The 114994-nt window shown below is 54.3% G+C and carries 116 protein-coding genes (2 of these 116 cut by a window edge); 76 read left to right on the top strand and 40 right to left on the bottom strand.

The features are described 5' to 3' along the window. The 19 genes from B9A13_RS08230 to B9A13_RS08135 form a co-directional block, all read left to right on the top strand. Positions 1 to 409, top strand: partial view of a [Fe-Fe] hydrogenase large subunit C-terminal domain-containing protein gene (locus tag B9A13_RS08230; RefSeq protein ID WP_084234660.1) — the end only. Its footprint begins 836 nt before the window's first position; 409 of the gene's 1245 nt are visible here — the last part of the coding sequence; its start codon lies off the left edge, out of view; its stop codon occupies positions 407 to 409. Between the two features lie 216 nt (positions 410 to 625). Then, entirely contained in the window at positions 626 to 1420 is a 795-nt protein-coding gene (locus B9A13_RS08225; protein ID WP_084234659.1) for a hypothetical protein, read from the top strand. 292 nt (positions 1421 to 1712) lie between these two features. Next, complete coding sequence (locus B9A13_RS08220) at positions 1713 to 4670, top strand: acyl-CoA dehydratase activase (RefSeq protein WP_084234658.1); 2958 nt, start codon at positions 1713 to 1715, stop codon at positions 4668 to 4670. Beyond that, a complete protein-coding gene (locus tag B9A13_RS08215) occupies positions 4663 to 5991 on the top strand; it encodes a 2-hydroxyacyl-CoA dehydratase (RefSeq protein ID WP_084234657.1) in 1329 nt (442 codons plus the stop codon). The genes B9A13_RS08220 and B9A13_RS08215 overlap by 8 nt, the downstream gene beginning before the upstream one ends. Positions 5992 to 5996: 5 nt before the next feature. Further along, positions 5997 to 6527, top strand: coding sequence for a GNAT family N-acetyltransferase (locus B9A13_RS08210; protein WP_242942822.1), 531 nt, complete (start codon positions 5997 to 5999; stop codon positions 6525 to 6527). A 100-nt stretch (positions 6528 to 6627) separates the two neighbouring features. Beyond that, the gene (locus tag B9A13_RS08205) at positions 6628 to 8043 is read left to right on the top strand and encodes an MATE family efflux transporter (RefSeq protein WP_341456023.1); all 1416 of its coding nucleotides are present in this window, start codon (positions 6628 to 6630) and stop codon (positions 8041 to 8043) included. Positions 8044 to 8370: 327 nt separating this feature from the next. Beyond that, entirely contained in the window at positions 8371 to 9441 is a 1071-nt protein-coding gene (locus B9A13_RS08200; protein WP_084234656.1) for a M24 family metallopeptidase, read from the top strand. A gap of 138 nt (positions 9442 to 9579) precedes the next feature. Continuing rightward, positions 9580 to 11160: an ABC transporter substrate-binding protein gene (locus B9A13_RS08195; protein ID WP_084234655.1), complete on the top strand. Its 1581-nt coding sequence runs from the start codon at positions 9580 to 9582 to the stop codon at positions 11158 to 11160. A gap of 297 nt (positions 11161 to 11457) precedes the next feature. Then, on the top strand, positions 11458 to 12474 hold the full coding sequence (locus tag B9A13_RS08185; protein WP_084234653.1) for an ABC transporter permease: 1017 nt from the start codon (positions 11458 to 11460) through the stop codon (positions 12472 to 12474). A gap of 3 nt (positions 12475 to 12477) precedes the next feature. After that, positions 12478 to 13380, top strand: coding sequence for an ABC transporter permease (locus B9A13_RS08180; RefSeq protein WP_278309012.1), 903 nt, complete (start codon positions 12478 to 12480; stop codon positions 13378 to 13380). A gap of 16 nt (positions 13381 to 13396) precedes the next feature. Further along, a complete protein-coding gene (locus B9A13_RS08175; protein WP_084234652.1) occupies positions 13397 to 14377 on the top strand; it encodes an ABC transporter ATP-binding protein in 981 nt (326 codons plus the stop codon). Next, positions 14370 to 15377 (top strand): ABC transporter ATP-binding protein, encoded by a 1008-nt coding sequence (locus B9A13_RS08170; protein WP_084234651.1) that lies wholly within the window; start codon positions 14370 to 14372, stop codon positions 15375 to 15377. The genes B9A13_RS08175 and B9A13_RS08170 overlap by 8 nt, the downstream gene beginning before the upstream one ends. Before the next feature lie 199 nt (positions 15378 to 15576). Beyond that, positions 15577 to 16509 (top strand): cysteine synthase A, encoded by a 933-nt coding sequence (gene cysK / locus B9A13_RS08165; RefSeq protein WP_084234650.1) that lies wholly within the window; start codon positions 15577 to 15579, stop codon positions 16507 to 16509. Positions 16510 to 16740: 231 nt separating this feature from the next. Next, positions 16741 to 17760: a methionine ABC transporter ATP-binding protein gene (locus tag B9A13_RS08160; protein WP_143806917.1), complete on the top strand. Its 1020-nt coding sequence runs from the start codon at positions 16741 to 16743 to the stop codon at positions 17758 to 17760. Then, positions 17750 to 18409, top strand: a complete 660-nt coding sequence (locus B9A13_RS08155; RefSeq protein WP_084234649.1) for a methionine ABC transporter permease — start codon at positions 17750 to 17752, stop codon at positions 18407 to 18409. Before B9A13_RS08160 ends, B9A13_RS08155 begins: the two co-directional genes overlap by 11 nt. Before the next feature lie 48 nt (positions 18410 to 18457). Then, positions 18458 to 19315, top strand: coding sequence for a MetQ/NlpA family ABC transporter substrate-binding protein (locus B9A13_RS08150; RefSeq protein WP_084234648.1), 858 nt, complete (start codon positions 18458 to 18460; stop codon positions 19313 to 19315). 183 nt (positions 19316 to 19498) lie between these two features. After that, positions 19499 to 19885, top strand: coding sequence for an FMN-binding protein (locus B9A13_RS08145; RefSeq protein ID WP_159448071.1), 387 nt, complete (start codon positions 19499 to 19501; stop codon positions 19883 to 19885). An 18-nt stretch (positions 19886 to 19903) separates the two neighbouring features. Beyond that, complete coding sequence (locus B9A13_RS08140; RefSeq protein ID WP_084234646.1) at positions 19904 to 20380, top strand: flavodoxin domain-containing protein; 477 nt, start codon at positions 19904 to 19906, stop codon at positions 20378 to 20380. Positions 20381 to 20431: 51 nt separating this feature from the next. Further along, positions 20432 to 22039 carry an RCC1 domain-containing protein gene (locus tag B9A13_RS08135; protein ID WP_159448070.1) on the top strand — a complete coding sequence of 536 codons (1608 nt, stop codon included), beginning with the start codon at positions 20432 to 20434 and terminating at the stop codon, positions 22037 to 22039. Positions 22040 to 22336: 297 nt separating this feature from the next. Here B9A13_RS08135 and B9A13_RS08130 read toward each other — a convergent pair whose 3' ends face one another. Continuing rightward, positions 22337 to 23119, bottom strand: a complete 783-nt coding sequence (locus B9A13_RS08130; protein WP_084234644.1) for a tRNA threonylcarbamoyladenosine dehydratase — start codon at positions 23117 to 23119, stop codon at positions 22337 to 22339. A gap of 241 nt (positions 23120 to 23360) precedes the next feature. On the opposite strand from B9A13_RS08130, the gene B9A13_RS08125 reads away from it, so the two are divergent. From B9A13_RS08125 to B9A13_RS08065, 13 genes are all read left to right on the top strand, one after another. After that, the gene (locus B9A13_RS08125; protein ID WP_423241266.1) at positions 23361 to 24548 is read left to right on the top strand and encodes a MalY/PatB family protein; all 1188 of its coding nucleotides are present in this window, start codon (positions 23361 to 23363) and stop codon (positions 24546 to 24548) included. Positions 24549 to 24563: 15 nt separating this feature from the next. Then, complete coding sequence (locus tag B9A13_RS08120) at positions 24564 to 25682, top strand: M20/M25/M40 family metallo-hydrolase (protein WP_084234642.1); 1119 nt, start codon at positions 24564 to 24566, stop codon at positions 25680 to 25682. A 184-nt stretch (positions 25683 to 25866) separates the two neighbouring features. Beyond that, positions 25867 to 27024, top strand: coding sequence for a PucR family transcriptional regulator (locus tag B9A13_RS08115; protein ID WP_084234719.1), 1158 nt, complete (start codon positions 25867 to 25869; stop codon positions 27022 to 27024). Positions 27025 to 27192: 168 nt separating this feature from the next. Then, positions 27193 to 28518, top strand: coding sequence for an aminotransferase class III-fold pyridoxal phosphate-dependent enzyme (locus tag B9A13_RS08110; RefSeq protein ID WP_084234641.1), 1326 nt, complete (start codon positions 27193 to 27195; stop codon positions 28516 to 28518). Between the two features lie 15 nt (positions 28519 to 28533). Continuing rightward, a complete protein-coding gene (locus B9A13_RS08105) occupies positions 28534 to 29685 on the top strand; it encodes an iron-containing alcohol dehydrogenase (protein WP_084234640.1) in 1152 nt (383 codons plus the stop codon). Between the two features lie 94 nt (positions 29686 to 29779). Beyond that, the gene (locus B9A13_RS08100) at positions 29780 to 30604 is read left to right on the top strand and encodes an ABC transporter ATP-binding protein (protein ID WP_084234639.1); all 825 of its coding nucleotides are present in this window, start codon (positions 29780 to 29782) and stop codon (positions 30602 to 30604) included. Positions 30605 to 30606: 2 nt separating this feature from the next. Beyond that, positions 30607 to 31395, top strand: a complete 789-nt coding sequence (locus B9A13_RS08095) for an ABC transporter permease (RefSeq protein ID WP_084234638.1) — start codon at positions 30607 to 30609, stop codon at positions 31393 to 31395. A 1-nt stretch (position 31396) separates the two neighbouring features. Continuing rightward, positions 31397 to 32170 carry an ABC transporter permease gene (locus B9A13_RS08090; RefSeq protein ID WP_084234637.1) on the top strand — a complete coding sequence of 258 codons (774 nt, stop codon included), beginning with the start codon at positions 31397 to 31399 and terminating at the stop codon, positions 32168 to 32170. Between the two features lie 15 nt (positions 32171 to 32185). Further along, positions 32186 to 33244 (top strand): ABC transporter substrate-binding protein, encoded by a 1059-nt coding sequence (locus B9A13_RS08085; protein WP_084234636.1) that lies wholly within the window; start codon positions 32186 to 32188, stop codon positions 33242 to 33244. 23 nt (positions 33245 to 33267) lie between these two features. Then, complete coding sequence (locus tag B9A13_RS08080; RefSeq protein WP_084234635.1) at positions 33268 to 33849, top strand: CD3072 family TudS-related putative desulfidase; 582 nt, start codon at positions 33268 to 33270, stop codon at positions 33847 to 33849. 117 nt (positions 33850 to 33966) lie between these two features. Then, positions 33967 to 35367, top strand: a complete 1401-nt coding sequence (gene hydA / locus B9A13_RS08075; RefSeq protein WP_084234634.1) for a dihydropyrimidinase — start codon at positions 33967 to 33969, stop codon at positions 35365 to 35367. A gap of 18 nt (positions 35368 to 35385) precedes the next feature. After that, a complete protein-coding gene (gene preA, locus B9A13_RS08070; RefSeq protein ID WP_084234633.1) occupies positions 35386 to 36888 on the top strand; it encodes an NAD-dependent dihydropyrimidine dehydrogenase subunit PreA in 1503 nt (500 codons plus the stop codon). Positions 36889 to 36921: 33 nt separating this feature from the next. Beyond that, positions 36922 to 38148, top strand: coding sequence for a Zn-dependent hydrolase (locus tag B9A13_RS08065; protein WP_084234632.1), 1227 nt, complete (start codon positions 36922 to 36924; stop codon positions 38146 to 38148). Positions 38149 to 39104: 956 nt separating this feature from the next. On the opposite strand, the gene B9A13_RS08060 is transcribed toward B9A13_RS08065, so the two are convergent. Next, a complete protein-coding gene (locus B9A13_RS08060) occupies positions 39105 to 39473 on the bottom strand; it encodes a metal-dependent transcriptional regulator (protein ID WP_084234631.1) in 369 nt (122 codons plus the stop codon). A gap of 208 nt (positions 39474 to 39681) precedes the next feature. Between B9A13_RS08060 and B9A13_RS08055 the strand changes: the two genes are divergently transcribed. The 4 genes from B9A13_RS08055 (at position 39682) to B9A13_RS08040 (ending at position 42586) form a co-directional block, all read left to right on the top strand. Further along, positions 39682 to 39894 (top strand): FeoA family protein, encoded by a 213-nt coding sequence (locus B9A13_RS08055; protein ID WP_084234630.1) that lies wholly within the window; start codon positions 39682 to 39684, stop codon positions 39892 to 39894. A 23-nt stretch (positions 39895 to 39917) separates the two neighbouring features. Then, a complete protein-coding gene (locus B9A13_RS08050; RefSeq protein WP_084234629.1) occupies positions 39918 to 40139 on the top strand; it encodes a FeoA family protein in 222 nt (73 codons plus the stop codon). 98 nt (positions 40140 to 40237) lie between these two features. Then, positions 40238 to 42394, top strand: a complete 2157-nt coding sequence (feoB, locus tag B9A13_RS08045) for a ferrous iron transport protein B (RefSeq protein ID WP_084234628.1) — start codon at positions 40238 to 40240, stop codon at positions 42392 to 42394. Positions 42395 to 42412: 18 nt separating this feature from the next. Continuing rightward, a complete protein-coding gene (locus tag B9A13_RS08040) occupies positions 42413 to 42586 on the top strand; it encodes a FeoB-associated Cys-rich membrane protein (protein ID WP_084234627.1) in 174 nt (57 codons plus the stop codon). 73 nt (positions 42587 to 42659) lie between these two features. Here the strand turns inward: B9A13_RS08040 and B9A13_RS08035 are convergent, their stop codons facing one another. The 11 genes from B9A13_RS08035 to B9A13_RS07985 form a co-directional block, all read right to left on the bottom strand. After that, on the bottom strand, positions 42660 to 43127 hold the full coding sequence (locus B9A13_RS08035) for a VOC family protein (protein ID WP_084234718.1): 468 nt from the start codon (positions 43125 to 43127) through the stop codon (positions 42660 to 42662). Continuing rightward, the gene (locus tag B9A13_RS14100; protein WP_159448069.1) at positions 43127 to 44338 is read right to left on the bottom strand and encodes a GNAT family N-acetyltransferase; all 1212 of its coding nucleotides are present in this window, start codon (positions 44336 to 44338) and stop codon (positions 43127 to 43129) included. Before B9A13_RS14100 ends, B9A13_RS08035 begins: the two co-directional genes overlap by 1 nt. Positions 44339 to 44356: 18 nt before the next feature. Continuing rightward, positions 44357 to 45190 carry an endonuclease VIII gene (locus B9A13_RS08025; RefSeq protein ID WP_084234626.1) on the bottom strand — a complete coding sequence of 278 codons (834 nt, stop codon included), beginning with the start codon at positions 45188 to 45190 and terminating at the stop codon, positions 44357 to 44359. Positions 45191 to 45205: 15 nt separating this feature from the next. Continuing rightward, on the bottom strand, positions 45206 to 46036 hold the full coding sequence (locus B9A13_RS08020) for a VanW family protein (protein ID WP_242942821.1): 831 nt from the start codon (positions 46034 to 46036) through the stop codon (positions 45206 to 45208). Between the two features lie 33 nt (positions 46037 to 46069). Beyond that, on the bottom strand, positions 46070 to 46594 hold the full coding sequence (locus B9A13_RS08015; protein ID WP_084234625.1) for a GNAT family N-acetyltransferase: 525 nt from the start codon (positions 46592 to 46594) through the stop codon (positions 46070 to 46072). A 37-nt stretch (positions 46595 to 46631) separates the two neighbouring features. Beyond that, on the bottom strand, positions 46632 to 46889 hold the full coding sequence (locus B9A13_RS08010) for a TfoX/Sxy family protein (RefSeq protein ID WP_084234624.1): 258 nt from the start codon (positions 46887 to 46889) through the stop codon (positions 46632 to 46634). Next, the gene (locus B9A13_RS08005; protein WP_084234623.1) at positions 46886 to 47272 is read right to left on the bottom strand and encodes an MmcQ/YjbR family DNA-binding protein; all 387 of its coding nucleotides are present in this window, start codon (positions 47270 to 47272) and stop codon (positions 46886 to 46888) included. Before B9A13_RS08005 ends, B9A13_RS08010 begins: the two co-directional genes overlap by 4 nt. A 22-nt stretch (positions 47273 to 47294) precedes the next feature. Next, positions 47295 to 48020, bottom strand: coding sequence for a DUF434 domain-containing protein (locus B9A13_RS08000; protein ID WP_242942820.1), 726 nt, complete (start codon positions 48018 to 48020; stop codon positions 47295 to 47297). Positions 48021 to 48360: 340 nt separating this feature from the next. Beyond that, positions 48361 to 49683 carry an APC family permease gene (locus B9A13_RS07995; protein ID WP_084234622.1) on the bottom strand — a complete coding sequence of 441 codons (1323 nt, stop codon included), beginning with the start codon at positions 49681 to 49683 and terminating at the stop codon, positions 48361 to 48363. A gap of 161 nt (positions 49684 to 49844) precedes the next feature. Beyond that, the gene (locus B9A13_RS07990; protein WP_084234621.1) at positions 49845 to 51191 is read right to left on the bottom strand and encodes an aspartate aminotransferase family protein; all 1347 of its coding nucleotides are present in this window, start codon (positions 51189 to 51191) and stop codon (positions 49845 to 49847) included. Between the two features lie 245 nt (positions 51192 to 51436). Continuing rightward, a complete protein-coding gene (locus tag B9A13_RS07985) occupies positions 51437 to 52771 on the bottom strand; it encodes a sigma-54 interaction domain-containing protein (RefSeq protein WP_084234620.1) in 1335 nt (444 codons plus the stop codon). A gap of 414 nt (positions 52772 to 53185) precedes the next feature. On the opposite strand from B9A13_RS07985, the gene B9A13_RS07980 reads away from it, so the two are divergent. From B9A13_RS07980 to B9A13_RS07950, 7 genes are all read left to right on the top strand, one after another. Beyond that, on the top strand, positions 53186 to 54478 hold the full coding sequence (locus tag B9A13_RS07980) for an O-acetylhomoserine aminocarboxypropyltransferase/cysteine synthase family protein (protein WP_242942819.1): 1293 nt from the start codon (positions 53186 to 53188) through the stop codon (positions 54476 to 54478). A gap of 2 nt (positions 54479 to 54480) precedes the next feature. Then, positions 54481 to 55413 carry a cysteine synthase A gene (cysK, locus tag B9A13_RS07975; RefSeq protein WP_084234619.1) on the top strand — a complete coding sequence of 311 codons (933 nt, stop codon included), beginning with the start codon at positions 54481 to 54483 and terminating at the stop codon, positions 55411 to 55413. Between the two features lie 65 nt (positions 55414 to 55478). After that, a complete protein-coding gene (gene nifS / locus B9A13_RS07970) occupies positions 55479 to 56666 on the top strand; it encodes a cysteine desulfurase NifS (protein ID WP_084234618.1) in 1188 nt (395 codons plus the stop codon). A 51-nt stretch (positions 56667 to 56717) separates the two neighbouring features. Continuing rightward, a complete protein-coding gene (gene nifU, locus B9A13_RS07965; RefSeq protein ID WP_084234617.1) occupies positions 56718 to 57155 on the top strand; it encodes a Fe-S cluster assembly scaffold protein NifU in 438 nt (145 codons plus the stop codon). Beyond that, positions 57152 to 58075, top strand: a complete 924-nt coding sequence (gene nadA / locus B9A13_RS07960) for a quinolinate synthase NadA (protein WP_084234616.1) — start codon at positions 57152 to 57154, stop codon at positions 58073 to 58075. The genes nifU and nadA overlap by 4 nt, the downstream gene beginning before the upstream one ends. After that, positions 58065 to 59132 (top strand): tRNA 2-thiouridine(34) synthase MnmA, encoded by a 1068-nt coding sequence (gene mnmA / locus B9A13_RS07955; protein ID WP_084234615.1) that lies wholly within the window; start codon positions 58065 to 58067, stop codon positions 59130 to 59132. Before nadA ends, mnmA begins: the two co-directional genes overlap by 11 nt. Positions 59133 to 59495: 363 nt before the next feature. Next, positions 59496 to 59924 (top strand): RrF2 family transcriptional regulator, encoded by a 429-nt coding sequence (locus B9A13_RS07950; protein WP_084234614.1) that lies wholly within the window; start codon positions 59496 to 59498, stop codon positions 59922 to 59924. 162 nt (positions 59925 to 60086) lie between these two features. Here the strand turns inward: B9A13_RS07950 and B9A13_RS07945 are convergent, their stop codons facing one another. From B9A13_RS07945 to B9A13_RS07920, 6 genes are all read right to left on the bottom strand, one after another. Beyond that, entirely contained in the window at positions 60087 to 60500 is a 414-nt protein-coding gene (locus tag B9A13_RS07945; protein WP_084234613.1) for a (deoxy)nucleoside triphosphate pyrophosphohydrolase, read from the bottom strand. An 8-nt stretch (positions 60501 to 60508) separates the two neighbouring features. Next, complete coding sequence (locus B9A13_RS07940; protein ID WP_341456024.1) at positions 60509 to 60844, bottom strand: DUF2500 domain-containing protein; 336 nt, start codon at positions 60842 to 60844, stop codon at positions 60509 to 60511. Between the two features lie 75 nt (positions 60845 to 60919). After that, on the bottom strand, positions 60920 to 61453 hold the full coding sequence (locus tag B9A13_RS07935; protein WP_084234611.1) for a hypothetical protein: 534 nt from the start codon (positions 61451 to 61453) through the stop codon (positions 60920 to 60922). Continuing rightward, positions 61450 to 61971: a helix-turn-helix domain-containing protein gene (locus tag B9A13_RS07930; RefSeq protein WP_084234610.1), complete on the bottom strand. Its 522-nt coding sequence runs from the start codon at positions 61969 to 61971 to the stop codon at positions 61450 to 61452. The genes B9A13_RS07935 and B9A13_RS07930 overlap by 4 nt, the downstream gene beginning before the upstream one ends. Before the next feature lie 630 nt (positions 61972 to 62601). Beyond that, positions 62602 to 62916, bottom strand: a complete 315-nt coding sequence (locus B9A13_RS07925) for a cupin domain-containing protein (protein ID WP_084234609.1) — start codon at positions 62914 to 62916, stop codon at positions 62602 to 62604. Between the two features lie 15 nt (positions 62917 to 62931). After that, on the bottom strand, positions 62932 to 63633 hold the full coding sequence (locus B9A13_RS07920; RefSeq protein ID WP_084234608.1) for an ATP-binding protein: 702 nt from the start codon (positions 63631 to 63633) through the stop codon (positions 62932 to 62934). Positions 63634 to 63738: 105 nt separating this feature from the next. Here B9A13_RS07920 and B9A13_RS07915 point away from each other — a divergent pair, with 105 nt between their 5' ends. Further along, positions 63739 to 64395, top strand: a complete 657-nt coding sequence (locus B9A13_RS07915; protein WP_084234607.1) for a Crp/Fnr family transcriptional regulator — start codon at positions 63739 to 63741, stop codon at positions 64393 to 64395. A gap of 151 nt (positions 64396 to 64546) precedes the next feature. On the opposite strand, the gene B9A13_RS07910 is transcribed toward B9A13_RS07915, so the two are convergent. From B9A13_RS07910 to B9A13_RS07885, 5 genes are all read right to left on the bottom strand, one after another. Then, positions 64547 to 65554 (bottom strand): glycosyltransferase family 2 protein, encoded by a 1008-nt coding sequence (locus B9A13_RS07910; RefSeq protein WP_084234606.1) that lies wholly within the window; start codon positions 65552 to 65554, stop codon positions 64547 to 64549. A gap of 66 nt (positions 65555 to 65620) precedes the next feature. Further along, a complete protein-coding gene (locus B9A13_RS07905) occupies positions 65621 to 66541 on the bottom strand; it encodes a lysylphosphatidylglycerol synthase transmembrane domain-containing protein (RefSeq protein WP_084234605.1) in 921 nt (306 codons plus the stop codon). Between the two features lie 602 nt (positions 66542 to 67143). Continuing rightward, positions 67144 to 68553 (bottom strand): sensor histidine kinase, encoded by a 1410-nt coding sequence (locus tag B9A13_RS07895; protein ID WP_084234603.1) that lies wholly within the window; start codon positions 68551 to 68553, stop codon positions 67144 to 67146. Then, on the bottom strand, positions 68546 to 71035 hold the full coding sequence (locus tag B9A13_RS07890) for a histidine kinase N-terminal 7TM domain-containing protein (RefSeq protein ID WP_084234602.1): 2490 nt from the start codon (positions 71033 to 71035) through the stop codon (positions 68546 to 68548). Before B9A13_RS07890 ends, B9A13_RS07895 begins: the two co-directional genes overlap by 8 nt. After that, complete coding sequence (locus tag B9A13_RS07885) at positions 71032 to 71676, bottom strand: response regulator transcription factor (protein ID WP_084234601.1); 645 nt, start codon at positions 71674 to 71676, stop codon at positions 71032 to 71034. The genes B9A13_RS07890 and B9A13_RS07885 overlap by 4 nt, the downstream gene beginning before the upstream one ends. 378 nt (positions 71677 to 72054) lie before the next feature. On the opposite strand from B9A13_RS07885, the gene B9A13_RS07880 reads away from it, so the two are divergent. Further along, positions 72055 to 77181: an S-layer homology domain-containing protein gene (locus B9A13_RS07880; protein WP_143806916.1), complete on the top strand. Its 5127-nt coding sequence runs from the start codon at positions 72055 to 72057 to the stop codon at positions 77179 to 77181. Between the two features lie 500 nt (positions 77182 to 77681). On the opposite strand, the gene B9A13_RS14590 is transcribed toward B9A13_RS07880, so the two are convergent. The 3 genes from B9A13_RS14590 to B9A13_RS14690 form a co-directional block, all read right to left on the bottom strand. After that, positions 77682 to 77804: a hypothetical protein gene (locus B9A13_RS14590; RefSeq protein WP_278309010.1), complete on the bottom strand. Its 123-nt coding sequence runs from the start codon at positions 77802 to 77804 to the stop codon at positions 77682 to 77684. A 189-nt stretch (positions 77805 to 77993) separates the two neighbouring features. Continuing rightward, positions 77994 to 78386 carry a hypothetical protein gene (locus tag B9A13_RS07875; RefSeq protein WP_084234599.1) on the bottom strand — a complete coding sequence of 131 codons (393 nt, stop codon included), beginning with the start codon at positions 78384 to 78386 and terminating at the stop codon, positions 77994 to 77996. 59 nt (positions 78387 to 78445) lie between these two features. Continuing rightward, positions 78446 to 79033 carry an acyltransferase family protein gene (locus tag B9A13_RS14690; protein WP_084234598.1) on the bottom strand — a complete coding sequence of 196 codons (588 nt, stop codon included), beginning with the start codon at positions 79031 to 79033 and terminating at the stop codon, positions 78446 to 78448. Between the two features lie 293 nt (positions 79034 to 79326). Here B9A13_RS14690 and B9A13_RS07865 point away from each other — a divergent pair, with 293 nt between their 5' ends. After that, positions 79327 to 79812 (top strand): helix-turn-helix domain-containing protein, encoded by a 486-nt coding sequence (locus tag B9A13_RS07865; RefSeq protein WP_084234597.1) that lies wholly within the window; start codon positions 79327 to 79329, stop codon positions 79810 to 79812. 14 nt (positions 79813 to 79826) lie between these two features. After that, on the top strand, positions 79827 to 80693 hold the full coding sequence (locus B9A13_RS07860; protein ID WP_242942818.1) for a ParB/RepB/Spo0J family partition protein: 867 nt from the start codon (positions 79827 to 79829) through the stop codon (positions 80691 to 80693). Between the two features lie 213 nt (positions 80694 to 80906). On the opposite strand, the gene B9A13_RS07855 is transcribed toward B9A13_RS07860, so the two are convergent. The 7 genes from B9A13_RS07855 to B9A13_RS07825 form a co-directional block, all read right to left on the bottom strand. Then, positions 80907 to 82160, bottom strand: coding sequence for an ATP-binding protein (locus tag B9A13_RS07855; RefSeq protein WP_084234595.1), 1254 nt, complete (start codon positions 82158 to 82160; stop codon positions 80907 to 80909). A 196-nt stretch (positions 82161 to 82356) separates the two neighbouring features. After that, entirely contained in the window at positions 82357 to 82890 is a 534-nt protein-coding gene (locus B9A13_RS07850) for an HD domain-containing protein (protein WP_084234594.1), read from the bottom strand. Between the two features lie 249 nt (positions 82891 to 83139). Continuing rightward, positions 83140 to 83328 carry a ferredoxin gene (locus B9A13_RS07845; RefSeq protein ID WP_084234593.1) on the bottom strand — a complete coding sequence of 63 codons (189 nt, stop codon included), beginning with the start codon at positions 83326 to 83328 and terminating at the stop codon, positions 83140 to 83142. A 22-nt stretch (positions 83329 to 83350) separates the two neighbouring features. Further along, the gene (gene hcp / locus B9A13_RS07840; protein WP_084234592.1) at positions 83351 to 84982 is read right to left on the bottom strand and encodes a hydroxylamine reductase; all 1632 of its coding nucleotides are present in this window, start codon (positions 84980 to 84982) and stop codon (positions 83351 to 83353) included. Positions 84983 to 85003: 21 nt separating this feature from the next. After that, positions 85004 to 85168, bottom strand: coding sequence for a rubredoxin (rd, locus tag B9A13_RS07835; RefSeq protein WP_084234591.1), 165 nt, complete (start codon positions 85166 to 85168; stop codon positions 85004 to 85006). A gap of 20 nt (positions 85169 to 85188) precedes the next feature. Next, entirely contained in the window at positions 85189 to 85503 is a 315-nt protein-coding gene (locus B9A13_RS07830) for a cupin domain-containing protein (RefSeq protein ID WP_084234590.1), read from the bottom strand. A 14-nt stretch (positions 85504 to 85517) separates the two neighbouring features. After that, the gene (locus B9A13_RS07825; RefSeq protein ID WP_084234589.1) at positions 85518 to 86222 is read right to left on the bottom strand and encodes a 4Fe-4S dicluster domain-containing protein; all 705 of its coding nucleotides are present in this window, start codon (positions 86220 to 86222) and stop codon (positions 85518 to 85520) included. A 115-nt stretch (positions 86223 to 86337) separates the two neighbouring features. On the opposite strand from B9A13_RS07825, the gene B9A13_RS07820 reads away from it, so the two are divergent. Further along, a complete protein-coding gene (locus B9A13_RS07820; RefSeq protein WP_084234588.1) occupies positions 86338 to 86997 on the top strand; it encodes a Crp/Fnr family transcriptional regulator in 660 nt (219 codons plus the stop codon). Here B9A13_RS07820 and B9A13_RS14685 read toward each other — a convergent pair whose 3' ends face one another. Continuing rightward, entirely contained in the window at positions 86998 to 87633 is a 636-nt protein-coding gene (locus tag B9A13_RS14685; RefSeq protein ID WP_084234587.1) for a 4Fe-4S binding protein, read from the bottom strand. It abuts the gene before it with no gap. Positions 87634 to 87740: 107 nt separating this feature from the next. On the opposite strand from B9A13_RS14685, the gene B9A13_RS07810 reads away from it, so the two are divergent. The 21 genes from B9A13_RS07810 (at position 87741) to B9A13_RS14270 (ending at position 106367) form a co-directional block, all read left to right on the top strand. Continuing rightward, positions 87741 to 88394, top strand: coding sequence for a Crp/Fnr family transcriptional regulator (locus tag B9A13_RS07810; protein WP_084234586.1), 654 nt, complete (start codon positions 87741 to 87743; stop codon positions 88392 to 88394). A gap of 754 nt (positions 88395 to 89148) precedes the next feature. Beyond that, positions 89149 to 89634, top strand: a complete 486-nt coding sequence (locus B9A13_RS07805) for a helix-turn-helix domain-containing protein (protein ID WP_084234585.1) — start codon at positions 89149 to 89151, stop codon at positions 89632 to 89634. Between the two features lie 14 nt (positions 89635 to 89648). Further along, positions 89649 to 90524, top strand: a complete 876-nt coding sequence (locus B9A13_RS07800) for a ParB/RepB/Spo0J family partition protein (protein WP_242942817.1) — start codon at positions 89649 to 89651, stop codon at positions 90522 to 90524. A 486-nt stretch (positions 90525 to 91010) separates the two neighbouring features. Next, on the top strand, positions 91011 to 92012 hold the full coding sequence (locus tag B9A13_RS07795) for a nucleotidyltransferase domain-containing protein (RefSeq protein WP_084234583.1): 1002 nt from the start codon (positions 91011 to 91013) through the stop codon (positions 92010 to 92012). A gap of 32 nt (positions 92013 to 92044) precedes the next feature. Continuing rightward, the gene (locus B9A13_RS07790; RefSeq protein WP_084234582.1) at positions 92045 to 93778 is read left to right on the top strand and encodes a ThiF family adenylyltransferase; all 1734 of its coding nucleotides are present in this window, start codon (positions 92045 to 92047) and stop codon (positions 93776 to 93778) included. Beyond that, entirely contained in the window at positions 93775 to 94239 is a 465-nt protein-coding gene (locus B9A13_RS07785; protein WP_159448068.1) for a Mov34/MPN/PAD-1 family protein, read from the top strand. The genes B9A13_RS07790 and B9A13_RS07785 overlap by 4 nt, the downstream gene beginning before the upstream one ends. Beyond that, on the top strand, positions 94229 to 95338 hold the full coding sequence (locus B9A13_RS07780; protein ID WP_084234580.1) for an SAVED domain-containing protein: 1110 nt from the start codon (positions 94229 to 94231) through the stop codon (positions 95336 to 95338). Before B9A13_RS07785 ends, B9A13_RS07780 begins: the two co-directional genes overlap by 11 nt. Before the next feature lie 194 nt (positions 95339 to 95532). Next, entirely contained in the window at positions 95533 to 96360 is an 828-nt protein-coding gene (locus B9A13_RS07775; RefSeq protein ID WP_084234579.1) for a ParA family protein, read from the top strand. Next, positions 96311 to 97261, top strand: coding sequence for a ParB/RepB/Spo0J family partition protein (locus B9A13_RS07770; RefSeq protein ID WP_084234578.1), 951 nt, complete (start codon positions 96311 to 96313; stop codon positions 97259 to 97261). The genes B9A13_RS07775 and B9A13_RS07770 overlap by 50 nt, the downstream gene beginning before the upstream one ends. Before the next feature lie 163 nt (positions 97262 to 97424). Next, on the top strand, positions 97425 to 98129 hold the full coding sequence (locus tag B9A13_RS07765; protein WP_084234577.1) for an SAF domain-containing protein: 705 nt from the start codon (positions 97425 to 97427) through the stop codon (positions 98127 to 98129). Between the two features lie 3 nt (positions 98130 to 98132). After that, positions 98133 to 98840: an AAA family ATPase gene (locus B9A13_RS07760; RefSeq protein ID WP_084234576.1), complete on the top strand. Its 708-nt coding sequence runs from the start codon at positions 98133 to 98135 to the stop codon at positions 98838 to 98840. Next, a complete protein-coding gene (locus B9A13_RS07755; protein WP_084234575.1) occupies positions 98837 to 100249 on the top strand; it encodes an ATPase, T2SS/T4P/T4SS family in 1413 nt (470 codons plus the stop codon). The genes B9A13_RS07760 and B9A13_RS07755 overlap by 4 nt, the downstream gene beginning before the upstream one ends. Continuing rightward, on the top strand, positions 100246 to 101154 hold the full coding sequence (locus B9A13_RS13905; protein ID WP_143806914.1) for a type II secretion system F family protein: 909 nt from the start codon (positions 100246 to 100248) through the stop codon (positions 101152 to 101154). The genes B9A13_RS07755 and B9A13_RS13905 overlap by 4 nt, the downstream gene beginning before the upstream one ends. A gap of 13 nt (positions 101155 to 101167) precedes the next feature. Beyond that, positions 101168 to 102049 (top strand): type II secretion system F family protein, encoded by an 882-nt coding sequence (locus B9A13_RS07750; RefSeq protein WP_159448067.1) that lies wholly within the window; start codon positions 101168 to 101170, stop codon positions 102047 to 102049. A gap of 15 nt (positions 102050 to 102064) precedes the next feature. Then, the gene (locus tag B9A13_RS07745) at positions 102065 to 102292 is read left to right on the top strand and encodes a hypothetical protein (protein WP_084234573.1); all 228 of its coding nucleotides are present in this window, start codon (positions 102065 to 102067) and stop codon (positions 102290 to 102292) included. A gap of 16 nt (positions 102293 to 102308) precedes the next feature. Next, positions 102309 to 102746, top strand: a complete 438-nt coding sequence (locus tag B9A13_RS07740; protein WP_084234572.1) for a DUF4320 family protein — start codon at positions 102309 to 102311, stop codon at positions 102744 to 102746. Then, a complete protein-coding gene (locus B9A13_RS07735; protein WP_084234571.1) occupies positions 102743 to 103171 on the top strand; it encodes a hypothetical protein in 429 nt (142 codons plus the stop codon). Before B9A13_RS07740 ends, B9A13_RS07735 begins: the two co-directional genes overlap by 4 nt. 9 nt (positions 103172 to 103180) lie before the next feature. Continuing rightward, positions 103181 to 103606, top strand: a complete 426-nt coding sequence (locus B9A13_RS07730; RefSeq protein WP_084234570.1) for a prepilin peptidase — start codon at positions 103181 to 103183, stop codon at positions 103604 to 103606. Then, positions 103603 to 104634, top strand: a complete 1032-nt coding sequence (locus B9A13_RS07725) for a copper amine oxidase N-terminal domain-containing protein (RefSeq protein ID WP_159448066.1) — start codon at positions 103603 to 103605, stop codon at positions 104632 to 104634. Before B9A13_RS07730 ends, B9A13_RS07725 begins: the two co-directional genes overlap by 4 nt. Before the next feature lie 19 nt (positions 104635 to 104653). Continuing rightward, the gene (locus tag B9A13_RS07720) at positions 104654 to 106105 is read left to right on the top strand and encodes a DUF8195 domain-containing protein (RefSeq protein WP_084234568.1); all 1452 of its coding nucleotides are present in this window, start codon (positions 104654 to 104656) and stop codon (positions 106103 to 106105) included. Between the two features lie 109 nt (positions 106106 to 106214). After that, positions 106215 to 106367, top strand: a complete 153-nt coding sequence (locus B9A13_RS14270) for a hypothetical protein (RefSeq protein ID WP_200809697.1) — start codon at positions 106215 to 106217, stop codon at positions 106365 to 106367. A gap of 192 nt (positions 106368 to 106559) precedes the next feature. Here the strand turns inward: B9A13_RS14270 and B9A13_RS07715 are convergent, their stop codons facing one another. After that, on the bottom strand, positions 106560 to 107006 hold the full coding sequence (locus B9A13_RS07715) for a MerR family transcriptional regulator (RefSeq protein WP_084234567.1): 447 nt from the start codon (positions 107004 to 107006) through the stop codon (positions 106560 to 106562). A gap of 107 nt (positions 107007 to 107113) precedes the next feature. Here B9A13_RS07715 and B9A13_RS07710 point away from each other — a divergent pair, with 107 nt between their 5' ends. Then, complete coding sequence (locus tag B9A13_RS07710; protein WP_242942816.1) at positions 107114 to 107599, top strand: flavodoxin; 486 nt, start codon at positions 107114 to 107116, stop codon at positions 107597 to 107599. A gap of 112 nt (positions 107600 to 107711) precedes the next feature. Here the strand turns inward: B9A13_RS07710 and B9A13_RS07705 are convergent, their stop codons facing one another. From B9A13_RS07705 to B9A13_RS07690, 4 genes are read right to left on the bottom strand one after another with little or no spacing between them, the layout of a single operon-like run. Beyond that, positions 107712 to 108620, bottom strand: coding sequence for an aldo/keto reductase (locus B9A13_RS07705; RefSeq protein ID WP_084234565.1), 909 nt, complete (start codon positions 108618 to 108620; stop codon positions 107712 to 107714). Between the two features lie 35 nt (positions 108621 to 108655). Next, positions 108656 to 109534 carry an aldo/keto reductase gene (locus B9A13_RS07700; RefSeq protein WP_084234564.1) on the bottom strand — a complete coding sequence of 293 codons (879 nt, stop codon included), beginning with the start codon at positions 109532 to 109534 and terminating at the stop codon, positions 108656 to 108658. A 51-nt stretch (positions 109535 to 109585) separates the two neighbouring features. Continuing rightward, a complete protein-coding gene (locus B9A13_RS07695) occupies positions 109586 to 109909 on the bottom strand; it encodes a carboxymuconolactone decarboxylase family protein (RefSeq protein ID WP_084234563.1) in 324 nt (107 codons plus the stop codon). A gap of 13 nt (positions 109910 to 109922) precedes the next feature. Beyond that, positions 109923 to 110357 (bottom strand): cupin domain-containing protein, encoded by a 435-nt coding sequence (locus tag B9A13_RS07690; RefSeq protein ID WP_084234562.1) that lies wholly within the window; start codon positions 110355 to 110357, stop codon positions 109923 to 109925. Positions 110358 to 110716: 359 nt separating this feature from the next. Here B9A13_RS07690 and B9A13_RS07685 point away from each other — a divergent pair, with 359 nt between their 5' ends. The 6 genes in view from B9A13_RS07685 to B9A13_RS07660 are tightly spaced (at most 15 nt apart) and all read left to right on the top strand, a layout consistent with a single transcriptional unit that may run on beyond the window. Beyond that, positions 110717 to 111334, top strand: a complete 618-nt coding sequence (locus B9A13_RS07685; protein WP_084234561.1) for a hypothetical protein — start codon at positions 110717 to 110719, stop codon at positions 111332 to 111334. Beyond that, the gene (locus B9A13_RS07680; RefSeq protein ID WP_084234560.1) at positions 111334 to 112287 is read left to right on the top strand and encodes a hypothetical protein; all 954 of its coding nucleotides are present in this window, start codon (positions 111334 to 111336) and stop codon (positions 112285 to 112287) included. The genes B9A13_RS07685 and B9A13_RS07680 overlap by 1 nt, the downstream gene beginning before the upstream one ends. Beyond that, complete coding sequence (locus B9A13_RS07675) at positions 112284 to 112829, top strand: hypothetical protein (RefSeq protein WP_084234559.1); 546 nt, start codon at positions 112284 to 112286, stop codon at positions 112827 to 112829. Before B9A13_RS07680 ends, B9A13_RS07675 begins: the two co-directional genes overlap by 4 nt. A gap of 9 nt (positions 112830 to 112838) precedes the next feature. Further along, positions 112839 to 113168: a hypothetical protein gene (locus B9A13_RS07670; protein WP_084234558.1), complete on the top strand. Its 330-nt coding sequence runs from the start codon at positions 112839 to 112841 to the stop codon at positions 113166 to 113168. Positions 113169 to 113183: 15 nt separating this feature from the next. Next, a complete protein-coding gene (locus B9A13_RS07665) occupies positions 113184 to 114116 on the top strand; it encodes a DUF3991 and TOPRIM domain-containing protein (RefSeq protein WP_084234557.1) in 933 nt (310 codons plus the stop codon). Next, positions 114113 to 114994, top strand: the 5' portion of a protein-coding gene (locus B9A13_RS07660) for a DUF3846 domain-containing protein (RefSeq protein ID WP_084234556.1). The gene runs 165 nt beyond the window's last position; only the first 882 of its 1047 coding nucleotides appear in the window; its start codon is at positions 114113 to 114115; its stop codon lies beyond the right edge, outside the window. The genes B9A13_RS07665 and B9A13_RS07660 overlap by 4 nt, the downstream gene beginning before the upstream one ends.

Below are 114994 nucleotides of genomic sequence, written 5' to 3'. Positions count from 1 at the left end.
TTCCCGGGACCACTCCTCTAAAAGCGGCAGAATCTACGCCCGGACCGGCGGCGTCAGCGAGGCGATGCAGGAGACCGTCCGGCGGCTCAATCCCGGCCGGTCCATCACGGTGAAGGCCCGCCAGGCAGACGGCATTCCCGGCTGCAGGGCCTTGCTGTCAGCCCTTTTAGCCGGAGACAACGATGCAAACTTCATCGAGGGCATGGGCTGCGTCGGCGGCTGCGTCGGCGGACCCAAAGCCATCCTTCCCCGGGAGGAGGGTCGGGAGAGTGTCAACGAATACGGGGACGGCGCCGCCTATCCCACTCCCATCGACAACCCCTATGTCATCGATCTTCTTCACCGGCTGGGATTCGACACGGTAGAGGGCCTTCTGGAAGAGCACGGTCTCTTTACCCGGAACTTTTAGCCGCCGAAAATCATGTTTTTCGGCGGGAGCAGGGGAATACCCATGTTTCCCCGGGGGCGCGCAATGCGCGTTCGTCCAAGCGTCCCGGCTCTTCCGCTCCGAGGCTCGGTGCCTTGTTTTGGTATTGCAAACACCCTGGGAATCTGATACAATGCTGCTATGGATTTTGAGGGGGCAAAGCTGTTTTGCCGCCCTCATCTTTTGGAGGATACCCGAATGACAAAAAAGGCCGCGACGGCAAAAAAAGACAGGAAAATGTCCACAAAGGAACGGGACGACCTGGTTTTCAACAAAATTCTATGGCTTTTCGGCATCGCGGTGGCGGCGGAGCTGCTGCTTCTGCTTTGCTATAAGTTTTACGTAAAATCCAGCGCGGACACCATCGTCGCCGTCTACCACGTCATGACCAAACTGGTCTATGTGGGCGCGGCGGGCGCCGCGGCGGGCGTCATATGGGCGATCGCGGCCAGAAAGGCAGGCAGGGCGCGCTACGGCGTCCGTCTGGCCGTCCTGTCCGGCCTCACCTCCCTCTGCGTTTTATTCATCAACGCTTTTTATCCCAACGGGATTATCATTCTCTGCGGCGTGATCCCCATCGTCGCCATACTGGCCCTTATCTACTACCTTTACCAGCGGGAGTTCTTCGTAAGCTCGGTTTTGATCGGAGCGGGAATCCTGGTTCTGTGGCTTTACCGCAAGGGAACCGGCAGCGAGATCTGGGGAACGGTGATCCATCTTGCCGCCGGGATTTTCGCCGCAGTTCTGGTACTCTGCCTCATCGCCTTCCTCCTGCTTCGGGCCAGAAAGGGTTCCCTGAGTTTAGGGAACAAAACGGTATCCATATTTCCCGCGGGAGCCAGTTACATATCCCTTTTTTCCACTTTGCTTTTTTCCGCCGCCTCTCTGGCCGCAATGCTCCTGTTCGGCGCGACGGCAGCGTATTACGCCATATTTGTCCTGGTGGGCTATCTGTTCGTCCTAGCGGTATATTACACCGTCAAAATGATGTAGCGGCGGAGGCGGCAGATTAACCAACGGGCTGTTCGCCCGCGCAGGCGGACGAAAACTACCGCAAGCTGACCCGGGCGGCTGAGCAGCCGCCCGGTTTTTCAGTGTCTCACCATCTGTTCCCGATTCCACAAATAAAATTGAATGGTTGAAAAACAAATTTATTTCGTTTAGTATTACAATCAGCATTGTAATACTGATATCCCACTAAAAAGCAGGCATCTTTGCGAGGAAATTTTCCGCCCTTCAGCGGGATATCAGTATAAAAGAAACGGCAATTGTTTAAGGTGAAAGTATGACGAATTTAAAAATAGGAATCGATATCGGCTCCACCACCGTGAAGGTGGTGGTGCTGGACGGGGACGGAACGCTTCTGTTCCGCTCCTACGAGCGGCATTTTTCCAAGGTTCGGGAAAAAACCTGCGAGATCCTCCGGGGGATCCAGGAAATGCTTTCCGGGCGGCAGGTGCGCATGCTGATCACGGGTTCGGCCGGCCTGGGCGTGGCCAAGGCCAGCTCCCTTCCCTTCGTCCAGGAGGTGTACGCCACCGCCGCGGCCGTGCGGGAGTATATCCCGGACACGGACGCCGTGATCGAGCTGGGGGGCGAGGACGCCAAGATCATCTTCTTCAAGGGCAGCCTGGAGGAGAGGATGAACGGCTCCTGCGCAGGCGGCACCGGCGCCTTCATCGACCAGATGGCAACCCTCATGAACATCTCGGTGGAGGAGCTGGATGCGCTTTCTTTAAAGCACGAAAAGATCTATCCCATCGCCTCCCGCTGCGGCGTGTTCGCCAAATCGGACATCCAGCCCATCCTCAACCAGGGCGGGCGCAAGGAGGACGTGGCGGCCTCCATCTTCCAGGCGGTGGTGGACCAGACCATCTCGGGCCTGACCCAGGGCAGGGAGCTTTCCGGCAAAGTGGTCTTTCTGGGTGGGCCGCTGCATTTTCTCAAAGGGCTGCGGGAGCGCTTCACGGAGACCCTGCACCTGGACGAGGAGCACGCCATTTTCCCGGAGAACGGGGACTGCTTTGCCGCCATCGGCGCCGCCCTGTGCGCCGCCGACTATGAGCCCATGCCCTTTGAAACCATGTTCCGCAAGCTGGAGGAGGCGGTGGACAGCACCTCCATGGCGGACACTCTCCCGCCCCTTTTCAAAGACCGGGCGGAATACGACGCATTTCTCAAAAGGCACAACGCCAATGCTCCCGGGATGATAGATCCGGATACCTACGAGGGCGACGCGTATCTGGGCATCGACGCGGGGAGCACCACCACCAAGCTTACGCTCATCACGCCGGAAGGCGGGATCTTATACACCTATTACAGCTCCAACGCCGGAAATCCCGTCTCGGTGGTCAAAGGCCAGCTGGAGAAGATTCACGAGCTGTGCGGAGACCGGATCCATATCCGGGGCAGCGCCGTGACGGGCTACGGCGAGGATCTCATCAAAAGCGCATTCCGGGTAGACGCGGGCCTCGTGGAAACCATCGCCCATTACCGGGCGGCCCGGCACTTCAATCCCGACGTGGACTTCATCATCGACATCGGCGGCCAGGACATGAAATGTTTCAAGATCCGAAACGGCGCGGTGGACAGCATCATGCTCAACGAGGCATGCTCCTCGGGCTGCGGCTCCTTCATCGAGACCTTCGCCCGGGCCCTGGGCTACTCCATCGCGGATTTTGCAAAGCTGGGGCTCTTTGCCGAGCACCCGGTGAATCTGGGTTCCCGGTGCACCGTATTCATGAACTCTTCGGTGAAGCAGGCCCAGAAGGAAGGCGCCAGCGTCGAGGCAATCTCGGCAGGGCTTTCCATCAGCATCGTGAAAAACGCGGTCTATAAGGTCATCCGGGCCGCCAGCGCGGACGATCTGGGAAAACACATCGTAGTACAGGGCGGTACTTTCCTAAACGACGCGGTGCTTCGCAGCTTTGAGGTGGAGCTTGAGCGCAACGTCACCCGCCCCGTCATCGCGGGAATCATGGGAGCTTACGGCGCGGCTCTCTACGCCAAGGATCTGGGGCTTACTCAGACCTCCCTTCTGACGGCGGAAGAGCTGAAGGGCTTCACTCACACTGCAAAACCGGCCACCTGCGGCCTGTGCACCAACCACTGCAGCCTTACGGTGAACCAGTTTGACAACGGACGCCGGTTCATCTCGGGAAACCGCTGCCAGCGACCCCTGGGCAAGGCTGCTTCCACCATGCCCAATCTTCTGCGCTACAAATACGAAAAGCTCCGCTCGCTCACGGGCATTCCCGGCCCCCGGGGAAAAATCGGCATCCCCTTCGGCCTGAACATGTATGAAAACCTTCCCTTCTGGCACGCTCTTTTCACAAAGCTGGGATTTGAAGTGGTCCTGTCTCCCGAATCTTCCCGGAAGCTCTACATCAAGGGGCAGCACACCATCCCCTCGGACACGGTGTGTTATCCGGCCAAACTGATGCACGGGCACGTGGAGGCCCTTCTGGACATGGGAGCGGACACCATTTTCTACCCCTGCATGTCCTATAACTTCGACGAAAAAAGCGGCGACAACAATTACAACTGCCCCGTGGTGGCCTATTACCCGGAGCTCATCGGGGCAAACATCCCCAGGCTCAAGCAGATCCGGTACCTCAATCCCTATTTCGGTCTTCACCGGCCCCGGGACTTTAAGCTCCGGGCGGAAAAGTATTTCCTCCGAGAGTTTCAGATCCCCAAAGGGGAGACCCGGGCGGCGGTGGACGCGGCTTACGAGGCCTACGCCGCCTATAAGGAGGATATCCGTCTGGAGGGGGAAAAAATCATCCGCTTCGCCAGGGAAAACGGGAAACGGATTCTGGTCCTGGCCGGCAGGCCCTATCACATCGACCCAGAGATCAACCACGGGATCGACGAGCTTATCACCTCCTTTGATCTCGCCCTTATTTCCGAGGACGCCCTTTCCCACCTTGTCTCCAAAGAGAGCCGGAAGGTCTTAAACCAATGGACCTACCAGGCACGGATGTACTCCGCCGCCCGGTATGTCTGCACCCAGCCGGACATGCATCTGGTGCAGCTGGTCTCCTTCGGCTGCGGCATCGACGCCATCACCGGGGACGAGATGCGGGACATCCTGGAGCGCTGCGGGAAGCTGTACACCCAGCTGAAGATCGACGATATCAACAACTTAGGCGCGGTGCGGATCCGGATCCGGAGCCTGCTGGCCGCCATCGACGCCAGGGAAAAGGCAGCAACGAAGCCCAAGGAGGCAGCCAATGGCTAAACTGGTTTACGACGAAACGGGAAGGCTCCTGTTCACCAAAGAGATGAAACAGGAGTACACCCTTCTCATGCCCCAGATGCTGCCGGTGCATTTTTCCATGATGCAGCGGTGCATGCAGCTGGCCGGCTACAAGGTGGACATGCTCACCACCCATCACCGGGGGATCGTGGACGAGGGGCTCAAATACGTTCACAACGACACCTGCTACCCTGCCCTGCTGGTCATCGGACAGCTCATCGACGCGGTGAAGCACGGGGGTTACGACATGCACAAGGTGGGGCTTCTTATCACCCAGACCGGAGGAGGCTGCCGGGCGTCCAACTATATCCACCTTCTGCGCAAGGCCCTGAAAAAGGCGGGAATGGACTATATCCCCGTGGTTTCGGTGAACCTGTCTGGGCTGGAAAAAAACCCGGGGTTTTCCCTCACTCTCACCCTGATCCGCCAGATGATCTTCTCCATGATGTACGGAGACATCATCGTCCAGGTGGCAAACCAGTGCCGCCCCTACGAGAAGGAACCGGGAGCCACGGACGCAATGATCGAGAGGTGCATGGCGCGGCTTATCGACGGCTTCAAGGAGGGCAAGGGACTCAACTATCCCGGCATGGTGAAAAATTGCGACAAAATCGTCCGGGATTTTGCCTCCATTCCCCTGGAGGGTCCTTCCAAGCCCCGGGTGGGCATCGTGGGGGAGATCTACATCAAATTCGCCCCCCTGGGGAACAACAACCTGGAGGATTTCCTTCGCTCCGAGGGAGCGGAGCCTGTGGTCCCCGGCCTCACCGATTTCATCATCTTCAAGATCGACAACCGGGACGTGGATATCGATCTGTACGGCGGGAGTTTCCTTAAAAAAATCGTGGTGCGCATCTTCAAGCGCTATGTGGAAAAATGTCAGCGGGCCATGATCTCCTCCATCCGAAACAACTCCTCCTTCCGGGCGCCGGTTCCCTTTTCCCACCTGAAGGAGCTGATCCACGGCTATCTGGGAGAGGGCAACAAGATGGGAGAGGGATGGCTTCTCACGGCGGAAATGCTGGAGCTCATCGAAAGCGGCACGGGGAACATCGTCTGCACCCAACCCTTTGGCTGCCTTCCCAACCACGTGGTGGGCAAGGGCATGATCCGGCGGCTCAAGGACGACTTCCCTCATTCCAATATCGTGGCTATCGACTACGATCCGGGAGCCACCAAGATCAATCAGGAAAACCGCATCAAGCTGATGCTGGCCAACGCACGGAGAAGCACGGCCGCGGAAGGGCCCTCGGCGGGCAAACCGGGACCGGATACGGGCAAACCGGCCTCGGCGGAGGCGTAACCCGGGTGGATATCTCATGCAAAATCGTAAGCGCTCAGACGCCGGAGGATTTTCTCGCAATGAGCCGGATCTGCGCCCTGGGCTGGCGGGCGGCATACGCCGAGGCGGTTCCCCCCGATTTCTTCGAGCGGCTTACGGACGATTACTGGTTGGAATATTATACGCGGGGACATGCAGACGGCACTGTCCGGGGTCTGCTGCTGAAGGAAAACGGCGAGGCCCGGGGCTTCATCTGCTACGGTCCTGCCCGGGCCGGCGGCTACGGCGGCTGGGGCGAGATCATTTCCTTCTATGTCTTGCCGGACCGGTGCGGCCGAGGGTACGGCGCCCTTCTCATGGACGGGGCGCTCTCCGCCCTGAAGGGGCTGGGATATTCCCGGTGCTATGTGCTGGTGCTGCGGGAAAACGAAGGCGCCAGGCGTTTTTACGGTCGGGCGGGCTTCGCCTGGGACGGCAGTACGGTGGACATTCCCTTTTCCGACCGGGTATGCGTGGACCTGCGGTACGTCCGGGAGCTGGAATACGCAATTCACTGATACCGGACTATCCTTCGCCGGGCCGCATAGGAAAGCGGGGTCCTCCCGTATGGAACCCCGCCTTTTTCATACTTTCAGAACTTATAAAGGAGAATTCATATTGGAAGAGCGGAGAGAAAACAAAATGGGGGTCATGCCGATCCGGCGGCTTCTCATCAGCATGTCCCTTCCTCTCATGGCGTCCATGCTGATGCAGGCGCTTTACAACGTGGTGGACAGCATCTTTGTCTCCCGGATCAGCGACAACGCCTTCACCGCGCTCTCTCTGGCCCTGCCGGTGCAGATGTTCATGATCGCCTTCGCGGTGGGAACCGGCGTGGGCGTCAATTCTCTGCTGTCCCGCCGGCTGGGAGAGCACAGGTTTGACGACGCCAACCGGGCCGCTATGAACGGTATTTTCGTCTATATCCTCAGCGGTCTTCTATTTGCAGTCCTGGGCTTCTTCTTTGCCGGGCGCTTTTTTCACCTGTTTACGGAGGACCCGGAGATTATCCGTTACGGGACGGATTACCTCACCATCTGCACCGTGTTCTCCATGGGCATGTTCCTCCAGTTCGCCGCCGAGCGTCTCATGCAGTCCACAGGGAATACCTTTTACCAGATGATCGTACAGGCAACGGGTGCGGCCATCAACATCGTTCTGGATCCCATCTTCATCTTCGGATACTTTGGCGTGCCTGCCATGGGAGTGGCGGGTGCGGCCATCGCCACGGTGCTGGGACAGTCCATTGCCATGGTTCTGGGCATGATTCTGAATCTCAGGGTCAACCACGACATCCAGCTTTCCTTCCGGGGGTTTCGCCCGGACGGAAAAGTCATCCTGGAAATCTATCGGGTAGGTCTTCCTTCCATCATCATGCAGTCGCTGGTGAGCGTCATGATCACGGGACTGAACATGATTCTGGCGAACATCTCCTACACCATGGTTCTGGTCCTGGGCATCTATTACAAGCTTCAGAGCTTTGTCTACATGCCGGTTTTCGGCATCACCAACAGCACGATCCCCATCGTGGCGTACAACTACGGGGCCCGGAACCGGAAACGGATCGCGGACACCGTCCGTCAGTCGATCCTCCTGTCGTTTTTTATCATGCTGGCGGGGCTCGCGGTGATGCAGCTGTTCCCCCGGCAGCTTCTGCTGCTTTTCGACGCCTCGGAAGCCACCCTGACCGCGGGCGTGCCCGCTCTCCGGATGCTGAGCATCAGCTTCGTCATATCCAGCGTGATTTTCGTCTTTTCCTCCACCTTTCAGGCCCTTGGAAACGGCGTTCTGAGCATGAGTCTTTCCATCACGCGGCAGTTGATTCTGATTCTGCCCGGAGCTTTCCTTATTACCCGTTTCGGTCCTCCGGGTCTGGTCTGGGCCATTTTTCCCGTGGCGGACATTGTGACCACCGTTCTCTGCGCCCTGCTGTTCCGCCTGGTCTATCGGGAAAAAATCCTGCCGCTGGACGCTCCCGGGGAAACGGAGAATTCCCTTTCCCCCATTCCGCAGGCACAGGCCGAATCCAGATGATGTGCTCTTTCTTTTGAATAATAATTTTCTGAAACCGCTTTCCGGCCTGCATGTGAAGCCGTTTTTTTCCCAGCCGAAAGTATTTTCACGTTTTCCTTCCCTCGCGGACAAATTTCAGATATTTGTTGTTTATACATCAAAATGAATAATAATACATTTGCAAATTTGGGAATTCCTATTGAAAAAAACGAGAAATGTGCTATGATAAGCACATTGATAAACTGAATCGCCTTTCAGGATTCGTGTCCTATCTCCCGGAAATCTGGAAATGACGCATCCGATTTGTGTCGGGAGAATTTATCCCTTTAAAAGGCAGAAGTGACGGCAGTGAATAAAACCAGACTGAAAAAGATACTTAACGAATTGGCGGGACGGGGCCTTGAGCAAATGGTAATTACGGACCCTGCCGCTATTTTTTACCTCACGGGAAGCCGAATCGACTCCGGAGAACGGCTGCTTGCTCTATACATAAAAATAAGCGGCTGTTTTCTGATGATCAACCGGCTTTTCCCGGCTCCGGCGGATCCGGATATCCATGTCGTACCGTACGACGACACGCAGGACGCGGCAAAAATATTGGCAGGCCTCACAGATAACACCAGAGCGCTGGGCGTGGACCGGAATATGTGCTCCTGGGTGCTCCTTCGCCTCATGGAACTGGGAGCGGCATCGGGATATGTCAACGCCTCCGTCTGCGCGGACGCGGTGCGCCAGTGCAAGGATGAAGAGGAAGCCGGCCGGATGCGCAGGGCGTCACACCTCAACGACAGAGCCATGGAGGAAGCCGCGCGGGCTCTCCGGGCGGGGATCTCCGAAACGGAGCTTGCGGAAGAGACAGCGAGGATTTTTCGGCGGCTGGGAGCGGACGGCATTTCCTTCGAGCCCATCGTCGCCTTCGGCGCCAACGCGGCGGAGGGCCATCACGTGCCGGACGGCACCGTTCTTCGTCCCGGAGACTGCGCAATCCTGGACATCGGATGCATCAAAGACGGATACTGTTCCGACATGACACGGACCTTTTTCCTGGGAGAGGTATCAGACCGGCTGCGGGAAATTTATGCCCTGGTCAAGCGGGCCAACGAGGCGGCCAGGAGCGTCATCCGCCCGGGAGTTCCCATGAGCAGGATCGACGAAGAAGCCCGCCGAATCATCCGGGCGGCGGGGTACGGAGAGTATTTCAACCACCGCCTGGGACATTTTATCGGGATCGAGGTCCATGAGGCCGGCGACGTGTCTGCCGCAAACAACACCCCCGCCGCCTCGGGAATGACCTTTTCCATCGAGCCCGGCATCTATCTGCCCGGTATCGGGGGCGTGCGCATCGAGGACCTGGTGCTGGTCACGGAAACGGGCTGTGAAACCCTCAACGCCTTTTCCAGGGAGATCACCGTCCTGTAATGCGGGCCGGCTGAACAATTTCAATTCCGCAGGGATTGCATAAACGGCTAAAACGTGCTTTTAGTCACAACAAGCAAAGTGCTTGCCGTTTATGGCAGGCGCTTTTTTCATATAAAAAATAAAGTGAGGGAGATAACGATGAAGAAAAATTACAGGTTCCTTGCTCTTGCACTGTCTCTGGTTCTGTGTATCGGGTTGCTGGCTGGCTGCTCCGGCGGCTCCGCTTCCACTACCGCCACACCGGCTCCCACCGAGGCCACCCTGGCGGATACGCTGATCTTCGCCCAGGGCGCCGATCCCAGAGGCTTGGATCCCGCCATGGTGGATGACGGCGAATCCTCCAAAGTCATCGTCAACATCTATGAAGGCCTTCTCAAGTACGCGAAAGACTCCACCGCGCTGGAGCCGTGTCTGGCCGAGTCCTGGGACGTCAGCGACGACGGGCTGGTTTACACCTTCCATCTGCGTCAGGGCGTCAAGTTCCATGACGGCACCGACTTCAACGCCGAGGCCGTGAAGGTCAACGTAGAGCGCCAGATGCAGGGCAACGCCACCACGGATATGACTTACGCCGACTTTGTCTACGGCTATGTCACCAAGGTGGATGTCATCGACGACTACACCGTCGCCATCACCCTGAAGGATGTCTGCACCCCCTTCCTGTACAACCTCGCCATGAGCATGGCGGCTCCCATGGTCAGCCCCAAGGCTCTTGAGGAATACAACGGCAACCTCAACGAGAACCCCGTGGGCACCGGCCCCTACAAGTTCGTCCGCTGGGACAAGGAGCAGGATATCGTTCTTGTCCGCAACGACGACTACTGGGGAGACAAAGCGGTCACCGAAAACGTAATCTTCCGGATCATCAAGGATAACTCCGCCCGTGTGGTCGCCCTCAACAACGGCGAAGTGGATATGATCGACGGCATCGATGCAACCGTCGTGGATGAGATCACGGCTGCCGGCAACATCGTGGATCAGCCGGACGGCATGAACATCAACTACATGGCATACAACACCACCTCCGACATCTTCAAGGATGCCGCAACCCGCAAGGCATTCTCCCAGGCCGTGAACGTTCCCGAACTGGTGCAGAGCCTCTATCAGGGTTACGCCTCTCCCGCCGACACCATTCTTCCCAGCTTTGTCCCCGGCTTCTCCGCGGACATCAAGCAGGTCTCCTATGATCCTGACGCCGCCAAGACGGCCCTCGCGGCTGCCGGCGTCACCAAGGTGCATATGATCTCCTATTCCAACCCCCGCCCCTATAACACCGCTACCGGGCAGGTCCTTGCCGAGGCCATTCAGGGCTATCTCGCCAAGGTGGGCGTCGACTGCACCATCGACGTGTTCGACTGGACCACTTACAAGGAAAAGGTCAAGGCCGGCGATTACGACATCTGCTTCTACGGCTGGACCGGCGACAACGGCGATCCGGACAACTTCATGTCTTTGCTGTCCGACAAGGATCCCGCCATGAACGTGGCCCGCTATGACAACGCCGCATACAACGATCTCATTGCCCAGGGCAAGGCCGCTCCCGAAGGCGCGGACCGCGACGCCATCTACAAGCAGCTGGAGCAGATCCAGGTGGACGAGAACCCGTGGCTGCTGATTTCCCACTCCAAACTGCTCTCCGCATACAGCCCCAAGGTTCAGGGTTACTATTACCATGTGACGGGCAATATCTTCCTGTCTCAGATGTCCAAGACCAACTAAACACTTATCCGGCTGTCCGTCTGACCGGAATCCGCCCAAAACGGGCGGATTCCGGACCGGGCGCCGGATTGTAACGGCGAGGCAGTGCCTTGCATGCGGCGGGTTTCCGGCGTATGCAAGGCATGCTTCGGGTTTTCCGGGTTCTTTTTCCGGGCGCGCTTTTTCCAGAGCTTTCCGCCGTCTTCCTCAAGGAGGAAGCGGTTTATCCACTGATTTCCGTCAGGCAAACGGCAGGCCGACGGTTTTCCCCGGCAAATCCAGACTGCGGTCCGATACCTTAGGAAAGGTTTGTTGCCCATGCTCAAATTCATCATCAAGCGGCTTCTCCTGCTGATCCCGGTTCTCATCGGGGTCTCCATCATTGTGTTCGTCATCATGCGGGTGTTTTCGCCCGACCCTGCGCCCATCGTCCTTGGGCAGCACGCCACCGTTGCGGCCACGGAGGCCTGGCGCGAGGCGAACGGCCTGAACGCTCCTTTACACATACAATATCTGAATTTCATCAAGGGCGTCTTTACCGGAGATTTCGGCACCTCCTATTACACAAAAACGCCGGTTATCCGTGAAATCATGGCCCGGTTTCCGGCCACTATCGAGCTTGCCGTCTCTTCCATCATTTTCGCCTCCATACTGGGAATTGTCATAGGGACTGTTTCGGCGGTGAAGAAAAATACCGTGGTGGACAGCGCGGGAATGGTCACAGCGCTGCTGGGCGTATCCATGCCCATCTTCTGGCTGGGCATTCTGCTCATCATCCTTTTTGCGGGCGTTCTTCACATTCTCCCCTCGGGGGGCAGGATCGATCCTCTGCTGCGGCCCGACACGGTAACCGGCTTTTATCTCATCGACAGCCTGGTGGCCGGAAACATGAAGGCCTTTGTGGATGCGCTGCGGCACCTGATTCTCCCCACCGTCGCCCTGGGTATGTATTCCATGGCCATCATCGCCCGCATGACCCGCTCCACCATGCTGGACACTCTGGGGCAGGATTATATCCGGACGGCCAGAGCCAAGGGAATCACGGAGGGCAAGGTCATCCGGAAGCACGCGCTGCGAAACGCCCTCATCCCCATCGTCACGGTAATCGGCCTGCAGCTGGGCTCCCTTCTGGGAGGAGCGGTTCTCACGGAGACGGTCTTTTCCTGGCCCGGGATCGGTTCCTATACGGTGAACTGTATCCTGAAGTCCGACTTTCCGGTGGTCCAGGGGGTCGTGATGCTGGTAGCCATCACCTTCGTCATCATCAATTTGGTAGTGGACATCATCTACGCTTTTCTCGATCCCCGGATCAAGTACACCAGAGAGGAGGCCTGAAGCGTGGAAGACAAGCCGTTTGACACTTCCGCGGCAGCCGCCGCCGAACCTCTGGAAAAGCCGGAATCCCAGATACGGGAAATGTGGGACGCTCTTAAGTCCAACAAAGGCGCCCTGGTGGGACTGGGCATCATCCTGTTTTTGATTTTCGTCGCCGTTTTCGGCCACTGGCTCATGCCGTACGATCCGAATCTGTCCGATATGGGCGCCAGTTTTCTTCCTCCGGGACCCGAGCACTGGTTCGGGACCGATCAGCTGGGAAGGGACATCTTTTCCCGTATCATCTACGGTACGCACATATCTCTCACGGTAGGGCTTTCCGCCGTAGCCATTTCCCTTACGGCGGGAATTATCCTGGGCGCTGTCGCCGGCTACCGGGGCGGCAAAACCGACACCGTTATCATGCGCTTTATGGATATGATGCTGGCCATTCCCTCCATTCTGCTGGCGATCGCCTTCATGGCCGCCCTGGGCAAGGGCCTTGACAAGGCGGTCATCGCCATCGGCCTGGTCTCCATACCGGAATACGCCCGGATCGTGCGGGGCTGTATCCTCTCGGTGAAGGAGAACGACTATGTCCAGGCCGCCCGGGTGGTGGGCAACCGGGACGGGCGCATCATCTTCAAGCATATCATGCCGAACATCCTGTCCTCCATTGTGGTCCGGGCCACCCTGGGCATCTCCACGGCAGTGCTGGACACCTCGGCCCTGGGTTTTCTGGGTCTGGGCGTTCAGCCGCCCTACGCGGAATGGGGAGATATGCTGGGCAGGGCAAGGGGCTTTATCTTTTCCGCCCCCTACACCCTGATTTTCCCCGGCATCGCCATTACAATCACGGTGCTGGCATTCAATCTGCTGGGCGACGGTCTGCGCGACGCGCTGGACCCCAAGTCCAGGCAACTATAGAGGCAGGTACAAGGCTATGCTGCTGGAAGTAAAACATCTGACAACTGAATTCCATCTGAAAAAAGGCGTTGTCAACGCGGTGGACGACGTGAGCTTTTCCGTGGACAAGGGAGAAATCCTCGCCATCGTGGGAGAATCCGGCTCCGGGAAAAGCGTCACCTCGCTGTCCATTATGGGGCTTATTTCCCCGCCCGGACGGATCGCGAAAGGCGAAATCCTCTTCAAGGGGAACGATCTCACCCGCCTTCCCCTTCACGAACTGCAGAAGATCCGGGGAGATCAGATCTCCATGATTTTTCAGGAGCCCATGACGTCTCTAAACCCGGTGCAGCGGATCCGGGATCAGATTATGGAGAGCATCATGACCCATATGAAGCTTACCAAGGAGGAAGCTCTCCGCAGAACCGTGGAAATGTTGGACCTGGTTGGGATCCCTTCGCCGGAGGCCCGGGCAAACGACTATCCCCATCAGATGAGCGGCGGCATGCGCCAGCGGGTCATGATCGCAATGGCCCTCTCCTGCCGCCCGGAGCTTCTCATCGCGGACGAACCCACCACCGCCCTGGACGTGACCATCCAGGCTCAGATCCTGGAGCTTCTTTACAGCCTCCGGGAAAAACTGAACATGGCCGTTCTTCTCATCACTCACGACCTGGGAGTGGTGGCCGAAGCAGCAGACAGGGTCGTCGTCATGTACTGCGGAAAGATCCTGGAGGAGGCGGACGTGAAGACCCTGTTCACTTCCCCGATGCATCCCTATACCGTGGGGCTGCTGGAATCCATCCCCCGGCTGGACGACGAGCGGGAGAGGCTTTCCATGATCCGGGGCATGGTGCCCAATCCTCTGCATATGCCCCCGGGCTGCGCTTTTTCCGACCGGTGCGACAGGTGCATGGAAAAATGCAGAAAACATATGCCCGCCCTGGTTCCGGTAAACGGCTCCAAGGTCCGGTGCTTTTTGTACAGCGAAGAAGTGGAGGAAGACCGCCATGAATGAACCGCTGGTACAAATCAAAAATCTGAAAAAATACTTTACCGTGAGGACCGACTTTTTCGGCCGGCCGACGTCGGTCCTCAAAGCGGTGGACGACGTCTCTTTTGAAATCCGGCGGGGCGAGGCCTTCGGCCTCGTAGGAGAGTCCGGCTGTGGGAAAACCACCATCGGAAAAATGCTGGTGAACCTCTACAGGCCCACTTCCGGCACCATTCTCTTCGACGGACGCGACCTCACCGCCATGGACGAGGAGGAGCGCAGAAAGTGCTGCCGGGATATCCAGCTCATCTTTCAGGACCCCTATGCCTCCCTCAATCCCCGGATGACCATCGGGGACATCATTGCCGAACCCATCCGGATCAACCATCTGCTTCCCTCCTCCGAAGTGGAGGGAAGGGTAAATTATCTTTTGGGCTGCGTAGGTCTGGCTAACCACCTCCGGAACCGGTATCCCCACGAGTTTTCCGGCGGACAGCGCCAGCGGGTCGGGATCGCCCGGGCCCTGGCGGTACAGCCGAAGCTCATCGTCTGCGACGAACCGGTGTCCGCCCTGGATGTGTCCATCCAGGCCCAGGTGCTGAACCTTCTCCACGACCTGAAGGACGAGTTCGGTCTGACCTATCTCTTCATCGCTCACGGGCTCAACGTGGTCAAGCATATCAGCGACCGGGTGGGCGTCATGTACCTGGGAAAACTCATGGAGATCGCCTCCAAACGGGAGTTGTACGAAAAGCCCCTCAACCCCTATACCCAGGCTTTGCTCTCGGCCATTCCCGTCACCGACGTCACCCGAAAAAAGGAACGGATCATCCTCAAGGGGGATGTGCCAAGTCCCATCGATCCGGGTGAGGGATGCCGCTTCGCCTCCCGCTGCTTCAAGGTCTTTGAGGGCTGCGACCGAATCTGTCCCCCGCTCCGGGATGTGGGGAACGGACACCTGGTGGCCTGCCGGCTGTACGACACACTCGTCGGCAGCGCCGATTCCGACAGTGTTTCCCAGTGAACTCAGATAACAAGCCGTCTTGTCCCGGATCCCGAAACCGATCCGGGACAAGACTTTCTTCGGGCACCTCCCGGGAAAGAGCGGCTTTTCTATTGACAACGAAAAGGCGCAACGGTATTATAATACACGCTTTCTTCCGGGGCATTTGAAATATATACTTGAATCGTTTCGGGGCAGCCGACATACAGGAGGTAACGCCATGTCCAACGTACACAGGAGCTTAAATGAGCTTATCGGCAACACTCCCCTTCTGGAGCTCGTCAATTTTGAAAAAAAATACGATCTCAAGGCGACGGTCATGGCAAAGCTGGAATCCTTCAATCCGGCGGGCAGCAGCAAGGACCGCATCGCAATGTCCATGATTGAAGACGCGGAAGCAAAAGGAATTCTTAAGCCCGGCTCGGTTATAGTGGAGCCCACCAGCGGCAATACCGGAATCGGGCTTGCCGCGGTTGCGGCGGCCCGGGGATACCGGGTGATTCTCACCATGCCCGAAACCATGAGCGTGGAACGCCGAAACCTCTTAAAGGCGTATGGGGCGGAACTGGTGCTTACCGACGGCGCCCAGGGCATGTCCGGCGCCATCGCCAGGGCCGAGGAGCTGGCAGGAGAAATTCCTGGCGCCTATATCCCCGGCCAGTTTACGAATCCGGCCAATTCCAAAGCCCACCGGGAAACCACCGGTCCCGAAATCTGGCGGGATACGGACGGAAAGGTGGACATACTGGTTGCCGGCGTGGGTACCGGAGGAACGATTACCGGAACCGGAGAATACCTCAAATCCAAAAATCCCGGGCTTCAGGTTGTGGCGGTGGAGCCGGAGGATTCGCCGGTTCTGTCGGAAGGGCGTTCCGGCCCTCATGAGATCCAGGGCATCGGCGCGGGCTTTGTGCCTCGGGTGCTCAACACCCATATCTATGACGAAGTCATCCGGGTAAAAGCCGAGGACGCATACCGCACGGGACGCGAGCTTTCCAGGGCCGAGGGCCTGCTGGTGGGCGTCTCCTCCGGTGCCGCGGCCTGGGCGGCGTCCCAGCTGGCAATGCGCCCGGAGAATGCGGGCAAGACCATCGTCGTCATCTTTCCGGATACCGGAGAGAGATATCTGTCCACTCCCATGTTTTCCGAATAAAGCCCGCCGAAAACTCCGCCTGGGCTTTCGGCGCCGTATCCCCGCCGGAGGGAGCGGAATGTCCGCCCGGATATCGGGCGGTATGTTTTCTTCGTTGACAAACCTTCCGGATTATCCTAAGATAATGAGGACAATCCCACCGCGCACGAAGGAAATTGAAGGCAATACCCGGAAGCATGCCGGGTTTTTTTGCGGGGGAAGAATTTATAACGCGCGAAGGGAGGGATCGTCTTGAGCGATTTGGAACCGATCATCAGGATTGAGGGGCTCGGCAAGAGCTTTCCCACCTCCGGCGGCGTAGTGAAGGTGCTGGACGACATCAGCCTGGAAATCCGCCGCGGTGAAATCTTCGGGATCATCGGAATGAGCGGTGCCGGAAAGAGCACGCTGGTAAGGTGCATCAATTTTCTGGAGCAGCCCACGACCGGCGCCATCTATTTCGACGGCCGTGATCTTTCCAGGCTCTCTCTCCCGGAGCTTTACCGGGTGCGGCGGTCCATGGGAATGATTTTTCAGCAGTTCAACCTCCTGATGCAGAGAAATGCCCTGCAAAACGTCTGCTTTCCCCTGGAAATCGCGGGAGTCAAAAAAGCGGAGGCAGCGGAAAAGGCAAAAAAGCTCCTGGATCTGGTGGGGCTTCCCGACAAGGCTAAGGCCTATCCCTCGCAGCTGTCGGGCGGGCAGAGGCAGCGGGTGGCCATCGCCCGGGCCCTGGCCACGGACCCGCAGGTCCTTCTCTGCGACGAGGCCACCAGCGCCCTGGACCCCTCCACCACCCGGGGTGTTCTGGAGCTCCTCCGGGATATCAACCGGCGCCTGGGGGTAACCATCGTGGTCATCACCCATGAGATGGGGGTCATCGAGGGGATCTGCAGGCGGGTCGCGATTATCGATGAGCATCGGATCGCCGAAATCGGTAACGTGGACGAGGTGTTCCTCCGGCCGAAATCGGCGGCGGCAAAGCGCATGTTTTACCCGGACGGCATGCAGACCGATTCCTTCAAGGGGAACCGGCGCTGCCGCATCGTGTTCGACGGCAATTCCTCCTTCCAGCCGGTCATTGCCGACATGGTACTTAAATTTCACCGGACGGTGAATATTATTTTCGCAGACACCAAGGACATCGACGGGCGCGCCTTCGGACAGATCGTCATCCAGCTTCCCGAAACGGACGACGTGGCGGATAAGATGCTGGAATACCTGCGGTCCCAGGGACTCACAGCGGAGGAGGTGCGGGAGCATGTTCAGTGAGGTCGTCGTAAAAATGATCGCCCAGGGCGTTGTAGACACCCTCTATATGACGCTGGTCTCCTCCGCGCTGGCCTATGTGATCGGGCTGCCCCTGGGCATCGCCCTGGTGATCACCGATAAAAACGGGCTGGGCCCCCAGCCGGTTGTCAATCAGATTCTGGGCGTCATCATCAATCTCCTCCGCTCGGTTCCCTTTCTGATCCTGCTCATCACCCTTATCCCGGTCACCCGGGCGATCGTGGGCACTTCTCTGGGACCCACGGCGACCATCGTTCCCCTGGTCATCGCCTCCGCCCCCTTTGTCGCAAGGCTGGTGGAAAGCTCCATCAAGGAGGTCGACAAGGGCGTTATCGAGGCGGCTCAGTCCATGGGGGCGTCCCCTTTCCAGATCGTCTGGAAGGTGATGCTGCCGGAGGCCCGGCCCTCTCTCCTGGTGGGAGCCGCCATCGCGGTCACCACCATTCTCAGCTACTCCGCCCTGGCGGGGATCGTGGGAGGCGGCGGTCTGGGCGACATCGCCATCCGTTACGGGTATTACCGGTATCAGACAAACATCATGCTGGTCACCGTGGCGCTTCTTGTAATCATTGTTCAGATTCTGCAGGAGATCGGCATGCGTCTGGCAAAAATCGGAGATAAGCGAATCTAAACCAAATCTGGTCGGAAATATCAATTCGTATAAACAGGAGGAAGAGAAATGAAAAGAATCGCGGCTGTCCTTATTGCATCCCTGCTGGCGGCAAGCACTCTGGCAGGCTGCTCCGGTTCTACCGGCGCAACGGCGACACCCACCGCAGCCCCCTCTCCCACGGCAACCGAAGCACTCAATAAAATCGTTGTGGGAGCAAGTCCCACGCCTCACGCGGAGATCCTGGCGGTTGCCAAAGAGGTCCTGGCCAAGGAAGGGTATGATCTGGAAATCGTGGAGTTCACCGATTACGTGCAGCCCAACCTGGCTCTGGCAAGCGGCGATCTGGACGCCAACTACTTCCAGCATCAGCCCTATCTGGACGACTTCAATGCCGAAAACAAGACCGACTTGGTCTCCATCGGCGCAATCCACTATGAACCGCTGGGCATCTATCCCGGCAAAACCACCTCGCTGGACGCTCTGAAAGACGGAGCCAAGGTGGCCGTTCCCAACGACACCACCAACGAAGCCCGCGCCCTTCTGCTGCTGGAAGCCCAGGGTCTCATCAAGCTGAAGGCAGACGCAGGACTGAAGGCCACCAAGAACGACATTGCAGAAAATCCCAAAAACCTTGACATCATCGAAATCGAAGCCGCTCAACTGGCGCGGTCTTTGCCCGACGTGGATATCGCCGTCATCAACGGCAACTACGCCATCCAGGCGGGCCTGAACGCCGCCACCGACGCTCTGGCGAAAGAGGAAAAGGACTCCCTGGCCGCCACCACCTTCGCCAACATCATCGCCGTCCGTGCCGGTGACGAGAACCGGGAGGATCTCCAGGCCCTGGTTAAGGCTCTGCAGAGCGACGAAGTCCGTCAGTACATCGAGGATACCTATCAGGGAGCAGTGGTTCCCACTTTCTAAAACTGATTCATTTAATAAAACCGGGCACTCCCCTCAGGGAGTGCCCGGTTTTATTGCCGGAAAACGACGGATATGCGATTGATTTCCCGCCGCGTTTCTAATATAATAGCGCTGGATTCCAATATGCGGAATCCAACGCTAAATACCGAGGCCTTCACCTCATTGGATGAAAGGAGCGGAGGCATGAAAAAAATCATTAAAATCATACTGATTGCACTGGCTGTGATTGCGCTGGTTTTTGCGGGAGGGATGGCATATCTGACCCGGGGGCTGGATTCCGGGAGCAAACTTCTCCTTTCGGGCGTCGATCCATCCTCGGTCCGGGACGGAACCTATGCCGGGACCTATGAGGCGGGCCGGTGGACCAACGAGGTCGCCGTCACGGTGAAGGATGGGGCTATTACCGAAATCCGTATTGTCAATGACGTCGTTTTCCCGTTGGACGACGTGACGGACGAACTGCTGTCCAGAGTCATCACCGCCCAGGATACCCGGGTGGACGCCGTTTCCGGCGCCACCGTCACCTGCAAGGCCTATCTCAAATCCATTGAAAACGCCCTGACCCGCTGACGACGAAGGAGGTAAAGGATGAGCACGCTGATCGCCTATGCCACAAAGCACGGATTTACCAAACAATGCGCCGAACGGCTGGCATCAAAGCTGGAGGGAAAAACCGATCTCTGCGATCTGAGCGTCAGATGCCCGGATCCCGCGTCCTACGACAAGGTGATCGTGGGAGCCTCCGTCTATGCCGGCAAGCTCCGCTCCCCCGCCGCTAAGTTCTGCCGCGAGTATCTGGAAACACTCAAAGGGAAAAAGCTGGGGCTTTTTATCTGCGGGATGGGCGAGGGGGAGTACGCGGAAAAGCAGATCGCCTCTTCCTATCCCAAGGATCTGCTGTCCGCGGCCGTCGTAAAGGACTGCCTGGGGGGCGAGTTTAACTTCGATAAAATGAATTTTCTGGAGCGTTCCATCATCCGGAAGATTTCCGGTTCATCCCAGAATACAATCAATCTCCGGGAGGAGGCCGTTTCCCGCTTTGCCGACGCAATGAACCGGGCATAATCCAGTTTGGCATGCAACAGCAGACACTGTAATAAAAAGGAGATGCAGAAAATGAAAGTATCCTTTCGTATGCGTTTTCTTATTCTGGCGCTCGTATTTCCAATGCTACTGTCAATTTCCGCTCCCCATGCGGCCGCTTTCGGCGACTCGTATCTCACCGTGAGCGCCGGGTCTTCGGTCTCCTATGCCATCCGGGAGGACGGCTCTCTCTGGAGCTGGGGAAACCAGGTGTACGGTATGCTGGGGGACGGAGTGGAAACCTATACGGCGCAGCCGGCGCCCCAAAAAGTGCTGGACGGCGTGGTGAGCGTGTCTGTTTCCGATACCCATGTCCTGGCCGTCACCTACGACGGAAAGCTCTACGGCTGGGGCCTTGCCGGATGGGGCCAGCTGGGTCCCGATAAGGATCAATACGGATCCTATATCAGCTCCTCCACACCCCGTTTGATCCTCACCGGTGTGAAGGCCGCTTCCGCGGGAAACCGCTTTTCCATGGTGGTGAAGACAGACGGCTCCTTGTGGACCATGGGAGAAAACATCACGGGTGAACTGGGAATCGGGAAAATGGATACCGACGTCCACGCCGAGCCCGTGAAGATCATGGAAAACGTGGTCTCGGTCTCCGCTTCCAGCGTAGGGTACGCCAGCGCCTATGCCGTCCAGGCGGACGGAACTCTCTGGGCCTGGGGGGACAACTCTTACGGCCATCTGGGGGACGGGACAGAGACCAGCCGCTATTCCCCGGTGAAGGTGCTGGACAACGTGGCCTCAGTTTCCACCGGCGTACAGTATTTCGCCATGGCGGTAAAGAAGGACGGCACGCTCTGGGGATGGGGAACCAACCTATATAATGTGCTTACCTCGGGCGCCGCGGCAACCCAGAAAACGCCCTATAAAATTATGAGCGGGGTCGCCTCGGTCTCCGTGGGCGAGGAGCACGCGATGGTACTGAAAACCGACGGGACTTTGTGGGCCCTGGGCTGCGAACTCAACGGCAGACTGGGTAACGGCGTAATGAAAAACGACTCTCCCAGCCAGGCGGTGAAGGTCGCAGACAACGTTGCCTCGGTGGCCGCGGGGCGGCGGCACACCCTGATGGTGAAGAAGGACGGCAGCCTCTGGGCCTGCGGGCAAAACGACAGCGGCCAGCTGGGCAATTCGAATTACAGCCAGGATCTGTCCGTCTTCCAGAAGATCGGCACGGGATTTAAAATACCCGTCGGAACTGCCATAACGGCCACTCCCAACCGCTCCTCCGTCCTGGTGGACGGGACCGTCACGGCTTTCGACGCCTATACCATCAACGGCTACAACTACTTCAAGCTGCGGGATCTGGCCTATATCCTGAACGGGACTCAGAAGCAGTTTTCCGTAGGCTGGGACGGAACAAACATGGCCATCAGCATCGCAACCTCCCAGCCGTATACCCCTGTGGGCGGGGAAATGGCGGTCTCCGGCAGCACGCAGGCAAAGGCCGCCACGCCTTCGGCTTCCTCGGTCTACATCGACGGAAAGCAGATCCAGTTTTCAGCCTACACCATCGGCGGAAACAATTACTTCAAGCTGAGGGACGTGGCCGCCTGCATCGATTTCGGCGTCAGCTGGGATTCTGCGACCAGCAGCATCAAGATCGAAACCACCACAGGCTACAATCCATAAAATCCAAAGCCGCCGCCCGGAAGGGCGGCGGCTGAGACTGTCGAAAAAGTGCCAAAGGCACTTTTTCGAGTGGGATGCGGCTTGCTGCGCGCACGAATCGTCCGCCAAGGGCGAACCATTCGTACACTTACAAGCCGAGAAGTGTTTTTCCCGACGCTCAGGTCGCCGGGAAAAACGATATAATTTTATTCGCGCCGTACGCGGCGCGAACTCTGCGAGGCTTTTTCGACAGACTGAGCCGCCACCCGGAAGGGCGGCGGCTCAATTATTCAGCCGGCTGCCCGGCATTACGTGTAATTAGTTCTCTCCGACGTTTTCAGCTTTTTCGACTGGCTCCAATCCCGATATCAGATCCCGGACCACCCGGGATGCCAGAAGAAAGCCCGCCACCGGGGGGACGAAGGAGACGCTGCCCGGCACCTGCCGCCGTCGAGAATGGTTTCCGGCCGTTTCCGGGCCGGGGCAGCCGTCCTCCTCCCCGGTCTCCAGGGGCTTTATGGGCTCCTCTCTGGAATAGACCACCTTCAAAGCGTCCACGCCCCGGGCCCGGAGCTCTTTGCGCATCACCTTGGCCAGAGGGCACACGGAGGTCTCATAGATATCCGCCACCTCGAGCCGCGCGGGGTCCAGCTTGTTTCCCGTCCCCATACAGCTGATGATGGGAACCCCGGCGGCCATCGCCCTCTCCACCAGGAGAAGCTTGGAGGACACCGTGTCCACGGCGTCGACGATATAGTCGTATTTATCCAGGGGATAGTCGCCGGCGTTTTGGGCCGAGTAAAAGCAGTCCCAGGCGGTTACGGCGCAAAGGGGATTGATGTCCAGAATCCTGTCCTTCATCACCTCCGTCTTCTTTCTGCCCACCGTACTGTGGGTGGCCGGTAGCTGGCGGTTTATATTGCTCGGGCAGATACTGTCGTCGTCGAAAAGGGCAATGGCGCCCACGCCGCTTCTGGCCAGGGCCTCCGCCGTCCAGGAGCCGACTCCCCCCAGGCCGAAAACGGCGACGGAGGAGGACTTCAGCTTCTCCACCGCCTCTTTCCCCAGGATCCGCTCCGTTCTTGAAAATTCGCTCTGCATCCCATTTCCCTTTCCATCAGCGGTTTTTCTTTCGATACTCTTCTGAATTCTATAGTAGGTTCGCTCCGCCCTTCTGTCAAGCTCCGGTGCGGGGATTCCGGGCGGAACCTACGCCGTGCATTTCCCGAGGTTGACAAAACCGTTTTTTATCCCTATCATTTTCTATGGAGCGTCCGTCTGTTCCGGCGGGAAATAGGTTTTCCCCGCCGCCTTTTATCCCGGGCCCTTCGGGAGTGTGTTTATCATGTATTCTTTTGCCACCGCCGTCAACCGAAAAAATACCGATTCCATCAAATACGACTTTGCCGGCCGGATGGGATACCCCGCGGATATTCTCCCCCTCTGGGTGGCGGACATGGATTTCCCTTCGCCGCCGGAGGTGCTGGGGGCGCTGGAGACGAGGGTCCGGCACGGGATCTTCGGATACAGCGACGATGCCGGGCCGGAGTATTTCGGGGCTCTTTCCGCCTGGTACCGGGAGCGCTTCGGCTGGGAGCTCTCCCCGGAATGGCTCGTCAAGACACCCGGCGTGGTTTTCGCCGTGAGCGCCGCCATACGGGCGCTGACACGGGAGGGAGCGAGCGTTCTGATCCAACCGCCGGTCTATTACCCCTTCGCACGCCTTATATCGGAAAACGGACGGAAGCCGGCCGTAAATCCGCTGGTTTACAAAGATGGACGCTACTCCATTGACTTTTCCGATTTTGAGGAAAAAATTCGGCAGAACCGGGTAAAGCTCTTTATCCTGTGTAGCCCTCACAACCCGGTGGGGCGCGTGTGGCGGCAGGAGGAGCTCGCCGCCATGGGGGAGATCTGCCTTAAGTATAACGTTCCGGTGGTATCCGACGAAATCCACGCCGATTTCGTCTCCCCCGGCCGCCGGCATCGCGTGTTCGCTTCCCTCCGTCCGGAATTCTCGGACCTCACCGTCACCTGTACCGCTCCCACCAAGACCTTCAACCTTGCCGGGCTCCAGATCTCCAATATACTCATTTCCAACGGGGAGCTCCGTGACCGCTTCCGGCATGAGGTGGAACGCACAGGCTGCGGTCTGCCCAATGCCATGGGTCTTGTCGCATGCCGGGCGGCCTATGCCCACGGGGGACCCTGGCTGGAGGAGCTGAAGGCGTATCTGCTTTCCAACCTTTCCTTTGTCCGGCAGTTTCTTTCAGAGCGCCTGCCCCGGGTCCGGCTGGTGGAACCGGAGGGCACCTACCTCATTTGGCTCGACTGCCGGGAACTGGGCCTTTCGGACTGTGAGCTGAAGGAACGGATCCTTTATAAAGCAGGGTTGTGGCTGGACGACGGGCCTATGTTCGGCCCGGGAGGCGCGGGATTTCAGCGAATGAACATCGCCTGCCCCAGAGCCGTTCTGAAAGAGGCGATGGAGCGTCTGGCCGGCGCTTTTTCCGGCCTTCCGGAATCATGAAAGGAGATTTTGGCTATGGGGATCAACCGGGACAGACTCATCCGGGATTTTTCGGAGATGGTGGCCACCTACAGTCCCTCTTACGGCGAGCGAACGCTGGGGGACCGGATCAAGAATTCTCTGGCCTGTCTGGGATTTTCCGTCTCGGAGGACGGCGCCGGGAGCATTCTGGGCGGTAACTGCGGAAATATCCGCGGCTTTCTTGAGGGAAATCTTCCCTTGGAGCCCCTCCTCTTTTGCGCCCATCTGGACACGGTGGAGACCTCCTCCGGCAAGCGGGCGGTGCTGGGAGAGGACGGCTTTATCCGAAGCGGCGGGGACACCATACTGGGCTCCGACGATCTTTCGGGGGTCGCGGCCATTCTGGAAGCGCTCCGGGTCATCCGGGAGGAAAAACTTCCCCACCGGCCCATCGAGGTGCTTTTTTCCGTCGCGGAGGAAGCTTACTGCCGGGGGATCCAGGCTTTCGACGCTTCCGTGCTCCGGTCCAAAGAGGCCTATGTCCTGGACCTGTCCGGCCCCGTGGGCACGGCCGCCCTTCGGGCTCCCTCCATTATTTCCTACGAGGCGGAGGTGCTGGGGAAATCCTCCCACGCGGGCTTTGCCCCGGAGGACGGGATACATGCCGTGGCCGCAGCGGCGAAGGCCGTCGCCGCTCTTCCCATCGGCCGCCCGGATGAAGAATCCACGCTGAACGCGGGGTTCATTTCCGGAGGAGGCGCCACCAATATCGTACCCGACCGATGTATCGTCCGGGGGGAGGTCCGGAGCTATTCCCATGAGAAAGCCCTGGAATGGATCCGCGCGGTGGGCAAACGCTTTGAAGAAGCCGCGGCGGAGTACGGCGCCGGGATCCGCTTCAAACACGAGGTGGTAAGCGAGGCCTACCAGACGCCCCCGGACAGTCCGGTGGTGCGGCGGTTTGAAGAGGCCGCCCGGAGCCTCGGGCTGCCGCTGTCTCTCATCAGCACCTTTGGCGGCAGCGACAACAACACCCTGGCTAAAAAGGGGATTTCCGGCATCGTCCCGGCCTGCGCCATGAACGAGGTCCACAGCCTGTCTGAATATACCACCGTGGAAGAACTGGCCCGGGCAGCCCTGCTGACCCTCACTCTGATGACAAGCACGCAGTGAAACCCCTTTTTCTTCGGCCGAAACCGCCTGCCTGGGCGCTTCACGGCCGGCCCTGCAAAAAATTGTATTGCAGATTTGAGCCAAATGTGGTATAGTACACAAATATAATAGAAGAAAAGGTATGCAAAACAAAGGCGTTGTAAAGGGATTTACAGCGCCTTTTTTCATTTTTCAGGTGATATGTATGGCAATTATGGTGAAAAAATTGTATAAAAACGGAAGTTTTCTCTACAAGATGGAGCTGCTTGCCGGAAAAGGCGGCCTTTCCAACCTGGTCAAATGGGTTCACATCATCGAAGACGAGACCGTCGTATCCTTCCTGCACGGCGGCGAACTGGTCTTCACCGCCGGAATCCTGAACCGCCGGGAGGATTGGATGCTGCGCTTTGCTCAGCGGCTGCACCGGGCGGGGGCCAGCGCCATGGTGGTAAACCTCGGGCCGCATACCCGGGAAATTCCCGGGGCTGTTATACAGTACTGCGACGAGATCGACATGCCGCTTTTCACCATCCCCTGGGAAACAAAAATGGTGGACATGACAAGGGACTTCTGCCACCGTATTATGCGCAACGAGCAGATGGAAAACAACATCGTCTCCGCGCTGAAGGACATCCTGTTTTCCCCGGGCCATGCGGAATCCCGCATCGCCGAGCTCAGGCAGTATGGCTATCAGGCGGAAAGCCGGTTCTGTTTTATCAGCCTTTGCATCTCCTGCATCGAGCCCGGCACGGAGGAAAAAGGAAGCCTCATCACGGCCATTGCGGAAAAAACGGCAAAGGACATCCGGGAACCGTTTATCACCTTTCCCTATCAGGAAAACCGCATTTTTGTGCTGATCGATTACGAGGAGGAGGAGATGGACAGCTTCCTCACACGGTTTTCGGAGGAAGTGAAACGGCAGGCTCCCGCGCTCCAGCTCCACATGGGGGTAAGCTCCAACCAGACCGGGATCCACGAGCAGAGCGCCAATTTTGAAAAGGCCGTTTCCGCCATGGAAATGGCAAAAAAGCGAAACGAAAAGATCGCCTACTACGACAGGCTGGGCGTTTACAAAATGCTCTATGCTCTCAACGACAAATCCATCCTCCGGGACTACTACCGCGATGTCATGGGAAAACTGGAGCAGTACGACAGGGACAACAACACGAAGCTGATGCAGACGCTCCGGATCTATCTGGAGAACAACGGGAGCCTTCTTCTGGTATCCGAAAAGCAGTATACCCACCGCAACACCGTCACGAACCAGCTGAAAAAAATCGAAACCATTACGGGTCTGAATCCCTTTGAGCTGGAGGACAAGGTAAAGTTTTACCTGAGTCTTTACATCAAAGACATCCTGTAATTGCAATTTTGTTTTCCGAATTGTGCGTAAGCACAGGCAATTCTGTCATTTTGACCCTTGATTTTGCAAGTTACTTCGATCTATAATTCATTTAAAGCATAGCGAGATAAAACGCAGCAATGGAGCCCGTTTTCCGTTGCTGCGCGTTTTTTTCAGGGAGATGTTGATATGACAGGGGAAGAAATCAAAAGCGCGCACAAACAATATAATCTCCAGTCCTGGAGCAGGCAAAAAAGCATTAACCCCATTCCTCTGCAAAAAGCCGAGGGGATTTATTTCTGGGACTACGACGGAAACCGATATACCGACATGTCGTCCCAGCTGGTGAATATGAACCTGGGCTTCGGAAACCGGGCCATCGGAGACGCCATCAAGGCACAGGTGGATCGGTTCTGTTTTATGGCTCCCTCCTACGCCGTGGAAACCAGAAGCGAGCTTGCAAAAACCATCATCGGGCTCATGCCGGACAACATGGGAAAGGTGTTTTTCACCAACGCGGGGGCCGACGCCAATGAAAACGCGATAAAGATGGCCAGAATGTACACCGGCCGCAACAAGGTGTTCAGCCGGTACCGAAGTTATCACGGCTCCTCTTTCGGAGCCGGCAACCTCACCGGCGAGCCCCGGCGGTTTCCGCTGGAGCCCGGAATTCCGGGCTTTGTGAAATTTTTCGACCCTTACATATACCGGGAAGCAATCTCCTTTGAATCCGAAGAAGCGGCAACGGCCTATTACCTTGCCAAACTGGAAGAACAGCTCGGCTACGAAGGGGCAAGCTCGGTGGCGGCTATCGTCATGGAAACCATCACCGGCTCCAACGGAGTCATCATCCCTCCAAAGGGGTATCTCCCCGGCGTGCGGGCCCTGTGCGACAAATACGGGATCCTGATGATCTGCGACGAGGTGATGGCCGGATGGTGCCGGACGGGAACCATGTTCGCCTTCCAGCATTTCGGCGTCAAACCCGATATCGTGACCTTCGCCAAAGGCGTCACCTGCGGATATGTGCCTCTGGGCGGCGTCGTGGTAAGCAAATCCATTGCCGCATACTTTGACGACAATCTTCTCTCCTGCGGCCTTACCTACAGCGGGCACCCCCTGGCCTGCGCGGCAGGGCTCGCCTGCGTACGGTATTACGGCGAAGCGGATATTCTCGGAAACGTGAACCGGGTGGGAAAAGCACTGGGAGAAACCCTGGAAAAGCTGAAGGAAGCCCACCCCTGCGTGGGAGACGTCCGGTATATCGGCCTGTTTTCCGCGGTGGAGCTGGTACGGGACAAAAAAACCCGGGAGCCTCTGGTGCCTTACGGCAAAGACCCGGAGGGCCTCATGGGAAAAATCATAAAGCTCCTGTCGGCCCGCCGGTTCATGACCTATTCCCACGAAAACTGCGTCCTGGTCGCCCCTCCCCTCATTATCACGGAAGCCCAGCTTACAGAAGAGCTTTCAAAGCTGGACGAGGTGCTGGGAATCGTGGACAAAGAGATGCTGTAATCCGGAGGAAACGCCATGTCATACCAATTTATGCTCCCCGGCCGCACGTTGGTGGGACAAAACGCCCTGGAGGGCTGCGGGGACATCTTAACCGGCTTCGGCCGGCGAGCTCTTGTGGTGACCGGTAAGATCGTCGTCACGACCGATGCCATGAAAAAGCTTGCAGAACTGCTAAATACCCGGAAGATCGGGTACAGCGTATTCGACGGCATCACCGGAGAACCCACGGACCGGATGATTGAAGAGGGAGTCCGCCGGTATCGGGAGGACGGCTGCGATTTTCTCATCGGAATCGGAGGCGGCAGCCCGCTGGACAGCGCCAAGGCCATCGCAGCCATGACGGTGCTGAAGGGCAAAATCTCCGACTTCATGGGACAGGAGATCCGGGGCGATTTTCCTCCCGTCGTTCTCATCCCCACCACCGCGGGGACCGGTTCGGAGGCTACGAAATTCACCATCATCACCGATACGGAAAAGGATGTCAAAATGCTCCTGAAGGGAGACGCACTCCTGCCGCAGCTTGCCGTCCTGGACCCTGACTTTACCCTGTCCGCACCTCCCGGCGTCACCGCTGCGACGGGAATGGACGCCCTGACCCACGCGGTGGAATCCTATACCTCCCGGAAGGCGACCCCTCTCACCGATCTCTACGCCCTGGACGCCGTCCGCCGCATTTTCACTTTTCTTCCCGAGGCATACCGGGACGGCGGGAATTTAAAAGCCCGGGAAGAGATGGCCCTGGCCGCGTATGAGGCGGGAGTCTGCATCAACAACGCCTCCGTGACGCTGGTCCACGGCATGAGCCGGCCCATCGGCGCCCTCTTCCACGTGGCTCACGGGCTTTCCAACGCCATGCTGATCCACACCTGCCTGTCTTTCGCGATGGACGGATGTCCCCGGCGGTTTGCCGAGCTTGCCCGCATTATCGGAGCGGCTCCGCCTTCGTGCGATGACCGGACGGCGGCGGAGAGCTTTCTGACAGCGCTGGGCGAGCTGTGCCGGGTTCTGGAAATCCCCACCCTGGCGGACTACGGAATTTCAAAGGAAGAATTTTTCAGGGCCGCGCCCAAAATGGCAAAGGACGCCATGGCCAGCGGAAGCCCGTCCAACACCGTCAAATTCGTATCCGAGGAAGATTTGCTGTTTCTGTACAGCCGGCTCTGGTAATAAAGCTTCCGGATCTTTTATCATTCATCATTCCGATTACAAAGACGTAATGCGAAAGCATTACGTCTTTTTTTACCACAGGAAGGAGAAAAACATGAGCACGACGGAACAAGCCGCCTTACATACCGGCCATACAAGTACGGCCGCGCCCCGCAATGAAATACGAATTGAAGACCTTACGGTCCAGTTTCCCGACAATAAAGGCGGGGAGCCTGTCGTCGCCCTTTCCAATGTCAGCCTGGATATCCGGCGGGGCGAATTCATCTCTTTGGTGGGGCCCTCCGGATGCGGAAAAACCACCCTGCTGCGTGCCATCGCGGACCTGCAGCAGCCGACCTCGGGGAGAATCATCGTCCGGGGCCTCTTCCCACGGGAGATCCGGATGCAGAAAAAGTACGGCATTGTGTTTCAGAGCCCGGTGCTCTACGACTGGAGAACGGTGCGCAGAAACGTCTGCATGCCCATGGAAATTATGGGGATCCCCAAAAAGCAGCGCACCGCCACCGTCACCGAGATGCTGGAGCTGGTGGGACTGTACAACTTCGGCACGAAATATCCCCACGAGCTGTCCGGCGGCATGCAGCAGCGGGTGGGAATCGCCCGGGCCCTGGCCGTCAAGCCGGAGATCCTGCTCATGGACGAACCCTTTTCCGCCCTGGACGAGTTCACCAAGGAAAAGCTTCAGGAGGATCTACTGACCATCTGGGAAAAGACCCAGAAGACCATCGTCTTTGTCACTCACAGCATTTCCGAGGCCGTTTTCCTGTCGGACCGGGTGGTTGTGCTCTCGCCCCATCCCGGCCGCCTGTCGGCGGTGGTGGATATTGATCTCCCCAGGCCCAGGAGCCTTCAGACAAAGCAGATGCCCGAATTTTACGAGTATGTCAATAAAATCCGAAACAGCTTTGAAGGTGTTTGAGAATGAGGCTAAAATCAAAAAAAGCGGAAAGAGCAGTCGTCTGGGCCGTCTGGATCGTTGCCATCATAGCGCTTTGGGAGCTGGGAGCCTATACTCTCGACGCAGTTCTCCACGATCCCATGGCCCCGGCCAAGCTTCCCTATTTCCACTCCGTCGTGCTGGGCCTTGTTTCTTACGCCGGGCAGCTTTTTTCCGCCATGCTGGTAACCTATTCCCGGGCGCTTATCGGGTTTCTGATCGGCACGGCCGTGGGCTTTTTCCTGGCAATCCTCATGAGCCTGTCGAAGACGATGGAGGACATCGCCTTTCCCTATCTCATCGCTTCCCAGATGATCCCCGTTCTGGGCCTTGCCCCCATTATTTTTACTCTGGTGCGGGATATGGACACCTCCAGAATCGTAATCGCGGCTTACATCACTTTTTTCCCCGTGGCGGTGAACACCCTGAGCGGGCTGAAAGCGGTGGACCCCTTGAAAAAGGATCTGATGTATTCCTACGCCGCCGGAACTCCCACCATCTATCAGAAGCTGAACCTGCCCTTTGCCGCGCCCTATCTCTTCGCGGGGCTTAAAATTGCGGCTCCCCTTTCGGTGACTGCCTCCATCCTGGTGGATATGCTGGGTTCCAGCAGCGGGATCGGCGTGCAGCTCATGTACTCCCTTTACGGCGGACTGAAGGATTTATTCTGGGCGGCCGTGGTGATGTGCGCATTTATGGGGCTTATCAGCTATTACATCGTGGTCGCGCTGGAGCGGATATTTGTCCCGTGGGCCCGGCGGAAGGAGGCTTAACATGACAGCAGGCAAAGCCGGAAAAGTATTGTGGCCCTTAGCCGTAGGGGTTGCTTTCCTCGCCGTCTGGCAGCTGGGCGGGATCCACGCGCTGCTGCATTTCAAACCGTTCCAGCTTCCCGTTCCCCTCACCATACTGGAAACGGTGATCGACAATCTTCCAAAAATGCTCTCCGACACCTGGATTACGGCATCCGGCGCTTTAACCGGAATGATCATCGGCTCTCTGCTGGGCTTTCTGGTGGCCGTGATTGCCACCATGTTCCCGAAATGGGGGTATCCGGGGCTGACCCTCGTATCGCTTTTCAACGCCATCCCCATCGTGGCCCTGTCCCCTATCATGAACCGCTGGTTTGACGACGGGTTCGGCCAGAAGGTGGGCGTCGTCACTGTCGTATGCATGGCGACCATGGCCATCAACTCTTACCGGGGGCTCAACGATCTGCGGCCCTTTACCCTGGATTTGATGGACTCTTACGCCGCGCCGGGCTCCGCCAAGTTTTTCAAGCTGCGGCTGCCCAACAGCCTTCCCAGTATCTTCACCGCGCTGAAAATCAACATCGCAAACGGTCTCATCGCCGCCATGATCAGCGAATACTTCGCCTCTTCCACCGCCGGGCTGGGTTTTTCCATCAAGGACAACCTCCGGAAGGCAATGATGGCGAAAGGCTGGTCGTGCATCGTAATGGCGGCACTGGTCGGAATGCTTTTGTATTCCGTTCTTACATTGGTGGAGCGCAGAGCCGTAAAATGGCATGCTTCGCAGAATAAATAAAAAGGAGAATGTCTTATGCAAAAGAAACTACTGGCCCTGCTGCTGTCCTTTGCGCTTGCCGCAACCTTACTTGCGGGCTGCAGCAGCTCCTCCGGCTCGGCAACGGCAACCCCCACCGCCGCTCCGGAGGCAACTCCCACCGAAAGCACGCAGCTGGATCACCTCACCCTGCAGCTGAAATGGATTGACCACTCCCAGTTCATGGGGTATCTGGTGGCCAAGGAAAAAGGCTATTACGAGGACGAGGGCATCGACATTGAGATCCTCGCCGGCGGCAGCGACATCATTCCCGAGCAGAACGTGTACAACGGCGTGGCCGATATCGGCGTCACCTGGGTCTCCAGCCTTATGACCTACCAGGCTCAGGGGTACGATCTTACGGAGGTTGCCCAGATGTTCCAGAATTCCGGCCTCCTGCTGGTATCCAAAAAATCCTCCGGGATCAATTCTCCGGCCGATCTCGCAGGCAAGAAGATCGGCAGCTGGTTCGGCGGCAACGAATATGAGGTATACGCCCTCCTGGAAAAATACGGCCTTATGGATTCCGTGACCATGGTCCAGCAGGACTACACCATGGACCAGGTGGCCGAGGGCAGCATCGACGCCGCTTCCGCCATGACTTACAATGAGCTGAAGCTGTTCTACAACGAGGGCTTCTCCGAGGACGAAGTCAATGTGATCGATATGAACGAGGAAGGCGTGGCCATGCTGGAAGACTGCCTGTTCTGTACCAACGAGTGGGCGGAAGCCAACCACGATCTCCTGGTCCGGTTCCTGCGGGCCTCCATCAAGGGCTGGAAAGAAGCCCTGGCCGACACCGACGCCGCCGGAACCCTCTGCTACAACTACTGCGGTTCCATCTCGGAAGCGCATCAGCAGTACATGGCAGCCGAAGTGGCCAAGCTTGTCGCCCCCGAAGGCTTCGATACGAACAAGATCGGTTATATCGACATGGACGCCGTACAGCAGACCGCTGACTACCTCGTCAAATACAACAAGGATCTCGCCGCCACTCCCGTGGTGGATGAAACCACTTTCAATTCCACCTACTGGAAAGAGGCAACGGGCAACTGAACCGGAAAGGGAGGCAATCGGCAATGAAAGACAGGTTTGAAGACGCCAGAAGCAAAAAATCGGTGTTTGTTTCCAGCTGTCTTCTGAACACAAACAACAAGGTGAAGGGCCTGGGCCGTTACCCCGGCATGTGCAAGGAAGTGTTCGACACCCTTCACAAGTACGACCTGGGAATCAATCAGATGCCCTGTCCCGAGACTCTTTACATGGGCGTCAACCGCTGGTGGACCACCAAAAACCTTTACGATTCCGTCGGCTTCCGGTCCCATTGCAGGAAGCTCGCGGATCAAATGGCAATCTACATGGCCGAATATGAAAAGGCGGGTTACGAGACCGTGGCCGTTCTCAGCTGCGACGGCTCGCCCACCTGCGGCGTCACCGTCACCAGCTGGGACGAAAACTGGGGGGGATCCCCGGTGGAGCTCAATTACAACGACGCGCTGGTGGAAGGCTCCGGCGTTTTCATGGAGGAGCTGAAGGCGGCCATAGAAGCGGCGGGACTGAAAATGCCCCCCTTCTACGGCCTGGCGCTGGACGACGAGTCCGCCGACATGGACGCAATCCTGGCTGATTTCGAAGCATTCATCAAAGGCGTCTGCAGTTAACCGCTTCAAAGAGGGGCCTGCTGCCCGTATGCAGGCAGGCCCCTCCCCATATGCGGGGCCCGGGGGCATGACCCCGTTTCCGCATTCTTTTATCACGACGCTATGCAATATACGAGTATGCAAATCAAACTGGAAGGAGGCTTAAAATTGTTCGACCTGATTATCAAAAACGGCGTTCTGGTCACCCCGTCCGTCACCTACCGGGCGGACATCGGCGTGTGGAACGGGACCATCGCCGCCATCGGCGCCGATTTGGGAACCGAGGGGGGCTCCATCAAGGACGCGGAGGGAAAGTATGTCCTGCCCGGCGCCATCGACGCACATACCCACCTGGCCATGCCCTTCGGCGGGACCGTCTCCGCGGACGGATATCTGTCGGGGACCCGGGCGGCCGCCTGCGGAGGGGTCACCACCGTCTTCGACTACCCCATGCAGAAAAAAGGCAAGGGGATCCTGGAAACCGTCAAGGCCCGTCAGGAGCTCTGCGCGCCGGAGGCCTGCGTGGACTACGCCTTCCACTGCTGCATCACCGACCTCAACGGCGGGGCGCTGCTGGAGGAATTCCAGGCGGCGGTGGATTACGGCGTCACCAGCTTCAAGTGCTTTCTGGTCTATAAGAAGGAAGGCATGATGGTGGACGACGCCACCCTTATCAAAGTCCTGCTGAAAGCCAAGGAGACGGGCGCCATCACCAATATCCACGCGGAAAACCCCGACGTTATCGACATGAATATCGCAAAATTCCTTTCCGAGGGCAAGACTTCGCCGTGGTACCACTATCTTTCCCGCCCGGAATTTGTGGAGGCGGAGGCGGACAAACGGGCGGTCCACTGGGCCAAGTCGGTGGGCGCACCCCTCTATATCGTGCACATGGCCGACAAGGAAGGTCTGGAGGCGGCAGTCGCCGCCAAACGGGAGGGGCACAAAATTTACATTGAAACCTGCCCCCAATACCTGGAGTACACCTGCGAGGTCTACAAGCGGGAAGACGGCAGGAACTTCGTCTGCTCCCCTCCCATGAAGGGCGAGGAGAGCCGGCAGGCCCTGTGGGACGCCATCCGGAAGGGCGACATCGACACGGTGGCCACCGATCACTGCCCCTTCATGAGCTATGAAAAAGACTGGGGCAAAGACGACTTCACCAAAATCCCCAACGGCTGCGCCGGTATCGAAAACCTGTATCCCTACATGCTCTCGGCGGCCAACGAGGGGAAAATCTCCTTCGGCCGGGCAGTGGAGCTGTGCGCGGAAAACCCGGCCAGGATCTTCGGCTGCGCGCAAAAAGGTTCCCTCACGGTGGGAAAGGACGCGGACATCGTTTTGTATGATCCCAACCTTTCCTTTACCGTTTCGGTAAAAAACATGCATTCGGACTACGATCACACCATCTGGGAGGGAAAGACCCTCCAAGGATATCCCGCAGAGACCTATGTGCGGGGAAAACTGGTATATAAAGACGGAGCTTTCGTGGGAACGCCCGGATACGGGCGCTTTGTCAAGCGCGAGACTTCCGGATAGAATCGGAGGGAGATTTCATTGGGCGAGATACCATACAGAGACATACTCCTCCGGGGGGAGGCGGGGAGCTGCCTTCTCTGCAGCGGAGCTCCCTGCGCCGCCGCCTGCCCCTTTGGTCTGGAGCCGGACCGGATTCTCCGGGCCCTGCGCTTTGAAAATACTATGGGTGCCGCGGCCCGGCTGCCGGAGGAGCTGCCCTGCCGCACCTGCCGCACAAAGGACTGCATGAGGGCCTGCCTGAAAGGAAAGCTCACCGGTCCCGTGGAAATCGACAGGGTCATGGAATACGCCTCCACGCTGGAAAAGCCCGGGGGGGCAGCGGACCTGACGGTCAAATTCTGCAATCTCCGCTGTGAAAACCCGTTTTTCCTTTCCTCCTCGGTGGTGGCAAACAACTATGAGATGATCGCCCGGGCTTTTGAAACCGGCTGGGCGGGCGCCGTCTTCAAGACCGTGGGCACCTTTGTCCCAAAGGAGGTCTCCCCCCGGTTCGACGCTCTGCGAAAGGAAGCCCTTCCCTTTGTGGGCTTCAAGAATATCGAACAGATCTCGGAGCACACTCTGGCGGAAAATCTTTCCTGCATCCGGCAGCTGAAGCGGGACTTTCCCACCAAGATCCTCGTGGCCTCCATCATGGGAAGAAGCGAGGAGGAATGGACCGTCCTGTCCGGTCTCATGACCGAGGCGGGAGCGGACGTCATCGAGTGCAATTTTTCCTGTCCCCACATGGCGGCCGACGGCCTTGGCTCGGACGTGGGGCAGAACCCCGAACTGGTGGCGGCATATACCAGAGCCGTCCGGCGGGGAACGCATCTTCCCATTCTCGCAAAGATGACCCCCAACCTCGGCAATATGGAGCTCCCCGCCATCGCCGCTTACGAGGCGGGAGCGGACGGAATCGCCGCCATCAATACCATCAAGAGCATTCTGAACGTGGACCCGGGGAGCTTCGTGTCCGGTCCCGAGGTGGACGGAAAAACCAGCGTGGGGGGATATTCCGGCAAGGCGGTCAAGCCCATCGCCCTGCGCTTCATCCACTCTTTGTCTATCTGCGAAAAGCTCAGGGGAGCCGAGCTGAGCGGCATGGGGGGCATCGAAACATGGCTGGATGCGGCGGAGTTCCTCGCCCTGGGCTGCAGGACCGTCCAGGTGACCACCGCCGTCATGCAGTACGGATACCGAATCGTGGAAGACATGGTCGAGGGAATGAAGTATTACCTTGCTTCCCAGGGGTACTCCTCCGTTTCCGAAATCATCGGAAAGGCTCTTCCCAACATCCTTCCCGCGGACGATCTGAACAGGGACAGCATCAGCTATCCCAAATTTCACCGGGAAAACTGTCTGGGGTGCGGAAGGTGCTACCTGTCGTGCCTGGACGGCGGGCATCAGGCGATCCGGCAGGAGCCCGGCAGCGGAAAGCCCCTTCTGAACCCCCGCAGGTGCGTGGGCTGCCACCTGTGCCTTACCGTATGCCCGGCCGGAGCGATCACCCCGGGTACGCGGGTTCCAAAAAATCAGTAATTTTTTCAGGTAATTTTAAAGGAGATGTTTCACATGGTATCGTGCAGTCTGGAGCGGCTGGAGGATAAAATCCGGACCTTCAGCAAATTCGGGGATACGGGGCGGGGAGGAATCACCCGCTTTTCCCTGTCGCCGGAAGCCCTGGCGGCCCGGGCGGAATTCAAAAAAAGGATGGAGGCCATCGGCGCCAAGGTGGTGACGGACGACATGGCAAATATGTACGCCACCCTTCCCGGCTCCGAGAACTTGTCCGCCATCCTGTCCGGGTCCCATCTGGACTCGGTGAAGCAGGGGGGCAATTACGACGGGGTCCTGGGCGTGCTCACCGCCATGGAGGCGGCGGAAACGATCGTACGGGAAAACATTCCCCACCGGCACCCTATCACCGTGATAGTCTGGACCAACGAGGAGGGCGCACGTTTTGAGCCGGCCATGATGTCCTCCGGAGTCATCTGCGGAAAATTCGACAAGGAAACCATGCTCCAGTCGGTCGCCAAGGATATCCCGGATTATACTTTTGGGCAGGCGCTCCGGGAAAGCGGATACGCGGGAGATGAAAAAAACCGGCTCTCCCCCGACAAGCACATGGCCCTGTTGGAGCTGCACGTGGAGCAGGGGCCCGTGCTGGAGGCCGAAGGGTATGACATCGGCGTGGTGGAAGGCGTATGCGGAATGATCAACTACGAATTCACCTTCCTGGGTCAGGCGGACCACGCGGGCACCACTCCCATGAAATACCGAAAGGACGCTCTGTACGCCGCGGCGAAAACCATTCAATATCTTCACGACGAGCTGGACGAGCTGGACGGCAAGCTGGTGTACACTACGGGGAAAATCTCCTGTCACCCCAATATCCACACCATCATCCCCGACGAGGTGAAGTTTACCCTGGACGCGCGGCATCAGAATCCCGCCGTCCTCCGCCAAGTGCTGGAAATCATCCGTAAAATCCCGCCCGAGGTGGAAAAATGCAAGGTGAGCTACGCCGAGGCCTGGTCCCGCAAGACGGTAGCCTACGCGCCCGAGCTGGTGGACATCGTGGAAAAGAGCGCCCAGGAATGCGGGTATACCAACATGCGGATGTACAGCGGGCCGGGTCACGACGCCCAGTATGTGGCGGACGTGATCCCCACCACCATGATCTTTGTCCCCAGCGTGGAAGGGCACAGCCACTGCGAACTGGAGTACACTCCGGTTTCCGCCTGCCTGAAGGGGGCAAACGTGCTGCTGCGCACCCTGCTGCTGATCGACAAAATGTAATCCTGCTTCGAATCAAAGCTCCCGCGGAGACCGGTTTGCCGGTTTTCTTCGCGGGAGCTTTTTGATTCCAATTCTTCGTAAAGGCTTTAGACGGGAGAAACGCGCTCCCCGCTGGGGGTAACTTTTTGATTCCGCAAAAAGTCACCAAAAACGGACCAGGAGGCTCCGCCCTCTTGGATCTCAGGAGAGGGTGCTCCGATGGGCGCTCTTAATAAGTAATTGACTTTCGGCAGTTTCAAACGCACGGACAGCTCTATGGCAAGAGGTCTGTTTTTGAGCCCGCGATCGGAGCTCTCCGGGGTTGAGGTTGTGGGGCTTAATGAGTCTGCGAAAACGTACTTTGCGCGACGTTTAGAAGATTCACTGTTTTACAAGCTTCCAGGCTTATGAAGCATTTCTGGAATTCAGTGTTTTCGCATGCCTTTTTATGTATTATGTCCCGCTATCGGAACAGGATTTGATGCACAGCCCCTCTTAGACGTCACAGGCAGAAGGTTTTAGCAGACTTTCTGAGCCGCTTAAGGCCAGTTTTCGGAAGGCCGGTCGCGGGCTGAAAATGAGAGCTCCTGTATTATGAGCTGTCTTTGCGGTTCATTCCGGTTATGGCCGGGTTCTTTTGGAGGCTCATTTGACACCGAGCCTTTCCGTAGGAATCCAAGGGGCCGGGGCCTCTTGGCGCCGCTTTTTCGTTCCTTTTTCCCGGCGAGTGGAAAAATGAACCCCCGCCGGAGGCGCGTAATACCCGTTCTCTTTAAAAAGCTTATTAACAAAAAAGATTGACTACGAAAGCTTCGGATGGGAGCACGCGCTCCCCGCTGGGGGTAATTTTTTGTTTCTGTAAAAACATACCCTGTGCGGCATTTGAGAGGATTTAAAGTTTTGATCAAATAACAAGACACCGCTGCGAGGCCATAACAGCTTCACAGCGGTATTTTAAAGTACAATTCAAGCTGCGGTCAGGGTTTTTCCTCCACATACCGCTTGATGGCCCCGAAGCTTTCCGGGCTGATGACGTGCTCCATCCGGCAGGCGTCCTCCGCGGCGACGGCTCCGTCCACCCCAAGGCTGACCAGCCAGTCGGATAAAAACGTATGCCGCTCGTACATGGTTTCGGCAATCTTTTTCCCCTCTCCGGTGAGTGCGATAAAACCGTCGTGGTCCATCTCAATATAGCCGTTTTCCCGTAAATGCTTCATGGCTACGCTGACGCTGGATTTTTTATATCCAAGCTCGCCGACAATATCAACGGATCTGACCTGGGGATGCCTGCGGCTTAATATCAGTATGGTCTCCAGATACATTTGGGCGGATTCCTGCATCTTCACGCTGCCTCTCCCCTTTCACGGCCGGTAAACCCTCTTTCCCATAGGATACCACAGGATCCTTCGGAATGCAAAGGAGGAAACCTGCGGATTTTTCCAAAACCGTATTGACAAGCCGGTTAGTTTGTGCTAACCTTAATTTAGTTAGATGAACCTAACCTATATTGGGTATTCAATAACATCGGGATACCCCAAAATTCAGGGGGGATGCATGGTGCCTCTTACTATGGCAAAACCGGGAGAAGAAGCTACTATCAAGCGAATCGGCGGCAAGACGGAAATCAGGCAGTTTCTGGAGTCCCTCGGTTTTGTGACGGGGAGCGCCGTCACGGTTATCGCCGAAAACGGCGGCAGCGTGATTGTCAGCGTCAAGGACTCCCGGGTTGCCGTCAGCCGGGAAATGGCAAACAAGATACTGATCTGAAAATACGGAAAGGAGCAGCAGCTATGCAGACACTCAGGGAAATTCCCTGCGGGCGTACGGTCACGGTTTCCAAAGTCACCGGGACGGGTGCCCTCAGACGCAGGATCATGGATATGGGGATTACAAAAGGCACGCAGATTTTTATCCGCAAGGTGGCGCCCCTGGGCGATCCCCTGGAAATCTCGGTGCGGGGGTACGCACTGTCCCTTCGCAAAGCGGACGCCGAGCTGATATCGGTGCAGTAAAGCGGGGCGGCCGGCGGACTCGCCCCGCAGATTTCGCCCCGTATGTTAGTTGTGACTAACCTTAATGTATTTTAAACTTTACCGCGAGGAGGTTACCCATGTCAATCAAGATCGCCCTGGCCGGCAATCCCAACAGCGGCAAGACGACCCTATTCAACGCCCTGACCGGCTCCAATCAGTTCGTGGGAAACTGGCCGGGTGTCACGGTGGAAAAAAAGGAAGGCAGGCTGAAAAACCACCGGGACGTGATGATCGCGGACCTGCCCGGGATCTATTCTCTTTCCCCCTATACCCTGGAAGAGGTGGTAGCCAGAAATTACCTGACAACGGAAAAGCCCGACGCCATCCTCAACATCGTGGACGGCACCAACCTGGAGCGGAACCTGTACCTCACCACCCAGCTGACCGAACTGGGCATCCCCATGGTGGTGGCGGTGAATATGATGGACGTGGTGCAGAAAAGCGGCGACAAGATATTCATAGACAGGCTTTCCAAGGAACTGGGTTGTCCGGTTGTGGAGATCTCCGCCCTGAAGGGGACAGGCGTCGCCGAGGCCGCGGAGCAGGCGGTGCGCCTTGCCAGGGCAGGCGTTCCCATGGTGCCGCAGCACTCCTTTTCCGGCAGCGTGGAACACGCCATCGCCCATATCGAGGAGGCGGCCCATGGCAAAGTGGAGGGGGGCCGGCAGCGCTGGTTTGCCGTCAAGCTCTTTGAGCGGGACGCGAAGGTGCGCGAGCAGCTGGGACTGCCCGAACCCCTTTTGGCACATATCGAGGAAGATATCCAAAGCTGTGAGGCGGAGATGGACGACGACGCCGAAAGCATCATCACCAACGAGCGTTACCTTTACATCGCCTCTATCATCCGGGACTGCTGCAGCAAAAAATCCCAGGGAAAACTGTCCCTCTCCGACCGAATCGACCGGGTGGTGACCAACCGATTCCTGGCGCTTCCCATCTTTGCCGCGGTAATGTTCGTTGTGTACTATGTCTCGGTGAGCACGGTGGGGGCCTGGGTGACCGACTGGACCAACGACGTGCTCTTCGGCGAGATTATTCCCCCCGCAATTGAATCCTTCCTCGTCTCCGTGGGAACCGCGGGCTGGCTCCAGAGCCTGATTCTGGACGGCATCGTGGCGGGGGTCGGCGCCGTGCTGGGATTCGTCCCCATGATGCTGGTACTCTTCGCCTTTCTCGCCTTTCTGGAGGCATGCGGCTATATGGCCCGGATCGCTTTCATCATGGACCGGATCTTCCGCAAGTTCGGCCTGTCGGGGAAATCCTTCATTCCCATGCTCATCGGCACCGGCTGCGGCGTTCCCGGCATCATGGCCTCCCGGACCATTGAAAACGACCGGGACCGGAAGATGACCATCATCACCACCACCTTTATCCCCTGCGGGGCCAAGCTTCCAATCATCGCCCTCATCGCGGGGGCCTTGTTCGGCGGCGCCTGGTGGGTGGCTCCCAGCGCCTATTTCGTGGGCATCGCGGCCATCGTCACCTCCGGCATTCTTTTGAAGAAGACAAGGCTCTTTGCGGGGGACCCCGCCCCCTTCGTCATGGAGCTTCCCGCCTACCACTGGCCCACTGTAAGCAATGTCCTGCGCAGCATGTGGGAACGGGGCTGGTCCTTTATCCGGAAGGCGGGCACCATCATCCTGCTGTCCACCGTCTTCATCTGGTTCACCTCCAATTTCGGCGTCGTGGACGGGCGCTTGGGCATGGTGGAGGATCTCGGCGACGGATTTCTGTCTGTCATCGGCAGCGCCATCGCTCCCCTCTTTGCGCCTCTGGGCTGGGGCAGCTGGCAGGCGTCCGTGGCCGCCATCACCGGCCTCGTGGCCAAGGAGAACGTGGTGGGAACCTTCGGCGTTTTGTACGGCTTCACCCAGGTGGCGGAGGACGGCGCGGAATACTGGGGGACCCTGGCGGCCAGCTTCACGCCCCTGGCGGCCTACTCCTTCCTGGTGTTCAACCTTCTCTGCGCCCCCTGCTTCGCCGCCATCGGCGCAATCCGGCGTGAGATGAACAGCGCAGGATGGACCTTCATCGCCATCGGCTATCAGACGGCTTTCGCATACGCGGTCTCTCTGTGCATCTACCAGCTGGGATCCCTCTTCACCGGGGGCGGCTTCGGAATCGGCACTGTAGCGGCAATCCTTCTGGCAGCCGTGTTCCTCTATCTTCTGCTTCGTCCCTATCAAGAAGAATCCGTCCCCGCCCCCCGGAGCTCGGTCCGGGCAAGGGCATAAATAAAAGGAGAAATTCCTATGTTAAGCTTACTCATTGAAAACCTCGCTACCATTCTCATCAGCGCGGTCCTGTTTACCGCGTTGGTGCTGATCTCCGCCAACCTCATCAAAAAGAAAAAGGCCGGAAAATCCGCCGGCTGTGGATACGGGTGCTCCGGCTGCTCCAATTCCTCCGTCTGCGGTAGACATTAGAACGAATCAGCCGGCTGCCGGATCATTTTAAAAAACGGGGTGCGGATTTTCATATCCACACCCCGTTCTGTTATTACAATTTACCCGTCCTGCACAGCTCCACAAATTCCGCCGGATGCTGAATGATTTGAGCGGTTTCATGAACGGAATACCCTTCCGCCAGATATCTGCGGGCGATCACCGCCATGGATTCGCCAATCTCGACGATATGCCCGTCCGGGTCGTAGATGCGGACCACCCTCTGCTGCCATTCATGCTTTTTGGGGGGATGAACCAGCCGGACATCAAAACGCTTCAGTTTTTCCAGAAAGGCGTCAAAGTCGTCCGCCTCAAAATAGAGCTCCATATTATGCGGTTTCCATACCACGGAGTCCTCCGGCAGGTCCAAGAGCCACGGAAAATCCTCCTGGAGGGCAAAACCTCCGTCGAGTGTCGCGTTTTTGCCCAGATCCAGAATCACCTTCCGGTCGAAGAGCTCCCCGTAAAACCGTTTGGAAACCTCGACGTCCTTTACCGCCAATACCGCACAGCGAAATTGAATCATTCTTCTTTTCCTTTCCCGTATCTCAGGGGAATATAGCGGATCCCGTCCTGCAGCCGCTCCTCTCCATCCCCTGAAAATCCCAGGCAGCGATACACGGCGAGGGCATAGGGGGAGGAATTGACCGTCAGGCAGCCCGAGGGGCTGTCTTTCCGCATCGCCCCAAAGAGCGCCCTTCCGGCTCTTTTGCCCTGATACGGGGTGCGGACAAAAAAGAGTGAAATGTGCTCTCCCCCGTTTCTCGTGGCAGCCATTCCCGCCAGATTCTCTCCGTCAAAAGCGCCGTAAAATGAGAAGTTTTCCGTCGTTTCCGGGTTCTGCAATACGCTTTGGAAAGTGCGAATGCCTTCCTCCGAATATCCGGGCGCCACATATTCCGAAAACACTTCCCAGGCGAGCTCCAGCGCTTCCGGCAATTCAATCCGGGCAAGTCTTCTTACCTCCCACCGAGTATCCGCAGCGTAAGGCGTAAAAAAGCGCAATGCCGCGTCCGCAACCCTTTCCATCCCCCCGGGAATCAGAAACCGGTGATCCGCGCCTTCCACTTCCAGAAGCTCCGCGCCGGCATGATTTGCAAAGCGCCGTGCGTCGGCCAGGGGCGCCGTCTCGTCCGCCGTCCCATGGATCATTTCCAGCCGGGCGGTTCCGGGGCGGTACAGGCGGAAAACGTCATAAGCGCTCAAATCCTCCAGAAAGCCCCGGGTGATTTTCAGCGGCCGGGCATAGTCCCCGTCCAGCACGACATATCCCTGTACTTCCAGCTGGGCCTCATGTTCCCGCGTTGTGTTGCGCTTCATAATCCCGGCCATGTCCACGGCTGCGCAGCGCAGAAAGGAACTTCGCCCCGCAGGCGCGCGGGTGGAAAGATAGATAAGATTGATATACGCGCCAAAGCTGGAGGCAAAATACCCGATCTCCGCCCCGGGGCAAAGCGAGCGCACATGGGCTTCCACCGCGGCGAGGTCATTTACGCAGTTTTCCACCCGGAACCGCTCTCCGTCCGCGGGGCTCTCCCCGTGTCCGGGAAAATCAAAGGCAAAGGTTCCGATTCCCTGCTCCCGCAGGACCGGAGAAACGGTCAGCACCGCGGGGCTCTCCTTGCTGCTGCCCAGCCCGTGGCAAAAGAGGACGACCCTCTTCTCTTTTCCGGAAAGCGCCCCGGCGCAGGGAATGCTGTACCCATTTTCCCCCTGTATGAATTCTCTCTTCATTCCGATTCTCCTAAGGCATTATTTATCCTCAAGCGGCTGGCAGACAGGGCACCAGTAGACGGTCCCTCCCATATAGGCCGCTTTTTGAATTTCCGCTTTGCAGACGGGGCAGGGCTTGCCCACTGTGTTCTTGCTCAGCAGGGTCTTATAGCCTCCCGGCCGCCCGAAAAGATCCCGCTCCGTATCGCGCCCTCCCAGACGCGTCATTTCCGCAAGTGTCTCCTTAAGCAATCGGAAAAGCCCGTCCCATTCCTTCTCCGACAGTGTTCCCATCTTCCGTTTGGGATGAATTCCCGCATGAAAGAGGATATCCTGCAGCACGCCGTTTCCCAGCCCGGGGACGCGCTGTTCGGTGGCGAGAAACGCCTTTGCCGAAAGCTTTTCCCAGCCCTTGCCTCGCAATGCGTCGAAATATGCCCGGTCAAAGGCGCCGCTCAGGGGCTGGGGCTTTTCCCTTGCGGCCAGGTAATACCGGCTTTCGCACTGTCCTTCGAGAAAGGCCAGCACCGCGCCGTACATCTGCACGGTGCAGACCAGAGCGGAACCGCCTTCCAGTTCCAGGAACAGCTGATGCTTGTTCGGAGCCTCTTTCCCATTTTCATAATACCGAAGGTTCGCCCCGTCACCGAACACCAGGCGGCGGTCCCCGGCTTGCATCTCCACCATGGCGCCTCTCCCGAAACTTTCCCCTATGGTTTGTCCGGTCAGCAGCGCCCCATATCCTGCCGGGTCTTCGTGATAAAAGGCAAATTTATGAGGAGACGCGTTTGCGGCAGCCCTTTGAATCGTCCTGCCGCGGACCGTATCGTTCAGCTGCCGGGCCAGATTGACGCTTTCCGGTATTTCCAGCATGGTAACGCCTCCTTCTCAGACCTCCGCTTCCGCTTTTTCAGGCAGGAACGGGGAATACATCATCATGGCGTGGTTTTCCGCCGCCAGAGTTTCGCTCACAAGCCTCCCATCCGGGGTAAGAACCTGCTTATACAGCCTGTTATGACTGCTGAATCCTCCCCACCACTCGCTTCTCATTTCATGATCTTTTTCCACAATTCTGTATGTATGTTCCGGAGGCTCCAGGGACCGCCACTCCCCCTCCAGATATTCGTCCCCCACCCAAAGGCACAGCTGAAAGGGCCTGTTTGTGGGATTATAGATCATCAGGTCCCCATAGGGATAGTAACAGGTGGCGCCGCTGCCGAAGGGCTGAGTCCGATTCGAGTCCGGAAACACGTCGTAGCCGTGCCGATGCCGCTCGGTCACCTCCAGAGGGGTGTGCAGAGTCATCCAGTAGATGAGATTGGAAAGCTGGCATAGGCCTCCGCCGCAGCCGTGCCCCACCATGCCCGCGTGCAGGACGATGCCGTCCAGGTATCCTTTCCGGTAGGTGGGTTTTCCAATGCACTTCCAGTAGCTCAGGGTCCGGCCGGGAGGCAGGAGGATTTTGTCCAGCCTTTGGACCGCCAGCTCCAGATTCCGGATCTTGTTATACTGATAGCGCATGTCCACGTCTTTGAGTTTTCTCAGCAGAGGAGTTTTATGGGAGGTCTGGAGTTCTGGGAGCCGCTCTTTACCCGTCGTTTCTGCAAATTTGTATTTCCCTGACAGCCATAGGCCATACCGGAGCATGGTGTAATACGCAGCGCCGCACTTCAGCCTGAAATCCGAGCGCTTTTTATACCGCAGATCCTCTCCTCTCAACTCACCGGCCTCCTTTCGCCGCGGAAGCAGCTCTTATCGGATTTCCCGCACCTCATGCCTGAAAAGGGCATACATACAGTAGTCGCATATCTTCCCTTTCTTAAAAACCCCGTTTTTCATGACGCCCTCCAGGGTAAAGCCGGCGTTCTCCAGCACCCTCCTGGAGCCGAGGTTGTGTGCAAATGGCTCCGCGTAAATCCGCACAATGTCGTATTTCTCAAAGGCTTCCCGGCAGATCCGTTTTACCGCGGCGCTCATAATTCCCCGGCGCCAGTATTCCTCCGCCAGCCAATACCCCAGCTCCGCGCTTTTCCGGTACACGTCGGAGCCCAGAAATACCCCTATGCTGCCCACAGTGCGCCCGTCCACCACAATGGCGCGGCAAAGCTTCCGGGCCTCGTCCCCGGACAGGCACCCTTGAATATAAGCCCTGGCATCCTCCAGGGTATAGGGATGGGGAAAGGCATCCCGGAGATTGCAGGCGACATTGGGATTATCGGCGAAGCGGGCAAGGTTCTCCGCGTCCCCGATATTCCATTTTCTCAGTTCCGCCTTCATCAAAACCGCCCCCTTTGGAAATAACGATCCGCCGGCGTCACAGCCTGTGAGCCGTGTAGAACTCCCTCAGCTCCGCCTTGATTTCCGGCGGAAGATCCGATTTCCTCACGCCACGGATGGCGCCCTCCAGGCCCATCAGCCGATGGATGCAGGCGGACTCGTCGATGCTCTGGATCCGCAGCCAGGCCGCCCGGCTGCCCAGCGTCTTCAGTTCATCGAAGGAGGTGACGCCCACGGCGCGAAGCTGCTCGTCCATCCCCTTTCCGATATTCGGAAGGCTTGACAGTTCACTCATTTCCGCCCCTCCCCCAATTCTATCCGCACTTTTTTCGGGAGCTTTCCGAAAACCAGCTCGTAGGACATGCGGCACATGTCCCGCAGCACCTCGTCCGGCACTTCTCCGTCCAGAAAGACGGAGTTCCAGCAGCGCTTGTCGCAGTAAAACCCCGGTATCACGTCGGGATATTCCTTCCGGAAAAGCTCGGCGAGGCGGGGCTCGCATTTTAAGTTAATCAGTTCCCGACAGTCGTAGCCCTTATACTGGGGCCCCGGGCGGCAGGTGGCTGCGAACATCTTGCCGCCCACCCGGTAGCGGAACCAGCCCCATTCCTCTTTGTAGTCACGCTCCGCTCCGGGCATTTTCAGGAGGGTTTCCTCCAGCCACTGATACCGGTTCATACGCGCTCCTCCCTAAATCTTTTCATAATTCTCGTTCCGTCAAATCAATGATCCAGGCTTCCGGAATCCCGGGTATCATCTCCTCGTTCAGATTCAGCCAGCCGGAGCAGCGGTCCAGAATCACGCTGTCGCCGGTGATTACATTGGGCAGATCGCAGAGCGTCTTGTCCACGCTTCCCGACAGCTCAGTTTCTGCGTCAAAGTTCATTTCCTCCGCAATTTCGGCTATCCGGACCTTGAGGGCCCCGGAATTGGACACCGGCGCGTCCAGCCAGAACACGGCCTTTTTCACCGCGTACTTTTTCAGCCGGGAGAGAACCAGGCGCACCGCGATGTCGGTTTTTCCGATGAGCCGATAGGTCCCCCGGAGGCCCGCCAGATCCCGGAAGGTCCCGTCCATGCAGCGGAAAACCGGGGCGCCCGACTGGGCGACTTCCAGAGTGATGATCTCATTGAATCCGTCTATGTGCACCGTCCCGCCCGCCAGGGTCATCGGATCCACCTGCTTTGCCTTCCGCAGGGCGATATTCCGCTCCGGCGCGGCATAGCGCGTCAGGGCGACCCGCTGCCGCTGAGACAGGAGGTAATGATTTCCCACGAAAGTGGAAGCGGCCTTCATCGGGTACCCCCGATTTAACAGGAAGCAGAGCTCCCCGGCCGCACGGCGGAGCGTCTTCAGGGCGGGAGGGGCAAACTCCCGCTCGTCCTCCGGCGAATATCCCCTTTTTTTCGCTTTCTCCATACCCATCCCGCGCTTTCCGCCGATTTCCCCAGCCTTTGCTGATCGGCAAGGCCGCCGTTTTCATCCGCGGTTACCAATATCTTACCATTTTCGGACCGCTCCTTCAACGCAAATACTTTTTCTCCGGCCATATGCTATTTCCAAATAAAAAAGATGAAACAAGACATATGGTTGTCCCCCGCCGGAGGCGGGAGACAACCATGCTATTTCACTTGTTTTATCAACATTTTTATTGAAGTTTAGTATTCAAGCGCATTTTCATACAAAGCAGGAACCGGCCGCCCCGCGGATCGGGCGGCCGGTTCCTGCTTTGGGACAAAAATTCGGAATCCTCCGGGTCGGCGGGTCAGACCTTATCCTTTGCCGTGTCCCGGGCGCTTTTCTTTTTTCGGGCGATAATCAAAGCGGAAACCGCGTAGATCACCACAGCGGCCACGACACCCACAATCAGCGCCTGGGTGTCTGACTTGGCCACTACTATGGCATAGAGGACCGAACCCACAATCAGGGCAACCGGCCAGATATAAAAGCCGGCTCCGGAGAATTTAAAGGTGGCGTTTTTATATTCCTCCGGCATTTTGGTTTTAATCCGAAGCATGCCCACGGCATACAGCACATAAAAGCCCACCAGCAGAAAGACGATGATGTTGGCGTACTGGATCAGCGAGGTCAAAAGCACCAGCATGATAATAGCCACGATGGTGATGAGAACCACGCCGTTATAGGGGATACCGTTTTTCGAAAGCTTTGTGAATACGGAGGGAAAGTAACCGTTTTCGCTCAGGTTATAGAGAATTCTCGAGTTTGCCTGAATGAGTGCGAACAGGGTGGTATAGGAGCCGATGATGGCCACCAGGGTGATGGCTACATCAAAACCCGGGGGTAAAAACCGGGTGGCAACCAGATAGGCCGGCGCGCCGTTTCCCAGCTCGGCATACGGAACCGTTCCCACCATGGCGAGGGATATGAACACATACAGCACCGTAACGACGGCCACGGAAATCACAAGAATCCTCGGAAGGGATTTCGCGGGATTTTTGATCTCCCCTCCCAGATCCACCAGTGCCGTAAAGCCCGCGTAAGAGAAGGAGAGGGTGACGCTGGCGGCAATCACCGGAAATACGCCCACGGGGAACATGGGTGTGAGGTTTGACACGTCGATGTGGGGCACGGAGCCCAGGACAAAGACGGCGATGCCCACCACCAGCAATCCTACCGAAGCGGTCTGTATGGCGGTGAGAACTTTATTGCCGCTGAGATTGAAAACTCCGGTTATGACGAGAGCGACGAGGGCCACCGCGATAATGCTCACACCGGGAAAAAGCGCCTGGACGTAATAGGCCATGCCGTAGGCCACCAGCGCCAATGACAGGCACGCGATAAACAGATAACAGATGCCGTAAGCCAATGACATTTTTTCGCCCCACGTACGCCTGACAAATTCCGCCGAGGCTCCCGGAACGGCCAATACGCCGCTCATCCCCGCGGCGATGAGAGCCGACAGGATCGCCATGATGCTGGCGATGATATAACTCAGCCAGACCGAGGGCCCGACCTCGGCCGCGACCGTGCCAGGCAGGACGAAGATAGACGCTCCGATGACATAGCCGATGAGGATTGCGGAGCCTCCGATGACGCCGATATTTCTCTCAAGACCTTTCTTTTCCATAATGATTCCCTCCGTTTGAGATTAAAAGGGCATGCCAACAGACGGAAAGCGAGCCACACCGGCGCCATTGCCGGCATAAAGTCTGACCTCCCGTCCCGTATTGCGACATACCGCTGCGCCGACGTGCGGACGATGGGTTCCGTATTCAGGTACTTACGTTTTTAAAATAAAGGCCTCATTTCTTCCATGACTTCCCCGAAGGCCGCCACGGCTCCGTCGATCTCCTTTTCGCTCATAACGGTGGAGAGGGCCCACGTGCCGCGGACCGCCAGGAAATACCCCCTGCGGAGCATCTCCAGATGGTACAGGGGCAGCTTGTCGAAGTGCGGATTCAGTACGCTCTGATAGTCGTGTGGCTTTTCGGCGGTGAAGTGCAGGTTCAGAAGCGAGCCCACCCGGGTAACGGTGGCGGGGATGGCGTTGTCGGCAATGGCCTTCACCATTCCGGCTTCCAGCCGTTCGGACAGGCGTTCCAGACGGTCGATAGCCCCGCGGTCGAGCAGCTCCATGGAGGCGATGCCGGCCGCCATGGTGGCCCGGTTGCCGTTGAAGGTGCCGCTCTGGGAAAGGTGCTCCTTTTTCAGCGGGTCGAATACGGACATGACCTCGGCTTTTCCGCCGATTCCGCCCACAGGCAGCCCACCGCCGATGATCTTCGCCACGGCGGTGAGATCCGGGGTGACACCGTATTTGCTCTGGGCGCCTCCGTAGTGCACCCGCAGGGTCTGGACCTCGTCGAAGATCAGGAGCACGTCGTATGTATCCGCCAGACGGCGCAGCCCCTCCAGGTATCCCGGCGCCGGAGGAATGACGCCCAGGGCGCCCAAAACCGGTTCCACGATGATGCCGGCAATTTCCGGATGGTGCTTTTTCAGGATGTTCTCCACCTCATCCAGGTCGTTGAACGGTGCGATAAACAGATCCCGGCCGGCATTTACCGGTATTCCGAAGGATTCCGGTACCGGCTCAAAGACGGTCCGTTTGACCTTGGGATCCACCGGAGGCGCGATGCTGAATTCCGCAAAGTCCGCGGTCCCGTGATATCCGCCCTCCATTTTGATGATCCCGTCTCTGCGCTTAAAAGCCCTGGCCGCCCGCACGGCAAACATGGTTGCCTCCGTCCCGGAGTTGCAGAACCGAATCCGTTCGATTCCAGGGACTCTTTCGCAGAGAATCCTTCCCAGCTCCACCTGATCCTCGATCCCGGCGGGGCAGGCCGTCCCGACGGACACGGCTTCCACAATCCGTTTTGTAATTTCCGGATGGGCATGACCGTGGATCAGCGAGGTGTAGTTGCCCAGAAAATCCACGTATTCGTTGCCGTCGACGTCGTAGAGCCTACAGCCTTCGGCCCGGCGGACGGTCAGGGGATAGGGTCTGTGATAGGCGATGGATCTGGTCTCCCCTCCGGCCAGATACTCTCTTGCGAGGGCGTACGCTTCCTTGGATTTCGGCGTCCGGGCCGCATACTGCCGGATGCTCTCTTCGTAAAACTGTTCCTGGTTCATACTTGCCTCCTTGCATTTTTTACCTGCTGTATACTTCAGAATGCAATTCGGGTGCCAAGACAGCGCAAGTACGCTTTATCGCTTTCATTTATTGTATGTGACAAAAAACCGTGCGGTCCTATCTCTCTTCATTTACATATACGTACATAATTTGGCGGCAGCGTGTCATCCGATGCGTGACATGCGGCATGTGCCGTGTGACATGACACATGGGTCATGTCACACGGCACATCTGAAAGTTCTTTTTATCTTTGATTCAAAATCCGGTATACCGTCCTCCTGGAGATCCCTAAAAGCTCGGCCGCTTTTTTCTTGTTACCGCCCGTGGCGGCCAGCGCGCCGCGGAGCTCCTCCGGGCCGACTTTTTTCTCCGGCTTTGTCCTCTGCTCCGCCGACGCGGATTCCAGCCTGGCAAATCCGAAATTGTTCACCACATCCTCGCTTTGTATAACGGGGGTTTTACAGTTGATGACAATCCGGTAAATGACGTTTTCCAGCTCCCTCACGTTACCCGGCCAGGAGTAGCGGCGCAGCTCCTGCACCGCTTCTGCGGAAAACGTCTTGGGACCGTTTTCGTCCTCCGCCGCGGTCCGGTTGAGAAAATACACCGCCAGAGCCAGGATGTCTTCCGTCCGGCTTCTCAGGGGCGGAATTTCCACACTGAATGTGGAAAGCCGGTAATACAGGTCGGTGCGGAACTCGTTGTTCCGAACCATTTTGAGAAGATCCCGGTTGGTGGCGGAAATCACCCGTACGTCCACGGGGATCTCGCTCCTGCCTCCGATGCGCAGGATGGTTTTGGACTCGGCCGCCCGCAGGAGCTTTGCCTGCAGGTGGATGGGCATTTCGCCGATTTCGTCGAGAAAAAGCGTCCCGCCGTCCGCCAGCTGGAATTTACCGATGTTGCCGCCCTTTCTCGCGCCGGTAAAGGCGCCCTCCTCATAGCCGAACAGCTCGCTTTCGATGAGCTCCGCCGGAAAACTGGCGCAGTTGACGGCAATAAAGGGCCCCTCGCACCGCTTGCTGTAGTTGTGGATCGCCTGGGCAAACAGCTCCTTGCCCGTCCCGCTCTCTCCCGTAATCAGGATATTCTTGTTGGTAAGGGCGTAATCCTTGGCACGCTTCACCGCCCGATGGATGCCGGGACTGTCCCCGATAATGTCCTGGAATCGGTAGGTAGCATGAAACCCCAGGATTTTATTTACGGCGGAAATGGATCTTTTATAGGACCTGTAGATGTCGCATACGCCGATCACTTCATTGGCCTCGTCAAATACCGGATAGATGTTGTTTAAAAAGTAAGCCTTGTTCCCGTTTCTCAGTACGGCGGAAAACTCATAGTCCACCATGGGCTTGCCACTTTCCATCACGTCGAAGATCTTGAGATCCTTTCGGTTTACCAGCTCCACGATATCGTGTCCGATAATCTGCTCCCGCTTCAGGCCGTACAGATCCTCCACCTTCTTGTTGGCGTATAGGAAAACGCCGTCCCTGTCCAGTATGTTCACCGCTTCGTCCACATAGTCAAAACAGCGCAGAATGTCCGAAATCTCAGAAAAATGCCGGCGGCTTTCTTTCATATGCTCACATCCTGTCGTTGATTTTTGGAAACAGTACGGCCGCTTCCGGCGAATTGGGGATATCGGGACATTCGGCAGCGGACAGGCCGGCAGCGGCTTTTCAGCCCGCCATGTCCCCGGGGAGCGGGCAAATTATCGCAGCTGCTGTGAAGTTATTATATCACAGCAGCCGGCGCTTCAAGGGCGCATTTCCAAATTCATTGCCCGAAAACGTAAAATCCGAATTATTTATATAAATTATAATTTTTTTGTTGTAATTATTAAGCGGCTGTGTTATTATCCTATTAAACTAGTAGCGAGGTAGGTAATATGCAGTTGCTGTTTGAACTCCTTCTGCGGACAAACTTCCGTTTCGGGCGAATGCGCCGATGTTACCCGGCCGCCAAAACATTTAAACGAGAGGAAGTAAGTCCATTGAAAGAATCCTATCATTTCGAAACTCTGCAGGTTCACGCGGGTCAGGAATCTCCGGACTCCGCCACCGACGCCAGGGCTGTGCCTATCTACGCAACGACCTCCTACGTGTTTAAAAACTCCGCCCAGGCAGCCGGCCGATTCGGCCTTACCGAAAGCGGAAATATCTATACCCGGCTGACAAACCCCACCACATCCGTTTTTGAAACCAGGATCGCCGCGCTGGAAAAAGGCGCCGGAGCGCTCGCCACCGCGTCGGGCTCCGCCGCCATCACCTGCGCCGTTCAGAATATCGCCCTGGCTGGAGATCATATCGTATCCGCTCAAAATCTCTACGGCGGAACCCGCAACCTGTTTTCCAACACCCTGCGCGAACAGGGAATTGAAGTAACCTATGCAGACTCTTCGGATCCGTCCAACTTTGAGGCGGCGATAAAGGCCAACACCAAGCTGCTCTTTGCGGAGACACTGGGAAATCCCAACTCCGACGCAATCAACCTGGAGGCTGTCTCCGGGATCGCCCATGCCCACGGTATACCGCTTATCGTGGACAGCACCTTCGCAACGCCTTACCTGCTCCGGCCGATCGAACACGGGGCGGACGTGGTCGTCCATTCCGCCACGAAGTTCATCGGCGGGCACGGCACGGTAATGGGCGGCGTTATCGTCGACTCCGGCAATTTCGACTGGGCGCGTAGCGGAAAATTTCCCGGCCTTTCCAAACCCAATCCATCCTATCACGGAGTGATATTTACCGAGGCCTGCGGCAATCTCGCGTATATTGTCAAGCTCCGGACCACGCTCATGCGGGATCAGGGCGCGGCACTCTCCCCTTTCAATTCCTTTCTGCTTCTTCAGGGGTTGGAGACGCTTTCCCTCCGGGTGGAGCGCCACGTGGAAAACGCGCTGAAAGTCGTGGAGTTTCTGAAAAACCACCCTCAGGTGAAGCGGGTCAACCATCCCTCCCTCGCAAAAGGCAGTGCAAAAGAGCTTTACGACCGCTATTTCCCTAAGGGCGCGGCCTCTATTTTTACCTTCGAAATCTGGGGAGACGCGGAGACCGCGAAAAAATTTACCGAGAGCCTGGAGCTCTTTTCTTTGCTGGCAAACGTTGCGGATGTCAAGTCGCTGGTGATCCATCCCGCGTCCACCACTCACAGCCAGCTTACCGAAGCGGAGCTTCTGGAGAGCGGTATCCAGCCCAACACCGTGAGGCTCTCCATCGGCACCGAGCATATCGACGATATCCTGGCGGACCTGTCCCGCGGCTTTGAAGCAATTAAGGAGGCGTAACCATGTCAAATATTTATACGTCCGCAGATCAGCTCATCGGAAAAACACCCCTGCTGGAACTGACGCACATTGAAAAGGCGCTGGGCCTGGAGGCGAAAATCCTCGCCAAACTGGAATACCTCAATCCCGCGGGTTCCGTCAAGGACAGGATCGCCAAGGCTATGATCGACGACGCGGAGGAGAAGGGGCTGTTAAAGGAAGGTTCCGTTATCATCGAGCCCACCTCCGGGAATACCGGCATCGGCCTTGCCTCGGCCGCTGCGGCGAGAGGCTACCGCATCATCATTGTCATGCCGGAGACCATGTCGGTGGAGCGCCGCCAGCTGATGCGGGCATACGGCGCGGAGCTGGTGCTCACCGAGGGCGCCGCGGGAATGAAGGGAGCCATCGCAAAGGCCGCCGAACTTGCAAAGCAGATACCCGGCAGTTTCGTTCCCGGCCAGTTTGTCAATCCGGCCAATCCCAGAGTCCACTTTGAGACGACCGGACCCGAGATTTACAGGGATACGGACGGAAAGATCGATTATTTCGTTTCCGGCGTCGGCACCGGGGGTACCGTCACGGGCGTGGGCGAATATCTGAAATCAAAAAATCCCAAAATAAAGATTGTGGCGGTGGAGCCTGCAGCTTCCCCCGTCCTTTCCAAAGGTGTCGCCGGCGTTCACAAAATTCAGGGGATCGGCGCCGGCTTTGTGCCGGAGGTGTTGAATACCGCTATCTACGACGAGATCGTCCCGGTGGAAAATGAGGACGCGTTTGCTACAGGCCGGATGATCGGCAGGTCCGAGGGCGTCCTGGTGGGCATTTCCTCGGGCGCCGCCGTCTGGGCGGCCATAAAGCTGGCAAAACGCCCGGAAGCCCGGGGCAGTACGATCGTCGCCATACTGCCCGATACCGGCGACAGGTACTTATCCACCCCGCTGTTTGCGGACTAGAGCAGCGCTGCACGGCGGTACGACGTCGTACCGCCGTGCGGAGCGAGAAAACGGAGAGCAATTTTATGACAGTATACGCAGATAACGCAGCAACCACAAAGATGAGCCGCAGGGCAATCGAGGCCATGCTGCCGTACATGGAAACAACCTACGGCAACCCCTCGAGCCTTCATTCGGTGGGCCAGGCGGCCGCCGAGGCTCTGCAGAGAGCCAGGGAGACCATGGCGGGGCAAATCGGATGCCAGGCGAAAGAGATCACATTCACCTCCGGCGGCAGCGAGGCCGACAGCCAGGCAATCCTGTCCGCCGCCGCGCTGGGGGAAAAGAAGGGCAAAAAGCACATCGTATCCACGGCCTTCGAACACCACGCGGTGCTGCACACGCTGGACAGGCTCCGGGAGCGGGGCTTTGAAATCACGCTGCTGGACGTACACGAAAACGGCGTCATTACGGCGCGGGAGGTCGCTTCCGCCATCCGGGAGGACACCTGCCTCGTAACCATCCTGTACGCCAACAACGAGATAGGCACCATACAGCCGGTTTCCGAGATCGGGGCCGTCTGCAGAGAGCGGGGCGTCCTCTTTCACACCGACGCGGTGCAGGCCGCGGGGCATCTGCCTATCGACGTAAACCGGGAGAACATCGACCTTATGTCCCTGTCCGCCCATAAATTCCGCGGTCCCAAGGGGATCGGCGTCCTTTACACCAGAAAAGGCGTCCCCCTCACCAGCATCATCGAGGGAGGCGCCCAGGAGCGGGGAAAGCGGGCCGGGACGGAAAACATCCCCGCCATCGTGGGCATGGCGGCGGCCTTTGAGGAGGCCTGCGAACACATGGAGGAAAACTCCGCCAAAGTCTCCTCCCTCCGGGACAGGCTCATCGCCGGGCTGTCCGCCGTTCCCCACTCGATTTTAAACGGGGACCGGGAGAGGAGGCTTCCGGGAAACGTGAATTTCTGCTTCGAAGGCATTGAGGGGGAATCGCTGCTGCTGCTTCTGGACAGGGCCGGGGTCTTCGCCTCTTCCGGTTCCGCCTGCACCTCCGGCTCACTTGAACCCAGCCACGTACTGCTGGCCATCGGCAGGCCCCATGAAATCGCCCACGGCTCCCTTCGCCTTTCCTTAAACGAGGAGAATACCCCGGAGGAAATCGAATATATCCTGAAGGTCGTCCCGGAGACGGTTTCCTATCTGCGGAGCATTTCTCCCGTCTGGCGGGACCTTGAATGCGGCAAGCGGAAATTCATGTTATGAAAACACTAAAAATTGTTTAACTCTATGTTATAAACGGAAAGGATACTCGTTATGGCACTCTACAGTGAAAAGGTCATGGATCATTTCACCCATCCGAGGAACGTAGGCATCATCGAAGACGCCGACGGCGTGGGCGAGGTGGGAAACGCCAGATGCGGCGACATCATGAAAATCTATCTGAAAATCAAGGACCAAACGGTGGAAGACGCGAAGTTTGAAACCTTCGGCTGCGGTTCGGCCATCGCCTCCAGCTCCATGGCCACCGAGATGATCAAGGGGAAACCCCTCGACGAGGTGCTGGCTGTCACGAACCAGGCGGTGGCGGAGGCCCTGGACGGGCTCCCGGCACACAAAATGCACTGTTCGGTGCTTGCCGAAGAAGCGATCAAGGCTGCGGTTATGGATTATTACAATAAAAACGGAATCGGGTACGACCGCTCCCTGTTTCCCGACTGCGAAACCTGCGGACACTGTGAAAAGCAGAAATGAATACACGTGATATGCAGGACGAAATCCTGCGTCTGAAACGGGAAAACGATATCTGCATCCTGGCCCACGCCTATCAGAGCCAGGACATCTGGGAAGCGGCCGACTACGTGGGCGACTCCTTCGGCCTGAGCAGGAAGGCCGCGGAAGCGCCGCAGAAGACAATGCTGATGTGCGGCGTCCGGTTTATGGCCGAGACGGTGAAAATCCTGTCTCCGGAAAAAACCGTGCTGCTGTCCCACTCCCAGGCGGGCTGCCCCATGGCCGACCAGGCGGACAAGGATCTGATCCTTCAGATGAAGGAAATGTACCCGGGCTATACCGTCGTTGCCTACATCAACACGACTGCGGAGACGAAAACCGCCTGTGACATCTGCGTAACCTCCTCCTCGGCCGTCAGGATCATCCGGAAGCTGGAAAACCCCAATATTTTATTTCTTCCGGACTGCAATCTGGGAGACTGGGTGGCAAAGCAGGTCCCCGAAAAGAACCTCCGGCTGGTCCGCGGCGGCTGCCCGACGCATCTGCGCATGACAGCAAAGGACGTGGAAAAGGCCCGGGAGGCCCACCCGGGGGCGCTTCTTCTCGCGCATCCCGAGTGTCATCCCTCGGTAACCGCCCTTGCCGACTACGTGGGCAGCACCACGGGCATCCTCTCCTATGCGGAAACCAGTGAAAATAATGAATTTCTGATCGGCACGGAAAACAGCATCGTACAGCACCTGCAGTTTCAGTACCCGGACAAGCGGTTCTATCCGCTGTCGAAGGACTGCGTCTGCCACAACATGAAGCTCACCACCCTCGCCGATGTATACAACTGCGTGAAGGGTGCCGGCGGAGAGGAAATCCACCTGGATCCCGATACAATCGCCGGAGCCGGAAGGTGCATCGACGCCATGCTGAGGCTGGGCAATGAACCGTAAGGTGCTGATCGCCATGAGCGGCGGAGTGGACTCCAGCGTCGCGGCTTATCTGATGACTGAGCAGGGATACGACTGTATCGGGGCAACCATGCACCTGTTTGACAACAAGGATGCGGGCATACCGGGCGAGAAATCCTGCTGCTCTCTTGACGACGTGGAGGATGCGCGGAGCGTCGCTTGCCGCCTCGGCATACCGTACTACGTTTTCAATTTTACGGACGACTTCCAAACGCAGGTCATCGACCGCTTTATCTCCGCTTACGAAGCGGGAGCGACGCCCAATCCCTGTATCGACTGCAACCACTACATGAAGTTCGACAAGCTTTTCCGACGCGCTTCGCTGCTGGGATGCGGATGGATTGCAACCGGCCATTACGCGCGTATTGAAACGGAAAGCGGACGCCGTCTTCTGAAAAAAGCGGCGGACGATACCAAAGACCAGAGCTATGTTCTGTATTTTATGAGCCAGGAGCAGCTTTCCCATACGCAGTTTCCTCTGGGAAACCTGCGGAAGGCGGAAATCCGTGATATTGCCCGTGAGAAAGATTTTGTCAACGCCGACAAGCGCGAGAGCCAGGATATCTGCTTTGCCCCCGGCGGCGACTATGCCGCGGTCATAGAAAGCCGCACGGGCAGGTCCTGGCACCCCGGGAGCTTTCTCGACAGCAGCGGAAATGTCCTCGGGGAGCACAGGGGGATCATCCGGTATACCGTCGGCCAGAGGAAGGGACTCGGTCTTTCCCTGAAAGAACCGATGTATGTGCGTGAAAAGAGAGCGGAGGACAATACGGTGATCCTCGGCAGAAACGGAGAGCTGTTTTCCAGAGAGCTGGATGCGGTGGATTTCAACTGGATCGCTTTTGATTCTCCTCCGGGTACTTTGCGCGTCAAGGCGAAAGTGCGCTACCGGCAGCCGGAGCAGCGGGCAACCGTTTCGCCCACCGGCGAGACCAAAGTGCATCTCGTCTTCGACGAGCCCCAGCGTGCGGTCGCAGGAGGGCAGGCGGTAGTGCTGTACGACGGCGACGTCGTCATGGGCGGGGGCACTATCCGCTGACCCAATCTCTTTGATTCTCTCGAGCACATTGTGGTATAATAGCCGCAAAGCGTCTATTAACCAGGTTCGACGGCGCGTCCGCCTCGCACCTCGCGGTGCAACCGGCGGCGATGCCATATACCACGAGCCGCTTCGCTCCTGTGGTATAATAGCCGCAAAGCATCTATTATACCAGGTTCGACGGCGCCTCCGCCTCGCACCTCGCGGTGCAACCGGCGGCGATGCCATATACCACGAGCCGCTTCGCGCCTGTGGTACAATAGCCGCAAAGCGGCCCCTATACCATGATGCGCTTTTGGAAGATGCCGCTATTTTAACCGCTGCGAGGATTTAATACCGATTTTATTCCGGAGGTGCCATATCATGATGGTATCCACAAAAGGAAGATATGCCCTGCGCGTGATGGTGGACCTCTCGGAACACAACACCGGCGTTTACGTTCCGCTGAAGGATATCGCCGCGCGGCAGGATATCTCCCCCAAGTACCTGGAAAGCATTATGACCGTTCTGTCGAAAGCCGGTTTGGTGGACGCGGTTCACGGCAAGGGCGGCGGCTACAGGCTCAACCGAGCCCCCCATGAATACACCGTGGGCAGCATTCTGAAGCTGACGGAGGGCACGCTTGCGCCCGTCGCCTGTCTGGAGCATAAGGATGCTCACTGCAGCCGGGCGGCAAGCTGCAGAACGCTTCCCATGTGGACCGAGCTGGATCGTCTGATCGACGGTTATTTTGAAGGGATCACGGTGGGAGATCTGGCGAAAAACATCTCCTCCGGCGACTATGTCATATAAGGCGGCATTTGTTCTAAAAACGCGTAAACCTATGGCTTTGCGGAGCTACCCATGAGAGCGAAGCACTGCAAAAATATGAGGCTGCGGCAAAACGCACGATATCGTTTTGCCGCAGCCTGATTTTGTTATTCACACAGCGGATTGCACAGCTTTTTAAACCAGCTATTCCCGTACCGGTTTTTCGAAACCATTCTTCCATACTCCGCCCAGTTTTTCGATGATCTCCCGATCCGCCGGGCAAAAGTCATATCGGGCTGTTTCCCCGGCGGTAATCCACCGAAGGCCGCAGTGTTCCCGCATCTCCGGCACGCCGCTTTTAATCCCGGCGTTAAACAGCGTCAGGTGTACCGTCAGGTCCGGATAGGCATGGGTCACTTCCGCGAATACATCCCCAACGCTGATTTCAATCCCCAACTCCTCCCGGCACTCCCGGATAAGCGCCTGGGGCCCTGTCTCCCCCGGCTCCACCTTTCCGCCGGCAAATTCCCATAGAAGGCCTCGGGCCTTATGGGCCGGGCGCCGGCAGATCAAGAACCTGCCGTCCTCCCATATCAGCGCCGCCACCACTTCCGTCACAGTGTCCTTCACTTCCTCTCGAAACCCAGATACCGGGTCCCCTGAAAGGTAAGTCTTCCCAGGTCTCCCTCCGCCAGCATCCCGTATTCCCTGCCCGACATGCCCAGCTCCATCCTGTCTCCGCTTTCCACCTGAAAGGTGGCGAAATAACTGGTGGAAGAGGACATATAGAGGTCCGCATCCGAGGTATTATGACGGTGGTGCGTCACCTTCGACCGTTTGGCCACGACTTCGGCGTCCACCGTCAGAACCGGGGACCTGTTGTTTTTATTCCATTGGCCGATGCCTCTAACTGCCGTCACAACAATAATTCCAATTATAAAAACAAAGACCGATCCGAACATCAGGGGAAAAATACTAAAAAAGAACCCGTTACCGAACATATGCCGCGTTTTCTCCTCTCACTCTCCACAGGGGGCTTATAGCCGGGCCGCCGGCTCATAATACAGTTTTTTGGCTGTGTTGAAAGCGACCAGATACAAAATCGATACGATAAAGCCCGCTATCAGAATAAACAGAGCCAAAAAGGGAATCCAGACGGCGAACAGGGCGATCACGCTGAAAACAGCCAGTCTGTTCCATGCCGTCTTCAGGGCGTCCCCGTTCATAAAGGTGCCGCGGGTTTCCTCGATCTCACGCACGCCCGTCACGATATGATAGGAAATATATAAAGAAACCAAAGTGGAGACGACCCCCAAGAGGTAGGGAAACCCGCCCAAAGCGGCGGAAATCCCCAGAAAATCCATCACATACAGTATCGCGGTGTATATGGCCATCCCGATGGCAAAGGGCTTCACCCTGCCGAACTGCGGGCTTTCCCGGTTCATCTCTGACAGTCCGTTTATCAGTATGATATAGCCCAGAAAATCGGGGATGAGCCCAATCTGGGAGCTTCCGATGTTCAGATTGAAATCCAGAAAAATCAAAATCATTCCGATCCATATGTTTCTCAAAACGTTCCCTCCGTCTTTTTCAAGTATCGTCTTCCGAAAATTACAATCAACGCGCCGCACAACATCTTGACCACGCCGGGAATTATAAGGAGCCAGAGCATGTTCACAGGAGCGCCCACGATGACCGAAAAACCGGAACCGTCATCCAAATATCCGCTCATGCCTCCCCAAATCATGCGTATGAAGAGCGCCTGCACAAGGTCCCAGGCTCCCCAGGCCACGACGGCATATCCGAGATAATACCATTTTCGCCGAAACAGCTGTCCCATTTCCCGGAAAAAATCCGGTTCCTGTTTCCGCTCTGTCCGCCCTTCCCCCGCAGGCTCCTCTTTTAACAGAAAGTCCGTGCTCACGGAGAAGATTTCACTCAGGCGGATTATCTTGTCCGTTTCCGGAACCGCTTCGTCCCGCTCCCATTTGGAAACGGCCTGGCGGGACACGTTCAGCATTTCCGCCAGCCGGTCCTGGGAAAGGCCCCTTTGGCGCCTCACTTGCTGCAGTTTTTCGCCCAATGTCATCCGGCTGTTCTCCTTTTTCTTAATCCCTCCGGCACGGGAAGTGCCGGGGAGCGCCGTGTCCGGCTTCCCTTACCTTACCCAATGCCGCGGTTGCGTTCCAGCAATCCGGCCTGGAAGATCCGCAACCGAGGGTTGCACTGCAAAAAAGCATCAGACACCCAACTGCGAAAAATGAAAAAACCGTGCATACCAGCCAGCGCGCGCTTTAACCAGTATACCATATCGCTCCAACAAAACGGAACCCTTCCCCGCTGTTATTTCTCGGAAGTTATCATACTTGTACCGGGCTTCAATAAAAATGTTGATACAACAAATGAAACAGCATGGCTGTCCCCTCGCCGAAGGCGAGGGGACAGCCATGCGTCTTGTCTTTGCTTTTTATCGGTTAATTGTATTGAATGCTCCCGTTTCTACAAAGCTCCCCTACCGACGATACGTTCCGTCTTGGTTTGAAACTCATGCGCATTCCGGAAAAGGCCAATACGGACGACTTTTTCCCCTTCCCAAGCACATAAAAAATCACCCGGCGGGTGATTTTTTATGTGCTTGGGATTCGCCTGCGTTTTTCCCGAGTTTCAGCATCCCGCTTCATATCCCCGTTTTTGGGAAAGAACCTGCCGGCTGTTTCCCTCAGCTTATTGGGGCAGGAGCTTTCACAAGAATCAGCTCCAGCGTTTCCGAATGCAGGTTCTTCACGTTCATCTTCGTATGAAACGGGATCTTCAGCAAGGTACCGGCTTTATATTCGTGGATCTCCTGCTCATCCAGCCCGATGGAAAGCCTGCCTCTTATGACGGTCATGTAAAGATTTGCATTGGAATAATGCTCGGGAAGCCCCTCGTCCCTGCCGAATACCAGATGGATATAATGCAGGTTCTCGTCGAAGATGACTTTTTCCACTGCTTTTTCATCGCCCGCAGACAGTATAAATACTTGTTCCACCATAGGTTTTCCCTCCTTTTATTCCAGGATTCTTCCGTCGGCCGCCACGGTGACGACCTGCCACGGCAGAAATTTTCCGCTGCTTTGCAGCGCCCTTTTCACCGCGTTTTCAATCCCCCCGCAGCAGGGGACCTCCATGCGGACTATCGTTACGCTTTTTATCTCGTTGTTTTTCAGAATCGCCGTCAGCTTATCGCCGTAATCCCCGTCGTCCAGCTTGGGGCAGCCTATCAGCGTGATCCGGTTTTTCATAAAACGGCTGTGAAAATCGCCGCGGGCATAAGCCGTGCAGTCGGCGGCAATGAGAAGATTCGCGTCCGCAAAATACGGTGCTTTTACCGGAGCAAGCTTGATCTGGACGGGCCACTGCGCAAGTCGGCTTATGGGTTCGCTCCTGTCGGAGGCGGCAGCCTGACCGGCGGAGTCGTGCCGTACGGCTTTCGGCTGCGTGCCGGGGCAGCTGCACGAGCTGCCGTCCTGCCGATTCCGTTTGTTCTCCTGCACGGCGGACTCGTCGTACGCCGACGCTTCGCGTGTTTCAAACCCGATTGCCCCGGCGGGGCAGGCCGGCAGGCAGTCTCCCAAACCGTCGCAGTAGTCGTCCCTGAGCAGTCTGGCCTTTCCGTTTACCATGCCGATAGCGCCTTCGTGGCAGGCTTCGGCGCATTTTCCGCATCCCGTGCACTTCTCTTCGTCGATCCTGATGATTTTCCGGAACATATCTGTCACCTTTCTCTTTCCAGGGGGTTCCCATTGACTTTACGCTTTAAGTCTACTATTCTGAAAGAAAAAAGTATGTTGGAAATCCAACAGAAGGGACATACGATGAATTATCCGGATATCCTTGCATCCGTCGACCTGTTCCTGGGGATTGAAACGTCCGACCTGGAGCCGCTTCTGTCCTGCCTGTCCGCGAAACAGGCTCATTACGAGAAAGGAAGCGCCGTGTTTCACAGCGGCGAGCCCACCGATTCTTTCGGCATCGTTTTGTCCGGGCAGGTACAGGTCGTACAGGATGATTATTACGGAAATCGAAGTATTCTGGCAAAAATCGGGCCGGGCAATCTGTTCGGCGAATCTTTCGCCTGCGCGGACAATAAAACGCTTCCGGTCAGCGTGATGGCGACGACCGAAAGCGAGCTTCTTTTTATCGACTGCCGCAGGCTTGCCGCTCCATGCCAGAAGGCGTGCGGCTTTCACAGCAGGCTGATTCAGAACATGCTGGATATTGTAGCCCGGAAGAATATCGCGCTGACGCAAAAAATCGAATTCATTTCCAAGCGCTCCACCCGGGAAAAGCTTCTGTCCTACCTGTCGTCAGAAGCGCAAAAGTCGGGAAGCAGCCGTTTTTGCATCCCGTTTGACCGGCAGGAACTGGCGGATTACCTTTCCGTCGAGCGCAGCGCAATGTCGGCGGTGCTTTCAAAGCTCAGAAAAGAGGGTGTTTTGAATTTTCACAGGGACGAATTTGAACTTCTGTAGGGCAGTGATCCGGCATCGGCGCCCGAAGCGTCTTTCGAGCGCTTAATTTCCCCCGGCATTCCGCGTTTTACCGGTCCGTTTTTGGCAAAAGATCTGTACCCCCGGAGCTCGTTGGTATCCGGTATGTGGAAATCGTACGCGGTCTCTTTCCTCAGCTGAATTTGTAAATGCGCTTTGCTATCTTCATCGCCTGCAGTGTCGTGCGCTGCCCGAAAACCTGCGACAGGTTTGCGCAGACATTCAGGAAATTCCAGCGGATAGCGGCATACAGTCTCTCGTCCTTCTGCCGGATATACGCGTTGAGACGATCCGCCTTGTCGTTCTCTTCCGCAAGGTTTATGTACACGATGCTGGTGGCCACCATCATGGAAAGGTGATGAATCATGTACAGCTTCAGCTCTTTAGACCCGATATCGCTGTAGACGTCAAAGGCCTCGATCATCCGATATGTAACCGTAAGCTGCTGATCGATGCGCTTAACCATGACATTCATGTTAACGGACTGGTCCGGGCGGCCTATAAAATAGCGGTACAGATCGCAGTCGAAATAGATCAGGCTTCTTACATAAGGCAAGGGCAGATACGCGAAAAGATTGTCCACGTAAAAGGTGTGTTCCGGGAGAACCAGCCCGCACTGCCTGAGCAGGTCCGTACGATAGATCATGGAATGCATAAGCATCAGCTGTTCCAGGCGAAACCGACGCATTTCCTCCCAGGATATGACCCTGTCCCGGGGGAAAACATTCCTGTAGCGCACCGTGTAGCTTTTGCCGGTATAGACATACTCATAAACATAGTTGGCGATGACGAGATCGACCGGGCCGACGCCGCGCAGCTTTGAGAGCAGTTCCTTATAAGCCGGAACGTTCAGCCAGTCGTCGCTGTCCACCACTTTGAAATAAGTTCCGACAGCCATCTCCAGCCCACAGTTGATCGCCGAGCCGTGTCCGCCGTTTTCCTTTTGCTTCAGACGGACCATTTTGGGGAAGCGGGTACAGTATTCCCGGGCAATTTCCGCCGTTTTATCCGTGGAACCGTCGTCCACAACAATTATTTCCACCTCCGGACCCCCCTGAATCAGGGTGTTCAGGCAGCGGCGGAGGTAGTCCTGAGAATTATAGCATGGAACAACGATCGATAAAAGTTTGGTATTGTTCATTCCCGCTCTTGTCTCTCCTTTATTTTTTGTCTTTATACACCCGGCAGCGGCGGAATCGTGCCGTTCCTATTGCCGTCTTTTTCTGAAAAAGTTCCTGAGCTTCTCTCCGTATTTTCCGTGCAGCGCCAAAATATACAAAACCGTTCCCATGGGCAGAAGAGCCATATACTGAATCAGGTGCAGCAGCAAACTTGTTTCCAGCGCAACCGTCCGGTCAATCCCCAGCCCTGCCATTGCGAGGATGGTCCCATATTCAAAAAGGCCGATGGCGCCCGGCGAGGCGGGTATGAAGTTGATGATGTTCGTCACGGCAAAAACGGCAAGGGATATGCGTATGGACTCCACCATCGGAAAGCCGAAGGAAATCAGGCCCACCCAGACGGATATCAGCAGCAATATCCATGAAAGGAGAACCCAGACCATCATTTTCGCCATGGCAAGGTTCAGATACTCTTCGGAATATTTATGGAACCTGGGAACGAAAAGGACGACGATTACCAGCAGTGCGGTCAGGCCGAGACAAATCAATGATACTATACGCAGCGTTCTGAGCACAAGCGGATCCGTAAATCCGGAAAAGGGAACCGAAAACAGTGAAATCATGAGGATTGCGACAACGTCCGCTATAGCCGAAATAATCATCAGCTCCGTGCGCCGTCTGACGCTGTAGTCGGCCGGGAAAAAAACAATGCGGATGCCTTCCCCCGCGTGAAGAGGCAGAACCATATTCACCGCGTGCCCGATGCCCATCACCTGAAAGGCGGTCAGCCGATCCATGTTCTTATCGATACCGTGCGTAAATGCAAGCCCCCGGATATAATTGGCATAGATATAGACGGCGACCGAGAGCGCCACGATCCACCAGTTGATGTTTTTCTGAAAGAGCGCAGCCGGATGCAGATCCTTTAACGAAGTGACGGAATAATAGACAATGGCGACGGTAATGACAACACCGATCAACAGTTTTAATTTCATTTTCGTGGTCATTTCGCGGCTCCCAGTTCCATATGAATTTTATCTCCCGCCGTGCTTATCATACCACATATACTATACCAGGTTCATCCCCGATATTTGAATATTAATTTATGGCTTTATTAAATAAATATTATACTGCGCAGACAGGGACGGCAAGACCAGGCCGTCTGCGGGGCTTTATCCGTTTCCCATTATACAATGAGTCGGCGCTCAGCGCCACCGGAAGTATTTTTCAGCTGAATCATGGATCCGGACACGACTGGAAACGAAGTCAACCAGCGGCAAGGCGGTTTTATCGCAGCTGTGCTAAGATGAGCCAAAGGGAAGTCACGGAAAAGTCGGTGAATTTTGTGTTTACCGGCTTTGGGGCGAAGTATGCAAAATTCGGCCCCGCGGGCGTCCGCCCTCCGCCTGACTGAAAAGCACAGTTTAAGAGAAAACCGTCGTTTTTATTCTGCAGACGGATGGAATAACGCCGGAAGCCCCGCGTTTCGAGGCTTCCGGCGTTTCGCTCCCCATTTTCCCATCGCCGCCCGGGCAAGCGATTATTCGATCGCCGGGTCTGATTGGAGCACCCCGGCATCCATAACAGCCCAGGCCTGCATCCGTCCGAATCATCTTGGAACAGATACATGGATACAAAATTCCCGCTGTGCGCTGACCTCCATTTTCCCGCCGAAGGGCTCCAGCCGCGCGCGCATGTTCTGCATGCCGTTACCTTCTTTCGGGGGCCCGGCGGGACAATATCCGTCATTTGAGACCGACATTTCGCAGCTCGATTCGTCCTCGCGGAAACGCAAGAGAATATGCGACGCACCCGCATGCCGAAGCGCGTTGGAAAACGCTTCGCGCGCGATCTTGACAAATGTGTCGGCTATATCATTGGGTTCGGGAAGCCGGCCCGCGCAGGTAATATCGGTCCCGATGGTCCGGTACATCTGAATCAGCTGCTCCAGCCGCACCTGGGGCGAAAGCTCCGGCTCGTAAAACAAATCCTGTCCGATATTTCGGAGCAGTCCCTTGATTTCATTGATCCGCTTGACATCCGGCGTCTTCCCCAGGCTTCCCAGCAAAACACGCGTCAGGGAAAGCCTTTGGCTGAGCACGTCGTGCAGGCGGGCGCGGGAATTTAAAATTTCTTTTCTCCAGGCATTTTTCTCGGCAAGCTCGAGGAGTCTCTTGAGCTCCCTCGCATTTTCTTCAAGTTGTCTGTTTTCGTCTCTGATCTGCGCTGCGACATGAAATTCCTCCGTCACATCCCGGAGATAAAGCTGGGTAAAGCTCCTGCGCCCGACCGCAATGGGATATTTCTGAATATAATAGCAGAAACCTTCCCCCGCGCGGATTAAAAGCCCGTCCGGGCTGTCCGTTTCCGGAACTCGGTTCGGATGGCACGAAAGGGCGTTCCAGAGAACGTCGACGCGGTCGTAAGCCGAAAGGCCGAGACTGCCGAGCATTTCCCGCGCACGCCGGTTTACCGAGACGGGACGGTAGCCTTTTCCGGCATACAGCAACCCGTCCGGCAGCCTGTCAAGCGCCTCCTTGACGGACAGACCGGTGATGTTCTCCCGAAAATCCGTCAGCCTTCTCGACAGCTCCAGAAGGCCGAGCAGTCCCAGCACCGCGCCGGACGCTGTCAGACGCAGCCCGAGCAAGCCGGCGGACAAAGGGTCGAACACAGGCAGGACCACCAGCAGCGCAAGAGCCGACAGCCAGAAGCGCAGGCGGCGGGTACGCACCGCAAGATAGAAGCCGAGTACAGCCGCCGGAACCAGAAAAAGGCGGAGATCCGCCCCCGGCATCAAAATAAGGCCGTTGAAGAGATTGTCTTTCAGCGCTCCGATAAACCAACTGACCCACATCAGCCAGGCCAGAAGGAGTGCTTCAAAGGCCGTGTTTGCTTTGTCCAGACGTATTCCTGTCAATACGAAATAGATGAGAAGGCAGGAAACGAGCAGCGCGAGAAAGAAGAGAGCAAACAGCAGATTCAGGGTGAGATTGCTCAGTCCGATCAGCTCAGTCAACGGGTTTTCCCTCCTTTCGCAGCACCAGGCGCAAAGAGGGATCTTCAAAGATGACGTTCAGAGTAAGGCTTCCCTTTGCCAGCACAGATCGCCTGTTTTCAGCAAACGCTCTGAGATCTTCGAGAGATTCCGCAGGCAGATCGCAGAGAAAACCGAGCGCCAGGGCACCGTCCGGATCGTCGGCATGCACGAATATGCTGCCGGATGCACAGTCGCGCAAAACAGAAAACAGATCGCGGCAAAAATCAAGATATCCGATCGCTTCACGGAGGCTTATGGCACCGGACGGTTCTCCATACAGCGCGATCTCCATTTTATCCTCCGCGCTGTCGGCGCAGATTTCCTGGAGAAGCAGAGTAACCAGCCGTGCCGGAACCGATCCGTCCGGCAGAGCGCCGAGGTGAAGAAGCCCTATCCGCTTGCAGTAACCGATAAGGCTTATAATATCCCGCAGTACCGATCTGAATTCGGCTTCAGATAAAGACGGCGACAGCCGCTCCGCCAGCCTTCCCACTTCATCGAGGCGGGGCCGCACCAGCCCGTCCAGGCGTTCCAGCATATGCCTGCGGGCCGAGAGGGCCTGAGAAACCCGTTCCTGCTCCACCTGTTTTTCAAGAAGGGCCGTCTGGCCCAAAAGGCTCTGCCGAATTCTTCGGAGGTTTTTATTCAGGCTGCGGATACCCGAAAGATCGTGCTTCCAGACGACAAAGCCGCCAGAGATTTCCGCCGCCTCGTAATCGGGTCCCAGTGCTCCGCCGGGATCGTCCGGTGCAAAAAACAGGCGCCGGCCCCCGGTAATTCCGGCAGTGATATCCGGGGGCAAAGGCTCGGCGCCGGAGGAATCACTGTGAACGCTCCCGTCATGCCGGACGAGGTACAAGGACAGACGGCTGGACTCGAACAGAAGCCTGTAGTACCGGTTGTACGGAATCAGCCCGCTGCGCAGCGTCAGCTCCCAGAGCAGAAGAATAAAAACGACGTGGACCGGACCCATCTGCGTCTGCCGTATGAACGAAACGCCGGCAATATACAGAATGTTATAAAGCGCTATGCTTCCGACAAGTCCGCTGAGCAGCACAATATACCGGCCGTTTCTGCGGTTTCCCGCACAGCGGTAGAGAATCATAAGCCCGCCCAGCGCCAGAAAAGCGACCCATGCAAAAAGCAGAAAGAAACCGGGCTGGTATTCGTATGATTCGGCCGGCAGCAGTTCCGACGTAAAACGGAATACAAACTGATGCAGATCGTTGGTCATGACCATCAGCACAATTAGCCCGCTCGGCACAAGAATCGCCGTGCGGACTTTTTTCCAGTGTTCCGGTATAATTCCGCCGATATGGATGGAGGTAAGCGCAAGCACCGCGGCGCTGCCTATGAGCGGCAGGTAATACAGATACCATAGAAAGCGGGTTAAATCCGTATCCGCCGACTGTTTGAGCAGCACGATCAGCAGCCACAGAAGGAGCAAAGCCGTCTGAGTCTGCAAGAGTCTTCTCAGTCCCCGGTCGACGACGCGCCAGGAGAGACTGACGCCCCAGAAAACGATCAGAATCGCAAGGGGTATATACAGCGCCACCCGCTCGCTTCCGTCGGCGGTGGAAAACAGGTGCGTTCCCATCACGCCCCGGCGGTAAGCCGGTACCGTATCGTGCGCCAGGAGCATATAATCGGGGTCCCCCAGCGCCTTTACGGCGGCCAAGTATTCGGACGCGTCCGGATACAGCCCCGGGAGCGTCCGGCCGTCTGTTGTCCGCAGTCCGGCTTCCACCAGTTCGTCTGATGTAAAGACGATTTCCGCAGCCGAGTCGGACGGCGCGAAAAGGCCTACGGTGAAGCTGTAAGTCCCGTCAGACGGAACATGCATCATCACGGGCAGGCCGGATAAGATGAGCCGGGCTCCCTCGTCGTCCGGAACGAGTGCCACGGTTCGGCCATCCATCACGCTCTCAAATTCCCCCGTAGTCTCTCCAACGATCAGCCGGCCTTCCTCCTGAAGAAGTGCAAGAAGAGAGACCGCTTCGTCCAGCGAGGCGCCGCCGTTCAATGCCAGCGCCATGGCCGGAAGGACCCGGGCCATATGCTTTCTGGTCACAAAAAACCGGCAGGGCGAAGCATACAGCTCGGCAAAAGACCGGATCGGCTCCATATTCTCCGGCATTAAAAAGACGACAGTGGAAATGTAGTGCGGAAAAAACCGGCCCGGCATTCCCTCGTCAAGTCGTGGAAGGACCCGCGCGTCCTCCGCCTGAACATAGGCGATGCTGCTGCCGATCAAATGCAGCATGTATTTATTGAAATGATACTTGACGGTGAAACCGTCCAGTTCCCGCATGATAAGACGATTATACGGTTCGGGGGCCTGATCGTTGAGCAGCGCCGCCGTCCGCGGCGTGTTTTGCGGCAGGAGGCCCGTCAGGCTGAACGCTGTAAAGGCGGCCAGCGAGAGAAACAGAACGGCTGCGAATATCGTCAGACGCTTCATCCGTCCGTCGCCTTCTCTCCTGGCGGTCCGCTGCCGTGAGGCGTTATATATCCGTTTGCAAGAGCGTACATCGTGAGCTTCGCGATGCTGTCATAGCCGGTTTTCGACAGGATGGAGCGGACGTACCCTTTTACCGTGTTCTCGGAAAGTCCGTAATGTTCGGCGATATCCTGTCTGCTCATGCCCCTGCAGTAAAAACGCAGCACCTCCACTTCGCGTTCGCTCAGTTCGTTATAGCCAAGGATGGGCATGGTGGGCTTTGTCGGCCAGGTGCTGTAATTTTTCTCAGCCTGGCGCAGAACGGCAATGAGGTCCCTGGCGTTTAAATTTTTATAAATAAAGCTGAAAACGCCGGCCTCCCGCGCCTCGTCAATGAAGGACAGGTCCGGAAGGCCGGTCATGATAATCACCTTGATATCGGGGAAGTCCCGGTGCAGCCGGACGGCCGCTTTCAGGCCGCTGGAGCCGTTTTCCGTGCAGACATCCATTAAAACAACATCCGGCCGCAGCTTTTCACAGGCGGCATCCACAAAAGACGCATCGGTCAGCGCCTTCACCACTTCGAAATCCAGTTCGCCGGAGATCAGATTGACAAGAGAATCAAGCACGAGATTCTGGTCCTCCACTACGATAATTCGCATTCCGGTTCACTCCTCACGGCAAATCCGCCGCCGGTCTTTCTTATCTTCAGCATAGCATGAAGCGGTATTTCTGACAATGTCATAGAGGCTGAAAAATTGGTAAAAAATTCATCCAAAAGGATTGAAAAACGGTTTCGCATCCACCCCGTTTGAGCTGTGCAGCGCATGGAACTTTCTTTATGATTGAAGTGGACCGGAGCGACTTTCAATCTACTCTGCCGCCAAGCGATTGGCCGGGATTAAAGGAGGATATCCATGCGAAAACCGTTATTGAAAAAAGCGCTCTCCTTCCTGCTGGCTTTCTCTGCTGTATTTACAGGCCTGTTGACAATTGCGCCAATCCGGGCCGCAGCGGGCTCGCAGTTTATTATCGATATTATGGCAACACCCTACAGCACCACCAAGATCCATGTGACTTTCCATTATGGGAAGGACAGTTCCGAGGACAGCAGGCAGGAGCTGCTGGTGGATGTCCTGAAAAAGTCCGGCACCACCCTGCAGAAGGTGACGACCTATAACTTCAACATCCCGTACGGCACCGATCCGAGGGGCGATTACAGCTGCATTGTCGGGGGTCTTGAGCCCGAAACGCAGTATTACGTCCGGATCAAGGGCTCCGCGGGGTGGTATGACGACGTGAATGTCGCCGAGCATTACTATTACAGCGACCTGTTCCCCGTCACGACGCCGGAACCGGCGCGGCCGACGCTGGGCGCTATCCAGCTGCAAGGGCTCACGGCGACCTCCGTCTCCCTGAAAGCTACCCTCGTGAGCACCGGCACGGGATTCCCCTTTGACCCGGCGAACCCGGTCTGGAACCTGTCGGGGGAACTGCTTGGGGAGCAGCTGGTGATCTACAAGGCTGCGGAGGACACCGGAGAAAACCTCCAGGCAGACGATGCCCGCGCGGTCGCATCCGTGGGGCCGAGGGTCTGGTCGGACAGCGACAATCTGCTGCGCTACAGCCATACACTCTCCGGCCTGGAGCCCGGTACCGCCTATGTCGCCCAGGCGAGCATCTCCAATGTCCACTCTTTCATAGGCTATTCTTCCAAGCTATATTTCACGACTTACAGCTTTCCCGCCGTCGCCATTGACTCCGTCTCGCCCCACACGGCGTCGACCTATGTCTATGCCGATGTGACGATGGATCCGCGCGACACGATGCAGAGTCTCGCTCTTTACGCAGCGCCTGCCGACAGCGTGAATATTCCTCTCGATCCGGACGTCGTTGTGGGCAGCCTGGTGGATTACGACGGCACCACCGGACGGGCGATGTTCCGGCTGGTCGGCCTGACGGCTGAAACCGATTACGCCGCGGTTGTCGAACTGAAAAGCCAGGGCGCTATAGCCTGGAGCTCCGCAAAAACCTTCACGACACCGCTCACCGCCACGGCAGCAATTATCCACACCCAGGCCGCGACGGCCATCCGCGACACCCATGCGATGCTTCACGCTTATATCGAAAGCGTGGGCAATTCCTATATCCTGGAGCAAGGCTTCATCTACTCCGATACAAATGAAAACCCGGGGCGCGACGACCCTGACGCAACAGTGATTTACGTGCCCATCACCTCCCAGAGCGACGATACCGCCATTTCCGCGCCGCTCGACAATCTGACACCCAATCAGCACTACTGGTTCCGTAGCTTTGTCCGCACCAACGTAGGGGTTACTTACGGCATCGTGCTGCCCTTCATGACCCTGCGCAGCCCGGAGGCCGCCACCCTTGCCAATCAGGAATTCAAGACCAGCTCGTCCATTCAGCTGTCCGGGTTCGCGACCTCCACCGGCGGCCTTTCCCCCACGCTGCGGGGCATCGTATACGCTCAGGTTCCCCTCACACCCGCCTTGGGAGCCACCGGGTCGAAGTTCGTTCTGGACAGCGTCGTGGACGGCGACATTACGGGACGGTTCGACCTGACGCTCACGGGCCTGGCTGCAGGGACGACTTATAAATATAGGGCCTTCCTGCACAACGAGAGCGGCACGTTCTACGGAGATGAGCTCTTTTTCACGACCGAAACGTCGGAGGCCGTCCTGCCCTCGGTTACGACCTTAGCCATCAATCCGACGACCATCACAACCTCCTCCGTCCTTGTCTCGGGCCACTTTGACGAGCCTACGGGCGCGGGCAACGATGTGACCGAAACCGGCTTCGTCTTCTCCCAGTTCCCGAATCCCATTGTGAACGGCCCCGACACCGAGTACTGGTCCTCCGGCGATATCGACGGAGATTTTTCCAGGACGCTCACCGGCCTGTCTCCGGACACGACCTATTATGTGCGCGCCTGCGCGAAAAACGGTACCGGCTTCGGCTACGGGGCCGACGTTTCCTTCACCACGGATCCCGAGCTGGGCACGGTCGCGCCCCCCGTCATCACCTCTTTGGATATTACCGGGGTGACAGCCAACACTATCGGCGTTAAGCTGACCTGGTCGCCGCCCGCCGCCGCTGGGTCTATCCTCTATTCCGCCACCAACCATGAGCCCACCCTCGGCGGTGACGGCGTAAGCGAGTTTTCCCTGCCGACTGTGATCAACAGAGGCATGGGGACCATTGAGGGTCTGACTCGAAACACCACCTATTATCTCAGAGGCTACGCCAGGGTGATCGATCCCACCCGCATCGGCGGCTACGCCGTAAGGTACGGCGACGTCGTCGCCGTCACCACCCACATCAGCGGCCCGCCCGTTGTCGGCATTCCCGTGGCCGACCCCGTCGCCGAACTGAGCGCAAGCGTCACCGTATCCCTCGATCCCAACGGGCGCCCGCTCTCCGGCGCGCTCATGGTCTGGTCGTCCGAAATCACCGAGCCGGCGTTCGGCATGCAGGGCGTGAACAGCCGGGAACTGAACTTTACCTCCACAGTACCCGTCAGCAAACAGTTCGACCTGACCGGTCTGAGAACCGGCACGACCTATTATTACAGGATCTACGCCTATAACGCCGACGGCTGCGGCCAATCAGGAGTAGAGACTTTCACCACCGACACGGCCGACCCGCCCGTCTTTGCCGTCACCGGGGCCGAACCCGGCTCCAGCAATGCCTCCATCACCGCGCAGATGACTCAGGACGGCACCGGCAGCAGAGCGGCCTACTGCCTCGGCATCCTGGTCTCGGCCACGCCCGACCCGAATTTTATCACCTCCGGTGTCTTGTATTCTCCGGTTTTCGGGGCGGGCACGGATCCATTTACGGCTGATTTCAGCGGGCTTTCGCCGTCCACGACCTATTATGCCAGGCCCTATGTCTCCACCGTTTATGACGAGACCTTTTGGGGAGAGAGTTATTCCTTCACCACCGGCGAAGCCCCGCTTGCCGCCGTCACCCTGTACGGGCCCTTTGACGTGGATGACAAGTCGGCGGGCTTCACCGTGGACGTAACTTCCAGCGGAGGCAACCCCATCCTCCAGCGGGGCCTGGTCTACAACACCACGGGGGTTCCCACCACCGGAGAAAATGCCGTCGAGTGCGAGGGGGCGGGATCCGATCCGGGCCGCACAGCCGCAGCTCTCACCGGGCTGACCGAGGGGATGAGATACTATGTCCGCGCCTATGCGTTAACGGCGAACGGCACGGCCTACAGCACCGACGAGGTGGTCTTCCTGGCTGTCGACAGCCCCATCACGGTCCAGTTTGACGCAAACGGCGGCACCTGCGAGACAGCGGCGGATATCGTCGGCGCCGAAGGAAAACTGTCTGCGCTGCCCGAGGCGCAGTGGGAAGGATACATCTTTGACGGCTGGTTCACCCTGTCTTCCGGCGGTGACGAGATCACCACCGACACCGTCTTTACCGAAGACGTCATTGTCTACGCCCGCTGGACGCCGACAGCGGCAATCAAAACCGTCACCTTCGATCCGAATGGCGGCTCCCTCTCCCCCGCCACGGCGCTGACCGACGCTGATGGAAAACTTGCGTCCCTGCCGGTCCCGACGTGGCCGGGCAATGAATACGTCTTTAATGGCTGGTACACCGATGCGTCGGAGGGTACCGCCATCACGACCCATACGGTCTATGAGGAAGCCACAACCATATACGCCCACTGGACGTTCTGGGAAACGGGCAGCCTACCCACCGTGGTGACGGTTTCGGCAGCGGGGACCGGTTACACCTCCGGCACCTTCACCGGGGAGGTGACTGCCATGGGGAGCGCCACAGTGAGCGAGCGCGGCTTCCTGGCAAGCTACACCATAAATCCGAATTACGGCAACTCCACATATCGCGCTGAGTATCATGTTGATGAGGGCGATGGAACCGGCAGCTTTTCCGGTCAGATTTCAGGCTTTGCGTCCGGTGTGACCTACCATGTCCGCGCCTATGCCATCAATGAGGGCGGCATCAGCTACGGTGAGGACATGACGTTCACCACCCTGCTGGATACCACGGAAAACACCATTCAGACGAACCCGGTGACCGCGCTCACCCCCGCCGGCGCCACCTTCCGCGGCAGCCTTACCCTAAATTCGGCGGCTGTGCCGTACCTCACAGAGCGCGGTTTTGTCTACGGGGATTTCCAGGATCCGGAACTGGGCGATCCGGGCGTTACCGTACTGACGGACGCACTCGCCGTGGCGGGTGACTTCTCGGCCGCCGCTATCGGGCTCACCCCCGGAACAGCCTATCATGTGCGCGCGTATGCCATTCTCAATTACGAGGGACTGGACAGTATAGGCTACGGCGAAGATGTGGAATTCACCACATCCTCCGGCGGCGAGATCGGAGTCTATGTGCCCCCGGAAGAACCCGCGAAAGAGGATGAGGTGCCTCCGGCCGGAAAGATCGGCTATTTGGATATGCCCGAAACGGATAACCCCTGGGGCAACGTGGTCCTTTATACCGATGCCGACGGAGAACAGTTCATCGTGGGCCTGGGCATCGTGGAGGGCTCCCGGATGAAATACATCTCCCGCGGGCCTGTGCAATATGAAATCATCTACAACGCCAAAGACTTCGACGATATCGGCGGCCACTGGGCCAAAAACGATATCGACTTCAACTCCGCAAGGCTGCTGTTCCTTGGCGTCACGCCGAACCTCTTCGCGCCCGACGCCCCCATGACCCGCGGCATGTTCGTCACGGTGATCGGACGCATGTTCGGCGCGGACCCCGGTGAATACACCGACGTGCCCTTCGGCGACGTGCCGCAGGCCGCCTATTACGCGCCCTATGTCCAGTGGGCGGCGGAAAACGGCATCGTGTTGGGCGTGTCGGCGGACAAATTCGAGCCCGAGCGTCCCGTCACCCGTCAGGAAATGGCCGCGATCATGCAGCGGTTCATGACCTTCCTGGGACTTGACCTTGCCGATAAGGGCGCTGCTTTCAACGACGAGGCGCAGATTGCCGGCTGGGCGCAGAACGACGTGGACTCCATGCGCGGCACGGGGATCCTGAACGGCAAGCCTGATAATCTCTTCGATCCTCTCGCGGCTTCCACCCGCGCCGAGGCCGCGGTGGTATTCCGCCGGCTCATCGAATATATCGTAAACAGCGCGTCGTGACGCGCCGGTTTTCGCTGGTAGCGTTCCGAAGGACATCCGGGCGAGGCAAATCCCCGGCGTATGCTGTGCGGCGCCTTGAAATGTACGGAAACGGCAGCGGCATCGTTGGAAATCCCAAACAGAGAAAATGCGGATAAGCGGCTGTCAGACGGAGCAGATACCGGCGCGCCGCTGCCTTTAGTGAGAAAGTAATCCGCAATATCACTCCCCCGCCAGGCGGTCTTTGAACTTCAAAGCCGCCTGATTTTTTTCGGCAGGACACCGCCCGTTCTCCGCGGCCCGCGTCGTTATTTCGAGGAGTGATTTCCCGAAAATATCATTTCAACCTTCTTTTCGCTTCCGGCGAATTTATTGCGAGGTGTTCTCCATTAAAACCCGATTTTTTTAAATGAAGCGGCGGCCATCCGGCCGCTTCATTTAAAAAATCAAAACCGGATCGCTGTGGGCTCGATGCTTTTCAGATCCCTTGCGCAGGTAAAGCTCATAACGCGGCGGAGTTCCTAGTTCATGTCCGAGAGGATCTGTCCGGCCCCCTCTTTCTCCGAAACGTCATATCCTGCCAGCACCGCGCTGCCCGCCAGCACGCCGTCGGCGCCCAGAGCCGAAACAGCCGCTCTCTTCATGCGTTTTCTTGAGCGTTATTAAGCAGCATTGCGGATACTCCCACTATCCAGCGCTCAATTCGGCGGCCGGGCAATGGAAAGCGTCAACCCCCGGCAAAGAAGCACGGTAATCCCCACCGCCCGACTGCGTTGATTGCAGAGGCGGTGGGGACTTTTGATTACGGTTTTTCGGCCGGGGAATCTGCAAAACTAAAGGATCTTCTTTGCATACGGGATCTTGCGGATCAGCCAGGCAATACCAAAACAGAGCGGTAACCCCACGGCTGCCGCCAGGCAGAACTTCAGCTGCGGATATGTCTGCAGCCCGGACAGAGCCAGCATCAGAAAAATGATGACCGGTACATGGATGACGTACACGGCGAAGGAATGCCGGGAGAGAAACCGGCCGAATTTTTTCCCTCCGTTCAGGAAGCGGCGGAAGAACGTAATCAGCGCAAGGCTCATCCCCACGGCGAAGATCGAATCCCACAGCGCAAAAACGGCCGACTGCCAGCTGCCGCGGCCTATCCACGCGCTGCCAGAGCCAATCAGCGCCGCCGGGAACAAGGTGACCGACGCGAGTATGGCCAAAACAAAACCCATCTACCCAAGCGACCCGGGGATCGACCGGAGCCAGCCCCGTCTATCGGCAAGAATCCCGATCAGAAAGAAGCCCAGGTATTGCGGCAGATAGGCAAGCGACGGGAACTCGAGCAAAGACGTGCCATACGGAACAACGATCCGGAACAGATAGCTGACAGTCGCCAGCGCCAGCGTGAAGAAGGCAATTTTAGGGAACGTAAGCCTGGAAAACGCAGTCGCGGCCGGGCGCTCCGGTTTTTTTTCATTGTCATGCGCCAGGCAAGATACCCCAGGTCGAGTACGAACAGCATCACCACAAACCACATCACCCCCAGGTTGAAGCGGCCTGACGCCGCGCTCCCGGCGGGCGAATGCAACCTCTGATATCCCCATGACGCTATGGGGCTCAATAGTAAAACGTAAAAAAGCGGGGGGATTCCGAGGCGCATCAGCCTGTCCTTCAGGAAGGTTCCGGGTCCCTTGCGCTGAAGCGACCCGGGGGTGAAATACCCCGAGAACAAAAACAAAAGTCCCATAAAAACAGGCGGGATAACATTAACAACATTTTCATTTTCGGGGAGTAACAGATCAGAATTCCAGACATGGAAAATCCAGCAAGCCCTTGCGTTTACTGGCTTTTTGGCGGAGATGGCGGGATTCGAACCCACGTGACGTTGCCGTCAAACTGATTTCGAGCAATTGACCGCTCCGGCGACCTGAGGCGAGCTGTGGTGAGACAAGGCTGATCCAGGCGACCGCAAACCCCCTGCAATACAGAGCTTTTCGGGGCCTGAAACCCGGAAAGCCTTTATACGCGGGCATTTCCGAGAATACCTCATTCAAAACGTCTTTTCGATTTTTTGCGAGCAAAACGCGCGAAATCGAGGACGAATGTGTGAGATTCTTTCGAAAATGCCCGCTCTTTTTCTGTCTGCCGAAAAACAGAAACAGGAGACGGACTATGAGCAAACAGAATAAGACTACATATACCATCGACGAGTGTTACATGATGATGTTCTCCGAGTACGAGGATATCGTAACGGCCCAGGAGGCGGCAAGCATGCTGCGCCTGCCGGTAAAGCGGGTATATCGGATGTTCCGCTCCGGCGAGATCAAAAGCTTTAAGGACGCACGCGATGTCCGTACCGCCAAGCTATGGATCATCGAGTATGTCCAGCGCTATGGCTTCATCCGGCAGGAGAGTTTTCGGAAGCAACGTAAAGCGGCTGTTACTGTGTTTTGTCAGGAGCCGAAAAGCCGCAAGCAGATTCAGGAGTTTCTAGACCTCGCAGACAAGCGGTTCTTTATGGAATCCGTCCTGCAGCCACTGGTGGCTGAGGGGACCCTCGTCATGACCAAGCCCGACCAGCCCGCCTACGTCCACCAGAAGTATGTGGCGGCAAAGCGGCTGACCGGGCAGGAGATCAAAGAACAGGTCGAAGAATGAAAGGAGAAATAATTATGGATGACGATAAGAGGGAGAAGATCCACGAAATCGCGCTGACTGATTTACATCCGTTCAAAAACCACCCTTTCCATGTGGAACAGGACGACGAACTGCGGGAACTGGCGAAAAGCATTGCCGATCACGGCGTCGTCACTCCGGGTATCGTGCGGTCCAAACCTGAGGGCGGCTATGAGCTGATCTCCGGCCACCGCCGAAAAGCCGCCAGCGAACTTGCGGGCGTGGCCACCATGCCGGTGGTCATACGGGAACTAGACGATGACGCAGCCACCATCATTATGGTGGACTCGAATCAGCAGCGAGAAAACCTGCTTCCCAGCGAGAAAGCGTTTGCCTACAAGATGAAGCTTGAGGCAATAAAGCGGCAAGCTGGCAGGCCAAAAGCTAATTCGCCGCAAGTTGCGGCGAATTTCAGAAGTGATGATGAAATTGCCGCTCAGGCAGGTATCAGTGGGGATACTGTTCGCCGCTTTATCCGCCTCACCAATCTCATCCCCGATCTGCTGAAGCTCGTGGACGAAAAGAGCATTGCCATGTCCCCGGCAGTAGAGCTCTCTTGCCTGCCGAAGAAAAAGCAGGAAATTCTTCTGGATTTCTGCCGGATGCAGCAGTGCACGCCGTCTCTGTCCCAAGCGGTGCGGCTGAAAGCACTCCAGCAAACCGGCAAGCTGACCGAGCTGGAGCTTATCAAGATCATGTCCGAACAGAAGGCCAATCAACGGGACAAGCTGACCTTTCGCGCCGACAAATTCGCCGCCTATTTCCCCAAAGGCTATACCGCAGAGCAGATGGAAAAATCCATTCTCCGGATGCTGGCCGAGCGCCAGCAGAAACTGAAAAAGGCCAGAGACAATGAGCGCTGAATGTGCCGCGAGGCATTAATGCGATTATATCAAAAAACTATTCTGCTCAATTGACATCTCCTCGGATAATAACGGGATCAGTAAAAAATTGGCGACTCATCTTGAATCGATTCAAGGATTTATACTGTATTATGAACGAATTAGTTTGAGCACAAAATCCCGTTTCGCTGCTTGTTTTTCAAGCAGTCAATATGGGGTTTTGTATTTTGGAAATCATAACAGCCACGCGGGTACATACCAGTTTCTCTTATCGATCGGGAGAAGATCGGTTGCCATGCAGACAACAGCACCGGTTCCAATATCCAGCTTGTATTGCTCCAGTTCGCCGAATCGTTCGGGCTCGGTTACCGGATTAAGCACTTTGAAATGTTTAATGGCCTCCGAGCCGGGCGATGCCGATTTTTTGATTTCGATGGGATACAGCGCGCCGTCATAATGGAGCAACAGGTCAATTTCTTTCTTGTCCTTATCGCGATAATAGAAGATGGGCGGTTCCTTCCCTGCATTCAGGTAGCTTTTGTAAATCTCGGAGAAAACCCAGCTTTCAAAGAACGAGCCCGCCATAGCGCCTCTCTCAAGAATCTCCGCGTTGCCCCATTTCAGCAGGTATGCGCAGAGCCCCGTATCCAAAAAATGCAGAAGGGGCGTTTTCACTATACGTTTCAGAACATTGTTGTGATAGGGTTGAACCAGTGCCACGATACGGGATGAAACCAGAATGGAGAGCCACTTTTTCGCGGTGGGCGCGCTGATTCCGGCGTCCTTCGCCAGTTCGTCATAGATGATCGGCTTTGCGGTCCTGGCCGCGACGGCGACCATGAAGTTATAGAAGGACATTTCGTCCGCCACCTGCGTCAGATCCTTGATGTCCCGCTGAAGGTAGGTGTTCATATAGGAGGAATAGAAAGTCTCCAGGTTAATCTCATCACCCGTATACAAGGCCGGCATTCCACCCCGGAAAATGCGCTCGTATATATCGGCAAGAGACATTTTACGCGCCGTTTTCGCCCTGGCCATAAGTCTTTCGGGTGTGGTTGTAAAGGGCTCGGACGGGATACGATCAATTTCGCTGCCTGACAGGCCAAGCAGATTTACAATTCCGACGCGGCCTGCCAGAGACTCACTGACATTTTTCATCATATGAAACATCTGGGAGCCGGTAAGCCAGAAATCTCCTCTGTCTTTTGAGCGGTCAACACTCATCTTGATGTACGGAAGGATCTCCGGCGCATACTGAATTTCGTCGATGATGACCGGAGGAGTGTATCTCTGCATAAACAAAGCAGGGTCGTTCTTCGCGAGAAAGCGCACGTCCGGATCATCCAGTGTAATATAGGTTCGGTCCGGTTCTGCCAGATGTTGCAGGAGAGTTGTCTTTCCAACCTGTCTCGGCCCTGTCAGAAGCAACACGGAAAAGGTATCTGAGATTTTTATGATGGAATTCTCAATCGCTCTTTTGATATACATTGTCAGCACCTCACTTCCATTATAGACGATAACAAAAGAAAATATTCGGCCAAAATAAAATACTATTTTAGTTTAGCCGATATTTGATGGCGTGTCAATACGTATATCTGATTTTCCCCGCACTTAGATAAAAGAAGCTCTTTCCGCATTTCAGATTGATTGGTACCGGTAATATATCAAATGCTAAGGTGCATTATTAATCATTCTGCGTTGGACTTTTTCCCGGATGTGACTTTGAAGTTGCCTCAAACAATGTACTAATAAATGTATTTCCTGTACTGGTTCTGAAAATCTTGTTTTTAATTTTCAGTATTGTTTCCGGAGACATATTATCTTCATCAGCATTAACCAGAAAGTCCGCCTCAACTAATATCTGATAATCGATCTCCTTAATGTCCGTATAGGTATGATGATGCGCGATGAGCCAGCATACTCGGTCAATAACACTTGATTCGGTACCTAACTCCTCCAAAAGTTTTTTTGCTTCCGGCGGGCCTTCGAGCTGCTGATAGTTCCCGGCGGAACTGTTATATTTCTTTTCGCTGTTTTTAATTCCAATGTCATGAGTAAGCGCCGCGATTTCAACAATCTCCTGCGTGCTTTTGTCGAGGCCTTCCATCTCTCCAATTGCCTTGGAAAAACCGTATACTTTCAAAAAATGGCTGATTCTCCGTACATCTCCGGCGTAATATGCGATCATAGCGTTGATTACCTGTCCGATATGGCTCATTTTGCACCCCTTGCCTCTCTTTCAGAAGGTTATTGTTTTATCCGCCCGTTCCACATCATATTCAGGCAGTCAATCATAATGGGTAACGGGCATACTTTGCTGATGTCTTTTTTCGATAAGGCTCTCAATTTACATTTTATGGCTGCAAAACATAAAATTAATAATAACTATACCATAATCGATTCGAGACTAAATGTTAAAGCGCCCTTCTGAACTGCCGAAACCTTTCAGAAGGGCGCTTATTCATGACTATTCCACCGTGATAACAGAGACAGGACAGTTATCACGCGCTTCAACTGCCGCGTCTTCCGCAGATTCAGGAACAGGGTCCGCGCAAACCTCCGCGCGCCCGTCATCAGCCATCCGGAATACCTCCGGACAAGTCGATGCGCATAGTCCGCATGAAATACAGCCTTCCCTGTCGATTGTCGCTTTCATATGCTGGGACTCCTTTCTTAAATCAGGCGTCCATAAACAGTTTGATATCGTCGTCAGCCGTTCCGATACCCGCAATACCGAATTTTTCAACCAATACCTTGGCAACATTCGGAGACAGGAAACCCGGAAGCGTGGGGCCGAGGTGGATATCTTTCACGCCCAGATACAGCAGGGCCAGGAGTACAATGACGGCCTTCTGCTCATACCAGGAAATATTGTAGGCAATCGGCAGCTTGTTAATGTCGTCGAGCCCGAACACCTCTTTGAGCTTCAGGGCGATGACCACCAGAGAATAGGAGTCGTTGCATTGCCCGGCGTCCAGAACTCTCGGAATCCCGCCGATGTCGCCCAGCTTTAGTTTGTTATAGCGATACTTCGCACAGCCCGCCGTCAGAATCACCGTGTCCTTCGGAAGCTTCTCGGCAAACTCAGTGTAGTATTCTCTGGATTTCATGCGTCCGTCGCAGCCGGCCATAACGAAGAACTTTTTGATCGCGCCGGATTTGACGGCGTCAACAACCTTATCCGCCAGAGCTATCACCTGGTTATGGGCAAAACCGCCGACGATACTGCCTGTCTCGATCTCATCGGGTGCGGGAAGGGTTTTGGCAAGCGCGATGATTTCTGAAAAATCCTTTTTGCCGTTTTCGTCGGCTTCAATGTGCCTGCAGCCGGGATAGCCCGTGGAACCCGTGGTAAAGATTCTACCCCGGACCTCTTCGCTTCTTGGCGGGACGATGCAGTTGGTGGTGAAAAGGATGGGGCCATGGAAAGATACGAATTCGTCAAGCTGTTTCCACCATGCATTGCCGTAATTTCCGGCAAAGTTTTCATATTTCTTGAAATCCGGGTAGTAGTGGGCGGGCAGCATCTCGCTGTGGGTATAAACATCCACGCCGGTGCCTTTAGTCTGTTCCAAAAGCTGTTCCAGATCGGTCAGATCGTGGCCCGAAATCAGGATCGCGGGATTTTTTCTGACGCCGATATCGACCTCGGTGATCTCCGGATTGCCGAACCTTGATGTATTAGCCTCGTCCAGAAGTGCCATAACCTTGACGCCGTATTCGCCCGTTTTCAGCGTCAGCGCCACCAGATCATCGGCGGTGAGGGAATCGTCCAGCGTTGCCGCCAGCGCCTCATAGATGAAAGCGTTAATGGTAAAATCTTCTTTTCCAATGTTTTTCGCGTGCTCGGCATAGGCCGCCATGCCCTTAAGGCCGTATGTGATCATTTCGCGGAGAGAACGCACATCTTCGTCTGCGGTTGCCAGCACGCCGACGGAGGCTGCCTTTTCCAGCATGGACGCCCTGGCGCTCACAGTAAAGGTCGCCGCGTCGTGCAGACCCGCGGAAGGAACGGAACCCCTCAGTTTATCTCTGGCGGCAATCATTTTCATGATCTGTTTTTCAATCGATCCATCGTCGAAATTCGCGTTGGTAATGGTCATGAACAGGCTGCTGAAAACTTCATAATTTGTCTCGCCGAGGTTTTTGACGTCCAACTTTCCTTTGACTACAATTTCTGAAATGCCCTTGAGAGTGTAAATCAGAAGATCCTGAAGTTTTGCCACTTCTTCGCTTTTTCCGCAGACTCCGCGCACCGCGCAGCCCTTTCCTCCAGCAGTTTCCTGACACTGATAACAAAACATACTCATTTTTGCTTCCTCCTTTAAAATTTAGTCTTCAATAGGTTCAAAATCGTCCTTACCGACAAAACAAATAGGGCACTGCCAATTATCGGGCAAATCTTCAAATGACGTGTCGGGCGCGATGCCACTGTCAGGATCGCCAAGCGCGGGATCATAGATATATCCGCAGGGGATACACCTGTACTTTTTCATCTGGTTTCCGCCTCGTTTTCTCAGCTTTTTGGAGCGGGCGCTTTTACGACAATTAACTCCAGCGTTTCGTCATGCACATTTCTGACATTCATTTTAGTTTGGAACGGAATCTTCAGTAGGGTTCCGGCTTCGTACTCGTGGATTTCCTGCTCATCAAGGCCAATGGAGAGCCTTCCGCGAATGACGGTCATATACACGTTAGAATTGGAAAAGTGCTCCGGCAATCCCTCGCCTTTGTTAAACACCATGTGGAGGTAATGAAGGTTTTCGTCAAACAGGACTTTTTCTATGGCTTTTTTATTGGTTCCGGACAGCTTATACTCTTTTTCTATCATAACGCGTACCCCTTTCAATCAAGTATTTTGCCATCGGGCGAAATCGTGACAATCTGCCAAGGAATCATTTTTCCGCTGTTTTGAAGCGCCTTTTTTATCGCGTTTTCGATCCCTCCGCAGCAGGGTACGTCCATGCGCACGACCGTGACGCTTTTAATGCTGTTGTTTTTAATGATCTCCGTCAATTTTTCGCTGTAATCCCCTTCGTCAAGCTTGGGGCAGCCGATCAGGGTCACTTTATTCCTGATAAACCTGTTGTGGAAATCGCCGTAAGCATAGGCCGTACAGTCGGCAGCGATCAGCAGGTTCGCGCCTGCAAAATACGGCGCGTTAACCGGCGCAAGCTTAATTTGGACCGGCCACTGCGTGAGCTGGCTTTTATTCTCAAATGATTCGGTCCGGGCGATTTCGCATCCGGCTTCCCGGCGAATGGTTTTGGGCTGTGTTCCCGGGCATCCGCAGGCCGGTGTTTCTTCCTGTTTGCTCAGCTTGCTTTTCTTTACGGCGGCTTCGTCGTATTCTTTCGCTTCGCGTTCTTCAAAACTGATGGCACCCGTCGGGCAGGCCGGCAGGCAGTCGCCCAGACCGTCGCAGTAATCGTCTCTGAGAAGCTTCGCTTTTCCGTTTACCATGCCGATCGCGCCTTCATGGCAGGCTTTTGCACACAGTCCGCAGCCGTTACATTTTTCTTCGTCAATTCGGACAATTTTTCGAATCATGTCCCGTTCACCTTTTCTTTCGAGTGCTTTGTTTCATATTCTTGTTGACTTTATGTCTTGAGTTTACTATTCTTAAGGTAATAAGTATGTTGGAATTCCAACGAAAGAGGATATTATGAAAAATTATATGAGTGTACTGAAAACGGTGCAATTATTCAAAGGCATTGAAGAATCAGATTTACAGCCGCTTTTATCGTGCCTGTCCGCAAAAGCGATTCAATATGGAAAAGGTCAAACCGTATTTTCCAGCGGCGAAAGAATTGAGCGGTTCGGCATCGTTTTGTCGGGGGAAGTTCAGGTTGTTCAGGACGACTATTATGGGAACAGAAGTATCCTTGCCAAAATCGACATTGGAAACCTGTTTGGGGAATCCTTTGCCTGCGCGGAAATGAAAACGCTTCCGGTCAGTGTTATCACAACGACCGAAAGCGAGCTCCTCTTTATCGACTGTCACAGGCTTGCCGTTCCGTGCGCCAAGGCGTGCGGTTTTCACAGCAGGCTCATTCAGAATATGCTGAGTATCGTATCCATGAAAAACATATCGCTGACGCAGAAAATTGAATTTACCTCAAAACGAAGCACCCGCGAAAAGCTTATGGCATACCTTTCGGCCGAGGCAAAAAAAGCGGGAAGCAGCCGATTTTGTATTCCGTTCAACCGGCAGGAACTCGCGGACTACCTTTCCGTCGAGCGCAGCGCCATGTCGGCTGAGCTTTCAAAGCTCAGAGATGACGGCGTCCTGAAGTTTCACAAAAATCAGTTCGAGCTTCTGTAATTACCCTTTTTTAACGCCTGTATACCGGATTGCTTCCTTGGGACAGGCCTGCCGGCAATTCGTGCACTGATGGCACAACGAAACGTTAATGATGGCTTTCTTATTGGGTCCGCTTACCGCAATCGCGTCGGAAGGACATACCCTTTCGCATAATCCGCAGCCAACGCAGGCGCTTATATCGACTTTTTCGGACATGCGCGCAAATCTGCCGAATGTTCTTTGCAGCGCTCCGAACGGGCAGATGGTATTATGAAATACAGCGGGCCTGTATCTCAGGGACACAAGAACAGATACGGCAACCCATATGAGAAGGACCGGTAAATTGATATGAAGAAATCTTTTGGAAAGCAGCATCGCCGCTATGCTGACGGCCAGAGCAATCCATGAGAAATAACCGTTTTTCAGCCATCTGGGAGTATCCTTTACCTGAAGTTTAAGCTTTTTGGAAAGCCACTCCGCCGGAATCATGCAGGTATTCATGGGGCAGACATATCCGCAATAAAGTCTCCCGAAAAACAAAGCAGCCAAAAGGCTTGCGGCAAACAATCCAAGCCACAGCGCCGTCTTGGCCTGAACGGCTAAAAAGAAGAACAAAACCAGAAACAGCAAACGAATAACTGCAGCGATATATTTCATAGTACTTCCCCTCCACTCTTTTGACTTTTTCTTGATCCGTTTTAATTATACAGATATAATCATGAAAATGGCGTTACCAAGGTAACACCATTCGGGAGGAATTTATATTGAACAAATATATTGATCTGATTAAAAAAGCGGATCTTCTGAAAGATATGCCGAAAGACCTGATAAGTGGATATTTCAGCGACGGAAGTTTTCAAACGGCGGTATACGGCGAGAACAGCGTCGTGCATTTTGAGGGTGAACCTTGTTTGAAGCTGGAAATCATCCTTTCAGGAAAAGTTTCCGTGGAACGGATTGATTCCAACGGGGGCCTGCTGACCGTCGCGGAGTTTTTTGAAAACGACATCCTGGGCGGAAATCTTCTCTTTTCCAAAAATCCGTATTATCCGATGACTATTACGTCGCAGGGACCTACGATCATCTTAAAAATCAACAAGGAGCGGCTGTTTGAACTGTTCTCCGAAAACCGGGATTTCCTAAGAATCTATCTGGAATTTATATCGGATCACGCATATCTCCTAGGAGATAAAATCAGGCATTACGTCAGCAGAACGATACGCGAAAGCGTAATCAGTTTTCTTAAACATGAATATAAAAATCAAAACTCAAATCATATCAAGCTGAACATGACGAAAAAGGCACTTGCGGAAAAAATCGGCGTTCAGCGTACATCCTTATCAAGGGAGTTGGCAAAAATGAGAGATGAAGGATTGATAAAGTTCGGCTCGGATTATATTGAACTTCTAAAGGAATAATCCTAAAGACAGCTTAGCATCCCGTTCATTCTGCTTACCGGAAGCAGGATAAACGGGATTTTTCTTTCCTCCAAATGCTCGATTTGTTTTCCATTTGGTACTCTTTTCGAGCAACCCATCAACAAATGAACCGCAAGGAGTGAGAATATATAACACATTTACCACTTTGATATGTCTTAATTTTTTAAGCCCTGAAAATGCTTCAAAAGTCAGGGCACTGAAAGCAAAATAGTGATATCTTCGGAAAATGATCCCGAGGAAGGTTGTTTGTTTGCCTCATTTTCCCCGCAATATCAGCACTTTTTACATCATACGGTTCAGTAAGCAAAATTTCGAAAGTGATGTAAGTGCCTCAAAAACCAGTTATAAAAAACTGGCTTTCCATAAAACGCAGAAAGCCTGGAAAGCATTGATAACACTAGGTTTTTGGCTAATGTGATAGTGTGGGAGTTTACCTCAACTCACCAATGTGGCTGTTTACCTTTCGAGCAACATTCTGCTCTGGTGACCTGAGGCGAGCTGTGGTGAGACAAGGCTGATCCAGGCGACCAAAAAACCCCTGCAATTTAAGCCTTTTCGGGGTCTAAAACCCGGAAAGCCTTGATACGCGGGCATTTCCGAAAATACCTCATTCAAAACGTCTTTTCGATTTTTTGCGAGCAAAACGCGCGAAATCGAGGACGAATGTGTGAGATTCTTTCGAAAATGCCCGCTCTTTTTCTGTCTGCCGAAAAACAGAAACAGGAGACGGACTATGAGCAAACAGAATAAGACTACATATACCATCGACGAGTGCTACATGATGATGTTTTCCGAGTACGAGGATATCGTAACGGCCCAGGAGGCGGCAAGCATGCTGCGCCTGCCAATCAAGCGGGTGTACCGGATGTTCCGTTCCGGCGAGATCAAGAGCTTCAAGGACAGCCGGGATGTGCGAACCGCCAAGCTGTGGATCATCGAATACATCCAGCGGTACGGCTTCATCCGGCAGGAGAGCTTCCGCAAACAGCGCAAGGCGGCCGTGACCGTATTCTGTCAGGAGCCGAAAAGCCGCAAGCAGATTCAGGAGTTTCTGGACCTTGCGGACAAGCGTTTCTTTATGGAATCCGTTCTCCAGCCGCTGGTGGCCGAGGGGACTCTCGTCATGACCAAGCCCGATCAACCCGCCTATGTCTATCAGAAATATGTAGCGGCGAAGCGGCTGACGGAGGGGGAAATCAAAGAACAGGCAGAAGAATGAAAGGAGAAATAATTATGGATGACGATAAGCGGGAGAAAATCCACGAGATCGCGCTGACGGAATTACATCCGTTCAAAAACCACCCCTTCCATGTGGAACAGGATGACGAGCTACGGGAGCTGGCTAAAAGCATCGCCGATCACGGCGTCGTCACGCCGGGCATCGTGCGGCCAAAGCCCGAGGGCGGATATGAGCTGATCTCCGGCCACCGCCGCAAGGCCGCCAGCGAACTTGCGGACATGGCCACCATGCCGGTGGTCATCAGAGATTTGGACGATGACGCCGCCACCATCATCATGGTGGATTCGAACCAGCAGCGGGAAAACCTGTTGCCCAGCGAAAAGGCGTTTGCCTACAAGATGAAACTTGAAGCCATGAAGCATCAGGGAAAACGCACAGATTTAACTTGTGCCCAACTTGGGCACAAGCCGGAGGGGAAGAAATCAATTCAAAGTCTGGCAGACGGTTCAGAAGATAGCCGGGTGCAAATTCAGCGATATATCCGACTTACCAACCTCATCCCAGACCTGTTGAGGCTAGTGGATGAAAAGAGCATCGCCATGTCCCCGGCAGTGGAACTCTCCTACCTGCCGAAAAAGAAGCAGGAAATTCTTCTGGATTTCTGCCGGATGCAGCAGTGTACGCCGTCCCTGTCCCAGGCAGTTCGGCTGAAAGCGCTCCAGCAGACCGGAAAGCTGACCGAGCTGGAGCTCATCAAAATCATGTCCGAGCAGAAGGCCAATCAACGGGACAAGCTGACCTTCCGCGCCGACAAATTCGCCGCCTATTTTCCCAAAGGCTATACCGCGGAGCAAATGGAACAATCCATCCTCCGGATGCTGGCCGAACGCCAGCGGAAACTGCAGAAGTCCAGGGACGATGCTCGCTGAACGCACCGCGAGACACAAAAATACAAACGACTTTAGTCGAGTTATAAACATTTTATCAAATGACAATTGAAGCATGGATTTTGTCTATAACTCGCACTCCCCGCACACAGACGGTGAATGTGTCGTGAAAAAATTGCCCGGTTGACCTTGTAGCAGTAATAAAAGATAATCTCCGCCGTTTCACCAGTTCACAACAACGGCGGAGATTATTTATTTCACTTTCAGCGTTCGTAGGTAAGCCTTTGTCTGGTCGCTGATCCGGTAGTTCTCTATCGCTTTTTGTATGATATAGGGCAAAGTACGATTTATTGGACTGACGTTATGATAAAATCACAAATATAGACCAATGACCGATTGGATTCCGCTTTGTTGAAAACAAAGATCCCCGCTTATGTTTTACACTAAGCATCCTATCTCCTTGCATTATCGCAATATATGGTATACAATTTAATAAAAAATCTATATCTTGATTTCAGGAGGCTCAATATGTCTACTTTACAAACTGCCTTTACCCAATTTCACGATAATATCAAGCTGGAGGACGAAAACCAAACACTACGAGATAAACGCGACATTCTTCTGAATAAACTAAAAGACGAAATTTCTACAGACGCAGCCTCTTACACGACCTTCAATCAAGGTAGCTATGCCATGAACACGGGGATTAAGCCTGAGGATGGGGATTATGATATTGATGTTGGGCTAAAGTTCGATATCAACAAGAGTGACTATACTGACCCTGTTGTGGTTAAAAAGTGGGTACGTGACGCCTTAGTTGGGCACACACAATCTGTCTCGATTAGGCGTTCCTGCGTAACCGTCCAGTATCAGCAAGATAACGAGCCAATCTATCATGTGGATTTTGCTTGCTATGCTGCTGATAATGATGACGGGAAGCTCTACATAGCAAAGGGCAAAGAGTTTTCAAATGCGGATGAAAAACACTGGGAAGTGTCTGACCCGCAGGGATTGATCCAGTTAGTTCAGGATAAACACTCTGGCAAAGACGCAGAGCAGTTCCGGCGCGTAATCCGCTATGTGAAGAAATGGAAGGTGCGTAAGTTCTCATCGGACGGAAATGGTGCTCCTACCGGCATAGCCTTAACGGTTTTGGCGTATAATCTTTTTTCGCCATCCTCTGTCTACGACCCTATTACTGCAAGTCGTAGCTATAATGATTTTGATGCCTTACATAATTTGATTAAAAACATAAAAAACAAATTCAGTATGATTTTTAAGGATAGTTCAATTTATTATACGATCAGTGCTAATCTTCCCGTAGAACCTTACAACGACCTCTTCGATAAAATGACGCTAAAACAAAAAACAACCTTCCATGACAAGATCGTTGCTATGGACGATAAACTTGAGGAAGTAAAGAAAAAAACCACCTTATCTGAGAAATGCACGTTACTTCAAGATTTGTTTGGATCTGATTTTCCGATACTGACCACCCGCAGCATGGTGGGTAGTTCTGAATCAGCATGATGCTTTTATAGGAGGGGTCCCTTATTAACAAAATGGTCGATTTAGAAAAAGTTATCCGGGACGTAAATATAAAACAAGGATTATCATTTCAACCGTCTTCGCATCCAACCGAAGACGGTAATTCCTATGTTGCATGTTATTCAGGTCACTATTTGTCCTATGGAGAGATCACAATTGCGTTTGAAGCGTCGTTCCCTTATGCCCTGCCAGACATTTTTATTAAAAACACCTCTAAGCCACATGTTCATGTGACACCAGCTGGCAAGATATGCTTGACCGACGAGTCCGCACTTCTTCTCGATATAAATAGACCCGAACAGTTAGTAATAGATTGCCTTGATCGGGTGGCCCAAATACTTAGTATTTTACCGGGTACTGATCTTTACCAAGAAGAACTAAAGAAAGAATTCTTGTCTTATTGGGGGATATATACACCAGGAATTATATATTTTTCAATCCTTCAAATACCGAAAAAAGAAGGATTTATTCAAGAGTTCCCATTATTTAAATATGGGAAGTCGCTCCTATTAGCCAACTCTACTGATGATGCAAACAGATATATTTGCGAAACCCTTGGTCTCGATTCAACGGCAGCAGTAGACAGTCCTGAAGAGTATGCTTTGGTTATTGGTTTGAAACAAGGTTGTGCTTTCCCGTCACCATTCAAGCAACATAACTGGTTTTCGGTTATGCACTACATACGTGATAACACGGATGCCCAAATAAGCCATGAGTTTTTTAAACTTATGAATGCTCGGGTGAAAAATAAAATCATCAATATCATTTTCATTTCGCCCGGCGCTGATGGCAATATTTTATTTGGGGTTGTCGTTGGATTTAGTAATCGAAGAAAAACACCAATGAAAAGTTCAATAAAAACCAGCGTTATGCAAATAAATTTACTCCGGGAAGACCGCGATTATTTACTGGCGCGGGGAGGCTCTGCGCTTTCTCTAACGGATAAGAGGGTGTTGTTGCTGGGATGTGGCTCTGTAGGTGGATATCTTGCAAACAACCTGTGTCAGATGGGTATAACACAAATAGACTTGTTAGATAAAGACACTTTTAAATCGGAGAATGTATATCGTCATTTTATGGGATATGACGCATTGCGAAGGCCTAGCAGTAAGAGCAAAGCGGATTTGTTGCGAGGCGTTCTGAGCGATAAATACCCGGACGTGGATATCGATTCCATGAATTATCAGGATAGGTCTGTAGAGGCCGTCATTCTTTCTAATCCGGAAAGACTATCGCAATATGATCTGGTGATTTCGGCTCTGGGGGAACCAACCATCAATCTGGCCATCAATAAGGCGCTGGTTGAGAACAACATTCCAACGCCGTTTATAGTCTGTTTTAATGAGCCTTATGGGATTGGAGGTCATGTAATAACAACAAATCTGAGTCAGAAATCTTGTCTACGTTGCTATTATAGCGATTTTTTGGAAGGAACTTTACGGCCTTTTCGCGGGAGCCTGGTTGCACCAAACCAAAACTTTAAAAAGAGCCTATCTGGTTGTTCAAGCACCTTTGTTCCGTACAGTGCACTCGATTCACAGCAAACTGCAATTCATGCCGCGCACAAAGCCGTAGATATATTGACAGGAAAACTGAATAGAAATAACTTTTTTACTTGGCGCGGTGATTCATCTCTCTTGTTATCTCAGGGGTATGAAGTTTCTGATTTTTACAACTCAGAAAACCCGTCAGATGAAATAACAAACCCTAAATGCCCGGTCTGTCAAAGGAGGCATTCAGTGTCATGATATTCAAATATGATGATAAGCTTACGGTTGAACTCTCACCCGATGTAGTAAAATTAAATCGGATATGTATGTTGGTTTACGATTATCAAAATGAATCCGGCGGCATTTTAGTTGGTGTAATGAAAGACGGTTCCCACCTTACCATAACTAATGTTACCGAACCACAACTACGAGACCGTAAACTTCCTTTTCGATTCCTCCGCTCAGGCTCTGGGCATCAAGAGTATATGGACCAGTTTTGGGAGCAATCCGGATATCAGAAGATGTATTTTGGAGAGTGGCATACCCATCGAGAAGATTATCCTATCCCTTCGACCATAGATACATGTGGTTGGAAGAAGATTGCGAAGAAGAAACAAAATTCCCCGTGGATGCTGTTTATCATTTTGGGGCTAAAAAGTTATCGGCTTTGGACAGTGGATAAAGGGATTATAAAGGAGTTGGTTCAGCATGCTGAATAACCTATTGAAAGTCTGGGATAAAATTATTTTGGGGCTAAGTGAGTTGGCAAAAGCCTGCAAGGCTATTCCTCATAAATGTTTTGCAATTGTAGCGGTATTTGACGCCTGTTGTGCGATTGTTGCCTTTTTAGGAGAAGACAAGCTTAAAGATGTTAAGATAATAAAGGCGGATATTTATGACACAATTGCAAGTTTTTGGCCTGCATTTTCAGACGGGTTGTTAACTCCTACTGGCAAGTCAGTAATAATCTTTATTTCGATAGCCGTCTTCTTGATGTGGGCGCTTAAAATACTTTACCGCCAGCCAGCTTTGCTCATAGCGCATTCGACGATGGGGCACAATCTGTCAATTTTGGACGCTAATTTTAAAAAATCATTTTATGCCAAGAGGGTTGAAATCGGTTATAGAATTCAATCTCAAAATGCTTCCAAAGCAGAGATAATACAAGCTATAAAAACTCAAGACGAAACATTTGCCAACATTAAAAAGACAAACTGGCGTTCAATTATTTTCTATTATGGAGTAGCGCATACTCCCTTCACATTTCGCTTAGGACATCAGTTCGGTCAGACATGTCGTATACGTCTTTTACATAGATTCAGGGTAACAGAGGACGCACAAGAATTTAAAGAACTACCTTGTCACGATGATAATAAAGCGGCTTGGGTTAACTGCATTCAACCAGATAACAATAGGCAAAGCAATGAGCTTCTGGTTGCTATTGCAACCACTTACCCTATTAAGGATGAAGACCTTCGCACAATAGATCCAGATAATGCAATGCACATTTACAAGGTTGAGATTGATAGAAAAGATTATGATTTCTTCAGCTCGTACAATAAAATTCGCAGCTATGCAGACCGGATTGCAGAAGATATACGTCTGCTTGTAAAAGAGAAAGGCATCCGAACTATACACCTAGCAATTTCATCCTCAGTGCCATTTACATTTTATCTGGCTCAGCAAATGAGCACACAACAATATCCCAGCATTATTGTATATCAATACGAACCAGGAAGATATACTTGGGGCATTGACATTCGAGAGACCGACCATACTAAGGCAGTAATAAGGTGTGAAGTAAAAGAAGGCGTTTAGATATCTTTTTCGGCATATCCCTTTGTAACCTCAAAGCAAAACTCCTCAAGGGCAATGGATTGTAATATCAATGACCAAATTTTCATAGAGCGCGTGAACATGCTCAACTTTCACTGAATTCTTTGCAACTTACATAGTCCTTCTTGGTATCTGCCAGGAAGGATTTTTTATTACACAGAAAGGAGTGCACGCACATGGAAGACTGCAAAATAATTGCCATCACAAACCAGAAAGGCGGAGTAGGTAAAACTACGACGGCTGTCAATCTCGGAGTCGGCCTTGCACGTACCGGCAAGAAAGTACTGCTCGTTGATGCCGACCCACAGGGCAGCTTGACTGTGAGTCTTGGTGTAAAAACGCCCGACGAGCTTCCCATCTCTATCGCAACGCTAATGCAGGACATTATTGATGACAAAGCCATACCGGAAGACTACGGCATTATTCATCACCCCGAGGGCGTTGATCTGATCCCCTCCAACATTGAGCTGTCGGCCTTTGAAGTGGGCCTTATCAATGTTATGAGCCGCGAGTATGTATTGCGAGATACCCTTGAACTGTTGAAGCAGAATTATGACCATATTTTGATCGACTGCATGCCGTCTCTGGGAATGATGACGATCAACGCGCTTGTTGCTGCGGACAGCGTAATGATACCTTCTCAGGCCAGTTATCTATCCACGAAGGGTCTGTACTTGCTGATGCGATCAATCACAAAGGTCAAGCGACAAATCAATCCAAAGCTCCGAATTGACGGCGTTTTACTGACAATGGTGGATAGCCGGACAAACAACGCTAAAACAATTATCAATTCTCTTCGCCAAACCGGCGATAATCTCCGTATTTTCGATGCTGAAATTCCATTCTCAGTGAGAGCCGCCGAAACCAGTATTGAGGGCAAGAGCATTTTCGCCCATGACGGGAGCGGAAAGGTTGCATGCGCTTACGAACAGCTGACGAAGGAGGTGCTGGACAATGAGCAGCGTCAAAACAATCGATCTCGGTCTGAAGAACGCATACGATGAGCTTTTCATGGACGATAAAGGCCGAGTAGAAAACCGCGCTCCAAAGATACTGGACATCCCTATTACAGAGATAGACAACTTCCCTGAGCATCCGTTTAAGGTGAAGATAGACGAGGATATGGAGCAGCTTGTGCAAAGCGTTAAAGAGCGCGGTATTATCACCCCAATTACTCTCCGTCAAAAGGAAAACGGACGTTATGAAATTGTGTCTGGGCACAGGCGAAGAAAAGCTTGTGAGCTTGCCGGCCTTCCCACTGTGAGAGCTGAAGTTCAGGATTTAACACGAGATGAAGCAATCATTTTAATGGTTGAATCGAATTTACAGCGTTCTCATATTCTGCCAAGTGAAAAGGCTTTTTCCTACAAAATGAAGCTGGAAGCCATGAAAAGACAAGCAGGAAGACCAAAGAAAGAAAATGGTGTCCCAGTGGGACCCGATTCTTTGATTGGAAAATCACGAGAAATACTTGCAGTTGATTCTCCTGACAGCAATACGCAAATCCAGCGCTACATTCGTTTAACCAATCTATCTCCAACTCTTTTGGACATGGTTGATGATGGCAAGATCGCAATCCGGCCTGCCGTTGAAATCTCCTATCTTGAAAAAGAAGAGCAGGAAGCCTTGATTGAAACCATTGCCTTAGAGGAGGCTACGCCGTCTCTGGCGCAGGCCATCAAGATGCGTGACTTTTCCAAAAACGGCAAGCTCAATGAAGACGTTATTCTCTCCATTATAAGCGAGGAAAAACCGAATCAGCGGGCAAAATTCAGTATTCCTACAGAACGAATCAGCAAGTTTATTCCTGATAATATATCTCCTAAGCAAACCGAAGAGTATGTACTCAAAGCGCTAGAGTATTACCACCATTACCGGCAGAAGCAAAGGGAGCTTGAAAGATGAGTTTATCCAAGGGCGGAGTGGGCTCTTTTTGAATCTGGCTATCAAGCGTTTCCCCTCTCACACTCTCCTCAAAAACCAGCTGTACCGGCTGAAAAGAGAAATCATATATCCCTTCTTCAGCTGGCAATAAAGATTTAAACAACGAACGGAGTGATTGAAATTAATGACTAAACTATTCAGAAGCAAAGCTTTCATCGGCTCAATTTGTCTGGTGTTGGCTGCGGCAATAGCGTTCCTGCTGTTGCCGCGTTTTTATGCGGCGCAGTCCGCAACCGTTAATGTTGTGCGGGTCACGCAGGATGTGCCGGCAGGAACGGTCATCACAAGTGCCATGCTGACAACCGCAGAAGCCGGTGCCTACGGTCTTCCGGGAAAAGTCATGACATCAGAGGCTGAGGTAGTCGGCAAGGTGGCGGCAGAAACACTCTATGCCGGTGAAATGCTTTGGCAGGATCGTCTTATGAGTGAAGAAGATTATATTGCGTCTGAGGATGCCCGTACAAAGGGCTTAACTAACGGCATGTGTCTTGTGACGCTGGAGCTTCCGTCTGCATCTTCCGGCATCGCCGGTGTCCTTAGAGCTGGATATATCGTAGATGTTTACGAATGCACAAAGAGCGAGGATGCGAGCTATTCTATCGCAAAATGCCTGAGCTCCATGTATGTCTATGATGTTCTCAACAGTAATTTGGAGTCGCTGAACGATCTGGAAGCGAAGAAGGACGGAGCATCGGCAGATGATACAACGAATTATGACTTGAAACCCGTTTATGTCATATTCAGATGCACGGAAGATCAGGCCCAGACGCTGATACGCCTTGAACGAGTTGAATCACTGTACCTGACACTGAAGAATACGGAGGGATAATCCATGAGTATAAACGCTATCTGGGGCCCTCCGCATTCCGGAAAGACTACGCTGGCTATTGACCTTGCATATGCGCTTTCCCAAAAGGGCCAGTCTGTGTGTCTTATTTCTCCTGAACTTCACAGTGAATTGTCCGCCCGAATGAAACTCAATATCACAAAACAAAAGAGCCTGATCACGGCATGTAAAACCAAGGAATCACTGAAACAGGTTGTGTTCCGGGCGGATGAACTGCTGTATGTTCTTGCTGCCCCATGCTATAACGATGCTTTCGGCGAGGACATCGGCAGTGATGCGGCAAAGGCGATTCTCGACCAGGCAAACACGCTGTTTGATGCGGTTCTCGTAGATTGCCCATCTCATGCCGGCAGTGTACTGGCAGCATGGGCTTTAAACCGGGCTGACAAAGTCTTACTGCTTACAGGCAGTCAGGTATCTTCAAGCCTGTGGTATAACGCATACCGCAGAGCTGTCGATACCGTCACGACGACAGCCGTTTCTGTCTGCATTGAGATAAACGACAGCTTCGACCATCCTGCGCTGCACAAGCTGATCGGCGTATCCCCGGAAGTCTGGATTCCGTTTTTTAAAGATGCGGAATCATTCCAGAACCTGAAACCGACCTTATACGATTCGGGCGGGAAAACCGGCAAAACATATTCCGCCAGTATCGATGCGGTGTGCACAAAGCTGAGAGGAGGTAGCTTATGAGTATTACCACTTACGAATTCCTATCCGTTCTGCAGGCGCAGGATAATGTTGAACCCGGAAGCGGCAAGAACAGCTTTGATTATATGACCGTGCTGAACAGCGTGCGCTCTACCATCGCCCAGAATCACGCAGCGGAGCTTGCTGCCGCGCTAAACGATATAAAAGCGGCCCAAACGCTGAAAAAACTTGTCTTGAAATACGCTGCAGAGTGCATGGCCGGAAAGGATTACAACCGAGACGAGTTGGTTGAGCGGATCTATCAGGATATGGCCGGCCTTGGCATCCTGACGAAGTACCTCTACGACCCATCCGTGGAAGAAATTAACGTCAACGGCTACAATGCCGTGGAAATCATCCGGGCCGAACGCACGGATTACCTTTACGGAACGGAGGCCTTCCCGTCTCCAACCGCTGCGCTGGATATTGTGAAGCGCATGGTGCGGATGGGCGGTATGCTGCTTGACGCTCAGACGCCGCGCGTGGACAGCTATATCGGTTCCGGGACCCGTATCTCCGCGATCATTCCTCCCCTCGTTCCGCAGGAGCAGGGTGTTATCGTCAGTATCCGAAAACAGAATAAGAACCGCATCACAAGAGAGCAGCTGATTGACTCTGGTTCTGCTACGGAGGACATGCTGGACTTCCTTTCAATGTGCCTCTGCTACGGTGTTTCCATCGGCGCGGCCGGAGGAACCGGCAGCGGCAAATCCACGCTCATGTCGTATCTTCTAAATGAATACATCCTGAAAAACGACGACAACAATAACCGCATCTATATCATCGAAGACAGCCGCGAGCTAAACCTGATGGACTTCGACAATGCAAATGACCGACCTGCGCGTGTCCTTTACACCGTGACCAAAGGCCCGCCGAATCCGGTGAGCATGCACGACTTAATTGTCAGCTCTCTGCGTTTTCATCCGGCTTTGATTGTTCCCGCTGAGGTCCGTGACGGTGCGGCATTCCAAGCGGCAGTCGCCGGTCAGACGGGACACACGATTCTGACATCCTTCCATGCAGACGGAGCGGAAGACGGTTATCGCAGGCTAGTCTCCATGTGCCATACGGCGGGAACCCGGCTCACCAACGACCAGCTTTTGGAAATGTGTATCAGCGCCTGGCCAATCATCATTTTTCAGAAGCAGCTCAAAGACAACTCCCGCAAAATCATGGAGATCTTTGAAGCAAGAGGGCTGCTCGATGGGTCGGTGAAGGGAAAAACGCTGTACCGCTATGATATGGACAGGGTTGAACGGGACGGTCACGGTCATATCATCAAGGTATACGGGAAGCATCGGCGTACCGGTTGTATTTCCCCCGCACTCTACAACCGCTTGCGTGATAACGGCGCTCCCGAAGAACATCTGAAGCGGCTATTTCCGGAATTTCAAGCGGAGGAACGAATATGACCACAATTATATATAGTTATCTCGCTGTGTTTCTTTTATTGAGCACGGCGATTTTTCTTTTCTTCAGGCTTGATCTTGTGCTGCGTGAGAGCATGCAGCGTTCTTCCGTGAAGCACCGCAAAATCAAGCTGTTCAAAAAGCAAACGACGCTGAGCCGGAAGCTCACCAGTCTAGCGGAGAAGCGCAGAACCCTCATAGAGTACAGCGAAATGCCGAAGACAGCTTATTACTTTCTGACGGCGGCTTGTGCCGGCATCGGGCTCGTTGCAGGACGTGTTATTTATACCTCTCTTCTGATTTCCGTAACTGTCGGCATTATGGGCTTATTTGCGCCTCTGCTGCTGTTCAGTTTAAGGTGGACAAAAACACAAAATGCCAGACTTGACCGTCTGGCTGCATCTATGATGATCCTTTCCAATTCCTATTTGGTTACAGAAGATTTCATTACCACAGTCAAGGACAATGTGGACATCCTTGAATACCCGGAGCCGTTCCGGAATTTTCTTGCCTATGTAACGCTCATGGACAGTGATTTGAAGAACGGCCTTCGCCGCATGGAGGATCAGGTCAATAATGGATACTTCTCGCAATGGGTTGATGCACTCGTCCTGGCCCAGGATGACCGTGAGCTCAAATATGTAGCGGTATCTGTAGTTGAATCAATGCACGATGTTCTTCAGGCGCAGATGGAATCGGATGCAGCGATGTATGCCGTCTGGCGGGATTATCTGCTGACGCTTTTCCTCATATTTTCCGTTCCGCTTGTATTCAAAATTTTGATGGCGGATGCCTATGTGGCGCTCACGACCTCGCCCGTCGGTCAGGGCTTGTTTGTGCTGCTTCTGGCTTCCGTCGTCTACTCTGTGTTTCGGGCGCTCAAAATCAACCGTCCGCTCATGTTATGAAAGGCGGTGCCGCATGACTTTATCGCTTATATTAATCGCCATTTTGCTTGGCTGCGGTGCATGGCTGATCCTATCGGCGAAGCTCTTTCATGACAAGTCGTTTTATGGACATAAGACCCTGAGCCGGCTCAACAAATGGAAGCAGGAAGATCGGGACATATGGGATTATCCCATCCTAAAAAAACTTGTTTCATTCCTGAGCCGATATGTTTTTCTGGACAAAGCTTCCGCTGAAATGCTTTCGAAGAAGCTTTCCCGTGCCGGTCTTGCTGTCACTCCGCAGCAATTCACGGCACGGAAGTATGCCATTATCACGTTAAGTGGTTCACTCATCCTGCTTTGCACGTTGCTCAAGTTCTGGCTTGGCATATTACTCATAATCCTGTTTGCCGTGCTTCTTTTTATGAAACAAAGCGAATCGCTTTCATCAAAGCTGAAAAAGAAAGATGAAGCCATCGCATTGGAAATGCCTCGCTTCATCCGCACCATCTGCCGAAATCTCCGAAGCAATCGGGATATTTACACCGCGCTGCAATCCTATCGCAAGGTGGCTGGTCCTGTGTTGGGCGCAGAACTGGATATCTTGCTTGCGCACATGCGGGCAGGTGGCGTATCTACTGCTCTGCAGCAATTCCAAAGTCGTTTAGGAACGGAAGAGGCCTTTCGGCTCTGCAGTATCTTGATGGAAATTGATCGAGGAATCGACCAAACCGCTACTCTCGACTATTTGGCTGACGACATGGCGCGTCAGGCCAAGTTAAAAGTTCAAAAAACACTTTCATCCCGACCTGCGAAAATGAGGAGAACCTATCTCCCCGCAGTCGGGATTTGTGTCGTCATGATTCTTTATGTGCTCATCGTGTTCGTGCAGAACCAATTAAATAATTTATTTTAACAGGAGGAAAAACCAATGAAAAAGTTCATTCGCAAAATCCGTGAAGAGGTGCAGAGCACCGGGACCCGCCTCGCCAATCTGATGACAGACCGCAAGGGTGATCTGGCCACCAACACCATCGGGGCCATCATCATCGCCGTCGTTGTCATCGGTCTTCTGATTGTGGCGATCAACGCATTCTTCCCCAACTTCTTTAGTAGCATGTTCCAGAGCATGGCCGATAAGCTGAACGCCAACTGGTAATCAGGAGGGAACCAACATGACAGCCAAAATGAAGCTCCACGGTTATCTGCGTTCCAAGAAGGGCGATTCAGCGGTCGAGTTTATCATGACGGCTGCCATGCTGGTTCTGGTCTTTGCCATGCTGATCTCCGCCATGATTTACGTTACACAGTATTACAGCGCAAGCTATATCTGCCGCCGCGTGGTCCGTACGATAGAAACGACAGGCGAATACGATGAGGCAACGGTCCTCGCGCTGGCAGATGATTTGGGCGGAGACGCCCTGGAAGACCTGAATATTCAGGTGGACGCAACGTACTGCAGCGGCACACGAATCCAACTGCGGGACGAATTCAGGGTTACGCTTACGGCTGAGTACAGAATTACCATCATGCAGTTCGGCCGGCAGCCGATCTATGTGGACCTGCCAATTCAAATCCGGCTCTCCGGGCGCTCGGAGGTGTATTGGAAGTGAAAAAGCTACTGAAAGACCGGACAGGCAGCGTTTCGATCATGTTTTTTGGCTTTCTGTTTGTGCTCCTGCTCATGACTTTTTTAATCATTGAGATGGGGGCCACAATGGAGAACCACGACTACGCGCTATCCGTATTGCAGCGGGCCTGCAACAGCGCGGTGGAAGCAAGTATTATGGATGAATACCGTGCCGACGGTATCCTTTTGTTGGATACACAAGGTGCAGATGAGGATTTTCGCAGTTTTGTCCGGAATGATCTTCCGAGCAAATATCAGATAGTCATCAGTTCTGTGAACTGCACTGCTTCGCCGCCGAGCATGACTGCAACAGGCACCATTACCTTTCCAACAGTATTTTCACAATACGGGTTTGAAGAAATGACGGTGTCCTTCACGGTGAAATCCACCAACTACGATTTGGATTAGGAGAACATCATGGAGCTGTTTTGTACTCTTATCAATGCTGGTATCCTTGCGTATGGCGGCGTAATGGATTATAAAAAACGTGAGATTCCCGATTTGGTGCCTGTGGTTCTCATGTTGACCGGATTTCTAAATGGGACGCTGATTCTGCCTCGGATGATCTGTTTGCTCATTACAGCAGTAGCGCTGCTCATCACTGCAAAGCTCTCGAAAAGCAGTCTTCCGGGCGGCGACTTCAAATTGATTTGTGCACTGACCTTCTCATGCGGGCTGTGCTCTATGGCAGCCATCTTGCTGTTGACAGGCCTCGGCGCAATCCTTTTGAGTCTCATTCGGAAGCAGCCCTTCAAGCGAAATATCCCGCTATGCACCTACGTCGCACCGGCATTCATGATCACAGGTGCGGCACAACTTATCTTACAAGGAGGACTCTTATGAAACGTAAAATCACAAGTATCATCGCTCTTATCCTAGCTCTGTGTACGCTTATGGCAACCGGAGCGATGGCGGCCTCTGCAGACACGGGCATCACTGTTCGTGTCAACGGCTACACGGTCAGTTTTCCGGACGGCCAGCCCTACATTGACGCAAACAGCAGAACCATGATTCCGGTCCGCTTCGTCACCGAACAGCTTGGCGCTAAGGTTTCGTGGAATGGAAATACAAAGACGGCCATCATTGAAAAGAATGACATCTGCGTTGAAATTCCCATCGGAAGCGATACTCTGAGCGTGACACAGGACGGCACCACGACTGCGGTTAAGATGGACACGGCTTCTGTGCTGAAAGACGGACGTACCTATGTCCCTATCCGCTATGTCGCGGAAGCTCTCGGGGCATACGTCGAATACTCCGAGCTGTACAGGACAGTCGGTATTTACTCCGATGTTCTGACAGCTGCGGAGATTGAGCAGCTTCGCACCTATGACTATACGCTGCCCGCCCTCGCAATCGATTATGAAACCGCAAAGGCGCGTTACTCCGCAGACGAGCTGGCTTTCTATTTTGGCACCAATCGTGCAAGCTTCGTTAACTATGCCAACGCCCGTGAGTATCTTTATCACGTCATGAGCAGGAGCGGCGAATACTACTTCAAGAGCCTGGAGACCGTTCTTCAGAACAGCACCAATGACAAATTCTACGATATGGTCGTTCAGGAAGCTGTAGCCGAAGTCAATTACAGTTCCGCAAACCTGACAGTTGAGTTCCGCGCCGACACATCCTGTATTTATCAGGCCGGCAATATGGACAGATTAACCTGCGCGGTACGCGGCATCGCCGTCGCGACCCTCCATGTGAAGCCGACTGAATTGACGGGGGCTGAAACCGCACTCCTCTGCAGGCTCGGATACACACAACTCTACCAGGACACGGCCATGTCCATTCCCGTTGATGTCCATATGAATACACAGCCCAACTACCAGGTCAACATCCACACCATCGTTCCGCTTGGTGAAGCGTATTAAAACAGGAGGGCAAATAAGAATGAAACGAAAACCTATTATGACCATCTGCGCGGCGATCTTGTTGATCGCCGCGCTTTCTGTTTCGGCGTTTGCTGCAACAAGCGTTCAAGATCAAATGGCAGCAAACAGCGCGGCATGGTGGGTCGCGTACAATGCCGGTGATACGGCAACATGCGCCGCACTCCACGATAGCAATGTTGCCCTTGCATCACAAGCATCCAGCGGAGGCGGGTCGTCAAGCTATAATAGCTCCAGTGGTACTTGGACTATTACCAATTCCTCTGGAAGCACGACCAGCTCATCCGGCTCCAGTAACGGCAAGTCGAACACAGTAACCTATACCACCACTTCTTCAAGCGGTGCAGTATCATCCACTTCCAACAGCACCTATACCAGTTCTTCCATTTCTGCATATATGGATGCCGGCGGTACAATCTCAGGACTCCAGACCTCCTATAACAATGCGGCGTCCAATGTTTCTACGACGGGCAATTACGGTGATGCGGTAGCGACTACCGCCGCTACTGACGAAGTTGCAGTGGTAAAGGCTCTTCTTGGTTTAACCGATGCCCAGGCGAGTCAGCTTCAGGCAGACCTTGAAGCCTCCAAGCAGGCCTACGATTCCGCTCAAGCTGCATACAATGCTGCAGTCCTTTCCGGAGACACCTCAGCTGCGGACGCGGCCAAAGCCATGATGGATGCTGCTCATGATGCGGCTCAAGACACCCGTGCGGCCTACAACTATACCGGAGACTCCAGCACGGCAAATGATGGCGGATACTTTTACGACAACGGCTCCGATAGTCCTTCTGATGGCGGCGGCTTCTATACCACTACGATTACCGCATCCTATAACATCACTGCATCCTCTACCTCCGGCGGTTCGATTTCTCCCTCCGGCACAGTTAGCGTGAAAAAAGGCGAGTCACAGACCTTTGCCATCACTTCTTCTGCTGGTTATGAAATCAAGAGCGTTGCAGTGGACGGCGTGAATAAAGGCGCAATCACTTCCTACACTTTCAGTAATGTAACCGAGGCTCACCAAATCTCTGCCGTGTTTGCACCGTCCGGCAAGGTAGAGCTTGGAAATGTTTCTATCACAAATTCGCTCGGCACTTCGCTAAATGGCAGCTCCATTAAGAGCGGTTACGGCATCTTCGCCACTGTCAGTGCAAGCTACAGCGATGTGACCGATCTGAAGCTGACCATGACATATAACTTCGGGTCTGGGAGCAAGAGCGTGACACTTCAGGAAACCTCAAACGGAGTATTTGCGTTCCCTATCAATGCAGCCAGCCCTACCGGCAGCCGCTGCGTATATATTCCGGTTGAAACGGCGGATGGGACTTACACGCTTACGTTTACCGTAACCGCCAAAAACGCCGCTGGTGAAGTTCTCACCGAAACGAAAACCTCCACAGTTGTCGTAAAGGGCAATATGTACGAGGATGATTTTACCGGTGATTCCTGATTAGTAAACCCAAGTGGTCCGCCTTTTGTGCGGACCACATACATAGTGATTTGTACATTTGCAGTTTTTCCCTGCGATTTTATAATAAGAGTATAAGGAGGGACTGCAGATGTTCAAACGGGGAAAAAAAGTGCGCGTTGAGCTTTCAAACGCCGAACTGCGTTTGCTTCGAAACAGCCTTATAAACTCAAGAAACAGACTGATTTCTGAAGGCAAATATACCGACCACATCGACGAAATCCTGATCATGCTGATGGCCTGATAATCGAATGCCGCTTACATACACCGACTGCTTCACTTCACGTGACGCTGCCGGTGTTTCTTCAGTTAATAAGAAGCCTTTCTTTCTAACAAGGAGTCAATAGCAGAGTTTTACAAACTACAACCGCCAGAAGGAAGTAATGCTTTCTTCCTCCTGGCGGCCTTTCAACAGATAAACCGATATTTTAGTTTCTTATTTTGATATGCTTCGTTCCTTTAGCTTCCTGATCTCCTCCGGTATCTCTTCTTGCAGCATACATTTATGAACATCCGCAGTTCCCGCGGCGACTGCGGCATCATAATACCAGCACTTGTAGTTGATCGTATCCAGCGTCTTCTGCAGCTCGTTGATTTGGGTCTCAACGACTCGTTTCCGTTCGTGAAACATATCGCATCTTTCACGAAGCGTCGTATCGCCCTCCATACACCAGTCGAGGAAAGTTTTGATGTCTTTAATCGGCATGCCGGTAGCTTTCAGGCATTCCACCATTGAGAGCCATTCCAGATCAATATCACTGAACACGCGAATGCCGCTGGCGGTTCTATCGATATTCGGCAAAAGCCCTTCTTTATCATAGAAACGCAGGGTTGACGCGGTCAATCCCAGCTTTTCGGCGATTTCACTGATTGTATAAGACATATGACGGCTCCTTGAAAATTTAGGTTTATGTATTGACTTAAAGTTAACTTTAAGTGTTATAGTGATCATACGTCATCTTTGACATTTCGTCAACAGGTGATATGGAGGTGTTTATAATAAAAATTCTTGTTGCTTATTACTCCCATTCCGGTAACACGCGTCAGATTGCCGAAATCATTCAAAAAGCTGTCGGAGGCACACTGTTCGAAATAGAACCAAAGGCAGCATATCCAGTAGCCTACAACACAGTTGTAGAACAAGCGAAGAAGGAAATCAAGGCGAGGATGAGACCTGCGCTCAAGCTGTTGCCCGACGTATCAGAATATGACGCTGTTATTATTGGCACGCCGAACTGGTGGAGCACCGCCGCGCCGCCGGTGATGACGTTTCTCGAGGGAAGGGATCTTTCATCCAAGCAGGTTACCTTTTTCTGTACCCATGGCGGTGGTGGACAGGGGCATATCTTTAAGGATATGTCCGCAGCGTGTCCTGATTCCAAAATGCTCAAGGGGATCGAGTTTTATGGCGATGGTGGGCGAAGCGCCCAGGCGATGGTTTCGGATTGGCTTCGACAAATCAATTTGCTAAATTGAGAAGTTGCTGCTAATAAGTGAAGGAGAAGACCGAAACAGTAATAGTTCGGTCTTTCTTCATGTAATAATATGGTTTATTCTATGATTATAAACCGTTTTAGTTGGCGTATTTCTATCGTCGATTTGAGTGCAGGATAAATGAAAGCATTGTTTTAAGATTCATTTTGCCGCCATATACAGGCATAGCGCTGGCGTTGCCATAATCCTTGATGTGCTCAATGTTTTTCAATAGTTCCATATCCTCGCCGGAGATGATGAAATCAACTTGCGCATTCATCTTCATGTGAGCAGGATTTGCAGTCTTGGGCAGTGGAAGAAGCCCAAGTTGCAAATCAAAACGTATGCTAAGCTGCGGAACCGTAACATCGTATTTTTGAGCGACCTTAACGATTTCCTGATTATTCAGAATTTCTCCGTGTCCGACCGGTGAATATGCCTCTACGAGGATGCCTTGACTTTGTGTGTATTCGATCAGCTCTGTCGGTGTATTGCTTATATGCGCCAGAATCTGATTGACCATCGGTTTAACAGTACAGGAGTTCAGGATGTTCTCGATATCCGGTTTTTCAAAGTTTGAAACGCCTATGGCGCGGAGCTTTCCGGCTTTATATGCGTCCTCAAGCGCGCGCCATGCTTCGCGGTTACCCTCAAAAAAGTGGTCTGCTTCGCGGAATTTTGACCATGGCTGCGGGCTGTGAATGATCATCATGTCAATATAATCAAGCCCCATCGTCTTGAGAGACCCGTCAATTGCCGAAACTGCCTTTTTATAAGATTTTGCTTCAGCGGCAAGCTTTGTTGTGACGAACATATCAGACCTGTTTACACCACAGTTTCTGATGCCTTCGCCAACGCCAGTTTCGTTCCGATAGGCCTGCGCGGTATCAATATGACGATACCCAATTTTTGTGGCATCTTTTACGGCCTGTGGGACATCCTTATTGTTGATAAACCATGTTCCAAGGCCGAGCTTTGGTATCTCGACCCCGTTGGTAAGGGTATATTTTTCTTCAAGAATCACAATAATTTCTCCTTGTTTTTTATCGGTGAATCGTGTCAGCTCTGACGTGGGAGCTTGCCGCCATACACCGGAAAGAAGCTGGATGCGCCGTAATTTTCGATCTTTTCTAACTTTTTCAGCGCTTCCATATCCTCGTCAGAAATGATGAAATCGACCTGCGCGTTGCCGCGCATATGCTCCGGATTTGCGGTCTTTGGCAAAGGCAGCGTTCCAAGTTGCAGGTCATAGCGGATGCAAAGCTGCGGCACCGTTACACCATATTTCCCGGCGATCTCGGCGATCTTGGGGTTCTTCAACACTTCTCCATGGGCAATCGGCGAGTATGCCTCGACAAGAATGCCCTTGCTCTGTGAATATTCTAAAAGCTCAAACGGCGTATTGCTCGCATGAACAAGCAGTTGGTTTGCCATTGGGGCAACAGTACAGGAAGAGAGTATATTGTCTAAGTCTGCTTTTTGGAAATTAGAGACACCAATAGCGCGGAGCTTTCCAGCCTTATAAGCATCCTCAAGCGCGCGCCACGCTTCACGGTTTCCCTCGAAGCAGCGATCCTCGTCGTCACCATATTCCATCCACGGCTGTGGACTGTGGATCAGCATCATGTCAAGATAGTCCAGACTGAGAGCCTCCAAAGAACCTTCAATCGCCTTTTCGGCGCTCTTATAATCCTTGGCTTCAGCCGCCAGCTTCGTCGTGATGAAAAGCGCGTCGCGCTTTACGCCGCATTTGCGGATGCCTTCGCCGATTCCTTTTTCGTTTCCGTAAGCCTGCGCGGTATCAATATGCCGGTAGCCAATGGCCACCGCGTCGCAAACCGCTTGCGCCGCGTTTTCGTCCGCGATAAACCATGTACCCAACCCCAGCTTGGGAATTTTAACACCGTTAGAAAGCGTATAAACTTCGTCAAATATCATTATGTATTTCTCCTTGTATGATGGGTTCAAAGCATTCGTCTGCCGAACCCTTTATTTTTCAGCATAAACCTCTTTAGCCATGCGGAATGCCGCCCAAGCCTTTGGCCATCCCGCATAAAAAGCGGCGTGGGTCAAAATCTCTGCCATTTCACTACCTGTCACACCATGGTTTTTCGCATTCATGATATGGAACTGTAGCGAGCTGTCCTGAATGCCGCTGGCCATCAGCGAAACGACCGTCACAATGCTGCGATCTCGCGCGGACAGCTCTTCTTCGCGTGACCAGACCTGTCCAAAGAGGACATCGTCGTTCAGCTCCGCAAATTTAGGTGCGAAATCCCCAAGCGCGTCCCTACCTGCCGTTACTTTTGCCATTTCTATATCCTCCTTACCTTAACGCTGCGTATGCGTCACCAACGGGTTCAAGCCATTCGTTTGAGGTCGATTCTCCCGGTACCTCAAGGGAAATGTGGCTGAACCAACTGTCAGCTTTTGCGCCATGCCAGTGCTTGACATTGGCGGGGATGGTTATCACCGTGCCCGGTACCAGGCTAACGACGTCTTTGCCCTCTTCCTGATACCAGCCTTCTCCGGCTGTGCAGATTAGGATCTGTCCGCCGCCCGTATTAGCCCGATGGATATGCCAGTTGTTGCGGCAGCCCGGTTCAAAGGTTACATTCGCCAGAAACAGGGGGCTCTTCCCCGGCATCGTCAAGGGATTTAAGAATGACTCCCCGACAAAATATTGCGCGAACATTGTGTTAGCTATACCTTTGCCGAAAACATTCTGCTCGTTAAAAGTTACTTCGTCCATGATTTTCATAGAAAAGACCTCCATTTAGTGTGTGAGATGACATAGTTTTTCGTTTTCAAAATGATCGTACACCTTAAAGTTAACTTTAAGTCAAGCGTTATTTTAATTATTTTTTTCAAGCGCATAAAGGCGGAATGCCGCTTACATACACCGACCGCTTCACTTCACGTGACGCAGCCGGTGTTTTCTATTATCAGGAAAGGGGATTTTTATGGAGCCGAAAACGATTATTGGCATTTGCCTTGTTGCTTTCATTGTTGGCGGTCTGATCTTTTTATTTATCCGAAACCGGCGCAAGTAACGGCGGCAACAGTATAGCCCCGCCTTCATCCGGCGGGGCTATACAAATGAGTAAGGGAGGAAATGAAATGCAAGATAACGAAAAGCGCATGGCCGGCGATTATGAGATTATTCACGCTCTGCAGGTCGGCGACCGCGAGATCGTCATCGGTGAAAACCTCATGGATACCAATGGTCAGAAGTATATGTGTGCTTTCTGTACCGCCAACGAGTTGTTTGCCCAATATGATGATCTTATTGTCAGCGAAGATTACGCGGAAATTCTGAAGCAGTATGGAGAGCGCATCGCTAAACAGGCGGAAAAAACACGTGCAGAGTTGGCCAAGCCCCACCTTCAGGGTATTGACGATACCTCGATTACTGCCGGTATGTGTTACCCCATAAGCTATATGGACAATATCGAAGGCAAGGTCATCGTCATCAAACAGGAAGTGCTCAAGCGTGAATACCGAAGCGCAACACATCAGCTCAAACTCTGTACCGGCGGCTTCGGATCTCACCCGAACAGCCGGGGCTCCGCTTGCTTCTGCACCGATCTCTACAGCGGAAAAAGTTCACGTTTTGAGCGCATGGACGTTCTCGGAACAATGGAGCCAGAGAACCTGCCGGAATGGGCGAGAATTGGCCTGAATCATATCCGGCAGGCTGAAAAACAGAAGAAGAGTATCGACAAGGAGGCAAGATAATGGATATGGAATTCAGACCTATGATACCGGCTGAAAGAAACTACAGTTATACGCAAAGTCAGCAGATTATTATGCAGACCGGTTGTATCGGGCATCTTCGCGGCGATATGGACACAGACGGCAACGGGTTCTTCACATCATGGGACGATCATCGGTCCGATCTGAAAACCGACGAATTCAAGCAGGAGTTTGACACCGTTATCAATATGCTCCGTTTTGATAAGCGCTTCGGAGGCGTTTTGAAAAACCGAAGCAGCCTTTCCAGCTACTGCTATGGTCACCCGGATAGCGGGTTTGAGGGCAATTACAGCAAGGAATTTGGCTTTCGCGCGGACACCGACCAATACAGTTATATGCTGCGCCTGAACCCAAACAAAGGCGAATATAATCTCTATTGCTACTGCTATAAACACGATTGGCTGGATAGCCACATCAAGAACACCGAAAAAGGCATTCGCTTCATTACTCCAAACTATGACGAGAAGTTTCGCATTCCAGATGGAGATAGAATCCGAATACTGCTATCGGATGGGAAAACCCTGGATCAGACCTGCCGTTACATTGACGAGTATCATCTGGAGGTCGGGCGAAATCTCTACCATATTTGTGAGTTTGCCGAGCGCATGGAGCAAAACGGCAACACCATCATCCCACTGCGCTCCGCTCTCCCGGAAACATGCTATGGAACGCTATCAGATACCGGTGAAGTTATTATCATCAAGAAAGCCGAAACCGGCTACTATAAAACAGATATTGAGGGCGGCGACAAAGAACAGAACCGCCAGCTTGCTGACGAATACAACAGAAAGCTCGGCGTCAGCAAGGCCCAGGCCGAGGCCATGTCTGCCGGTTCTCTCTTCGGTTGGGGTGTTCCCGGAGCTGATCCTAAAAACTACGATATGGATGGTAACTTTAGCAACCGCAGAAGCAGGGATCGGGGTGATGCCAGATGACCGGCACCGACCATTTGATTTGGAGCAATTACCACCTTGACTACGAGGATTGGAAGGAAGACCTCGAAGCCGAATATCCTGATTTCAGCGATGAAGACCGGTATCTGAAAATGCTCGAAATCAACAATGCCTATTTGGATGATGAGCGCGTCAATCTCAACATTCAGCTCTCTCAGGCCATTCTTATCATTGCGGATTTGGGACTTTGGGATGGCCGTCACTCCGGATACAAGGAGATCAGAAGCGGCAATATCAAGGACTGTCTGTTCTCCAATTACGACTACGCCACCTGGTATGTAGACAAGAATGGCGACCTCCGCTGTGATGTGATTCACCACGACGGTACGAACCATCTTCTCTATCGCGTCTTCAAGGACGACGCAACAGCAGACCAGCGGCATCGACTGGAAAAGAAAATTTTTATGGGCACTGCAACGAGGGCGGATATTACCCGTGTGACGAGCAGACTTGGAGATGAAATTGGAAAGGTCTACGGCTGGGAGTTTCCTCAGCGCACCGCGCAGAAAACTTACGAAAGATAGGAGATGCCAATGGATAAGAAAACCGCTATATGCGAGTACCTGAAGAAAAACCACACAGGTAAGGAAAAGGCCGTTTTCAGTTCAGAACTGGAACGGCTTCTTTCTATAGATGGGCGAACACTTCGCCGTAAAATCAGCAGTCTGCGGCAGGATGGCTATCCCATCTGCAGTGATGAGACGGGTTATTACTATGCCGACAATCAGAAAGAGATCAATGATACGGTCTGCCGACTAAATGAGCTGGTAACTAAAATTTCCAACGCCCGTACCGGTCTGCTCTATGCCTCCGTCCTTGTCGGCGACGGCATAACCATCCAAGTAAATATCAATTTAAGATAGGAGCCTACTTAAAGAATGGCATATATTTCAGCAGAAGACATTACTCAAGCCAAACAGATGGATTTACTTACCTACCTGCAAAGCTATGAGCCGCAGGAGCTTGTGCGTATGTCCGGTAATACCTACTGTACCCGCGAACACGACAGCTTAAAGATTTCAAACGGCAAATGGCACTGGTTCTCAAGAGAGATCGGAGGCAAGACAGCTTTGGACTACCTGATCAAAGTCAGGGACTACACTTTTCTGCAGGCAGTAGAGACTTTGCTCGGACGGGCGGCTACAAATCCGCCTGTTTTTATTACTCTGAAGCCGGAACCGGAACGAACGCTGCTGATGCCGGAACTGAGTGAAAATACAGACCGCGTGGAGCGGTATCTCAAGAGCCGCGGCATCCATCCTGTAATTGTTGACTACTGCCTTGAAAATAAACTTCTATTTGAGTCAAAGGATTATCATAACGCCTTGTTCATCGGCTATGACTCATCCGGAAAGGCACGGTACAGCAGCGTTCGCGGTACGATAGGCGCATACAAGGGCGAACTGAGCGGCAGCGATAAGCGCTACTCTTTTTCTATCCCAGGCAAAAGCGATACCGTCCATGTGTTCGAATCGGCCATCGACTTGTTGAGTTTCGCAACGCTGGAGCTACTTGAAGGACGCGACTGGCACGGGGACGGTCTTTTATCCCTGGCCGGAGTGTATAAAACCAAAAGAAGGGATGTGGTGCCCATTGCTCTGGAACAGTACCTGAACGATCATCCAGGCATTAAAACCCTGCGGCTTCACCTTGACAACGACGAGGTCGGTCTCGGGGCGGTGGCAGGAATCGTCTCCGGCCTGGACAGGAGGTATCAAGTGTATGACGAACCGCCAAAATGCGGAAAGGATGTAAACGACCAGCTCAAAATAAAAGTAGGAATAAAGAATAAGGAGGACTATTCCCGATGATGGATATACGAATCTATCAAGTTAATCTCGACCGTGACAAGGACAATGTTGGCTTTATGAGCTATGACACCTTACCCCGTTTTCAAGGCGCGCAAGAACCAAACCCGGAAATATACGACAAGGTGTTTGAAGGGCCCGTAGACTGTTCCAGCATTGAAGGCATTTATGCGAAATTTAACACAGATCACCCCGCCGGGTACTGTGGGAGATCTCTTTCGGTATCAGATATCGTGGAGGTTATGGAAGCGCCGGACACAGAGCCCGGCTTTTATTTTTGCGACAGCTTCGGGTTCAAAAACGTTCCTTTTGATTCGGCGCATACGCAGGAGAAATCCGATACCATTAAGGTAGTGCTGCTGGAACCGGGGAAACTCGCCAGAGTTGCCGACATTGATGCATCTCTGGAAGGGATGCAAAAGATCGTGGGGGGCTGTATAGAAGGCTATTACCCCTTTGAGGAACAGGTGTGTATCGTGTGCAACGACGAAGGCAAGATTAGCGGCATGGATTTAAACCGAGCAGTACGCGAAGAAGATACCGTGACAGACATGACTTATACAGAACTGACGAACCTTTTCCGCGAAACGGAGCGCGATAGCTCCGGCAAGCATATTTCGGGGTATGTTGTCTTTACCGCCGACAGCTTTACCGAAGCCTATTCCGAGGAAGCCCGCACGTATCTCGTCTCCAGCAACAACAAAGCCTTTCGACCCAATATGGGCGGCTATTCCATCTTTGGTTCCTCCATTGACGGCAGCGATCCGGTGGCGCGTCTGGAGCAGTATATGGCTGCTGAAAAAGGCGGTAAAGATGGCTGGAAAGTCGAGCGCTGTTATATCAAGGAACCCGGTCGGGAAATTCTCGACATTATTGCCGGT

Source organism: Papillibacter cinnamivorans DSM 12816 (assembly GCF_900176335.1).
Taxonomy (GTDB): domain Bacteria; phylum Bacillota; class Clostridia; order Oscillospirales; family Oscillospiraceae; genus Papillibacter; species Papillibacter cinnamivorans.
This window is presented reverse-complemented; position numbering and strand designations above follow the sequence as displayed.

What these genes read in the sequence shown, in the direction of transcription:
- B9A13_RS08225 (WP_084234659.1), top strand. Translation starts at nt 626, where the DNA reads ATGACAAAAAAGGCCGCGACGGCAAAAAAAGACAGGAAAATGTCCACA.
- B9A13_RS08220 (WP_084234658.1), top strand. Translation starts at nt 1,713, where the DNA reads ATGACGAATTTAAAAATAGGAATCGATATCGGCTCCACCACCGTGAAG.
- B9A13_RS08215 (WP_084234657.1), top strand. Translation starts at nt 4,663, where the DNA reads ATGGCTAAACTGGTTTACGACGAAACGGGAAGGCTCCTGTTCACCAAA.
- B9A13_RS08195 (WP_084234655.1), top strand. Translation starts at nt 9,580, where the DNA reads ATGAAGAAAAATTACAGGTTCCTTGCTCTTGCACTGTCTCTGGTTCTG.
- B9A13_RS08185 (WP_084234653.1), top strand. Translation starts at nt 11,458, where the DNA reads ATGCTCAAATTCATCATCAAGCGGCTTCTCCTGCTGATCCCGGTTCTC.
- B9A13_RS08175 (WP_084234652.1), top strand. Translation starts at nt 13,397, where the DNA reads ATGCTGCTGGAAGTAAAACATCTGACAACTGAATTCCATCTGAAAAAA.
- B9A13_RS08170 (WP_084234651.1), top strand. Translation starts at nt 14,370, where the DNA reads ATGAATGAACCGCTGGTACAAATCAAAAATCTGAAAAAATACTTTACC.
- cysK (WP_084234650.1), top strand. Translation starts at nt 15,577, where the DNA reads ATGTCCAACGTACACAGGAGCTTAAATGAGCTTATCGGCAACACTCCC.
- B9A13_RS08155 (WP_084234649.1), top strand. Translation starts at nt 17,750, where the DNA reads ATGTTCAGTGAGGTCGTCGTAAAAATGATCGCCCAGGGCGTTGTAGAC.
- B9A13_RS08150 (WP_084234648.1), top strand. Translation starts at nt 18,458, where the DNA reads ATGAAAAGAATCGCGGCTGTCCTTATTGCATCCCTGCTGGCGGCAAGC.
- B9A13_RS08145 (WP_159448071.1), top strand. Translation starts at nt 19,499, where the DNA reads ATGAAAAAAATCATTAAAATCATACTGATTGCACTGGCTGTGATTGCG.
- B9A13_RS08140 (WP_084234646.1), top strand. Translation starts at nt 19,904, where the DNA reads ATGAGCACGCTGATCGCCTATGCCACAAAGCACGGATTTACCAAACAA.
- B9A13_RS08135 (WP_159448070.1), top strand. Translation starts at nt 20,432, where the DNA reads ATGAAAGTATCCTTTCGTATGCGTTTTCTTATTCTGGCGCTCGTATTT.
- B9A13_RS08130 (WP_084234644.1), bottom strand. Translation starts at nt 23,119, where the DNA reads ATGCAGAGCGAATTTTCAAGAACGGAGCGGATCCTGGGGAAAGAGGCG.
- B9A13_RS08120 (WP_084234642.1), top strand. Translation starts at nt 24,564, where the DNA reads ATGGGGATCAACCGGGACAGACTCATCCGGGATTTTTCGGAGATGGTG.
- B9A13_RS08115 (WP_084234719.1), top strand. Translation starts at nt 25,867, where the DNA reads ATGGCAATTATGGTGAAAAAATTGTATAAAAACGGAAGTTTTCTCTAC.
- B9A13_RS08110 (WP_084234641.1), top strand. Translation starts at nt 27,193, where the DNA reads ATGACAGGGGAAGAAATCAAAAGCGCGCACAAACAATATAATCTCCAG.
- B9A13_RS08105 (WP_084234640.1), top strand. Translation starts at nt 28,534, where the DNA reads ATGTCATACCAATTTATGCTCCCCGGCCGCACGTTGGTGGGACAAAAC.
- B9A13_RS08100 (WP_084234639.1), top strand. Translation starts at nt 29,780, where the DNA reads ATGAGCACGACGGAACAAGCCGCCTTACATACCGGCCATACAAGTACG.
- B9A13_RS08095 (WP_084234638.1), top strand. Translation starts at nt 30,607, where the DNA reads ATGAGGCTAAAATCAAAAAAAGCGGAAAGAGCAGTCGTCTGGGCCGTC.
- B9A13_RS08090 (WP_084234637.1), top strand. Translation starts at nt 31,397, where the DNA reads ATGACAGCAGGCAAAGCCGGAAAAGTATTGTGGCCCTTAGCCGTAGGG.
- B9A13_RS08085 (WP_084234636.1), top strand. Translation starts at nt 32,186, where the DNA reads ATGCAAAAGAAACTACTGGCCCTGCTGCTGTCCTTTGCGCTTGCCGCA.
- B9A13_RS08080 (WP_084234635.1), top strand. Translation starts at nt 33,268, where the DNA reads ATGAAAGACAGGTTTGAAGACGCCAGAAGCAAAAAATCGGTGTTTGTT.
- hydA (WP_084234634.1), top strand. Translation starts at nt 33,967, where the DNA reads ATGCAAATCAAACTGGAAGGAGGCTTAAAATTGTTCGACCTGATTATC.
- B9A13_RS08065 (WP_084234632.1), top strand. Translation starts at nt 36,922, where the DNA reads ATGGTATCGTGCAGTCTGGAGCGGCTGGAGGATAAAATCCGGACCTTC.
- B9A13_RS08055 (WP_084234630.1), top strand. Translation starts at nt 39,682, where the DNA reads ATGGTGCCTCTTACTATGGCAAAACCGGGAGAAGAAGCTACTATCAAG.
- B9A13_RS08050 (WP_084234629.1), top strand. Translation starts at nt 39,918, where the DNA reads ATGCAGACACTCAGGGAAATTCCCTGCGGGCGTACGGTCACGGTTTCC.
- feoB (WP_084234628.1), top strand. Translation starts at nt 40,238, where the DNA reads ATGTCAATCAAGATCGCCCTGGCCGGCAATCCCAACAGCGGCAAGACG.
- B9A13_RS08040 (WP_084234627.1), top strand. Translation starts at nt 42,413, where the DNA reads ATGTTAAGCTTACTCATTGAAAACCTCGCTACCATTCTCATCAGCGCG.
- B9A13_RS14100 (WP_159448069.1), bottom strand. Translation starts at nt 44,338, where the DNA reads ATGAAGAGAGAATTCATACAGGGGGAAAATGGGTACAGCATTCCCTGC.
- B9A13_RS08025 (WP_084234626.1), bottom strand. Translation starts at nt 45,190, where the DNA reads ATGCTGGAAATACCGGAAAGCGTCAATCTGGCCCGGCAGCTGAACGAT.
- B9A13_RS08015 (WP_084234625.1), bottom strand. Translation starts at nt 46,594, where the DNA reads ATGAAGGCGGAACTGAGAAAATGGAATATCGGGGACGCGGAGAACCTT.
- B9A13_RS08010 (WP_084234624.1), bottom strand. Translation starts at nt 46,889, where the DNA reads ATGAGTGAACTGTCAAGCCTTCCGAATATCGGAAAGGGGATGGACGAG.
- B9A13_RS08005 (WP_084234623.1), bottom strand. Translation starts at nt 47,272, where the DNA reads ATGAACCGGTATCAGTGGCTGGAGGAAACCCTCCTGAAAATGCCCGGA.
- B9A13_RS08000 (WP_242942820.1), bottom strand. Translation starts at nt 48,020, where the DNA reads ATGGGTATGGAGAAAGCGAAAAAAAGGGGATATTCGCCGGAGGACGAG.
- B9A13_RS07995 (WP_084234622.1), bottom strand. Translation starts at nt 49,683, where the DNA reads ATGGAAAAGAAAGGTCTTGAGAGAAATATCGGCGTCATCGGAGGCTCC.
- B9A13_RS07990 (WP_084234621.1), bottom strand. Translation starts at nt 51,191, where the DNA reads ATGAACCAGGAACAGTTTTACGAAGAGAGCATCCGGCAGTATGCGGCC.
- B9A13_RS07985 (WP_084234620.1), bottom strand. Translation starts at nt 52,771, where the DNA reads ATGAAAGAAAGCCGCCGGCATTTTTCTGAGATTTCGGACATTCTGCGC.
- cysK (WP_084234619.1), top strand. Translation starts at nt 54,481, where the DNA reads ATGTCAAATATTTATACGTCCGCAGATCAGCTCATCGGAAAAACACCC.
- nifS (WP_084234618.1), top strand. Translation starts at nt 55,479, where the DNA reads ATGACAGTATACGCAGATAACGCAGCAACCACAAAGATGAGCCGCAGG.
- nifU (WP_084234617.1), top strand. Translation starts at nt 56,718, where the DNA reads ATGGCACTCTACAGTGAAAAGGTCATGGATCATTTCACCCATCCGAGG.
- nadA (WP_084234616.1), top strand. Translation starts at nt 57,152, where the DNA reads ATGAATACACGTGATATGCAGGACGAAATCCTGCGTCTGAAACGGGAA.
- mnmA (WP_084234615.1), top strand. Translation starts at nt 58,065, where the DNA reads ATGAACCGTAAGGTGCTGATCGCCATGAGCGGCGGAGTGGACTCCAGC.
- B9A13_RS07950 (WP_084234614.1), top strand. Translation starts at nt 59,496, where the DNA reads ATGATGGTATCCACAAAAGGAAGATATGCCCTGCGCGTGATGGTGGAC.
- B9A13_RS07940 (WP_341456024.1), bottom strand. Translation starts at nt 60,844, where the DNA reads ATGTTCGGATCGGTCTTTGTTTTTATAATTGGAATTATTGTTGTGACG.
- B9A13_RS07930 (WP_084234610.1), bottom strand. Translation starts at nt 61,971, where the DNA reads ATGACATTGGGCGAAAAACTGCAGCAAGTGAGGCGCCAAAGGGGCCTT.
- B9A13_RS07925 (WP_084234609.1), bottom strand. Translation starts at nt 62,916, where the DNA reads ATGGTGGAACAAGTATTTATACTGTCTGCGGGCGATGAAAAAGCAGTG.
- B9A13_RS07920 (WP_084234608.1), bottom strand. Translation starts at nt 63,633, where the DNA reads ATGTTCCGGAAAATCATCAGGATCGACGAAGAGAAGTGCACGGGATGC.
- B9A13_RS07915 (WP_084234607.1), top strand. Translation starts at nt 63,739, where the DNA reads ATGAATTATCCGGATATCCTTGCATCCGTCGACCTGTTCCTGGGGATT.
- B9A13_RS07910 (WP_084234606.1), bottom strand. Translation starts at nt 65,554, where the DNA reads ATGAACAATACCAAACTTTTATCGATCGTTGTTCCATGCTATAATTCT.
- B9A13_RS07905 (WP_084234605.1), bottom strand. Translation starts at nt 66,541, where the DNA reads ATGACCACGAAAATGAAATTAAAACTGTTGATCGGTGTTGTCATTACC.
- B9A13_RS07890 (WP_084234602.1), bottom strand. Translation starts at nt 71,035, where the DNA reads ATGAAGCGTCTGACGATATTCGCAGCCGTTCTGTTTCTCTCGCTGGCC.
- B9A13_RS07885 (WP_084234601.1), bottom strand. Translation starts at nt 71,676, where the DNA reads ATGCGAATTATCGTAGTGGAGGACCAGAATCTCGTGCTTGATTCTCTT.
- B9A13_RS07880 (WP_143806916.1), top strand. Translation starts at nt 72,055, where the DNA reads ATGGCAACACCCTACAGCACCACCAAGATCCATGTGACTTTCCATTAT.
- B9A13_RS14590 (WP_278309010.1), bottom strand. Translation starts at nt 77,804, where the DNA reads ATGAAGAGAGCGGCTGTTTCGGCTCTGGGCGCCGACGGCGTGCTGGCG.
- B9A13_RS07875 (WP_084234599.1), bottom strand. Translation starts at nt 78,386, where the DNA reads ATGGGTTTTGTTTTGGCCATACTCGCGTCGGTCACCTTGTTCCCGGCG.
- B9A13_RS07865 (WP_084234597.1), top strand. Translation starts at nt 79,327, where the DNA reads ATGAGCAAACAGAATAAGACTACATATACCATCGACGAGTGTTACATG.
- B9A13_RS07860 (WP_242942818.1), top strand. Translation starts at nt 79,827, where the DNA reads ATGGATGACGATAAGAGGGAGAAGATCCACGAAATCGCGCTGACTGAT.
- B9A13_RS07855 (WP_084234595.1), bottom strand. Translation starts at nt 82,160, where the DNA reads ATGTATATCAAAAGAGCGATTGAGAATTCCATCATAAAAATCTCAGAT.
- B9A13_RS07850 (WP_084234594.1), bottom strand. Translation starts at nt 82,890, where the DNA reads ATGAGCCATATCGGACAGGTAATCAACGCTATGATCGCATATTACGCC.
- B9A13_RS07845 (WP_084234593.1), bottom strand. Translation starts at nt 83,328, where the DNA reads ATGAAAGCGACAATCGACAGGGAAGGCTGTATTTCATGCGGACTATGC.
- hcp (WP_084234592.1), bottom strand. Translation starts at nt 84,982, where the DNA reads ATGAGTATGTTTTGTTATCAGTGTCAGGAAACTGCTGGAGGAAAGGGC.
- rd (WP_084234591.1), bottom strand. Translation starts at nt 85,168, where the DNA reads ATGAAAAAGTACAGGTGTATCCCCTGCGGATATATCTATGATCCCGCG.
- B9A13_RS07830 (WP_084234590.1), bottom strand. Translation starts at nt 85,503, where the DNA reads ATGATAGAAAAAGAGTATAAGCTGTCCGGAACCAATAAAAAAGCCATA.
- B9A13_RS07825 (WP_084234589.1), bottom strand. Translation starts at nt 86,222, where the DNA reads ATGATTCGAAAAATTGTCCGAATTGACGAAGAAAAATGTAACGGCTGC.
- B9A13_RS07820 (WP_084234588.1), top strand. Translation starts at nt 86,338, where the DNA reads ATGAAAAATTATATGAGTGTACTGAAAACGGTGCAATTATTCAAAGGC.
- B9A13_RS14685 (WP_084234587.1), bottom strand. Translation starts at nt 87,633, where the DNA reads ATGAAATATATCGCTGCAGTTATTCGTTTGCTGTTTCTGGTTTTGTTC.
- B9A13_RS07805 (WP_084234585.1), top strand. Translation starts at nt 89,149, where the DNA reads ATGAGCAAACAGAATAAGACTACATATACCATCGACGAGTGCTACATG.
- B9A13_RS07800 (WP_242942817.1), top strand. Translation starts at nt 89,649, where the DNA reads ATGGATGACGATAAGCGGGAGAAAATCCACGAGATCGCGCTGACGGAA.
- B9A13_RS07795 (WP_084234583.1), top strand. Translation starts at nt 91,011, where the DNA reads ATGTCTACTTTACAAACTGCCTTTACCCAATTTCACGATAATATCAAG.
- B9A13_RS07790 (WP_084234582.1), top strand. Translation starts at nt 92,045, where the DNA reads ATGGTCGATTTAGAAAAAGTTATCCGGGACGTAAATATAAAACAAGGA.
- B9A13_RS07785 (WP_159448068.1), top strand. Translation starts at nt 93,775, where the DNA reads ATGATATTCAAATATGATGATAAGCTTACGGTTGAACTCTCACCCGAT.
- B9A13_RS07780 (WP_084234580.1), top strand. Translation starts at nt 94,229, where the DNA reads ATGCTGAATAACCTATTGAAAGTCTGGGATAAAATTATTTTGGGGCTA.
- B9A13_RS07775 (WP_084234579.1), top strand. Translation starts at nt 95,533, where the DNA reads ATGGAAGACTGCAAAATAATTGCCATCACAAACCAGAAAGGCGGAGTA.
- B9A13_RS07770 (WP_084234578.1), top strand. Translation starts at nt 96,311, where the DNA reads ATGAGCAGCGTCAAAACAATCGATCTCGGTCTGAAGAACGCATACGAT.
- B9A13_RS07765 (WP_084234577.1), top strand. Translation starts at nt 97,425, where the DNA reads ATGACTAAACTATTCAGAAGCAAAGCTTTCATCGGCTCAATTTGTCTG.
- B9A13_RS07760 (WP_084234576.1), top strand. Translation starts at nt 98,133, where the DNA reads ATGAGTATAAACGCTATCTGGGGCCCTCCGCATTCCGGAAAGACTACG.
- B9A13_RS07755 (WP_084234575.1), top strand. Translation starts at nt 98,837, where the DNA reads ATGAGTATTACCACTTACGAATTCCTATCCGTTCTGCAGGCGCAGGAT.
- B9A13_RS13905 (WP_143806914.1), top strand. Translation starts at nt 100,246, where the DNA reads ATGACCACAATTATATATAGTTATCTCGCTGTGTTTCTTTTATTGAGC.
- B9A13_RS07750 (WP_159448067.1), top strand. Translation starts at nt 101,168, where the DNA reads ATGACTTTATCGCTTATATTAATCGCCATTTTGCTTGGCTGCGGTGCA.
- B9A13_RS07745 (WP_084234573.1), top strand. Translation starts at nt 102,065, where the DNA reads ATGAAAAAGTTCATTCGCAAAATCCGTGAAGAGGTGCAGAGCACCGGG.
- B9A13_RS07740 (WP_084234572.1), top strand. Translation starts at nt 102,309, where the DNA reads ATGACAGCCAAAATGAAGCTCCACGGTTATCTGCGTTCCAAGAAGGGC.
- B9A13_RS07730 (WP_084234570.1), top strand. Translation starts at nt 103,181, where the DNA reads ATGGAGCTGTTTTGTACTCTTATCAATGCTGGTATCCTTGCGTATGGC.
- B9A13_RS07725 (WP_159448066.1), top strand. Translation starts at nt 103,603, where the DNA reads ATGAAACGTAAAATCACAAGTATCATCGCTCTTATCCTAGCTCTGTGT.
- B9A13_RS07720 (WP_084234568.1), top strand. Translation starts at nt 104,654, where the DNA reads ATGAAACGAAAACCTATTATGACCATCTGCGCGGCGATCTTGTTGATC.
- B9A13_RS14270 (WP_200809697.1), top strand. Translation starts at nt 106,215, where the DNA reads ATGTTCAAACGGGGAAAAAAAGTGCGCGTTGAGCTTTCAAACGCCGAA.
- B9A13_RS07715 (WP_084234567.1), bottom strand. Translation starts at nt 107,006, where the DNA reads ATGTCTTATACAATCAGTGAAATCGCCGAAAAGCTGGGATTGACCGCG.
- B9A13_RS07700 (WP_084234564.1), bottom strand. Translation starts at nt 109,534, where the DNA reads ATGATATTTGACGAAGTTTATACGCTTTCTAACGGTGTTAAAATTCCC.
- B9A13_RS07695 (WP_084234563.1), bottom strand. Translation starts at nt 109,909, where the DNA reads ATGGCAAAAGTAACGGCAGGTAGGGACGCGCTTGGGGATTTCGCACCT.
- B9A13_RS07690 (WP_084234562.1), bottom strand. Translation starts at nt 110,357, where the DNA reads ATGAAAATCATGGACGAAGTAACTTTTAACGAGCAGAATGTTTTCGGC.
- B9A13_RS07685 (WP_084234561.1), top strand. Translation starts at nt 110,717, where the DNA reads ATGCAAGATAACGAAAAGCGCATGGCCGGCGATTATGAGATTATTCAC.
- B9A13_RS07680 (WP_084234560.1), top strand. Translation starts at nt 111,334, where the DNA reads ATGGATATGGAATTCAGACCTATGATACCGGCTGAAAGAAACTACAGT.
- B9A13_RS07675 (WP_084234559.1), top strand. Translation starts at nt 112,284, where the DNA reads ATGACCGGCACCGACCATTTGATTTGGAGCAATTACCACCTTGACTAC.
- B9A13_RS07670 (WP_084234558.1), top strand. Translation starts at nt 112,839, where the DNA reads ATGGATAAGAAAACCGCTATATGCGAGTACCTGAAGAAAAACCACACA.
- B9A13_RS07665 (WP_084234557.1), top strand. Translation starts at nt 113,184, where the DNA reads ATGGCATATATTTCAGCAGAAGACATTACTCAAGCCAAACAGATGGAT.